Source organism: Kitasatospora sp. CM 4170, from assembly GCF_032110285.1.
GTDB classification, from domain to species: Bacteria; Actinomycetota; Actinomycetes; order Streptomycetales; family Streptomycetaceae; genus Kitasatospora; species Kitasatospora aburaviensis.
In genome coordinates this window covers 7,815,903-7,902,500 of the sequence record NZ_CP134877.1, presented here as the reverse complement: position 1 = coordinate 7,902,500, position 86,598 = coordinate 7,815,903, and the positions used below count along the sequence as shown (strand labels likewise).

Here is an 86,598-nt window from a genome sequence, read left to right as displayed (position 1 = left end):
CCGCTCCGAAAAGCGAATCCGGCCGCAATCCATATAAACAGGCACGTCGAATTCACCCCGAGCCGCGAGGCCACAGAGGCGCGACGCGACCCGGCCTGAACCGGGAAGTGATGTTTCTAGGGATCGGCCGCCCCGGGACCGTCCGCGCCGATGCGTGTCCGGTGCTCCCTGCCGAGCGACCAGTCGACACTACGCCCACTACGCCCCCGAGGCAAACCCCGACCCGGACCTCTGCGGCCCACCGTGTTCGACGGTTGTTTGGGAGAGGCCACCGGCAAGACGTCTCGCGGCTAGGCTGCGGACGTGAGCGTGCGATCCGTTGTGTTCGACATCGGCGAGACCCTGACCAGCGACACCCGCTACTGGGCAGCCTGGGCGCAATGGCTCGGCGTCCCTCCGCACACCATGTCCGCGCTGGTGGGCGCCGTACTGGCGGAAGGTCGGGACAACGCCGACGCCATTCGAATCATCCGGCCGGGGGTGGACGTCGGCGCGGAGTGGCGGGCCCGGCAGGCCGCCGGCCAAGGCGATTACCTTGACGAGACGGACCTCTATCCCGATGTACGCCCAGCCCTCGCTCGGCTGCAGGCGGCAGGCTTGTGGGTTGGGATCGTAGGTAACCAGAACGCGCAGGTCACCAAGCTCTTGCGGGGGCTCGGCCTGCCCGCCGACGCCATCGCCACCTCGGGAGAGTGGGGCGTGTCCAAGCCTGCGCCCGCATTCTTCGCGCGGGTGGTTGAGTGGGCACCGGGCGAGCCTCAGGAGATCGTGTACGTCGGCGACCACCCGGCCAACGACATCGGCCCCGCACGCGCTGCCGGTGTTCGGGCAGCTCACCTCCGCCGGGGGCCGATCGGCCTCACCACCGCTGCGCCGGATGCCGACTGGACGGTGGACTCCCTGACCGAGCTGGCCGACGCGCTGATCCCCGGCTAGCGCAGTCGCCGCTAAGGCGTGCCGGACGAGGAGATTCGGCCCGTGCCCGCCTGGGCGCCGGTACCGTTCCGATAGCAACCGCGGAACGGAGTTCAGAGTGCCCGTGCCTGCTTCAACAGTGTTGGGACTGCGTCTCGAAACCGCGCGCGCCGCAGCGCGCCTCTCTCGTCGTCAGCTGGCCGAGCGGTCCGGAGTCTCAGCCAGCATGATCCATAAGGTTGGCACTGCCGAGCGCAAACCCAGTGGGCAGGTACTGGAGGCACTGGCCCGGGTCCTTCACACCACGCCCGAGTACCTGCTGGGCGGACCGGTCCGCACCGACAGCGGAGTCCACCACGCTATTCCCGGGTTGCAGCGTGTGATCGCAGCCTACGATCTCCCGGAGGATGGACAGGTCCGGACTCTGCCGAAGCTCGCGGCGGCAGTTGATCTCGCAGTCGAGGACCGTCTCCAGTCGCGCTACACCCGCCTCGCCGAGCAGACGCCTGCGCTCCTCGCGGAGCTGTTCCGCGCTGTCGATCAGGCTCGGGGCAGGGAACACGAGCAGGCTGCGTATCTGCTCGCTCTGGCGCTCAGGTCGGCGGACTCGGTCGCCTACAAGTACGGGTATCGCGACCTCAGCGCTCGGCTTGTCGAGCTGATGCGCTGGGCCGCCTCGCTCGCTTCCGACCCGGCGCTCACCGCAGCGGCGGCCTACGTCCGCATGGAGACGTTCTTCGCTGCCGATCAGCTTGGTCCTGGGCTGCGGTCGCTCAGAGCCGCAATCGACCAACTACCGGCTCCCTCAAGCGAGCCACTCGCCGCTGCCGGCGCTGCGCTGCACATGCGGGCGGCCGTGACGGCCGGCCGGCTGCGGCTGCCGAACGAGGCCCGGGCACATCTTCGGGAGGCCGAGCTGCTAGCCCATCGGGTACGGGAGCGCGTGTACGACGGCACGGCGGTGGGACCGGACAGCTTGGAGATCCATCGGCTGTCGGTCGCGGTGGAACTGGGCGATCCCGCGGACCTGCGGGCGGCGGTCGACGCTGCTGATCGGTGGTCGCCACCGCACGAGATGCCAGCCGAGCGTAGAAGTCACTACTACATCGACCTGGGCCGAGCCCAGGTACAACTGGGCCGGCCACACCATGCAGCCGAAGCGCTGTTGGTCGCCCGCCAGATCGCCCCTCAGCATGTTCGAGAACACGGGCAGGTGCGGACGGAGCTGGCCACGATGGTCCGGCTGACACGCGGCCGTGACGATCAAGTGCTGGCGCTCGCCCGCTGGGCCAAAGCCGTCTGAATCTTTACCACTGCCTGTGGTAAGTCCGGTGTCTTCGACAGGGGACGCTGGTTGATGTGACAGGGACATACGACCTGACGGGGGTAGCCCCCGAATCAATCAGCCCCGCACGTCTGCAAGGCAAGGCCTGTATCGATTGCGGAACTGTGGAATCACCACTGATTCCAGCTGGCCACCGGTACACCCCTACCGGTAGCGGCCAGGCGGCGCTCGGCTGGGCTGTCGTCGTCTGCGCCGCCTGCCGGTCGGCCGAGGACCCCGAGGTGGTGAGGGCATGACCACCGAAGACGGGGACCTGACGGTGGCGGTGGACGGCGTGTTGGATCCGACCGTCGAGCCGATCGAGACCGCCATCACCACCCTTTGGCAGTGCCTTCGCGGCCTGGCCATCGGTGACTTCCAGCGGCGCGCGATGCACCGGCTCCTCGGCGCCGGCGACACGCGGCCGATCGAGAAGCTGCTCGACGGCGAAGGGCGGATCGACTGGCCCCTCCGCCTCGCGAGCGGCGGCACGGTGACCGTGCGGGTGTGGCGGGGTGACGGGCTCACCACCCAGCAGCGGGTTGCTGCCCGCTACGTACCCGTGCAGCTGTCGGCCGCGCGTCACGGCGAGGGGCTGTGGGCGGTACGGGACAGGGCCACGGACGAGCTCGTCCGTGACGGCGAGGGACAGGCGCGTCGATTCGCTCTGGAGCACAGCGCACGAGCCTGGGTCAGCGGCCAGGTCGCGCTCGCCGGATACCGCGGCTACCGCCAGGGCGGCACCGGGTGAGCGGCGCCGGCGGGCAGCCCATCGGGGCGGTGTGGACCACCGGCACGTGCGCCGAATGCGGTGACTTTCCCGTCGCGGGGTGGCTGCTCCGCACCGTCGACGAGCGGACCGAGCTGGTCGCCGGCCACGCGTGCAAGCGCAAGCGGCCTGTGCCGAAGCGGCCCGGGGAACGCCCCCACTGACTCCTCGGCCGGGCGTGCCGCCGCACGACCGGCCGAGGAGCCGCTGGTCGAGGCTGTGAGCAGCCGGAGCCGTCAGGGCTTCGGCTGCTGCTGGGTGACGCAGTGGATGCCGCCGCCGCCGAGGCCGATGTAGTCGACGTTCAGCTGCTCGACGACCCGGCCGGGGAAGAGGGACTGGAGCTTCGCCTTCGCGGCGGCGTCGGCGCGCGAGTCGCCGAACTGGGACGCGATGACGGCGCCGTTGCAGACGTAGTAGTTGGCGTAGGATCCGACGAAGTACGGGTCGCTCTGCCGGATGACGTAGTAGTCGGGGCCGCCGAGTTTGGTGGCCTGGATCCGCACGCCGCGGGCGTCGGTCGCCGCGGAGAGCACGCTGTACTGGTTGAGCTCGTCCTTCGTCCAGACGTCCGACGGGTCGTCGGTGGCGTTCGGCTGCTGGACGAGGCCTCGGCCCGGGGCGAGGAAGCGGGAGGTCGCGTCGACGTGGTCGCCGGTGATGTCCTGCCCGGCGACCCCGGTGAACCAGATGACCTTCGAGGCGCCGTACGCCGCCGTCATCGCGGCCTCGGCCCGGGCCTGCGTCATGGCCGGGTTGCGGTTGGAGACGAGGATGCTGCTCCGGGTGGCCATCAACGTGCCTGCGCCGTCGGTCTCGATCGCGCCGCCCTCCGCGACCAGGCCGGCCGCCGTGAAGGGGACGCCGACGAGGGCGGCGACGCGGGCGGCGACCTTGCCGTCGTTGGTGTAGGTCTGGTTGCCGCCCCAGCCGTTGAAGTTGAGGCCGATCGCGTCCAGGCCGCCGAGCCCGTCGGTGCGGAAGACCGGTCCGGAGTCGCGCATCCAGCAGTCGTTGACCGGGACCGTGGTGATCACGGTGATGTTGGCCGACGGGCAGGCCCGGCGGGCGCCCGCGGCGGCGGCGGGGTTGGCGCACAGGTAGACGGGCTCGTACTTGGCGATGGTGTTGGCGACCAGCGCGATGTTCGCCTGGATCTGCGCGAGCGACGGGGTGGTGCCGCCGCGGCGGCCGCCGCGGCGGCCGGTCCAGATGGCGGGGTCGTCCGGCCATGCCATCCAGGTCCGGGTGTGGGCCACCGTGTCGACCGGCACCGCGAAGGTGCCGGCCGCGGAGGCGGCGGGGGTGGCGGGGGCGGCTGCCCGCAGTGCGGCGCGGGCTCCGTTCGCCCCGAGGGCGGTGCCCGCCACCGCGAGTCCGGTGGCGGCGAGGAGCCCCCGCCGCCCGATTGCACCCGGGACTCTTCCGGACGAGACGTGCGGTGCGTCGTGACCGTTCATCTCTCGGCCTCCTGTCCTGCTTGTCCATCGGTGGTCGGTCCACGCGATGGCCAAGACGGTAAAACTAACCAAGCGCTCGGTCAATGCTTTGCGCAGCGGTCGGCGGGCGGGGGCCCGGGAGCAGGCCCTAGAGTGGCCCGATGGCTCAACGTGCTGCGCAATCCGGCGAGGCGAAGTCCGGCAGGGCGAACACCGGCAGGGCGAACACCGGCGAGGCGAGGTCCGGCGAGGCCCCCGCTCTCAGGCGTCCGCGCCCCTCCGCCAAGGGCGAGCAGACGCGCGCACGGCTGCTCGCCGCCGCACGGGAGTTGCTCGCCGGGGACGGCTCGACGCCCTTCACCACCCGCAACGTCGCGGCCCTGGGCGGGGTGACCCACGGCATGTGCCACTACCACTTCGCGAACCGCACCGACCTGATCGTGGCGCTGGTGGAGAGCATCCGGCCGGAGTGGATCACGCCCCTGGAGGAGGCGGTGGCCGGGCCGGGCACGTTCGCCGAACGGGCCGAGCGGGTCGTCGGGCTGTTGGCCGAACCGGAGGCCGGCGACCTGGCCCGGGTCCACGCCGCCCTGCACTGGTTCGCGGCGGGCGACGAGCGCGTGCGGGAGTGCCTGGAGGCGGAGTACCGGCGGTGGCGGGAGTGCTTCGTCGCACTGTTCCGGGTACTCGCGGACGAGCACGACGGCGCGTTCGACCCCCGCCCGCTGGGCGAGGCCGCCGCAGCCGGGACCGACGGGCTCGCCGCCTTCCAGTCCCTGGGCGCGGCCGTCGACCCCGCTCCGGTGATGCGGGCGCTCGTGTTCGGGCTCGCGGCCGGCGCCGCTTAGCCGCCCCTGCCGACAGACGGGACCCGGGGCGCGGCGCCCTCCGCAGGAAGGTCAGGCCGGCCCCGACGAGGACGCGGCACCGCCGGCAACGGGCTGCTGCTGGGTGGAGCAGTGAATGCCCCCACCGCCGGCCGCGATGGCGTTGATGTCCACCTGGACTACCTCGCGCCCGGGGTGGAGGTCGGCCAGGACGCCCGCCGCGCGGTCGTCGGACGCCCGGTCGCCGAACCGCGGCATGATCACCGCGTCGTTGACCACGTAGTAGTTGAGGTACGTCGCCAGGAAGTCCTTGCCGGGGTCCGGGTGGCCGCTGAGGTCGGGTTCGGCCAGCTCGACGACCCGCAGCCGACGGCCCCCGGCGTCCGTGGCGTCCCGGAGCACCTGCAGTGCCTGGTCGGAGGCCCGGGACCAGATGTCCGGCGGGGAGTCGGGGCCCGGGCGGTGGATCACCACGACGCCCGGCTCGGCGAACCGGGCCAGGGCGTCGATGTGGCAGTCGGTGATGTCCTGCCCCGCCACCCCGGCGAACCAGATCACCTTCTCGACCCCGAACAGCTGCTTCATGGCCGCCTCGATCCGGTCGCGGCTCTTGCCCGGGTTGCGGTTCCCGTTGACCCACGAGCTCTCGGTGGCCATCAGCGTGCCCTCGCCGTCGACCTCGATCCCGCCGCCCTCCCCGGTGATCGGCGCCTGGATGCGCCGGACCCCGTAGCGGTCGAGGAGCCTGCGCGCGACCTGGCTGTCCTCGCCGTGGGTCTGCTTGTTCCCCCACCCGTTGAAGTTGAGGTCGACCCCGGCGAGTCCGCCCGGGCCGGTGACGAGGGTCGGCCCGGTGTCGCGGGCCCACAGGTCGTCCACCGGGAGGTCGATCACCTCCACGCTGGAGCCGCAGAGCTGCCGGGCCCCGGCGCTCTGGTCCGGGCGCGCCATCAGCACCACCGGCTCGAACCGGGCGACGGCCTGCGCCACGTGGGCGATGTCCTGGCGGACGGCGGGCAGTTGGTCGCCCCACACCTCTTCGAGGGCCGGCCAGGCCATGAACGTCCGGGTGTGCGGGAGCCACTCGGCCGGCATGGCGTAGGAGGCCGGAGCGGTCGTCGTGGTCGCCGCGGTCGGGGCCGTGGAGGGCCCGGCTCCGGGCGGCGACTCCCCGGACGGCGACTCCCCGGACGGGCCCTCGTCGTCGCCGCAGCCCTCCAGCAGCGACAGTGCGGCGACCGCGGCCCCCGAGCGGAGCAGGGCCCGGCGGCTCAGGCGTGGTTCTCTCACGGCAGGGTCCCCTCACGGCTCGGATTCACCCGAAAGCAGGTGATATCCGACAGTAGGGGCGGCCGGGCGGCGAGCCGGTGAACCCGCCCGCCGCCGGTCGGGGGAAACGGGTCCGGACCGCCGCCGTGGGGGCGTCGGCGGTCCGGACCCGGCACGGGGTGACGCGCGCCGGGCGCCCTACGGGGCGCGCTCCGCCAGGGCGCGGCGGGCGGCGGCGATGGACCGCGGGTCCCACCCGGGCCTGGGCACGGATTCCAGCAGCAGCCGGGTGTAGGGGTGCTGCGGGCGCGCGAGGACGTCGGCGGTCCGCCCGGACTCGACCACCTTCCCGTGCCGCATCACGATCACGTCCTCGGTGACGCACCGGACCACGCCCAGGTCGTGGGTGATGAAGAGGTAGCCGATGCCGGTCTGCTCGCGGATGTCGGCGAGCAGGTTGAGGATCTGGGCCTGGACCGAGACGTCGAGCGCCGCCACGGCCTCGTCCAGGACCAGCACGGCCGGCTCCACGGCCAGCGCCCGGGCGATGGCCACCCGTTGGCGCTGCCCGCCGGAGAGCTGCCGGGGCAGCGCGCCGGCCTCGCGCTCGCCGAGGCCGACCCGGTCGAGGAGTTCCGCGATCCGGCGCGGGTGGTCCGCGTCGGGGAAGTGCAGTCGCAGGGTCTCGCGCAGCACGGCACCGACGGTGGTGCGCGGGTCCAGGGACTGGTACGGGTCCTGGAAGACCATCTGGACCTCGCGCGCCCGGGCGAGCCGGTGGGCGCGGCCGCGCCGGTGCTCGGTGCGGTCCCGGCGGTGCACCAGGACCCGACCGGTGTCGGCCCGTTCCAGGCCGACGACGATCCGGGCGGTGGTGGTCTTGCCGGAGCCGGACTCGCCGACGATGCCCAGCGACCCGCCCTCGAACAGGGTGAAGGAGACGTTGTCGACCGCGCGGACGCCGCCGTAGGCACGGCGCAGGCCGACGGCCTCCAACACGGCCCTCCCGCTGTCTGGCTGTGGCATCGGCGGCGTTCCCTTCGGACGGGCGGCGGTGGTTCCGGGGCTACGCATCCGCGCTCTCCTCCCCCGTGCGGTCGCTGTGGTGGCACGCGGCGCGGCGTGCCGGTTCGGCCTCCACCGGCAGCAGCGCGGGCTCCTGCTGGGTGCAGAGGAAGGTGGCGAGCGGGCAGCGGGGCGCGAACGGACAGCCCGTCACCTCGTCCCGCAGGCTGGGCGGCCGGCCCTCGATCGCGGCGAGCCGGCTCCCGGGGGCCTCCAGGCGTGGCGTCGAGGCGAGCAGCGCGGCCGTGTACGGGTGGCGCGGCCGCTCGAACAGCGCCTCTGCGGGACCGGTCTCGACGATCCGGCCGGCGTACATGACGCAGACCCGGTCGCTGATGGCGGCGGCGAGGCCGAGGTCGTGGGTGACGAACAGCAGGGCGGTGCCGAACCGTTCCTGGAGCTCGCCGAGGAGCGCGATCACCTCGGCCTGGGTGGTGACGTCGAGCGCGGTCGTGGGCTCGTCGGCGAGGACGATGGTGGGGTCGCCCATCAGGGCGGCGGCGATCATGACGCGCTGGAGCATGCCGCCGGAGACCTGGCCCGGGTAGCGGTCCAGGACGGTGGCGGGCAGGCCCACCGCGTCCAGCATCTCGGTGGCCCGCGTGGTCGCCGCCGCGGCGGTGAGCCCGCCGTTGAGCCGCACGCTCTCGGTGAGGAAGTCGCCGAGGCGGCGCATCGGGTTGATGGCGGCCCGGGGGTCCTGGAAGATCATCGCCGCGGTGCCGGTGCGCAGGCGGCGCAGCCGGTCGGGCGTCATGGTCAGGACGTCCTCGCCGCCGACGCGCACGGCGCCCTCGGTGGTGGCGCCCTCCGGCAGCAGTCCGAGGACGCTGCGGGAGGTGAGGCTCTTGCCGGAGCCGGACTCCCCCACCAGGGCGACCGTCTCGCCGGCGGCCACGGTGAGGTCGACGCCGGCCAGGACCGGCCGGGCGGTGCCGGGCAGGCGCAGCCGGTAGGCCTGGATGTCGAGTGCGGCCCGGTCGGACGCGGTCGTGCGGGACGCGGCCGGGTCGGACGCGGTCGGCTCGGATGCGGCCGTGCGGCGCGCGGTCGGGTCGGACGCGGGCGTGCGGCGTGCGGTCATCGGTCCCTCCTGGCGACCTGGTCGGCCCAGCGCTCGCCGACGACGTTGAAGGCGACGACGGTCAGCACGATCGCCAGGCAGGGCAGGACCGCGGAGAGCGGGTACCCGTGCTGCACGGCGGACTGGCCGTCGAAGACCATGCGGCCCCAGTCGGGGGTGAGGGCGGGCACGCCGAGCCCGAGGAAGGAGAGGCCGGCCAGGTCGATCAGGGCGTAGCCGAAGTTGACGGTCGCCTGGGCGAGGACCACCGGGGCGATGCCGGGCAGGACGTGGCGCAGGCAGATCTGGAGCCCCGAGTGGCCCTGGACCTGGTAGGCCTCCACGTAGGGCCGGGCGCGTTCGGCGAGGACGAGCGAGCGGGTGAGGCGGCTGACGTAGGGCAGGTAGGCGACGGCGAGGGCGAGGACCGGGGCGAGCAGGCCCTCCCCGTAGACGGAGACGATCAGGATGGCCAGCAGCAGGCCGGGGAAGGCGAAGACCAGCTCGGTGCTCCGGGAGAGGACGGAGTCCAGCCAGCCGCCGCGCCAGGCGGCGGTGACGCCGACGGCGACGCCGGCCAGGGTGGAGAAGGCGACCACGCCGAGCGGTCCGAGCAGGGAGGTGCGGGCTCCGGTGAGCAGCCGGGCCAGGGTGTCGCGTCCGGAGGCGTCGACGCCGAGCAGGTGCTCCCCGGAGGGGCCGGCGAGGGCGTCGCCCAGGTCGACGACGTTCGGGTCCTGGGGGGCGATCCAGGGTGCGAGCAGTGCCGCGAGGACGACCAGGACGACGAAGGCGAGGCAGATCCGGTGCAGCGGCGCGCGGTCGGTGCGCAGGCGGCCGAGTCCGGGCCGGCGCAGCAGGGTGGCGGTCATCCGGTGGCCTTCCGGGATCCGAGGGTGACCCGCGGGTCGACCAGCGGGTGGAGCAGGTCGACGACCAGGTTCACGGCCATGAACAGGCCGACCATGATCAGGGAGATGGCCTGCACGGTGGGGAAGTCCTTGGTGGTGGTGGACAGTTCGAGCAGTTGTCCGACGCCGCCGACACTGAAGGCGGTCTCCACCAGGACGGTGCAGACCAGGAGGGTGGAGACGATCAGACCGCCGGTGGTCAGCACGGTGCCCAGGGCGTTGCGGAAGACGTGGCGACGGATCACATGGTGTCCGGTGACGCCGCGGCTGCGCGCGACGGTGACGTGTTCGTGGCCGAGGACGTCGGCCATCGCGGCGCGGGTGACCCGGGCGAGCATGCCGATCAGGTAGAGGGCGAGGGCGACGGCGGGCAGGGCGAGGTGCCAGATCATGTCGCCGACGCCGTCCCCGGTGCCGCCGCTAGGGAACCAGCCCAGCTTCACCGCGAACAGACCCTGCAGCAGCACGGCGGCGACGAAGGAGGGGGTGCCGACGGCGACGGTGGTGGAGACCAGGACGGCCGAGTCGACGGCGCCGCCGCGGACGGCGCCGATCCAGCCGAGCAGCAGGCCGAGGGCGACGACGAGGACGAGCGCCATCACGACCAGGAGCAGGGTGGCGGGCAGCCGGTCGGCCAGCAGCCGGGAGACGTCGGTGCGGTAGGTGATCGAGCGGCCGAAGTCGCCGTGCAGGATCCGGCCGGCCCAGCGCAGGTACTGGAGCAGGAACGGGTCGTCCAGGTGGTACTGGGCGTTGATCGCCTGCAGTGCCTCCGGAGAGGCCGAGCGGCCGGCGAGCAGGAAGCTCGCCGGGCTGCCCGGGGCGAGGTGCATCGCGCCGAAGATCAGGAAGGAGGCGCCGGCCAGGGTGGCGGCCATCTCCACCAGCCGGCGGGCGGCGAATCTCAGGAAGCTCACCGGGCCGCCCCCACGTCGGCCGCCCACGGGTAGTACATGTAGGAGATGGTGGTGGGGGCGCCGGTGATCCGCTTGTTGAGGAACACCGCGGTGGGCCACTCGGCGACGGGGATCCAGAGCAGCTGGTCGGAGGCGGTCTTCTGGAGCTGCGCGGTGACGGCGAACCGCTGGGCCGGGTCGGTGGCGGCGACCGCCTTCTTGACCAGCTCGTCGTAGGCGGGGTCGCTGAAGGACGCGAAGTTCTGGTAGGCGCCGGTCCTGAAGTTCGCCAGCAGGTCGAGCGGGTCGGTGATGGAGTCGTAGTACGTCTCCGGGAACATGTCGATGCCCTCGCGCGCCGCCGGGTCGGTGAACAGGGCGGTGAAGGCGTTGGGGGCGACCGTCTTCAGCCGGACGTCCAGGCCGATCTTCGCGCCGGCGGACTGCACGGCCGTGGCCAGCACCGAGACGTCCTGGCCGATCGGGCTGGTGGCGACGGTGAGGGTCTTCCCGGTGGCGCCGGCCTCCTTGACCAGGGCCTTGGCCCGCTCGATGTCGGGGGCGGTGGGGGTGAGCCCGTCGAAGGCGGCCTTGCGGACCTCCTCGGGCGCGCCGGCCCAGGCCGCCCGGGTGGTCAGGGAGCCGGTGACGCTTCCGGCGCCGCCGAGTCCGGTGCGGACGAAGCCGGAGCGGTCGAGGGCGAGCGAGAGCGCCCGGCGGACCCGGACGTCGCCGAGCACGCCCTGCATGCTGGTGACGTTGACGTTGACGGTGCTGAGGCCCTCGCCGAAGTAGAGGGTGCCGGGGCCTGCGGAGCGCAGCCGCTCGTACGACTCGGTCGGGATCAGGTAGCCGCCGTCGGCCTCGCCGCTGAGCAGGGCGTTGACCCGGGCCGAGGGGTCGGTGAGGAAGCGGAAGACGGCCTTGGCCGACTTGGCCCTGGTCCCCCAGTAGCCGTCGAAGCGCTGCAGCTCGATCGACTGGCCCTTGGTCCAGCTGCCCAGCGCGTACGGGCCGGTGCAGGCGAGGCTGCCGCCGGTGCCGTAGTCCTTGCCGGCCGCCTCGATCCCGGCCCGGGAGGCGACGACGCCGGCGGCGGTGGCCATGTACTGGTTGAACTGCGAGTCGGGCTGGGTGAGTTTGACGGTGACCTGGAGCGGGCCGGTCTTGGTGACGGAGCCGACGTTCTGGAACTGCTGGGCCCAGGCGGCGGCGTTCTGGGGGTCCATCTGCCGGCCGAGGCTGTAGACGACGTCGTCGGCGGTCATCGTGCCGCCGTCGTGGAAGCGGACGCCGGGGCGCAGGTCGTAGACCCAGGTGGTGGGGTCGGGGTTGGAGGCCTTCTCGGCGAGCCCCGGGGCGAGGGTCAGCTGCGGCGTCCACCGCATCAGGCTCTCGCAGACGTTGGAGAGCACGGTGTTCTGCGGGTAGTCGAACGCGGAGACGTAGTCGAGGGTGGGCGGTTCGGCGTAGACGGCCCAGGTGAAGGAGTCCAGCTCGCCCCCGGCCGCGGGGGTTCCGGCGGAGAGCCGGTACGACTCGCCTTCGGAGCCGCCGGTCTTCGGCGGGCCGGAGCAGGCGGCCGCGAGCATGGAGGTGACGAGGGCGGCGGCGGCCACGGCCGTGAGCGGGTGCCGGCGGCGGGGCCTGCGGGTCGTTCTCGACCCGTTGCGGGGGTCTGGCATGAGGGTGGCTCTCTTCCGTGCGGGACGGGACTGCGAGGGGGGGCGGACCGGCGGGCCGACGGGAGTGGGCCCGCGGCCCGCCGGTCCTGCTCAGGGGGAGGCGGGCGTCACCGGGGAGGTGGGCTCACGCGGTGCGGCGCGCCGCGGGCACCTGCTGGGTGATGCAGTGGACACCGCCGCCGCCGTAGGCGATCACCCGGGAGCGCACGCCGACGACCTTGCGGCCGGGCAGCGCGGCCGCGATCACGGCCAGCGCCCCCTGGTCCGCCTCCGGAACGCCGGCGATCGGGACGACCACGCCGCCGTTGGCGATGTAGAAGTTGAGGTAGCCGACCTCGGTCTCCTTGCCGTCGACCTGGACGAACGCGCTCTGCGGCAGGTCGATGATCTCCAGCTTCCGGCCCCTGGCGTCGACGGCGGCCTCCAGCACGGCCCGGTTCTCGATCATCCGGTAGTAGTCCGGGTGACCGGGGTCGCTCGGCAGCTGGACGACGACCTTGCCCGGCGCCACGAAGGCGCAGACGCCGTCGACGTGACCGTCCGTCTCGGTGTCCAGCAGCCCGCCGTACGGGAGCCAGATCACCGTGGTGACACCGAGCTTCTCGATCAGTTCGGCCTCGATCTCGGCCTTGGTCATGCCCGGGTTGCGGTTGGGGTGCAGCAGGCACTGCTCGGTGGTGATCAGCGTCCCCTCGCCGTCGACCGTGACGGCGCCGCCCTCCAGGATCATCCGGGAGTCGATCCGCTCGACGCCGAGGCGCTCCAGCAGGACGCCGGCGATCCGGTCGTCGGTGTCGAACGGGTGGTGCTTGCCGCCCCACGCGTTGAACCGGAAGTCCACGCCGGCGCGCCGGCCGTCCTCGTCGAGCACGAAGATCGGGCCGGAGTCGCGGAACCACGAGTCGTCGATGGGGAGTTCCACCACCTCGACGCCCTCCCCGCAGAGGACGCGGGCCTCGTCGCCCTGACCGGGGCAGGCGACCATCGTCACCGGTTCGAACGCGGCGATCGCCCGGGCGACCTCGGCGTACTCGCGCCGGGCCTCGTCGAGGGTGTCGCCCCACAGGTCGGCCCTGGTCGGCCAGGCCATCAGGCAGCCCTCGTGCTCGGTCCACTCGGCGGGCATGCGGTAACCACGGGTACTCACGGTGGGACTCTTCTCTGCTGGGAGGTTCGGTCGGTGGGGCGGTTCGGTCGGTGGGGGGTCGGGTCGGTGGGAGGGGTCCGTCGGTGGGGCCTCCCGCCCGGGCGCACACCACGCCAGGGCGGGAGGAGCCGGGAGGGTCAGACGGCGCCCGGCACGGCCGGCTGCGACTGCGTGGCGCAGTGGATGCCACCGCCGCCGCTCGCGATGCTGTCGATGCCGACCTGGACGATCCGCCGGTCCGGGTACTTGGCCTGGAGGATCGCGTAGGCGACGCCGTCCGCGTAGCCGTCACCGAACTGGGGGGCGATGACGGCGCCGTTGACGGTGTAGTAGTTGCTGTAGCTGGAGAGGAACTCCTTGCCGCGGCCGCGGATCAGGGTGCGGTCCGGACCGGGCAGCTCGGTGATCTCCAGCCGCCGGCCCCGGGCGTCGGTGGCGTTCTGCAGGACCCGCTTCGCCTCGTTGTAGACCGCCACCCACTTGGCGTCGGCACCGGGACCGGGCTGGTCCAGGAGGACCCGGCCGGGGGCGGTGAACCGGGCGAGGCAGTCGATGTGGCAGTCGGTGATGTCCTGGCCCGCAAGCCCCGGGACCCAGACGACCTTGTCGATGCCCAGCGACGACTTGAGCGCCTGCTCCACCTGGTCCTGGGACATGCCGGGGTTGCGGTTGGGGTTGACCAGCGAGCTGACGGTGGCCAGCAGGGTGCCGTCCCCGTCGGTCTCCAGCGAGCCGCCCTCGCCGACGAACGGGGCGCGGACCCGGCCGACGCCGTACTCCGCGAGGAGGGTGCCGGCCGCCGCGGCGTCGTTGGCGAACGGCTGGTAGTAGGCCGTGCCGGTCTTCCCCCACCCGTTGAAGTTGGTGTCGACACCGGCGATCGCGCCCGGGGCGACGACGAAGGTGGGCCCGAAGTCGCGGATCCACAGGTCGTCGTTGGCGATCTCCAGGACGTCGATGGCGTGGTAGGCGCCGGACCCGCAGTAGTAGCGCGCGTCGGCGGCCTGCCCGGGGCGGGCTAGGACGACGACCGGCTCGAAGCGCGAGATCTCGTAGGCCAGGTTGGCGATGTCCCGGCGTACGGCGGACAGCTGGTTCTGCCAGACCGAGAACAGCGCGGGCCAGGCCATGAAGGTCCGGGTGTGGCGGTCGGTCTCGGCCGGCATCCGCAGGACCGGCCCCGCCGGCGACGCCGCGGCCGACGACTCGGCGGCGCGGGCGCTCACCGGGAGGACCGCGCCGAGCGCGGCCAGCGGCAGGGCGGCGGCACCGAACTTGAGCAGGCTGCGCCGGGAGGAGTTGGGGGTGTTCATGAAGCTCCCTGGAGGGATCGGGAGGTGTGGGGTAACCGACATCCTGGACCGAACTGAAAGTTCAGTCAATATTTCGCTCGCAGCTGCCTCAACCCGCCGCCCGACCAGCCTGCTGGAGCCCGTCCCGTGCGCGAACGCACCGATTTCCCCGTCCATCCACCTCGCAGGAGCCCTGGGGACCGCACCCGGCGCAACAAATCCTGAAGATGTGGTCAGCGGATCGAGCCCGAGCCGCCTACGTGCGAGTACAGTGAACGACTGTGTCAGACCGTCGAACAGAGATAGTCAGAGCCGCCACCCGCGTCATCGCACGACGCGGCGTCCGCGGACTGCGGGTTGGGGAGCTGGCGGCCGAGGCCGGAGTGTCGACCTCGCTGATCTACTACCACTTCACCGACCGCGCCGGGATCCTCCGCGAGACGCTGGAGTTCATCGGCGAGCGGGCCGACCGCTACACCGCCGAGCCCGCCCGCACCGGAGCGGCGGACGACCCCGGCGGGGAGCTGGAGCGGACCCTCCTGCTGGAGCTCCAGGACACCGCCGAGGTGCGCGAGAACAGCACCGCCTGGGGCGAGTTGAGAGCAAGCGCGGTCTTCGAGTCCAGCCTGCGCGAGGACCTGGCCAGGGCCACCCACACCTGGGTGCACGAGATCGCCGAGCTGCTCGGCCGCGCCCACCCGGCCGGCACCGCCCCCGCCCACGCCGCCTCCGCCGAGCGCCTGACCGCCCTCCTAGAGGGCCTCAGCGTACGGTGGCTGAGCGGGTCGCTCCCGCTCGACCACGCCCGCACGCTGCTCGGCGAGGCGATCGCCGCCGAGCGCGCGAGCCATCGATCGAGCATTGACTGAGATTTCAGTCAATGCGAGAGTGGTCCCGCTCGACCGAGCCCATCCCCCTGCTCCGAAAGGCCCGGTGAGACGCGATGCTCCGCAATGGTCTGGAACCCTGGCACCTCCTGGTCGTGGTGGCCGTGGTCGTCCTGCTCTTCGGCTCGAAGAAGCTGCCCGACATGGCGCGCGGCCTCGGGAAGTCCATGCGCATCCTCAAGGCCGAGACGGCCGCCATGCGCGAGGCCGAGGCGCCACCGGCGGCCGGCGACACCGCCGCCGAGCACCCCCGCTCGGCGGCGCCCCCGGCACCACCCGCCGGGACCCCGGCTCCGTCCACCGCAGCGGCGGCACCGGCCGGAGCCGACCGGACACGCCGGACCGATCCCCCCGCCTGACGGCCGCGACAGCCCGGCACCGGCCGGACCGAAGCCGCCGTGGGCGACACCCCGTGTCGCCCACGGCGGCTTTCGGCTGTCCGTCCGGCGGGCAGCGGCGCAGCACCTCCAGCACCGACACGTCCGGCAGCGGTGGACCGGACACGCCGAAACCCCCGAGCCGCAGTACGGCTCGGGGGCGGGCCCCACACCCGGTCGGAAACCTCTACCGGAAGTAGAGGCGGTCGAGGCTGACGGAGTCAGCGGGTTCGGAGTGCAGCGGCCCGGAGTGCAGCGGTCCGCCGTCCGGCGAGACCGGGCCGGTGCGGGCGTGCACGTGCCCCGCCCGCAGGAGCGTCAGGATTCCGGCTTGCCGGGCTGGTCGTGGGTGGAGCAGTGGATCCCACCGCCGCCGGAGGCGATGTTGTCGATCTTCACCGGGACGATGTCGCGACCGGGGAAGTGGTCCCGCAGGATCTGCTGGGCCCGGTCGTCGGCCTTGGCGTCGCCGAATCGCGGCAGGAACAGCGACTTGTTGGCGACGTAGAAGTTGATGTACGAGGAGACGAAGGCGTCGCCACGGCCGGTGATCCGGTCCGGGTCCGGCTGCGGCAGGTCGATCACCTGCAGCGGCTTCCCGTGGGCGTCGGTGGCGCCCTTCAGGACCTCGCGGGCCTGGGCGGCCGAGCGCGACCAGACGTCGGCGGGCGCCCCGGGGAAGGGCTGGTCGAGCAGGACGACACCGGGGGCCGCGAACCGGACCAGGCAGTCCACGTGCGCGTCGGTGATGTCCTGGTCCCGGACGCCGGCGAACCAGATCACCTTGGTGACGCCGAGCGCCTTCTTCAGCTCGGCCTCGATCTCGTCCCGGCTCCTGCCGGGGTTGCGGCGCTGGTTGACCACCGAGCTCTCGGTCACCAGCAGCGTCCCCTGCCCGTCCGTCTCGAAGGAGCCGCCCTCCGCGACCACCGGCGTGCGGACCCGCTCGACCCCGTACTTCCCGAGCACCGCGGCGGCCAGCGCCGAGTCGTTGCCGTGCTCCTTCTGCTTGTTGCCCCAGCCGTTGAAGTTGAAGTCGACGCCCTTGAGTGTGCCGCCGTCCTCGACGAACACGGGCACGGTGTCACGCGCCCACAGGTCGTCGACGGGCAGCGGGACCACCTCGACGTCCTTGCCGCAGGCGTTCTGCGCCGCGTCCACCTGGGCGGGCCGGGCGAACATCACGACCGGCTCGTAGGCGCCGACGGCGCGGGCCAGCCGTGCGATGTCGCCGCGGACGTCGGGGAGTTGGTCGGCCCAGATGCCGGTGGACGCCGGCCAGGACATGAAGGTCCGGGCGTGACTCTCCCACTCGGCGCCGAACCTGCGCCCGGGGGCCGCCCCCGCCCCTCCGGGCTTCGACGGCGGCGCGGCCGTGCCCGGCGCGTCGGACGTGCCCGGTGCGCCCGGCGTGCCCGGCGTGCCCGGCTCGGGCTCGGCGGGCTCGTCCAGGTCGGAGCAGGCGGTGGCGCCCAGCGCCAGCAGGCCGGCGCCGGCCACGGCACGCAGCATCGTGCGACGGGACGGGGTGGCCCGGGTGGCGGGGAACGGCGAGGAGGGGTTGGTCACGGAACTCTCCGGCTGAACGAAGGAAGGCGTACGGGACGTGCGTGGGTGGAGGTGTGCCACCCCGGCGTGGTCACGGGGCGGACGACGGGCCCGGGAGCGACGGTGCCGCCGGGGACCGGCCTCACGGCAGCGGTTCCTGCATCGTGGAGCAGTGGATGCCGCCGCCCCCGGCCATCAGGCGGTCGACGTCGAGCTGGACGACCTCGCGTCCGGGGAAGGCCTCGGCGAGGGCGCGGCGGGCGGCCTCGTCCTTGGCCGGGTCGCCGAACTGGGCCGTGATCACGCCGCCGTTGACGACGTGGAAGTTGAGGTACGAGTCGACGAACTTCGGATCGCGCGAGCGGACCGTGTCCGGGCCGTCCACCCGGATCACCCGGAGCCGGCGGCCCCTGGCGTCGGTCGCGCGGGAGAGGATGTCGAACTGCTCGCGGGCGTCGCGGGCCCAGACGTCACGGCGGTCCGCCGGGGGCAGCTGCACCATGACGACGCCGGGCCGGACGAACCGCGAGGTGACGTCGATGTGGTCGTCGGTGATGTCCTTGCCCCTGATGCCGGGCACCCAGATCATCCGGTCCGCGCCGTACACGTCGAGGACGGCCTCCTCGATCTCGTCCCGGCTCATCCCCCGGTTGCGGTTCTTGTTGACCAGGCTGCTCTCGGTGGCCATCAGGGTGCCGTCGCCGTCCGTCTCGACCGACCCGCCCTCACCGACGAAGTCCGCGTAGGAGAAGGGGAGTCCGAGCACCCCGGCGATGCCGCGCGCCGCCTCGGCGTCGTCGCGGTGGGTCTGCTTGCCGCCCCAGCCGTTGAAGTTGAGGCCGACCGCGTCGAGCCGACCGCCGCCGTCCCGGCGGAAGACCGGGGCGGTGTCCCGCATCCACAGGTCGTCGGTGGGGACGTCGTCGGTCACGGTGACGCCCGGCCCGCACAGCGAGCGGGCCTCCCGGACGCTGTAGTCGTCCGGTGCGCACATGACCACCGGCTCGAAGCGGGCGACGGTCCGGGCGATCAGGGCGATGTCCTGCTGGACGCCGGCCAGCTGCCGGCCCCAGACGGACTTGCGGGAGGGCCAGGACATCCAGGTACGGGCGTGCGGGACGTCGTCGCGGTCCACCCACCACTGCGGCAGGCCGTGCTCCGGGTCGCGCCACTGCCCGCGCTCCGCCGCACGCGGCGGCGGGGCTCCGAAGAGGCGGCCGAACAGGGAACGGCTGCCACCGTGGGTGTCGCTCATACGGATCTCCAGAATCGAGTATGGCCGACCGGACGAACCGGCGGCTCCGCGTGCCCCACTGTGACACTGACTGAATCTTCAGTCAAACCTTGGATCGCGGGTCGACGCATTTCCGAACACGCGCCTTCCCGCACACACGCCGGCCGGGGCCGCCGACCCCCGGCGCGACACACGAAAGGCCCCGGGCCGTCTGGCCCGGGGTCGGGATCCGTGCGCGCCGGCGGAACCGGCGCAGGCCACCCGCAGGCGGCCCTCAGCCGCGCAAACGCTCCAGTTCGCCGTCGATCGCGCCCGCCATCAGCTCCCGGGCGTGCTCCAGCGGCAGGCTTCCGCTGAGCCAGCGGACGCTCAGCCCCTCCAGCAGCGCGGTCAGCCGCTCCGCGGAGGCGGCGAGGGCGGCGGCCCCGTTCATCGGCCGCACCCGGCCGAGCAGCTCGGCCACCTCCTGCACCCAGACGAGGGTGGCGCGGGCCAGGTCCTCCCGCAGATCGGGGTCGAAGACCGCACTCGCCCGCAGCTCCCCCCAGGCCGTGCTGTTCTCCCGCACCTCGGGGGTGTCCTGGAACTCCAGCAGCAGCGTCTGCTCCAGCTCGCCCCGGGCGTCCAGCGGCGGCGCGTCCGGCTCGCGCTCCGTCGTGTAGCGCTCGGCCCGGTCGTTGATGAACTCCAGCGTCGAGCGGAGGATCCCCGCGCGGTCCTTGAAGTGGTAGTAGATCAGCGCGGTGGACACCCCGGCCTCGGCGGCCAGCTCCTCCACGCGCAGCCCGCGGACGCCGCGCCGGGCGATCACCCGCGCGGCCGCTTCCATGATCAAGGTTCGACGGTCAGCCACAAGCGATCACCTTACCCGGACGACCTCCCCGGCCGACCCTCCGGGGCCGATCCTGACTGAAACTCCAGTCGAGGCTATGATCCGGTGCGACTCCGGACGCCGGTGCACCCGCGCGGGCCCGACCCCGCCCTGTCCCACCCGGCCGGCCGGCCCGCCGCACCATCCTCCGCACCACCCTTCGTCCCGACCGTTCGACCCGCTGGGAGAGCCACCATGACCGTAGAGCCCTTCGGCACCCCCGCCTCCTCGGCCTTCCAGTCGCTGTCCCCGGACGACCCCCGCGAGATCGGCGGCTACCGCCTCTGCGCGCGGCTCGGCGCGGGTGGCATGGGCCGCGTCTACCTCGCCTACACCCCCGGCGGGCGGCCGGTCGCGCTCAAGGCGGTCCGGCCCGAGCTCGCCGAGGACCCGGAGTTCCGGCACCGCTTCGCGCAGGAGGTCGCCAGCGCCCGGCGCATCCACGGCCTCTACACCGCCCAGGTCGTCGACGCGGGCGCCGAGGCCGCCACCCCCTGGCTCGCCACCGCCTACGTGCCCGGCCCCTCCCTCCACCAGGTCGTCGCCCAGCACGGCCCGCTGCCCGAGCGGACCGTCCTGCTGCTGCTCGCCGGCATCGCGGAGGCCCTGCAGGCGATCCACTCCGCCGGCGTCGTCCACCGCGACCTGAAGCCCGGCAACGTCCTCGTCGCCGCCGACGGCCCACGCGTCATCGACTTCGGGATCGCCCGCGCCGCCGACGCCAGCCCGCTCACCGGCACCGGCCTGCGCATCGGCTCGCCGGGCTTCATGGCCCCGGAGCAGGCCCTCGGCCGGCCCGCCACCCCCGCGACCGACGTCTTCGCCCTCGGGGCCCTGATCGCCTTCGTCGGTTCCGGCACGGCGCCCTTCGGCGACGGCCCCGAGTCCGCCTCGCTCTACCGGGCCGTGCACGAGGAGCCCGATCTCTCCCGCCTTCCGCTCGGGCTGCACGACCTAGCGCTGCGCTGCCTGGCCAAGGACCCCGCGGACCGCCCGGACACCGGCTGGCTGATCGAGGCGGCCCGCAACCACCCCGCCACCGGCGGCGAGCTCCGCTTCTCCGACGACTGGCTGCCCCGGCAGGTCAGCACCGAACTGCACCGCCACAGCGAGCTGCCGACCACGCCTCCCCCGCCGGCCACCGAGCTCGACCCGGCCCGCGCCGCGGCCGACGCCCCGACCGCCCGCGTCCGCGCCGTCCCGGCCCCCACCCTGCTGCAGCCGGAGCCGTCACCGCTCGCCCCCGGTCGCCGCAGAGCGGCGTCCACCGCCCGCCGCGGCGCCCTCACCGCCCTGCTGACCACCGTCGCCGTCCTGGTCGGCGCCGCGGCGGCCGTCGTCCTCCTGGACCCCGAGTACCTCGACGACCTCGACGACCAGACCGTCGCCGCCACCGGCAGCCTGCCCCCGACCACCGGCCCGGCCACCGCCCCCGCCCCCTCCGCGCCGTCCCCGTCGGCGCCGCCGACCGCCGTCCCCGGCTACACGGTCGCCTTCACCGACCTCGAACTCACCTCCCCCGACCAGTTCCACGAGTTCGACCTCAGGGCCGGCAAGGTGGTCCCCCAGGACACCGCCCCCTGGTACCTGGGCCGCCACGCGGGCGAGTTCTACATCCCCGAGGAGAGCGACGCCCACATCTCCCCGACCGGCTCCCTCACCCTGGCCGACTGCCTCAAGGGCATCGAGACCCAGCCCGTCTCCGGCCTGCCGTTCGCGCGCCTGCGCCCCGACCGCGCCTTCTGCGTCCGCGCCCCCGGCAGCCAGGACGTCGCCGTCGTCCGCACCCTCACCACCGCCTCCGACGACGGCCCGGTCAGGATCTCCGTCACCTCCTACCGCCGCACCCCCTGACCGTCACCGCGCCGGACCCGGTCGGGAACCGAGGCCCCGCGGTCCCCGCCGCCGCCACGCAGTGCGCCCCCGACGACGGCCCGCCGTCACGGGGCGCCCCCGCCCCCGGTCGGCGCTCAGTTCGCCACCCAGGTCAGTTCGAAGGCCGTCCCGCCGTCGGTCAGGGGTGACGGGGTGGCCCTGACGATGCCGTCCCTCACCATGGTCACCTCGTCCGGGTCGGAATCCCCGAGTGGCTGCCCGTTGACCTTGGCGGTCGTGAAGGACACCGTGCCGAAGTCGGTCAGTACCCGGGGCTCGCCGGCCACGCGTGACGCCGCCTCGACGACCACCTCGGCGGAGGCCCGCTTGGGGTCCGCCCCCTCCGGTGGCTCCGCATAGCTGAGTTCGGTCCACTTCTTCGTGACGTTCCGGAGCAGGAGTTCGTAGCGGTTGGTGCCGATGATCGCGACCCTCGCCCAGAGCTCGTCGCCGGGCTCGACCGGGTCGTTGTAGTACACCTGCTCCGCCGGGAACATCTCGTACCAGGCGAGGTACTCCGGCCGGCCGTCGACGCAACTCACCGTCGTTCCGGTCTGCTGGACGGTGCCCCTGCCTGCCCGGCTGCCGTCGAGGCCGACCCAGAGGGCGGCGACCGAGTCGGCGGTGGCGCCGGTGCAGTTGGCCACCGGCTGGATCCAATGGGCCTCCACACTGGTGAACGACCCGGGTTTGTCGGCCGCCACGTAACCGGACCAGTTCCTACTGCCTCGCGTCGCCGCGGGCCCGGCCGCCCGGGGGAACCCCGGGAGCGCACCGTGCGGCCACGTCGGCCGGATCGCCGCCGGGCCCTGGACCGGCGGGGCGGCCGTCCGGCTCGGGGCGGCGGATGCGGGGGGTGCGCTACCGAGGATCGCCACCAGGGCGACCGTTGCGGCCAGCAGGGCATGACGCGGTACGGGCATTTCTTCTCCTTGAAAGGGCTTGGGGAGAATGCGGACTGACATCGAGTCAGCCATGGCGGCGCGCTTCAGCGGGCGTTCCTGGACGGCGACGTCGGCCCGGGCCGGGCCGACGCTCCCCAGTTCTTCCAGATCACCCGGAAGGCCGACCCACCATCCGTCAGCTTCGTGGTGGTGGCCTTGAGGACGTCATCCTTCTTCATGATCACCTTCGACGGGCCCGAGTCCCCGAGCGGCTTCCCGTTGATCTTGGCGCCGGTGATCGCCACTCTGCCGAACCTGGTCAGGAAGGAAGTCCCCCGGGGCCCCCGCCCCGCCTCGACGATCACCTCGGCAAAGGCTCGCTTGGGGTCGGCCCCCGCCCGCGGCTTCGCGTAGGTGATCTCCGTCCACTTCTTCGTGATGTTCCGGAGGAAGAGCTCGTACGTGTCGTTGCCGATGTACTCGACCCTGGCCCAGAGCCGGTCACCGGGCTCGACCGGGTCGTTGTACTCGACCGCGACGCCCGGCCACATCTCGTACCAGGCGTTGTACACCCGCTCGTCCTCGACGCACTCCGACGAGGTGCCGGTCTGCTGGACGGTGCCCTTGCCGCCGTCGGTGCCGTCCAGGCCCACCCAGACCGCCGCGATCGTGTCGTAGGGCGCGTCCGCGCAGTCCGCGGCCGGCTGGGTCCACCGGGCCTCCACGACGGTGAACGACCCGGGTTCGCCGGACACCAGGTAGCCGGCCCAGTTCCCGGACACACGGGTCACCTCGGGCACGCCCGCCCGGAGGAACCCCTGGAGCCCGCCGAGCGGCGCCGACGGCCCGATCTCCGGCGAGCCGGGGCCCGGCGGGGCGGCCGGACGGCGCGGGGCGGCGGGCGCGTCCGGCACCCCGCCGAGAACCACCGTCCGCGCCACCGCGGTGGCCAGTACGAGGTGACGTCGTCCGGGCATCTCTGCTCCTCGAAGGGGCGTGGGACGGTGATGGACTGCCACCGGCTCAGGTGGCGGACGGTTCGAGCGGGGACGACAGGTGCCTGAGCTGCAGCACCGGCCGTTGGAGCGTCGGGTCGACGGACGAGTGGAGGCTGAGCCGGAAGGCCCAGGCCCCGCCCTCCGTCGCGGGCTGCTCGCGCTCGCTCCACGCGGTGAGCGCCCGGGTGAGCGTCGGGAGCGTCGCCGCGTCGTACCTGCCCGAGGTCGACTGGACGACCGGCAGCAGCGCCGACACCGGCGGGTACCCGGCGACCAGGGTGTAGGCGTAGCGCGCCCCGATCGCGACGGTCCGGTCGGCCGGGTCGCCGTCGAAGACCGCGTCGAACACCGGCCGGAGCGGACCGTCGCCGGTCGGGTCCCAGGGGCCGATGGCGATGGCGCCGGTGATGTCGATGAACGGCACGACCGGCTCGGCGTAGCCGATCTCCGGCGTCCGGTACACGAAGGCCGGCTCGGTCTCCGGCCAGCCCACGCCGAGCAGCCGCGCGTTGCGCGTCACCCGGGCGCCGGCCGACGCGCTCTGGTGGGCGGCGATGTGCACGGGCGGGAGCGTCAGCTCGAACGTGAGCAGCGTGAACGCCTCGACGGTCCGGAACGGGAAGGCGTAGCAGCGGCAGTGTCCGGTGTCGGTGCACCCGCAGAACTCCGGGTCGGCGGGCGTCAGTTCGTGGCACACTCCGTCCGCCGTCACCCGGATGCGTTCCGGCCAGCCCACGCCGCCCGGTCCGGTCTCCACGGTGCGGGTCAGCCGCAGGGTCGTGTACCAGCCGTCCCGGGCGTCGAGTCCGAACGCGTAGCGGTAGACGTCCGGGACCGGACCGCCGGTGGCCGCGGCCGCGGGCGTCGGAGCGGCGGCGGTCCCGTCTCCCCAGTGCGCGGCCCAGGCGTCCGCGACGGCGGAGGCGAGCGTCCGGTAGGTGTCCAGGGCGTTGGCCAGGGCCGTACGACGGTCGGTGTCGGCGCGCTCCCAGTCGGGCAGCCCGGCCAGCAGGCCGAGCATCGGGGCGGACACGGCGGTGTACCGGGCCAGGGCGGTGAACAGGTCGTCGTCGGCCGCGGCGGCGGCCGCACCGGCGGGCCGGTTGAAGGCGACCCGGAGTTCGACGGTGTCCTGCTCGGCGGACTGGTGCTGCACCGAGAACCGGTACTGCCAGTACAGCGCGTCGCCGAGCGTCTCGGCCGCCGTGGGGGCGTCGGCGTGCTGGTCGAGCAGGATCGGCAGCGGCGGGTACGCGCGCAGCGGGATCGGCACCCGCGGGGCGCCGAGGTCGAAGTCCAGGGCGGGCGGTGCGCCCGAGGCGAGCGGCGTGACGAAGGCCAGCCAGTCGGAGCGGTCGTAGCCGTCGGCCTCCTGCTCGATCCCGAACTCCAGCTCGATGCCGGCGAAGTCGAGGGAGAGGTCGAGGGCGGCGTGCGCCGCCACGTCGGGGACGGTGACCAGGAAGCTGATCTGCGCATCGCCGTCCGTGAGCGGGACCTTGCCGTTCGACACCGTCGCGGTCCGCCGGTCGGCGGGGGCGTCGTGGTAGTCGACGACCGGGGTGCCGGACAGCCGGGCGTACTGCTCCGTCCACGGGGAGGACGCGCTGGTGTCGTACTGGACGACGGCCGAGGTCGCGTAGCCGCGGGTCAGTGAGGCCAGCAGCTCCTGGCGGAGCCGTTCGACGGCCGCCGCCCGCTTCGGGTCGGCTCCGGAATCCGGTGCCTGCCCGGTGAGGATGTGGTCCAGCCCCTCGGCGACGGCCCCGGCGAGCGCCTTCTTGAGGCCGATGATCCCGTCGAGCACGTCCCGGCGCAGCGCGTACGCGCCCTGGAGGTAGGCGGCCGACAGCAGCAGCTCGACGTCGTCGAGGAACGAGCGGGCCCACACCTCCAGGTCGATGCCCTGGTAGTCGCGGGCCTGCCCGTCGGTCAGCTCGCCGGTGCGGACGTCGAAGCCGGGCGTGGTCACCTGCCGGCGGGCCGTGAGGGTGGTGCTCAGCGGGCGCAGCGCGAAGGTGCGCGGCTGCCGGGTGCCGGCGATCTCGCACGGGGGCTCGATGCCGACGCTCGCGATGCCGTCGGCGTCGAAGACGACCGCCCAGACGTCGGTGGCGGAGGTCCGGCCCGGCGCCGTGGCCAGCCGCAGCGCGGGGACGGCGCGCTGGACCTGTTCGGCGAAGGCCGCCAGGGTGAGCGCGCCGTCCTGGGCCGGGTCGGTGCCCCGGGCGGCGGGGACGGCGGTCCGGTCGCGGGTGGCGGTGGCGGCGAGCGCCGGGTCGACCAGTGCGGGCTCGCGGGAGAGCTCCAGTGCCACGGTGAGGGGGAAGACGGGCTCGGGGAACGACCACTGCACGCCGTCCGGCGTCGACTCCCCCAGCCTGCCGGTGAGCAGGGCGGCGGCCGGCGGGACGACCATGCGGGCACCGGGCCGCAGGAAGGCGACGTCCGTGTTGGCCGCGACGAGGGCGTCGATGCCGGTCACCACGCCGCGCCGGCGGAAACGCTCGACCACGGCGGTGAGGGTGTCGCGGTCCGCGGTCGTCTCGGTGGGCGCGGCGCCGTCCTCGCCGGGCTGCCGCGCGCACAGTTCCTGCCCGGGCAGCAGCAGCCACGGTGTGCCGGCGTTGGCCGCGAGCAGCGCGACCGCGGTGACGCCGAACCGGGCGGCGGCGGCCTCGGGCGTCACCCCGCCGTCGGCCGGCCGGCCGGGGAGCTCGCCGGGCGGGCAGACCAGCAGCGCCCCGGGCGCCAGCACGTCGGTCCGCCCTCCGATGGCGGCGGCGAGTGCGGCGAGGCCGACCGGCGGGTCGAACAGCGCGCAGACGTCGGCGAACGAGGCGGGGGCGGCCGTGGTGACGCTGTCGCTCCCGACCGTGACGGTGACACCGGACGCGACGGTCTCCGGCATCCCGGCGTTGACCTCGACCAGGTCGGCGCCGGGGAAGTGTGCGGCGATGCCGTCGAGCGAGTCGCCGTCGCGGACGGTGTACGGCACCCGCAGGGCGTCGGGGTCCACCGGCCACGCCCACGTCCCGGGCACGACCGGCGGGGAGCCGGCCAGGACCTCGACCTGGCCGTTGTGGCGGAGCAGTGCGCCGGGGGTGGTGCCGTGGACGGCGGCGAAGTGCCCGAGCGGGTCGCCCGGCGGCACCGGGGTCGGGGTGGTGGTGAGGAGCAGCGTGGTGCCGGGGGTGAAGAGGTCGACGGTGGTGGTGTTCAGCGGCGCGAGCTGCTCGGGCGTGAGTCCGGCCCGGTTGTCGGCCAGGGTGTCGCCGCTCTCGACCAGGTGGCCGGTGACCAGCAGGGAGGCGCCCTCCCGGAACATGCCCGGCCGGTCCGCGTTCAGCGAGACGACCTGGGTCGCGTCGAAGGGCACGCGGAGCTCCCGGTAGGCCGACGCGACGCCGGCGAGGGTGGCTTCACTGGCCGGCAGGTCGGGTGCCACCTCGACCTTGACGCCGTTGCAGTCGAAGACGAACCCGGGGGTGAGCAGCCCCGGGCGGTCCCGGTTGGCCGCCACCAGCGTCCGCAGGGAGCAGCGCAGCCGGGCGGCGAGCTCGTCGGCCCGGGCGCCGGGCGGCACCGCCGCGGTGCGCGGCGGGGTGGCGAGCTCGACGGAGGGGTTGAGCGGCACGACGGTGTTGTCCTCGTCGAGCAGCACCTGTTCCGGGTCGAGCGAGGGGTCGACCGCCCGGCAGAGCCCGGCGACGGTGTCGCCGGTGCGGAAGGCGGCGTTCACCGGGACGGCGAGCTCGTCGGCGTCGAGCATGGCGTCGACGGCCGTGTCGGCGTTGGCGCCGCCCAGTTCGTCGTAGCCGACGCCGTACGTGGTGCAGAGGGCGTCGAGGGTCGCGGCGTCCGTGGCCGGTGCGGAGCCGACCGCCGCGAGCGAGCCGAGCAGCGCGTGCGCGCCGAGCACGTACCGCCGCAGCACCTCGACGTCGACGGTGAGCGGGGTGGGGTCGGAGCCGGGCGGTTGCTGCAGTGAGGTGAACAGGGCGGCCCCGACGTCGGGCCGGGCGACCTGGTAGTAGACCGGCACCAGGCGGTCCCGGTCGCGCTCCGCCGCGGCGGCGGCCGACGCGCCGGCCTCGGCCGCGCCCGGCTGGTGGGCGACGGCCTGGAATTCCACGGTGACGGTCAGGTCCGCGAGGTCGCCGGCCGGCTCGACGTCGTACCGCAGGGTGGTGGACGGCCAGGCGCCGACGCCGATGACGGGGTCGGTGTAGCGGACGGGGACGGCGGCCGGCTCCGGGCTGCCGGACCGGTTGCCGAACACGTCCTGGAACCACACCGAGACCTGGGTCCGCGCGCCTTCGGCGATGCCGGCGTACGGGTCGCCGTCCGGGGGCGGGGCGGTGGGGACGGCCTCGGCGCGGTGCCGGGCGAACCGGTTGACGTCGACGATCCGGGTGAGGTCCCAGACCTCCTCGGCGGCCTCGCTCGGCACCAGGAGCCCGAGGTCGTCCGTGCCGTCGGCGGGCTGCGGTGCCACCGCGCGGCCCTCGCCGCTGCCCTCGAACCGGTCCGTCCGGTCGAGCCGGAAGCCCAGCAGCCCGTACAGGCGGCGCAGCCGGCCCTGCGGGGTGTCGTCGGCCAGCGGGTTGGCGAACCGTGCGGTGAACCCGACCTGGCCGGGGTCGACCTTGGCGACCTGCTGCAGCTCGGGCGGGTCCACGGCGCGGGCGGTGAGGGCGGTCGTCGCGGGGTCGACCCCGTCACCGACCACGGCGATGTTGGTGAACGCGTACAGGTGCCGGTCGGGGTCCGCCCCGCACTGCGAGGAGAGCTGGACCAGCAGCCGGAGCCGGGCGAGCCCGTCCTGGTCGAAGATCGCGTCGGGCACCGCGTCGGACGCCTCGCCGCGGTACTGCATCCAGTAGCCGCCACCACCGACGGCGCTGCACTCCCGGAGCAGGGCGAGGAACCGCCGGCCGTCGGCGAGGGCCGCGAAGTGCTGCCCCGCGGTGGGGTCCTCGGCCGCGGGGCCGCTGCGGGTCTCGGTGCTGAGGTTGGTCCGGAGGATGAAGGTCCGGTCGGCGGCGAGCGGTGTCGAGGTCAGGCCGGGGGTGCGGCCCGGTGCCGGCGGCAGCTGCCAGAGCGGGGTGAGCAGGAGTTGCTCGTCGGCTGGCGCCGGCGGGTGGGCGCCGGTCGACGGCTTCCCGGCGGCGGCCCGCAGGTACGCCAGGAGCTGCGCGATCCGCTGCCGGTCGGCGTTGTCCGCGCCGAGCACCTCGACCGTCGCGGCGAGGCCCGGAATGCGGCGCACGGCGAAGGAGACCAGCGTCGCCCAGGCGTAGCAGCCGAGCTCGGTGTAGCGGGCGGCCGCGCCGGTCTGCGGCGTCGTCTGCTCCAGCAGGAACGCCGACCCGCTCCGGTCGGCCCCGGCGAGCGCGGTCAGGTCGCCCGGCAGCGGCCAGAGCGAGGGCGGGCCGGAGGGGGTGCCGGGCAGGTGGACGGGCGTGGTCGTCCACCACGGGATCGTCCGGGTGACGGTGTGGCGCGTGCCGATCCCGTGCGACAGCGGCAGGGCCGCGAGCGGGCTCTCGACGACCGGCATCAGCCCGGTCGCGGGGTAGTGCTCCCGCAGGTCGGCGGCGGTGATCGCGACCACCGCGCCGTCGGCCCCGGCGGTGGCGCTGGCGGTGGCGGGTCGGGGGGTGCCGTCGGGGCGGGCCGGGTCGGCGAAGGTCAGCCAGTCGGCGGGCACGGCCTTGTCGACGGTGATGGTCACGACCGGGTCGTCCACCGCCGCCGGGTCCGGGGGCGGCGGCGGGCCGGTGACCTGCTGGCCGATCAGCTCGTAGCCGCCGGTCATCGGGCCGGTGGCGTGGTACACCCCGTCGACCCGGACGGGTGCGGGCAGCCGCAGCCCACCGAGCATGAACCGCGCGACCTGGCCGCTCACGGTGCCGATCGCCGCGCCGTCGTGCATCGCGGCGAGGAGCGCGTCGATCCCCGTCGACGGCACCTCGGGCACGACGAGCCCCGGCCCGGTCGCCAGCACGCCCGGGTCGTCGGCGATCCGCCCGGCGAGGTCCTCCAGCCCGAGCCCGTACGTCTGGGCCAGCGTCAGCAGGGTGAGGCCGGGGCCCGTCGTGCCGACCGCGTCCGGCACCTCGACGGTGACCAGCGGGACGAGCACGTCCGCCGCGGCGGCGTAGGTGGCGAACGGCGCGTCGGGGAGCAGCAGCCGGTCCTGGAGCGAGCGGAGCGTGTCGTTGGGCAGGACCACGGCCGCGGCGTCGGCCGGGAGGCGGACGCCCGCCGGGTCCGCCGACCGGTTGGCCGTGCGGACCGCCTCCAGCCACGCGGCGAACGGCGTGCCGGGGGCGGTGTTCTGGATCAGCGCGGCGTAGGCGGCGACGTCGAGGACGGTGTCGCCCGGCAGGGTGGTCCAGGTGAGGGTGTCGGTGGACTGGTAGCCGTCGGGCACCTGGAGGGTCGGGGGCAGTGGCTGCCCGGGGTCGCCGTTGAGCCGGTCGATCGCCTGCTGGTACCAGTCCGCGAACGGCACCTCGCCGGGCCGGGTGAGGCCGAGCCGGACGTAGAAGACGGCGGCCGTGTCGTCGACGGAGAGCCCGGCGTGCACGAAGTCGGGCAGCGGCACGGTCGCGCCGGCGCGCAGCAGCGGGGTGGTGTCGCGCAGGTGGTCCACCAGCGCCGCCGGGTCGGTGCCGTACGCGTGGGCCAGCCCGCCGAGCGTCCCGCCCGCGCGGAGCTGCACCGGCAGCGTGCCGAGGGTGATCTCGGTGTCGGCGACGACGGGCCAGTCGGGGTTGGCGACGGCGATCGACTGCGGGGTGACACCCCGCACGACCGTGAGCGTGTCGCCGGCCCGCGCGGCGGCCAGCCGGTCCGGCAGGTCGGGGTTCAGCGCCAGCAGCTCGGCCACCGAGACCGCGAGGGAGCCGGCCGCGTGGTCCGCGGTGTCCCGGGGGGCGACCTCGTACGGCGTGGTGGCCGTCCCGAAGCCCGCGGCGACGGAGGCCAGCGAGTCCTCCTCCGTCACCTCGTGGGGGTAGGCGGTCAGCAGGTTCGCGGCGGCCTGCGCGGTGGCGCGGGCGACCATGCGCAGGTAGTCGCGCAGCACGAAGGTCGCCATGGACTCGCTGGGCCGGTCCGCCGTGGTGCGGGAGGAGGGGCGCTCGCCGGGCGGCACCGGGTCCAGCTCGGCGAAGTAGGCGGCCGCCTCGGCCTCGTAGGTCGCGTCGATCTGCCGGTGGGTGGCGAAGTCGCGCTCCCGGTCGGACGGGTCCGGCAGACCGGTGGCGGTCCACTTCAGCACCGGGACCATCGGGAACGGGGTCCCGGTGGTGTCCTCGCGGGCGTCGCCCTCCGGGGTGCCGCCGACCACGAGGTGGAGGTTGTTGGCCAGGAACCCCTGGAGGTCGGCCCAGGTGAAGCCGGTGTCCTCGGCCTCCGCCAGGGCCAGCTGCTCCACCAGGTCCAGCAGTTCGTCGAGCGTGACGGTGGCGGTGGTGACGCCGAGCGCGTCGAGGGACCAGCGCAGCAGGCCGTCGGCGAGCCGGTTGAAGGAGGTGTCGGCGGGTGTGTCCGCGTGCGGGTTTCGCGACACGTCGGGCCGCTCCGTCCCGGCGATGGTGACCGCGTCCACCGCGACGGCGTTGTCGGCGAGCAGCATGACCACGAGGCGGTATGCGGGCTCGTCGTTCGGCGGCTGCGTCCGGCCGGTCCAGTCGACCGGGACGTCGGCGATCGTGTAGGCGGGGACGAGCGTGAGGTGCACGGTCCGGGGCAGGCCGTCGGGGAAGACGTGCGCGTCCGGGTCGAAGTGCAGCCGGTACGGCGGCCGTTCCGCCGGTGCCGGCCCCACCGGGAGCCTCGGGGACGCGAGGCGCCGACGGGCGGCACCGGGGGCGAGCCGCCACGGCGGGGTGCTGTCGGAGCCGATGGTGAAGGAGGTCTCCAGGGTCAGCGAGAACGAGAACGAGACCGTGACGAAGAGGATCTTCACGCTGGCGCTGGCCCGGACCGAGAGGTTGAGCGCCACGACGGTCGCCCGGTGGGCGGCGAACTCGACGGTGGCCATCGCGGAGACCTGCAGGTTGACGTCGACCCGGATCACCTTGAAGTCGACCGTCGCGTTCAGCCGGCCGACGATGCCGACGGTGCCCCGGCAGGCGTAGTAGAGCTCGCTGCCCCGGCCGTCCTCGTCGGGGTGGTACCACGCCAGCACGCCCTCGAAGATCACCACGAGGTTGACGAAGAGGTCCGCCCGGAGCGGGCCGCGCTGGAAGGTGCGGCCGACGCCGATGGAGAGGCCGATCCCGAGTTCGAGGACCGGGCTGAACGTCCCGTCGGTGATCCGCGGCACGCGGCTGGAGGTGGCGCCGCTCAGCACCCCGAAGTAGAGGCCGCCCCGGCCGTTGAAGACGCCGGCCTCGATCGCGAACGAGTCGGTGAAGTCGCGCCCCGTCGGGAAGCCGAGGTCGACCCGGAAGTCGCCGTTGGTGTAGATGTCGACGGTGATCACGCCGAGCGTCACGGACACCGCGCCGAACTGCAACTGCCGGTAGGCGTCGGGGATCTGCAGCCGGGCGTGGAAGACGCCGACGTCGTCGGTGACCTTCCGGTACAGCAGCTCGACGTTCAGCCCGGCGAGTGATCCCGCCCGTGATCCGCGCAGCGCCAACAGCACGCCGTAGAGGTCCGGGTCGTGCATCACCAGCTTGACCGCGACCGTGTCCAGGAACGTCGCGTCGATCCCGAACAGCCACTGGCTGGAGGCGTCGAACACCGTCGTCGCCGGGTCGAGCGGCGGCTTGCCGGTGGCGGGGGCGACCGGGCGCATCGCCCGGACCATCGCGTCCACCACCTCGGCGACACCGGTGTAGCCGGTGAGGTCCCTGAGTGAGACGTGCTGGCCCAGGCCGAGGTAGCGCAGCGCGAACAACTTCTGCCCCGTACCGGCGGGTTGGGGTGGCGCCTGGGTGACCGGGTCCCAGCTCAGCGGCTTCGCGGCGCTGTCCCCGAGCAGTTGGGCGTCGAGCACGACGTTCACCGCCGGCGTGCCCGTGGAGCGGTCGTAACTCAGGCCGACGGAGCGGATCCTGACGAATCCGAGGTTCAGCTTCAGGTCGTGCTGGACGGTGACCTGCTGCCTGGTCGGGTCGACCGTCAGCTCCAGACCGGTGAGGTCGACACTGCCGAGGAAGTCCCAGGGCGGGTCGAGGCGGAACGTCGCGTTCGGGTTGACCAGTGCGACGAGGGACGTGATCAGTTCGCCGAGCGTGCCGGTGAGGCGGACGGTGAGGATCCGGTGCCGGTCGGCCCCCTCCCCCGCCCAGGAGGTGAGCGCGCTCAGGGAGAGGTCGCCGTAGGCGATCCTGAAGGTGTAGTCCTTGCCCGCGTCGGTGACCGAGACCGAGGCGGTGACCTCGAACCGGTTGAGCGTGAACGTCCCGGAGAGGCTGCCCGTGGTCACCGTGACCGGCTCCACCTGCGCGGTGTCGCGCAGCGCGACGGCGAGGTGCTCGTCGGCGGCCGTGGCGCGCACCGTGCGTTCGACGGCGGCGGTCAGCAGCAGCCGCAGCTCCATGCCGAGCAGTTCCTGACCAACCGTCACCTTGAGTGTGCCGGAGGCGGAGTAGGGGTTGCCGGTGGCCGTGCTGAACCGGACGCTGAGGCCGGCGAGCTCGATGGAGAGGTCCTTCACCCAGTCCGGCGGCTCCTCGCCCATGAGGCCGTGGACGAGGCGCGGCAGGTCGACGGCGCCGCTCGTCATCGCGCTGAACTCCCAGCCGCCGGTACCCGGGTACTGCGCCTGTGCGAGCAGTTCGATCGGGTCGGAGTCCGGGACGGCGATCTCGCCCTTGCCGATCAGCAGGCCGGAGACGCGGTTCTGCGTGACCTGCACCTGCAGCCGGAGCCCGGTCAGCGCCAGGGTGACCTTCCCGGCGTGGACGGGCCAGTCGCCGCTCACGGTCAGGCCGGCCGCAAACTCCTTCTGCAGCAGCGAGGCGTCGATGGTCAGCGACTCGCAGGTCAGGTCGGCGCCGACGGGCGGACCGTCGGCGCCGAAGAACGACCGGAACGCCTCGGCGATCGGCAGCGCGAACGGCGCCTCGGTGAAGGCCGAGAACCCGAGGTCGGGCAGCGAGAGCCGGACCGTCACGACGATGTCGTCGAAGCCGGTGCGCGGCTGCAGCCCGCGCTCCACGCGGTCGCCGAACGGGGCCTGCGCACCGAGCGAGGCCGCGCCCTTCTGGCCGAACCGCATGGTTCCGAAGACCAGGCCGCTGAGGAGCGTCCGGCCGCCCGCGAAGCTGAACACCCAGCGGGTGCCGACCCGGTCGACGGTCAGGTAGGGCACCGGCGGGTCCCACGGCTCGTTCGAGACGATGCTGACCGCGGTGTACGACAGTCCCGGCCCGCCCAGGCCGACCGGCACGATGCCGAACTCGACGTCCTGGAGGCCGAACCGGTCGATCGCCGCGATGCCGCTCGGCAGTGTGAAGCTCTTCGCCGTGCCGCCGGTCAGCGCGGTCAGCGCCTGGATCCCGCCTTCGAGTCCGAGCGGCGGATCCAGGGTGACGACCAGCGGCCAGACGTAGTCGCCGGTCAGCAGGGGTGCCGTGATGGTGACCGTCTCCGGCGGCTCGGTCGGCAGGCTCGCCTCGGCGAACATCAGGACGGCCGAGCGGCGCTCGCCCACCGCGGGGAGCGGACACGGGTCGAGGTAGTCGGTGGTCAGCAGCAGGCCGACGGCCGAGACGTCCAGCTTGGCGAGTTCCAGCCGCACCCCCGGTGCGACCGCGCGGAGCTCGATGACCGGCGGTTCGCCGGCCGGGAAGGCCATGGGCCCCTCGACCTGGAGTCGGTCCCCGAGGAGGTCCGCGTACCCGGCGAGGACGTCGCTGCCGGACACCGAGGCGCTGCCGCGCATCAGCAGCGTGCCGGACAGCCGCGGGCGTGCGCCGGCCGGCAGGTTGGTGGCCGTCACCGCGGGTTGGTCGAGGAGCAACGGGCCGATGACGCTCGCCCCGACGACGAGCCCGCCGTTCCCGCCGTCCACCGGGCGTCTGCTGGCCGGCAGGGTGCCGAAGGCCTTCCTGAAGGTCCACGTCGCGGGCGCCGCCGTGCCGCCGAGCTCCAGTGCCAGGGCCGCCGGTGCGGTGCCGGGCCGCGGCGTACCGGTGAGCCGCATCGTCCACGGGGTGCCGAGGTAGCCGGCGGAGCCGGTCAGCCACGCGCTCTCCGACCCGCGGGACGCGTGGCCGTCGGAGACCTCCAGGCGGCCGACGCCGAGCGAGCCGAGCAGCTCGGCCAGCCCCGGGAGCGTGTCGCCGGTGATGCCGCCGTCGCGGGCGGCCGCCTCGAACGCGGCGTAGATCTCGTCGAGTGATGCCACGGGGCAGCCTCCTAAGGCTCAGGGGCCCGGACGACGGCCTCACCCGCGCCAGGCGTCCCGGACGTCCCCCGCGGCACGAACTCCACCGTCGCCGCGGGCTCGGGCTCCGGCCCGAGGCGCAGCCGGAACCGGTACACGATGTCGCCGTACCAGAACCGCGTGCCGTCGTGGACGGCCTCCGGGTCCGTCCCCGGTACGACCACGTCCCCGAAGGCCTCCACGGTGGTTCTGACCCCCACTTCGGTCCGCCGGGTCCGCCACCCCTCGCTCTCGGCACCCTGTGCGCGCAGGTCGTAGGAGACGTACCAGTGGGCTTCGTCGGGCGCCGGGGTCCCGAACAGGTCGATGACCTCCTGGGCCGGGTGCTTGAAGGGGTTGAACGGGCCGGCGCTGGCCGCGACGTTCTGCGGGCTGACGGCCTTCGTGAACTTCTCGATGACCGCCCACTGGTCGTCCGGTACGTTCCCGCCCGCGACGCGGTTCCTGACCGCGGTCGCGAGCACGCCGAGGTGCGGGAGTGCGAAGGCCAGGACCGGCGGCAGGAGCTCCCCCAGGTTCGGGATGCGGTTGATCTCGTTGATCGTGTCGATCCCCGTGTCGCCCGGCAGGACGACGGCGAGCCTGCCGTTGTCCACCACCAGGACGTTGGACGCCGCGCGCTCCGTGAAGCACCGGGTCACCAGGTTCGACGCCAGGATGCGGAAGTAGGTGCCGTTGTGCTCGGAGATCCAGCCGAGCCCGGCCCGCGTGCCCCGGAGGTAGCTGTTCTGCATCGGGGAGTCGAACTCGACCTGGCGCAGGTCGTACCGCAGGAGGGTGAGGAACTCCCTGAGGGGCTCCGGGACGGCCCCCTTGCCGCCGGCGACGAAGACGGTCCACAGCTTGGCGCGGAGGGGCTGGAGGAGCCGGCCGAGGTCCTCGAACAGGCCGACGTGGGAGGCGTCCTGCTGGGTGACGACGACGAGGTCGAGGAGCTTGCGGTACCTCGCCCCGACCTTGCGCGCGATGTAGTCCAGTGCGCCCTGTGCGTACTCGCGGTCACCACCGCAGTCGACCAGCCCGAGGAAGTCGGCCTCCTCCTTCTCGACGCCGTCGTTGTAGATCTCGACCAGTGCGGTCATGCCCTGACCGCACCAGAGCAGCTTCACCACCGTCAGCGGGTTCTGCTTGCCCTCCTGCGCCTTCTGCACGGTCACCCCCTCCCCGCGGAGCGCAGCGCCGCCCGGACCGGCGGGGGCGGCAGGCGCTTCGGGTCGGCGGCCGAGGCGTACGCGAGGTACCAGCCGACCTTCGACGCGCCGCCCTGGTCGGGGTTGCCGAACAGGATCACGTCGTTGTGTCCGGGCGGGAGCGCCAGGCCGAGCAGCCGCAGCGCGAAGTCCCGCAGCCGGAGCGTGTACGTCCGCGGCAGCTCCGGCTCCTCGCCGACCAGGAACTCCACCGAGCGGAAGCCCATGGTGACCACGCCCTGCAGCGGCAGGCCGGCCCCGACCGACCCGTTGGCGCCGGGCAGCCGGACGCCCAGGTAGATCCCCGGACCGGTGTCGCCCGTTGCCGGGCTCCACGCCACGAGGACCTGGAGGGCGAGCGCCTTGCTCCCGGCGAGCGCGCCGAGCGAGCCGAGGTCCACGGTGTAGTCCAGCCCGTACCAGGGCTGGGCGAGCACCGCCTGTTCGAGCGGCGCGGTGACGGAGACGTAGCCCAGGTCCGTCGGTGTCTGCGGCGGTGGCGGGGCGCCCGTGGCGAGTGCCGGATCGGGCGTGGCGATGAGCCCGTTCGGCCGGATCGGGAAGCGGGCGGCGAGCGACTGGGCGCGGGCCCTGCTGTTCGCCGCGTCGAGCGACAGGTTGCCGTCCCGCAGCGTGAACCGGGTCGTCCCGGCCGGATCGCCGAGGTCGAAGGACATGGCGACGGCCAGGCCGCCGAAGCGCAGGTAGCCGTCCGCCCCGGCCGCGTCCGGTCCGTAGCAGAACGGGTCGAACCGCTCCGGCTCGTGGAACCGCAGGTTGCCCGCCAGCTGGAAGACGGCGTCGACGTTCGCCCGGCCGGACGCCGGGTCGGCCGCCCGTTCGGTGACGAGCTGGGTGGACAGCAGCTCGACGCTCCGGAGCACCGGTCCGTCGAGCCGGAAGGTGTTCTGCCCGGCCATGGCGAACACGAAGGTGTCGTGCGCCGTGCCGTCGGGCAGCTGCTGGCGCTGGAGCGCGCCGTCGAGGACGATGTTGTTCCCGCGGGTGGTCGGCAGCAGCCGCGCGGGGGCGCCGAAGAGACGGTTGACGAGCAGCTCCACCCGGCTGCTGAACGCGGTGACCACGGAGTTCCGCACGCCTACCGTCAACTGCAGGACGCGGAAGGCGAAGTGGATGTTCTCGCTGAAGTACTGGTCCTCGGGGTTCTGATAGTCGATCAGCCCGAACATCGCCGAGCGTTCGAAGGTCAACCGGCCGCCCACGCGCCGGAACGGCGTGAGCGGGATCCCGAGGTGGTGCGCGGTGAACCTCTCCGGGTCGATCCCGGCCGCCAGCACCTGGAGCTCGGCGGGCAGCTGCTCCAGCGGGACTTCGGCCGAGAGCGCCAGCACTCCGGTCCAGTCCGGGTCCCGGACGACCTGGAGGAACGAGGCGTAGGGCGATCCGGCCGGCGCGCTCCGCGCCGCGTCGATGACACCGCGGATCGCCGCTTGGGCGTCGGCCGGCCGGCCGGTGCGGGAGGCCGCGGCGGGCCACGCCCAGGTCGACACGTCCTCCACCAGGTCGACGATGCTGCGGCCCGGCACGAACTTCACGATCAGGTGGGTCGACTCCCGCCAGCTGTCCGGGGAGAGCCGGAACGGCCACCCGCCGGCCACCGGGGTCAGCCGGCCGCCGTACCGCAGGAAGACCCGCTGCTCCGCCTCGGTGATCCCGGGGACCGCCTCGACCAGCGCGGCGAGGAACGCCGTCCGCGTGTCGTACCCGGTGTCGTGCATCGCGCCGCGCACCGCCCGCAGGACCTCCGCCGGCACGCCACCGTGCTCCTCGGGGATGGTCGCGATGACGTCGAGCGCCGCCGTGGTGAGCTCGTACGCGACCGAGCCGAAGCGGTTGAACTCCTGCGGGTCGCCGAGGACCAGGAAGAGGTTGTTGGTCTGCATCGCCTGCCGGAACGGGCCGGTGACCGCGGTGAACCTCAGGTCCGGCTCCGCCGCCGCGTCGCCGTCGTGGCCGATGCCGAGCCAGTTCCAGCCGAGGTCGGGGGCCAGGCCGACGGCCAGCCCCTGCGGCGTCACGGCCACGGTCGAATCGGCGCCTTCCGCCGGTGCGCCGCCCTCGCCGGGCAGCAGCACCGCGCGGCGGGTCGGGGCGACCGCCAGTCGCTCGACCGCGACCGCCCGGTCGATCGCGCCGTCGACGAGCCCGTGGAAGGGCGCCATCGGGAAGGCCGTCCCGGCCGGCGCCGCGGCCGGCACCTCGCAGAACTCCAGCAGGTCGACGCCGCCGGCCGCCGCCGGGGAGCCGGCCGTGTACAGCGGCGCGTCCTCCGGCTGGCTGTAGTAGGTCACGGTGTCCGCGTCCGCCGCGACCGACACCCACGACGTCGTGCCGTGCGAGGTGAGCGAGTCGGCACCGGTGCGGGCCGGGCCGAGCGGTGCGTACGCCGGCTGCCCGGGCCGGAAGGCCAGCGCGCCGCCCTCGGCGGGCAGGCCGAGGTACTCCAGGCCGGACACGCCGCAGATCACGCGGGGCCCCGCGCCGCCGGCCCCGACGGAGGTGCCGACGGGACTCTCGACGGGGCTCTCGACGGCGAACGGCCCGTCCGGGACGAGGTGGTAGCCGGCGTTCCCCGCCTCGTCGGAGAGGTACGGCGCGAGGCCGAAGACCAGCCGGGCCGGGCCCGCCGCGCCCGCACCGGCGGCGAGCGGGCGCAGCGCCACCCCGTGGCCGAGCACCGTGGCGTAGCCGGACGGCAGCGCCGGTGGGTCGCCCTCGCCCGTCGTGCCGGCGAAGAAGCCCAGCGAGGTGCGCCCGCCGTCCAGCGGCCGCAGCGGATCGATCTGTGCGTGGAACTCCAGGTCGGCGCCGTCCGGTTGGCGGACGACGGCGAACCGCACGGTCCGGACGACGCCGGCCTCCCCCGGGGTGAAGAAGCGCAGCCCCGCGCCGAGGCCGGTGAAGGCGTCCCCGCCGCCGTCCGGCGCGTCGATGACGAACCGCCACGCACCGCTCTGCCCGGCCGCCATGCCCAGGAGCGTGGTCGTGCGCCGCGCGGGGAACCGGGCCGTCGGCGAGTACAGCGTGACGGCGGAGCGGTCGGCCGCGTCGGCGACGGCGAAGCCCCAGCCCGCCGCCGTCTCCGCCGGAGCGACCGCCCCGCCCCCGGCCAACGCGAGCCGGTAGTCGGCGAGTTGGAAGGACGCCCCGTCCGCCACCCAGTCCCCGTCGCGATCCGCCCGAACGGTGAGGACGGTCGTCTCCCAGCGGATCGGCGGTGCCGTCGGGTCGGCGAGCCAGAGGAAGCGCGGCGGGCCCTCGGGCGCGTAGTGGCCGAGCCAGGTCCGCAGCGCCGCCAGGAACCCCGTGGAGTCCGGAGCGGGCACGCCCAGGAAGACGTAGGCGCCCAGGCCGTCCGCCCACGTCCGGGTCAGCGTCGGCCGGTCGCCGAGCTCTCCCGGGTCGGAGGCGAGGAACGCCGCCACGCGGTCCGCCGGGTCGGCCCAGTAGAGCGCCGTGTCCCCGGCACGGGTGAACACGGGCTCGGCCATCAGCCGAGGCCCGTCGCGAGGTCGAGGCGATCGCCGTGCAGCAGCGGCAACCCCAGTGCGGCCGGATCACGCGGCCGCCAGCCCGGGAGGACCGGCCAGTCGCCGGCCGGCCCGTCGAGCGCCGCCGCCGTGCGCGGCCGGTGCATCGTCACTCCGCTCAGCGGCACGGGGACGGCGGACGGCCGCCGGCCCTCGCTCGCGAGCACGTTGCCGAGCGTCGTCCCCACCGGCACCAGCCGGGAGGCGCCGTTCACGCTGATCCGCACCATCGCGCGGACCACCGCGCGACCGCGCAGGTAGGCCGCGGCGACGCCGCTGCCGGGCGGGTCCTGCCGGCGGACGTTCTCGGTGGCCGCGTCCAGCGCGTCGAGGGTGGCCGCCGACAGCAGGACGGCGTTCTGCTGAGGCCAGAGCGAGCCCGGCGTGGTCGTCGGCAGCAGCGTCCGCGGGAAGACCAGGCGCGCGTACGGCAGCCGAAGGGCCTTCGCGAACAGGTCGAACACGCCCCCGCTGCCGTACAGTTGGCCCGCGGCGGGGCCCGACGGGTTCGGCACGTCGACGCCGTTCTGCCGGGCGAGCCCGGCGAGGAACGCGTCCAGGCCGTTGGTCCAGGTGCCCGCGTTCTCGTAGGAGGCCACCTCGTAGTCGGCGACGCCGGTCGTGACGAACCCGGACAGCGGGTCTCCCTGGCCGCCCGGCGCGATCTGGTAGGCCTCGTACTCGACCCGCAGCACGAGGCCGGGGCGCAGGTCGAAGAAGCCGCGGTCGAACCGCAGGCCGTAGGCGAAGTAGAGGGTCTCGGCGAAGGTCTGCGGCATCGACCGCGACACCGCCTCGGTGAGCGCCGCGACCCCGTACGGGGTGATGCCGAGTGGTTGCAGCTCGGCGAGCAGCTCGGCCCACCGGCCGATCACGTCCGGGCGGTCGGTGAAGTCCCAGACCGGGCTGGCCTCCGGGATCAGCAGCGTGTACGCGTACGGCCCGGCGTCGGCCGGCGTCAGGACGAAGCCGAGCGGCAGCTCGACGGGGTCGAGCTGCGGGGTCACGAACAGCTCCGGCAGTCCGAGCGTGAGGTCGGCCGCCGTCAGCACCGGCCCCAGCTGGGGCGCGAGGTACGAACCGCCGACGACCAGCGCCTCGGTGAACACCGGGACGGGCTCCGACGGCGTCCCGACCGCCAGGGGGGCGAGCGGCCGGACGACGACCGTGGTGGAGGTGTCGTCGATGTCCACCGGCCAGCGGCCGGAGGCCGTCGCCGTGTCGCCCAGCACGGTCACCGTCCCGCCGGCCACCGTGCAGACCCGGTACCCGTCGATCAGCGGCGAGGGAAGCGCGTCCCAGGACACCCGGAGCTCCGCACCGTCGTACGCCACGGTGACGCCGGTCGGTGCGGTGGTGAGCAGGACGGCGGCGTTGCCGAGCGGGCTTACGGAGAGGTTGGCCACCCCCCGCAGGGCGATCGCGGCGGTGTTGGGGATGCCGTCCGGCAGCGTCAGCACGATCGGGCTGCGGGGGAACGGCTGGACCGGGAGGTCGACCTCGGTGCCTCCCCACAGGACCACGGGCTGCACGGCGGTGAACGCCGACGGCGAGGGCGGCGGCGTCCACGTCAGCGTCACGCTCCGGCCGGCGCCGACCGTCACGCCGGTGAGCTGCGGAGGGGCCGTGACCAGGTCGAGCGGGCTCCCCACCCCCCGCTCCACCGGCCCGGGGTGTGACCGGGTGCCGCGTGGTCCGTCCATGAGCCGCCTCCAGGTACCGGGGTGCGCGCCGACGCCGGAGCCACCGACACGCCGGCGGCGGCTCGCGGCCGGGAGTTCCGAGCCGCAACCGCACCTTGCCGAGCCGTCACGGATCCGGTCCCAGGCCGTTGTAGCAGTCGGACGCATCCGAACCGTCGCGGCGGCGAGCCGTGTCCCGGAAGGGGTCGCCCAGTCCGCTCGGCCGGAGCAGTAGCGGCACGGTCCAACTTCAGACCCGCTGCGACGGGTCCGGCTCCCGCGGCTGCAGGGCGAACAGCCGGACCAGGTCGTGGAAGGCGTAGCGGCCGCGGACCGGGGCGTCGACCATCCCCGCGGCGGTGAGCCGTTCGAGGAGCACGCCGGCCGCGGGCTCCGGCACCCCCAGTGCGGCGGCGGCCTCCGGTGCGGAGCAGACCGGGAGGGCGGCGAGCCGTGGGAGGGCGGCGGCGAGGTCGGCCGGCAGCAGCCGGTGGCTGCGGCGGAGCTCGGTCTCGACGGCGAGTCCGCCGACCCGCAGTTCGCCGAGCCGGCGGTGCTCGTCCCGCAGCCGGTCGGCGAAGGCGGCGACGCTCCAGGCGGGCCGGGCCGCGAGCTTGGTGGCCGCGACCCGCAGGGCGAGCGGGAGTCGCCCGCAGGCCGCCGCGATGGCGTCGGCCGCCGCCGGCTCGGCGGCGATGCGGGAACGACCGGCCACGGCGGACAGGAACTCCACCGACTCCCCCGGTGTCAGGCGGCCGAGGCGCACGGCGAGCGACGGGGCGAGCCCGGTCAGGCCCGAGCGGGCGGTGACGAGCACCGCGGCGGCCGACCCGCCGGGCAGGAGGTGGCGCAGCTGCTCCTCGTCCCGGGCGCCGTCGAGCACGACCAGGACGCGCCGGCCGGCCAGCAGGGTCCGGTAGCGCTGCGCACGCTCCGCCGTCCCGTCCGGCATCCCCTCGGCGGGTTCGCCGAGGGCGCGGAGGAAGCCGGCCAGGACGGAGCCCGGCTCGGCGGGTTCGTCCCGGGTGCCGTTCAGGTCGGCGTAGAGCTGGCCGTCGACGAAGGCGCCCCGGACGGTCCGGGCGACGCGGACCGCCAGGGTGGTCTTGCCGACGCCCACCGCACCCGAGACCGTCACGACCGCCGCGTCCGCCAGGACCACCGCGCCCGCCGCGCCCGGCCGCCCGGCGTCGCCCGCCAGCGCGTTCGCGATCAGCTCGACTTCGGCCGCACGTCCGGTGAAGTCACCTACGTCGGGGGGAAGTTGGGCCGGGACGGCCGGTGCGGCAACGGGCGCGGAGGGGACCGCGGAAGCGCTCGCGGACGGCCTGGCGGGCGCGCGCGGCGCGAGCCCGGGATCGGCGCGGAGGATCCGCCGCTGCAGCCCCCGCAGCTCCGGACCGGGCTCGACGCCGACCTCCGCCGCCAGCACCCGGCGGGCGTCGGCGAACACCTCCAGCGCCTCCGCCTGCCGGCCGGCACGGTAGAGGGCGGTCATCAGCAGCCCCCGCAGGCCTTCGCGCAGCGGATGTTCGGCGGCCAGCGCGGTCAGCTCCTCGACCAGTCGCGCGTGCTCGCCGAGGCCGAGTTCGAGCTCCAGGCAGTCGTCGAGAACGGTCAGTCGCCGCTCGGCGAGCCGCTCTCGCTGCCGGTCGGCGTCGGGGCCCGGCACGCCGGAGAGCGCGGTTCCCGTCCACAGCGCGAGTGCCTCGCGGTACCGCAGGACGGCCTCCGCCGGCTCGTCGCGCTCCCGGTGGCGCCGGGCCGCGTCCGCCAGCCGGTCGAACTCGGCGGCGTCCAGCCCGCCGTCCGCGAGGTCCAGGGCGTACCCGCCGCCCCGGGACACCAGGACGGCCGCCGCATCACCCCCTGCGGCGCCGACGGCGGCCCGCAGCTTCGAGATGTGGTTGCGCACCACCGCGCCGACGGAGGCCGGTGCGCTCTCCCCCCAGACCAGGCCGGCCAGTGCGTCGGCCGTCACGACGTGCCCGGCGCGCAGTGCCAGCGCCGCCAGCACCGCCTGTCGCTGCCCGGACCCGGCCGGGACGTCCCGGCCGCCGCACCGGACCCGCACCGGCCCCAGCACGCAGATCCGCAGCCCGGCCATGTCCCCCGCCCTCCCCTTCGCCCGCACCACCTCCGGTCGGCCCGCGTCCGGCGCCGTCCGCCCCGATCCGCGCCGCCGTGGCGTGTCACCGCCGCCGCCCGGATCCACCCGATTCCGGCGGCTCGGGTGGGATTGTCCCATGCCTGTGGGACACGCCGCCCCGCCGCCGGGGCACGGATACCGCACTGAAGAGCGATAGGTTGGCCCGTCTCACCCCCCGGCCGCCGAGCCGTGGCGGGCGGATCCACGACGGCGGCGGCGCCGCGGATGCGCGGAGGACCTTCAGGACCAGGAACGAGCGGACGGAAGACACGTGACCGGCATTCGGATATCCCTGCTCGGGCCCGTGCGGGCGTGGCGCGACGACGCCGAGCTCCCGCTCGGCCCGGCCCAGCGGCGTGCGGTGCTGGCCATGCTGGCGGGAGCCGACGGCCGGGCGGTCACCACCGAGGAGCTGATCGACGGCCTCTGGGGCGAGGAGCCGCCGAACCACGCCGTCGCCGCGATCCGCAACCACGTCTCCGGGCTGCGCGCCGCCCTGGAGGAGGACCGCACCGCGCCGCAGGTGCTGGTCTCGGTGGGCGGCGGCTACGCCCTGCGGCTGGCGCCCGACGGGACGGACCTCGCGGTCTTCCAACAGCTGACGCAGGATGCCGCCCGGCTCCGGGCCGAGGGCGACCCCGCCGGGGCGGCCGCGCGGCTGCACCGGGCACTGGAGCTGACGACGGGTGCGCCGCTGGCGGACGCCCCCGGGGGCCACGCCGAGCGGCAGCGGGAACGGCTCGCCCAGCTCCGCCTCGCCGTCCTGCACGAGCGCCTCGAACTCGGCCTGGAGCTCGGCCGCCACGCCGAGCAGGTGGACGAACTCGCCGCCCTGGTGGAGGAGTTCCCGCTGCACGAAGGGCTGGCGGCGCTGCTGATGACGGCGCTGTACCGCAGCGGACGGCAGGCCGAGGCGCGGGCGGCGTTCGCCGCCACCTGCCGCGCCCTGGACACCGCGCTGGGCGTCGAGCCGACCCTGGCGCTGCGCGAACTGCACGAGCGGATCCGACGGGGCGACCCCGGGCTCGCCGCGCCGGCGGCCGCCGGGCAGCGGACGGAACGCCCGCGCCCCGAGCAACTACCGGCGGACGCTTCCGAGTTCACCGGCCGCCAGGAGCTGGTCCGGTCCCTGGCGGAGCTGATCGAGCAGCCACCCGCCTTCGCCCCCACCATCGTCGCCGTCGCCGGCATGGGCGGCGTCGGCAAGACCGCGCTGGCCGTCCACCTCGCCCGCCGGGTCCGCCACCGCTTCCCCGACGGGCAGCTCTACGTCAACCTGCGCGGCGGCCGCCCCGACCCGATGGAGCCCGGCGCGGTCCTGGTCCGCTTCCTGCGGTCGCTGGGCGTGCCCGAGAGCGCCGTCCCCGACCAGCTCGCGGAGCGGTCGGCGCTGTTCCGCTCGCTGCTCGCCGAGCGCCGCGTCCTGGTCGTGCTGGACGACGCCCGCGACCTCGACCAGCTGCGCCCGCTGCTGCCCGGCTCCGAGCACGGCGCCGTCCTCGTCACCAGCCGGTCGAGCCTGCTCGGCCTCGCCCCCACCCGGCACGTGGACCTGGACGTCCTGGAGCCGGGCGAGTCGCTCGAACTGTTCTCCCGGATCGCCGGCCGCCGGCGGGTCGCCGAGGAGCCGGACGCCGCCCGCGAGCTGCTCGCGGCCTGCTGCCACCTCCCGCTGGCCATCCGGATCGTGGCCGCCCGCAGCGCCCTGCGCCCGGACTGGTCGCTCGCCGCCATCGGCGCCCGACTGGCCGACCGGCGGCAGCGGCTGGCGGAGCTCAGCCTGCACGACCTCGCCGTCGAGGCCTGCTTCCAGCTCAGCTACGACCAGCTGACGCCACGCGCCGCACACGCCTTCCGGCTGCTGGCCGTCCCGCAGACCGCCGACCTGTCCCTGCCGGCCGCCGCCGCGGCCCTGGAGCTGGCCGAGCACGCCGCCCTGGACGTCCTGGAGGACCTCGTCCACGCCGGTCTGCTGGAGTCCCCGGCCCCCGACCGCTACCGGTACCACGACCTGCTGCGCCTGTTCGCCCAGGCGCGGGCCGAGCAGCTCGACTCCCCGCAGGAGCGGGCCGGCCTGATCCTCCGGATGGTCGACCAGGCGGTCGCCACCGCGGCCAACGCGTACCGCACCGTGCGCCCCGCCCACGCCATCGCCGACGCGATCGGGCCGGTGGCGGTGGCCGGGCTGACGCTGCCCGACCGCGCGGGCGCGCGCCGCTGGCTGGACGAGGAGGGCGGGAACCTCCTGGCACTGGCCGAGCAGGCGCTCGGCATCGCCGGGGCCCACCGCGTCGTCGCCGACCTGCTGCTCGCCCTAGACCCGCACCTGGAGGCCGGCTTCCGGTGGCGCGCGCTCATCGACGTCTGCCGGCGCACGATGCAGCAGGCCGCCGACCGGGGCGACGCCCGCGCCGAGGGACGGGCCGGCTACATGCTCGGCGGGGGGCTCATGCAGCTGGGCCGGTGGGACGAGGCCGGGCCGATCGCCGCGCGGGCGGCCGATCGGGCCCGGGCCTGCCGGGACCTGCCCGTGCTGGGCGAGGTGGTCAACGTCTGCGCCATGATCGCCCACCTGGACCGGCGCACCGAGGACGCCCTCGTCCTGCACGAGGAGACGGTCCGCCTGGCCGACGACTGCGACAGCAGCTGGACCAAGGCCAACGCCCTGGCCACCAGCGTCGTCTGGCACCTGGCCCGCGGCGAGGCGCAGGCGGCCGACCGTGCGGCCGAGCAGAGCCTCACCCTCTTCCGCGCGCTCGACGATCCGTTCGGCGAGGTCTACGCGCTGCACTCGGCCGGGCGTGCGGCGCGCGTCCTCGGCGACACCGAGCGCGCCGTCGCGCTGCACGAGCAGGGGCTGGCGCTGGCCGACGCCCACGGCTTCCTGGTGTTCGAGCCGATGGCCCTGGTCCACCTCGCCAACTGCCACCTGGAGGCGGGCCGGCCGGCCGAGGCGGCGGAGCGGGCCGAGCAGGCCGTGACGGCCAGTCGGCGGCTGCACCGGCAGGACACCGAGACCGCGGCGCTCGACCTGCTGGGGCGTGTCTGACGGTTAGCGCCCGGCGGGAGCCGTCGGACACGCCTCTACGGCGCCTCCGAGGGCGTGAGCGCCTCGGCCAGGCCGGGGCGGCCGTCGATGCGGAGCTTGCCGTAGACGTGGGTCAGGTGGACCTCCACCGTGCGCAGGCCGACGAAGAGGTGCTGGGCGATCTCCCGGTTGGTCATGCCCCGGGCCGCCAGCCCCGCCACCCGGTGCTCGGTCGGGGTGAGGGCCGCCGGCCCGTGGAAGGACCGGGTGCGGGGACGGTCGCCGGCCGCGCGCAGTTCGTCGAGGGCGCGATCGGCCACCAGCACGGCCCCGCAGCGGTGGGCCGCGGTGACGGCCTGCTGAAGGCACGCGCGGGCCTCCGCCACCCGTCCGGCGCGGCGCAGCCGGGCCCCGAGGTCGCCCAGGGCCTGGGCGTGCCGGGACCGGCCCGGTGTGCCGGCCAGCGTCCGGACGGCTTCGCGCAGCAGCTCCAGCCCCTCCGGCCCGCCGGTGGCGAGGGCGAGCGCGCGCCGGGCGGCGCCGACGGCCTCGGGCACGCCCCACCGCCCGGCGAGCTCCAGCTCCTCCGCGGCCAGGGTGCGGGCCTGCTCGGGCTCGCCGAGTGCCGCCAGGGCCAGGGCGGCCTCGGAGCGCCAGGGGTAGATCCACGGGCAGCGCATGCCCCGGGCCCCGGTCCGCCGGCCGCACTCACGGAAGTCGGTGAGCGCCTCGGCCGGCCGTCCCCGGGCCGCCCGCAGCCGGCCGCGGACCAGGTGGACGTGGTCGTTGATCCAGTGCCCGTTCAGGTCTCCGGTGAGGCCCGCCCGCTCCAGGACCGCCTCTGCCTCGTCGAGCCGGCCCTGCAGGACGAGCGCCTCGGTGAGCGTGGCCGCCGCCAGGACGCTGTGGCTGTGGCGCGGGTCGACGCCGATCTCCGCGAGCGCCGCCAGGGCTGCCTCCGCCTCGGCCTGACAGTCCGGCACCCGGCCGAGCTGGCCGTAGACGGACGCCCGGATGATGCGGCTGTGCGCGAGGGTGAAGGCGGAGCCGCGGGTGCGGGCCTGTTCCACGGCAGCATCGGCGTAGTCGAGGGCCAGCTCGGTCTCCCCGGTGGCGCCGAGGAGGAGCACGGCGCCGGAGTAGACGAAGGACTCGTCGTCCGCCGGGTTCATCCCGTGTGTGAGCGCCTGCCGCACCAGGGCCACGGCCCCGGCCGGCGACTCGCCGCGCACGATCGCGCGCAGGCCCAGCAGCGCCGCCAGCGGCCGCTCGGCCGAGGTGCCGGCGGCGTCCTCGATCCGCAGGTCCAGCAGCCGGGGCAGCACGGCGGGTGCCGACTCGACCTCGTGCAGGCCCGCGTAGACGTGGTCGACCTCCAGCCGCAGGGCGAGGGCGGCGTCGGTCCCGCGCAGCGAGGCGGCGGTGCGTTCGAGCACGGCCAGTCCGTCCGGGTAGCGGTCCACGGCGAACAGTGCACCGGCCAGGCGGCGCGCCGCGGCGGCCCGTTCGACGGGGTCGCGGGACAGGTCCAGCCCCAGCCAGAGGTTGCGGACCGCCTCCGGCACGTCGAAGGCGAGGCCCGCCTCCCCCAGCCGGATCACCAGGGTGGCGCGGAGCTCGTCCTCCAGCGGCTCGCGCAGCGCGCGGCGCAGCAGCTCGGCCGCGCGGTCGGCGGCGCCCGTGCGCAGCGCCTCCGCGGCCGCGCGCTCCAACACCTCGGGCACCCAGGGCAGGCCCAGCGACGCGTGGACGGCGTGGACGGCGGTCTGCTCCGCGGGCGCGCCCTGGGCGAGCAGCAGCTCGGCGGCGCGGACGTGCACCTCCTGCCGGATGCTGGGCAGGACGTCGTCGGCGAGCGCGATCCCGATCATCGGGCAGGCGAGGGCGGCGGCGTGCCCGGTCCGGCGCATCAGGCCGGTCCGCTCCAGTGCGTGCACGGCGTCCAGGACGGCCGGCTCCGGCAGGCCGGTGGCGGCGGCGACCACGTCGAGCGCCGGGGTGCCCCCGAGCACGGCGACGGCCTGGGCGACGTCCCGGGTGTGCGGCCCCGCCGTCGTGACGAGCGGGTGCAGGGCCCGGCCGGCGTCGGCGGGGACGAACCGGGTGAGCCGGGCCGCGGTCTCCGGGTCGGGTCCGTACCCGGCCGCCTTGATCGTGCGCAGCAGGGTGTGCAGCAGGAACGGGTTGCCGCCCGTCGTGGTCCGGACGGCCTCGCGGAAGCGGTCGTCGCCGGGCCGGCCGAGGAGCGCCGCGGTGGTGGCGGCGACGGACTCGTCGTCGAGGGCGGTCAGCGCGACCCTGTGCCGGAAGAGCGGGACCAGCCGGCCGAGGACGTCCGGGTCGGCCGTCGCGGGTGCGGGGCCGACGGTGGCGACGACGACCACCGGCAGCTCGTCGGCCCGGCGGAGCAGGCGCTGGAGCCAGAGCAGGGAGGCCCGGTCCGTCCACTGCAGGTCGTCGATGCCGATGACGAGGCGGCCGCGGGCGGCGAGGTGCGCGGTCAGCCGGTACAGCCCGGTCGGCGTGGCGGCGGTCGGGTCGTCGGCGGGCGTGGACGGGGCCGCGGGGCCGTCGGGCCGGAGGAGTTCGGCGGCGAGCCCCGCCGGTCCGGCGAGCGGGGCGCCGGTGACGCCGGCGGCGCCCAGGGCCGGCTCGAAGAGCTGGCGGGCGACGCCGAGTTCCACCCCCTGCTCGGAGAGGTCCGCCCAGGCCGACAGAACGGTGTCGCCGTCGCTCCGGGCCCACCCGAGCGCCTCGCGGAGCAGCGCGGTCCGGCCGGTGCCGAACTCGCCCTGGATCAGGACGAACGTCCCGTTCGCCGCGTCCTGCCGCAACAGCTCGTCCAGCTCGTCGAGTTCACGCTCCCGGCCGATCAGCAGGGGGTCGTCGGACCGGCGGCGCGGTCTGGTGGCGACCGGGCCGGCGGCACGGGGACGGGAGTGGGTCGTGGCGGGGGCGGACGTCACGGCGGAGAGATCAGGCATCGGTGCTCAAGGGTGCTGGTCGGTGGTCCGGACCGGCCGGTGGCCGGCTGACCGCTCGGGCCCGGCGGGTCGTCGACGACCCGCCGGATCCGACCGGACCTGCATCCTGACGCGCTCGTGTAACTGCCTGATAAGTCGTCCGTGCCCCGAGCAATGATCACCACCCGGGGCACCGCCGTCGGGCGGCCGGGCTCAGCCCTGGCTGCCGGTGGGCGGGAGCTGGGACTGGATCAGGCTCATCACGGTGCTGTCGGCGAGGGTGGTGGTGTCGCCGATCTCGCGGCCCTCGGCGATGTCGCGGAGCAGGCGGCGCATGATCTTGCCGGAGCGGGTCTTGGGGAGCTCGCCGACGACCTTGATCTGCTTGGGCTTGGCGATCGGGCCCAGGGTCCTGCCGACGTGGGCGCGGAGCTCCTCGACGAGTTCGGGGGTCTCGGTGGCGGTGCCGCGCAGGATGACGAACGCGACGATGGCCTGGCCGGTGGTGGCGTCGGTGGCGCCGACCACGGCGGACTCGGCCACCGCCGGGTGGCCGACCAGGGCGGACTCGACCTCGGTGGTGGAGATGTTGTGGCCGGAGACGAGCATGACGTCGTCGACCCGGCCGAGCAGCCAGATGTCGCCGTCCTCGTCCTTCTTCGCACCGTCACCGGCGAAGTAGCGGCCCTGGAAGCGGGACCAGTAGGTGTCGATGTAGCGCTGGTCGTCGCCCCAGATGGTGCGGAGCATGGAGGGCCAGGGCTCGGTGAGGACGAGGTAGCCGCCGGAGCCGTTGGGGACCTCGCGGGCCTCGTCGTCGACGACGGTGGCGGCGATGCCGGGCAGCGCGCGCTGGGCGGAGCCGGGCTTGGTCTCGGTGACGCCCGGCAGCGGGCTGATCATGATCGCGCCGGTCTCGGTCTGCCACCAGGTGTCGACGATCGGGGCCCGGCCGGCGCCGATGTGCTCGCGGTACCAGACCCACGCCTCGGGGTTGATCGGCTCGCCGACACTGCCCAGCACCCGCAGCGAGGACAGGTCGAACTTCGCGGGGATGTCGTCGCCCCACTTCATGAACGTGCGGATCGCGGTCGGCGCGGTGTAGAGGATCGTCACCCCGTACTTCTGGACGATCTCCCAGAACCGGCCCTGGTGCGGGGTGTCCGGGGTGCCCTCGTAGATGACCTGGGTGGCGCCGTTGGCCAGCGGCCCGTAGACGATGTAGGAGTGGCCGGTCACCCAGCCGATGTCGGCGGTGCACCAGTACACGTCGGTGGCGGGCTTGAGGTCGAAGACCGCGTGGTGGGTGTAGGCGGCCTGGGTCAGGTAGCCGCCGGAGGTGTGCAGGATGCCCTTGGGCTTGCCGGTGGTGCCGGAGGTGTAGAGGATGAACAGCGGGTGCTCGGCCTCGTGCGGCTGCGGGGTGTGCTCGGCGCTCTGACGCTCGGTGATCTCGTGCCACCACACGTCGCGGCCCTCGGTGAACGGGGTGTCCTGGCCGGTGCGGCGCACCACCAGGACGTGCTCGACGCCGTCGACCTTGGTCAGGGCCTCGTCGATGGCGGGCTTGAGGGCGGAGGGCTTGCCGCGGCGGTAGCCGCCGTCGGCGGTGATGACCAGCCTGGCGCGGGCGTCCTGGATCCGGGAGGCCACCGCGTCGGCGGAGAAGCCGCCGAAGACCACGGAGTGGGTGGCGCCGATCCGGGCGCAGGCGAGCATCGCCACCACGGCCTCGGGGATCATCGGGAGGTAGATCGCGACCCGGTCGCCCTTGGTGACGCCGAGTTCGAGCAGGGCGTTGGCGGCGCGGGAGACCTCGTCCTTGAGCTGGGCGTAGGTGATCGAGCGGCCGTCGCCGGGCTCGCCCTCGAAGTGGATGGCGACCCGGTCGCCCAGGCCGGCCTCGACGTGGCGGTCGACGCAGTTGTAGGCGACGTTCAGGCGGCCGTCGGCGAACCACTTCGCGAACGGCGGGTTCGACCAGTCCAGCGTCTCGGTGGGCTCGACGGCCCAGCTGAGGCGGCGGGCCTGCTCGGCCCAGAAGCCCAGACGGTCCTCGGAGGCCTGCGCGTACGCGGCCGCGGTGACGTTGGCGCCGGCGGCGAGCTCTGCCGGCGGGGCGAAACGCCGCTCCTCCTTGAGCAGGTTGGCCAGGCTCTCGTTGCTCAACGCGCACTCCTCATGCTGTTCTTGCTGTTCCCTGCCGGATCTCGCCGGGCGGTGGGTGGCCCTTCCCGGTGACTCCCCTCGATCCTCAGGGGTGCCGATGAGTGCTCCGGCCCGGATCGGGAAGAACTCTCGGTACCCGGCCACAAACCTTTCGGTACCGGGCCGGCCACCGGCCGGACCGCACCCCGGCACCGCACCACCGGCCGAAACCCCGTCAACCGGCCGAATCCTTCGGTTCCGACCGTCATCCCCCACCGTCCGGCCGGTCCTAGCGTGACCACCGGCGGGGTCCGGGGGTTGGGCTCCGTCGAGCGGCCGCACCCGTCACGCACAGGTCGGCCCCTCGCCCATCGGGGGACGGTAGGAAGGGGAACAACGGATGGCGCTGCACAGGGCGACGACGGAACGATCCGAGCGGGGAGGCGCCGTCGGCCCGCCGACGCACCGACCACTCGCCGCTTTCGCGGCCGCCGCCGTGCTGCTGACCGGCGGGTGCGCCGGCGGCCACGGCGCACCCGTCGGCCACGGCGCCGCGAAGCGGGCGGCCGCGGTACCGGACGTCTCCCCCGGCGGGTCGGAGGAGGCGGAGGACGGCGTGCTCCCCGGCGGCCTCGGCGATCCGGCCACCGCGCCGACGGGCGGCGCGGGGTTCGAACCCGACGGTCCGCACGCCCCCGCGTACGGGGGCCTGGGCACGCTGACCGCCTGCGACTCCGGCCGGCGCCTGGCCGTCCTGAACGCCCCGCTGACCGACGTGCCCGACGGTGCGCAGGTCGGCGCCACCGCTCCCACCGGCGCCAACGGCGAGGAGTGGCTGGCGTGGACCGAGCCGGACGGCGGCCTGGTCCTGCAGTCCCTGCTCTCCAGCGGGGCGCCCGTGCCCAGGCTGGTCACCGCGGAGCCGACCGGCACCGTCGCCGTCCGGGACGAGGCCGCCGCGGGCACCGCCGAGGCCTCGGCCCAGCGCTGGCAGCTCACCGACCGCCGGCCGCAGCCGGGCGCCGCCTCGGCGGACGGCTCCGCCACCCCCGACTGTCTGCGGATCAGGACCCAGGACGGTACGGGCTGCCTGCTCGACCAGGGTGCCGAGGCGCCCCTGGCGGTCGGCGACTGCTCCTCGCGGGCCGCCTGGTGGAGCCCGCAGGGACTGTCCGCCCCGACCGGCGTCTGACCGACCCGCCCGAGATCGCCCGCCCCCACCCGATCGGAGCCCGCCATGCCGTCGACCGAGCCGCCGACCAGCACCAGCCCGAGCACCGACGCCGCCCACCCGGCACCGCCACCCGCCCCGAACGGCCCGGACGGCCCCCACGCCGCTGGCGGCGCGGTGGCGCTGTACGCCGTCGACGCCGACGGCACCGGACGGGCCGTCACCCGGCACGAACTGGACGAACGGGTCGACCGGACCACGGCCGCGATGCGCCGGCTCGGCGTGGGCCCGGGCGACCGGGTGGCCCTGCAACTGCCGCTGGTGCCCGAAGCCGTGGTCGCCCTGCTGGCCTGCACCCGGATCGGCGCCGTCGCCACCACACTCACCCCGGCGCCCCGGCGCCACGATCCGGCCGACGAGCTCGCCCGACGGCGCCTGCGGCGCGTCCGCCTGCTGGTGACGACCGGCGACGGCGAGCCGGCCGGGACCGGGGCCGCCGCACCCGCGACGCCGCCGGTCCTGACGGTGCACCCGGTCGGCGGGGCCGTCCGCGACGAGGACGGCGGGAGTCCGCGGTGGCACCCCGCCCGCCATGCTCCAGCGACCGGACGCGGCCCGTCCGTCCCCGCCCCCGAGGAGCTCGCGGCCGCCCGCCGGCTCGGCCTCCGCGGCCCCGCCGACGTCTTCTGGTGCGCCGCCGACCTCGACTGGCTGGTCCGCCACCCGCTGGCCGTCGGCGCACCGCTGGCCCTCGGGGCCCCGCAGGTCCTCTGCGCGGACCCGGCCCGCGCCGCCCACCCCGAGCAGCTGCGGGAGACCTTCGACACCTACCGCGTGACGGTGTTCCACGCCCACCCCGACGCCCTGCACGAGGTCCTGTGGCGCTCCCGGGCGACCGACCCGCACACCCCGGACGCGTCCGACCTGCGCCTCGTCGCCCCGCTCCCGGGCCTCGGCGCCTCCCCCGCGCCCGACCACTGGTACTGGCAGCAGGACGGGCTGCCCACGCCCGCCTGGCGGCTGCGCCAGGGCCCCAACCCCTGGTCACCCCCGCCCGCCACCACCGGCCTCCGCCCCGGACGCCCCGGCACGGCCGCCCGGCCGTGAGCCCGGTGCGCCCGGGGCGCCCGCGCCGAACCCGCCGAACCCGCCGGGCGCGGTGGGCCCGTCAGGCGCCGTGGGCCAGCCGGCGGCCCTGGTCCAGGAAGGCCATGAGGCCGCCGGCGTCGCCGAGTTCGCGCACCGTCCGGGCGGCGCCGAACGGCGCGTTCCAGAACCCGTCCTGCCGCGGCGGGGTGTGCGGGCCGATGTAGGCGTACGGCTCCGGCTGGAAGGCGTCGCCCGGGGAGATGCCGTAGTTCACGTCGTCGACGGTCACCCCGATGTCGAAGTGCTCGGGCCAGATGACCGGGTCCGCGGCCGCGAAGAGCCCGCGGAGCGCGGCGTCGCCGAGCGCGAAGCAGTCCGCGATCCGGCGGGCGGCGGAGGGGTCCACCGCCACCGCGTCACCGGGTGCGATGCCCGGCCCGTCGTGGTACAGCCCGGCGGGAGCGCCGACCTCGAACCCGAGGGCCGCGCCGAGTTCGGTGCAGGTGGTCCGTTCGAGGGACAGCACCCGCCCGGGCGCGACCAGCTCCGCGCCGACCACCCGCAGCTCCGGCTCGACGACGGTGGCGAAGCCGCCCGGGCAGGCGCGCAGCCGGATCGTGCCGCCGGCCCGGTACTGCGGCCCGGCCAGGACCAGCTCCGCCACCGCGTGCAGGGCCCGGCGGGTGCGTACGACGGTCTCGGTGTCCATGAGGGCATGGTGCCAGAGGCCCGCGGCTCCGGCCCGGGGAAGTCCGCCTCCCGCCGGGCCCGCAGGCGCGGCGCCCGCGGGCCCGGGGTGCCGCTACCTGAACAGCCGGTCACCGCCGGTGGCCATGCGGTGGGTGCCGCTGTGGCGGTTCACCCAGTCGCGGACGAGGTTGACGGCGTTGGCGCACTGCCAGCTGTTGTCGTACTCGCGCACGCCGGTGAAGGCGCCGTAGCCCGCGATGATGCCGTCCACGCGCGCGTCGCCCAGCAGCTTGTCGACGTACCACGGGTCGTTGTAGGTGGTCGTCCAGGACAGCGTGGCCGCGAGCTGGCCGGCGGCGCGGTCGCCAGCGCCCTTCTTCAGCTCCGCACAGGTGTTGTAGGTGGCCTCGGTGCAGTTGCCGAACCCCTTGGTGATGTCGCTGTCGCCGTAGTCCATCGCCCGGTGGCCGGCCGGGAATCCGGAACCGGACCGGTTGAAGGCGTTGCGGACCTGGTCGCGGCTCCCGGTGGTCGTGATGCCCTCCAGGGGGCCGAGCCTGCCCTCCAGGCTCTTCCAGCCCCGGCCGCCGACGTCCGGGGTGTTGCCGCCGTGGTACTCGTAGAAGCCGTAGAGCACCTGGATCCCGGCGGCCGTCAGCCGTTGCGCCTTGTCGCGCAGGCCGGCGACGCTGCACCCGCGGTTCTGCTGCTCGCCGCAGTAGTTCGGGTCCTTGATGTCCAGCCAGACCAGCGCGAGCCGGCGCCCCGCGTTGGCGTTGGACACGATGCGGTCGATCATGCTGTCGAAGCTGGGGCCCAGCCGGTTGTCACCGGCCGAGGAGCAGTCGTGGTAGGCCCGCCACTCGTTCGGGTTCCACCAGGCGCAGACGTCGATCTCGATGCTGTTCGCGCCGTGGTTGAGGGCGGCGTCCACGCCGTCCAGGGTGTCGACCCGGTGCGCGATGGCGTAGATCGGGTGGCGCTGATCGGCTGCGGCCGCCGGGGTCGCACCGACCGCGCCGGTGCCGATGATCCCGCACAGCGCCGCCATCAGCGCCGGTAGCGTCCGCGTGCGGCCGGTGGCGCGCCTGAGCTGAGAGGTCACGAGGGACACTCCTTCTTGTCGGTGTCCTGACAGGGAGTCTCGATCTCACCAACTGTAGGTTGACGTCCGATAAACGGACTCGAACCCTGCACGAGGACCGCTCGGGCCCGGCACGGGCCGACGCCCCGGTCGCCGTGCGAAACGGGCCGGCGTCCCGGGTCCGGCGATTGACCCGACCGGCTGCGACCGACCCGGCCGACACGCCACGGGCGGCGGACCATCGCCCGCCGCCCCGGGGGCTGCGCTTACTGTCACCTTCGCCCGAACGGGAATATTTAAGGACAGAAGTGGAGAAACCCCCCATGCATCGTCACATCACCCGGATGCTCACCCTGCTCGCCGCCGCCGGCCTCGCCGCCGTGCCGACCGTCGCGAGCGCCGAGGTCGTCTCCGGCGGCAACCACGGGACCATCATCGTCGGCGACGGCAACCAGGTCGCCGGCTACGACATCATCAACGCCGGCCACGACGCCACCGTCGGCTCCGGCAACGGGTCGAGCGGCGTGGCCGGCACCGCCGTGGACGCCGCCCAGGCCACGGGGGGCAACTACGGGACGATCATCGTCGGCGACGGGAACCAGGTCGCCGGGGACGACATCATCAACGCCGCGAACGACGCCACCGTCGGCTCCTACAACGGCGCTGCCGGCATGACGGCGATCCTGACCGCCGCGCTCAAGCCGATCACGGGCTGAGGCACACCCCCACGGTCGCACCACGGCCGGTGCGCAGGACCTCACCTGCGCACCGGCCGTACGGCGTTCCCGGCCGGCGGCGCCAGGCGTCCGGCGCGGAGGGCGAGTTGGGAGTCCGGCCACCGGCCGCGGCCCGAGCGGTTCCGGGGGCGGCGGCCGGTCCCGTGACAGCGGTGGACGGGGCGTCGGCCCGACGGCGTGCTGAACGTTGTCCGTAGACGATCCATGGTGCCCGTGCTACGGTCGTTCTATCCATCACACGGCCGGCCGCTCATGGCCCGGTGTCACTCCAGGGTCCGTCGACCCGGACACGGTCCCAGGCCGGCACGCCGCCCCCTTCGGGCAATCCTCTTGACGCGCCTTCCGGTCCAGCGCTTCCCGGGACGGGAGTCAGCCCGGCCTGCGATCGCCGTGGAACCGGACGGTTGCTCAAGGATTCCAACCGGCGCGCGACGCTCCGTCGCCGCCCGGAAGAGATGCGGTTCCTGATGCAACCCCTCCTTGAGGACCGCGGGACCGTTGCCACGCAACGTCAACAGTTCACGCGGTCCGGCTACCTCGTCATCCCCGGCCTCGTGCCGCCTCCCCTGGTGGAGCGGCTCACGCGCGAGGTCGACCACTGGGTGGACGACGGACTCCGGGCCCAGGCCATCGACTGCTGCACCGATCCGGCCCGCCACGGGCCACCCTCGGTCATGGAGCTGGAGCTCCCCGCGCACGGCGAACTCCTCACCCACCAAGCGCTGCTGAGCCGGCTCGCGGAGCTGCTGGGGCCGTCGTTCGTCTTCCACCACCTGCACAGCGACCGGCACGGCGCCCGCCAGCCCGCCAAACCGTGGCACCACGACCGCGAACCCAACACCCGGGCGGACCCGTCGCTGACGATGGTCCACGCGCTGCACTACCTCGGCGGTCTCGACGAGACCATGGACAGCCTCGTCGTACTGCCCGGCTCCCAGCGCCGGATGGTCGACAAGTCCGCACTCGCCCATCTGGGCACGGCCCGGCTGCCGGGCGAGGTCGTCATCGACCGGCTGCCCGCAGGCTCCACCGTACTGATCGACTCCGCGCTGTTCCACGCCCGCAGACCGACCTCGAACGGGCAGGGCAGGCCACGCTACTTCGTCGACGCCTCGTACTGCCAGACCGGGGCGCAGTGGTGGCCGGTGAAGCCCTACTGGCGTCACATGCTGGCCAGGGCCCGGGAGATGGGGCTGGGCGGCCGCCGGTGGCCGGAGCTGTTCGCCGAACGGCACTTCGCCGAGTACACCGGTCCCGGGCTGCCCGGCCGCGAGCCCGGGGAGGGCGTGGGGAGGCCGGCGGCATGAGGATCCTCGCACCCGTCACCTTCGCGCAGGTGCGGCTGGCCTACCTGCAGGACCACCCGGCCCAGCGGGCGCACCGGGGGAACACCAACCCCGAGGGGGAGGAGAACCTGCGGCGGGCCGATCGGCTGCTCGGCCGCTGGCAGGCGGTCCTGCTCTCCCGGGCCGACGTGCTCGGTGTGGTGCTGCCCTGGCACACCGGCGAGGGCGGCGGCTACGAACTGGTCCCGCCCACCGGTCTGACGGTCGGACAGACGGCGGCCCGGCTCCGGGCACGGCCGGCGGCCGTCTACGGCGCCAATCCGGTGTGCGCGGCCAAGCTCTCGTTCCTGGCGAGGTCTCCGCTCACGCCGGTCTACCTGAGCACCCGGCCCGTGCCGCACTCCGACTACGCCGCCGTCCGCGCGTGCGGCGCCCTGGTCCACGTGGACGGCCTGCACCGCATGCTGGCCTGGGAGCTGGCCGGGTGCCTGCCACGGGAGGAGGCGCTGGTGGCCTTCCTCGCCGGCGACCCCGGCGCGCTCCCCGCCCCCTCCGGTGCCGCCCGGCCCTCCGGTCGCCGCACACCTGCTGCGGCCTCCGCCGAACGGCTTGCGGAACCGTCACCCGTCACCTCCGGATGAGGAGTGTTGAGGACATGTCCGACGACACGGTGATCGACGCGAGCTGGGACGCCGCGTACCTGGACTCCCGACGGGACCAGTGGTCCCTGGAGCTGTCCGACGAGGACCGGCGGCTGTTGTGGGCCGATGCGCCGGCCGGGGGCCGGCGGGCCACGGACCGGGTGCGGGAGCGTCTGCACGCGTTCGTGCTGGACAGCACCCGGGCCTTCGGCTTCGCGCACGTCCGCAACCTGGCCGCGCCCGGCCCGACCGGCGAGCGGGAGATCGTCGCCGGCCTGTCGGCCCTGCTGCGCGAGTGGGGCAGGATCGTGCCGCAGAACACCCGGGGGGACCTGGCCCAGGTGCTGCGCGACCGCGACGGTGACGGCGCCACGGAGCTCGGTTTCCACTGCGACGCCTGCGACCTGCTGGTCCTGCTGTGCCTGCAGCCCGCCGTCCACGGCGGCGGGAACACCAGGCTCGCCAGCGCCCGGCGGGTCTACGACACCATTGAGCGGGAGCGGCCCGCGGCTCTGGACCACCTGTGCGAACCCTGGACGTTCGACCGGTCCGACCGCGGCGGGAGGGTCTCCGTCACGCCGATCTTCTTCACCCAGCCGGACGGGACCCTGGGCTGTCACTACCAGCCCCGCACCGTGCGGGCCTCGGCCGAACGCCACGGCGGCCCGCTGACCGCACCACAGCGACAGGCCCTGGACCTCCTCGACGAGGTCCTGCACCGGCCGCAGACCGCGTTCGACCTCCGGCTGGCCGCCGGCGAGCTACTGGTCGTCCGCAACAGCCGGGCGCTGCACGGACGTTCGCCGTTCACCGACCAGGTGGGCCCGCGCTCCCGCCGGATGCTGCGGTTCTGGATCGACGAGGAGGCGGCATGACCACCACCACCCCCGCGCACGGGAAGGTCGCGCTGGTCACCGGCGCCGGCAGCGGGCTGGGCCGGGCTAGCGCCCTGGCCCTCCTGGACAGCGGATGGTCGCTCGTCCTGGCCGGCCGGCGCAAGGACGCCCTGGACGGGACCGCGCAGCTCTCCTCGGCACCGCCGGAACGGATCCTCGGCACGCCCACCGACATCAGGGACCCGGAGCAGGTCGAGGCCCTCTTCGACGCCGTGCGGCACCGGTTCGGGCGGCTGGACCTGCTGGTCAACAACGCGGGCGCGCGCACCGTACGCAGGCCCGCCCCGGACGTGACGCTCGACGACTGGAACCTGGTGATGGACACCGTCGCCACCGGGGCCTTCCTCTGCGCCCGCGCGGCCTTCCGGCTGATGCGGGACCAGACACCGGGCGGCGGCCGCATCATCAACAACGGCGCCCCCTCCGCGTACACCCCGCGGCCGCACTCGGTCGCCTACACCGCCGCCAAGCACGCCCTGCTCGGCCTGACCCGGGCGCTGGCGCTGGACGGCCGCCCCTACGGCATCACCTGCGGGCAGATCGACGTGGGCAACGTCGCCCCGTTCGACGGCAGCCCGCAGCCTCCGGCGCTGCAGGCCGACGGCACCAGGGCCGCCGAGGACACCGTCCCGGTCGAGCGGTTCACCGAGGCCCTGCTGCTGATGGCCTCGATGCCCCCGGACAGCACCGTGCAGTACCTCACCGTGCTGCCCGCCACCATGCCCTTCATCGGCCGGGGCTGACCCCCGCGGCCGAGGGAAGCGAGCGACCCATGACGATCATCTCCACGGCGGACGAGCTGTTCGACGGCGACCTCTGCATCGACCTCCGACGGACCCTCGGCATCCCGCTGTACCTCAAGTGCGAGGGGTTCAACTTCACCGGCTCCATCAAGATCAGGGCCGCGGTGTCCATGGTCTCCGCGGGCATCCAGCAGGGCCTGATCACCCGGGACTCCACCATCGTCGAGTCCTCCTCGGGCAACCTCGGCGTGGCCCTGAGCGTGGTCGCCGCGGCCAGGTCACTGCGCTTCGTCTGCGTGACCGACCCGAAGTGCAACCCGGCCACCGTCAAGCTGATGTGCGCACTGGGCACCCGGGTCGTGGTGGCGGAGACGCCGGACGCCGCCGGAAGCCACCTCTCGGCGCGCAAGGAGCTCGTGCGGGAGCTGTGCCGCCGCAACGCCGGCTACGTCTGGCTCAACCAGTACGAGAACCCGGCCAACTGGATCGCCCACTACGAGACCACCGCGCCGCTGATCGCCAAGCAGTTCCCCGAGCTGCACGTGCTCTTCGTCGGTACCGGCACGGGCGGCACACTCACCGGGTGCTCCCGGTACTTCCGGGAGAACCGCCCCGACGTGCGCGTCGTCGCCGTGGACACCGTCGGTTCGGTGAACTTCGGGATGCCTGCGGGCCCCCGTCACCTGCCGGGGGTGGGCGCCGGCGAGCGCATGCCGCTGCTCGACGCGGCCCCGGTCCACGACCTCGTACAGGTACCGGAGCAGGACACCGTGCGCACGTGCAGGTGCCTGGCCCGACAGGGCTTCCTGCTGGGCGGATCCACCGGGACGGTGGTCAGCGGCGCAGCCCGCTGGCTGGCCCGGCACGACCCGGCGGGCACCCGCACCTCCGTGGCGGTCTCCGCCGACACGGGGGAACGCTACCTCGACACGGTGTACGACGACTCCTGGGTCCGGCGCACCTACGGCGCGCTCGCCGGACTCGACGCGCTCGACCCACCCGAGTGGCTCGCCCCACCCGACGGGCCCGACGGGCTCGACCGGCTCGACGGGCTCGGCGAGCCCACCGAGGACGGAGGTGACCGGCCATGAGCGGCGTCCGGACCAGCCCCCCGGTGTTCTCCGTGGTGCCCGGACGAGCGGTGCACCAGTGCCTGCGCGAACGGCGGGCGGACGTCATCGACCTGGTGGAGCGCACCTACCGGCTGCACGGGCAGCGGCAGACCGTCAACCCGCCCTCGTACTTCCTGCGCTTCCCCGACCGCCCCGCGTCGCGGATCATCGCCCTGCCCGCCTCGCTCGGTGGTGACGACGGGGTCGACGGGGTCGACGGGATCAAATGGGTCTCCAGCTTCCCGACCAACCTCGATCTGGGCATCCCGCGCGCCTCGGCGCTGCTACTGCTCAACGATCCGAGGACGGGCTACCCCTTCGCCTGCCTGGAAGGGTCGATCATCAGCGCCGCGCGCACCGCCGCGTCCGCCGCCTCCGCCGCCCGCCGGCTGGCCGCCTCGCGTACCGTCCCCCGCCGGATCGGGTTCTTCGGCACCGGGCTGATCGCCAGGTTCGTCCACGACTACCTGACCGAACTCGGCTGGGACGTCGAGGAGTACGGCGTCTTCGACCTCGACGCGCGGTGTGCCGGGTCGTTCGCCGCGCAGGTCCTCGCACCCACCCGCCGCCCGGTCCGCGTCCATGACGGGCCGCAGAGCCTGATCCGCTCCAGCGACCTGCTGGTCTTCGCCACCACGGCCTCCGCGCCGCACGTCGTCGACCCGAGCTGGTTCGACCACGACCCCCTCGTCCTGCACATCTCCCTGCGCGACCTAGGGACCGAGGTGCTCCTGCGGAGCGTCAACGTCGTCGACGACGCGGACCACGCCCTGAAGGCCGACACCTCCGTCCACCTGGCCGAACAGCGGACCGGTGCGCGGGACTTCCTGCACGCGACGCTGTACGACGTCCTCACCGGAGCGTTCACCGCCCCGCCCGACCGGACCGTGGTGTTCTCCCCGTTCGGCCTGGGCGTGCTGGACCTCGCCGTCGGCGCCTTCGTCTACCGGGAGGCCGCCGCCGCCGGCAGCGCGATCCCCATCAGCGGCTTCTTCCACGAGCTCGACCGCCACCGCAGCACCTGAGCCCGCACGGGCGGAGCTCGCGCGGACAAGATCGACATCTACAGGATTCCCGGCCGGAGCCTGGTGGGTATCGCCACGTCCCCCTCCGGACCGACCGGCCAGGATGGAGTCCGGCCGGCCCGGAGCGGGCTCGTGGACCAGTCGGCCCGACGACCCGCCAGCACGAAGGAAACCGATGACCCTCCGCCAGATCAAGCCCGGGAACCGCGGCTTCCTCTACGTCAACTCGCACCCCGCGGGCTGCGCCGCCGTCGTCGACGAGCTGTGGCAGCAGACCCCCGCGCCCTCCGGCCCGGACACCGGGGCGGGGCCGGTCGCCCTGATCATCGGTTCCAGCGCCGGCTACGGCCTCGCCGCCACCGTCGCCGCGCTGCGCACCCACGGGATGCGCGGGCTCGGCATCGCCTTCGAGGCCCCCGAGACCGAGCGCCGGACCGCCTCCGGCGGCTGGTACCGGACGGCCCGCACCGCCGAGCTCGCCGGACCGGACGGCGACTTCGCCTTCCTCAACGCGGACGCCTTCTCGGACGCGGCCAAGGAGCAGGCGCTGGACCACCTCGCCGCCCGGTACGGCCGGGTCGACCACCTCGTCTACAGCGTGGCCGCGCCCCGCCGCACCGACCCGGCCACCGGCGAGGTCCACCACTCGGCGATCAAGCCCCTCGGGTCCGCCTACCGCGCCAAGACCCTGCAGTTCGACGGCGACACCCCGCTCGTCGGCTCCCTGGAACTCGACCCCGCCGTCGACGCCGAGCGCGATGCGACCGTGCAGGTCATGGGCGGCGCCGACTGGAAGCTCTGGGTCGACGCCCTGACGGACCGCGGCCTCGTCCACCCCGGCTTCCACACGGTGGCGCTGACCTACGTGGGCTCGGACCTGACCGCGCCGATCTACCGGGCCGGCACCATCGGCGCGGCCAAGCAGCACCTGGAGGACACCGCGCGCCGCCTCCAGCAGGACCTGGCCCCGCTCGGCGGACAGGCCCACACCGTGGTCGCCGGCGCGGCCGTCACCCAGGCGTCCACGGCCATCCCGTCCATCGCCCTCTACACCAGCCTCCTCCGCGCCGAACTCGGCGACGGCTTCCGGAGCACCGCCCAGCAGGCCACCGCCCTCTGGCAGCAGCTCACCGGCGCGGCGCCGCTCCAGCTCGACGAGGAGCAGCGGATCCGCCTGGACGGCTGGGAGATGGACGAGGAGGTCCAGGCCGCCGTCCACGCGCGCTGGGCCGCCGCGACCACCGACACGCTGGCCGAGCTCGCGGACACCGACTGGTTCCGGGCGCAGGTGGGCCGGCTCTACGGGTGGCACGTCCCCGGGACGGACTACGACGCCCCGGTCCGGACCACGGTCCCCTGGCCGTCCGGGATCTGAGCCGGATGGGATCCGAGCCGCCCCCGGCGCGGGCCGGGGCCCGAGCCGCCGGGATCCGGGCCGCCGGGGCCCGGCCCGCGCCGGGGCGGGCGGGAGCGCGCGACGCCACGCCGCCCGCCGTGCGGGCGGACCCGGCGGGCCGTCAGAGCAGGCCGCGCTCGGTGACCCGCTGACCGAGCTGGAAGCGGCTCTGGGCACCGAGCTGGTCCATCAGGTCGGTGATCATCCGGCGCTCGGTCCGGAGGGAGACCCCGAGGCGACGGGCCGCGGCCTCGTCGGTGAGGCCGGCGGAGAGCAGGCGGAGCAGTTCGCGCTGCTGCGGTGTGATCTCGCCGGCCGGGGTGGCGGGGGCGGCGCCGAGCACCTCGGACTGCTCCCAGATCTGGTCGAAGAGCGCGCACAGGCCGGCGACCGCGCCGAGCTCGCGGATCACGGCCACGCCCTTGGTCAGGTCGTCGGGGTCCAGCGGGACCATCGCGACCTCGCGGTCCACGATCTGCATCCGCATCGGCAGGACGCTGGTGGTGCGGGTCTCGCCGCCCTGCGCGGCCAGCCAGTTGGCGTGCTCGACGCTGCCCGGGTCGTTGCGGATGCTGCTCAGGTAGACGGTCTTCACCTTGACCCCGCGGTCCAGCAGCGCCTGCGTGATCGGGCGGCTGGCCTCGCGGTTCTCCGGGGTCTGCTTGCCGCCGGGGGCGAAGGACATCGTCTCGCGGCAGGCCTGGGCACCCAACTCCTCCAGGCGGGCCCGGATCTCGTCCAGGCCCGTCAGGTGCTCGACGCCGCCGGAGCCCTCCTCGGGCCGCAGCATGGAGTACTCCGCGACCAGCCCGGCGATCGCGGCCCGGCTGGACTCGACCTCGTGCTGCTTGCGCGCGACCTCGGCCTGGCGGCGGGCGATGAGCGCCTCGAAAGCGACCTTGGGACTGACCGTGCGCATCGCGCCGCCGCCCTCCCAGGACGGGCGGATCAGCTCGTGGTCGGCCAGCTCGTCCATCGCGGCGCGGACGGCCGCCTCCGCCCAGGCGAGCGACCCGGCGATGCGGACCACGCCCCAGTCCGGCTGACTCAGCATGAGGCGGTAGACGGCCTCGGCCTCGCGCGTGAGTCCCAGCGTGGTCAGCATTCGATCGGCCCCCTGACGGTGAAACGGGCTGCGCCGCAACCAGGAATCGGTTCGCGCACGTACGGCAATGGACACAGAGCCCCGGCGTGCACATCTGAGCAGGTCCAGGTCAGAAAATACCACCGTCGCCGAAAGCCCAGGCACCCGCCGATCAGCCGGTGTTCCGTGCCACCACAGGGGGACGAAACCGGACGGGGACGCACCGGAGGCGAGCCAGGACCGAACGGCGGCCGGCGATCGCAGAACGGGATCGATCACAGGAAATCGGACTTTCGGGCTGGCACAGGCAGGCCATGGCAAGAACGTGCCCGCGCGAGCCCGCCTGTCGGCGCCCGACTTCCAGCATCGTGGCTGCGTGCATGTCGTTCACTTCACCATGACCCGCCCCCGCGACGCGCCGGTTCCGGCCGACGGCACGGTGGCCACCGCGTTGCGCGCCGCCGCCCACCTCCACCGCGGCCCGGAACACATCCGCGTGCACGGCTCGCGCGCCGGCGCGCGGGGCGTGATGTTCGTGATCGCACCGTGCCCGGACACCGCCCGCGCCCTCTGCCTGACCGTCTGCGCCCAGGCGATCGCCGGGACGCCGGAACTAAGCGGCTGGTTCGTCCACGTTTGACCGCCCCGGCACACCCGGCACGATCCGGCCGCCGCCGCTGACACAGATATGCCAGCGACAACTTGTGTCACCCGAGAGCTGGGACAACCGGCTTGCGGGCCGGGCAGAATCGAAGTGTCGAAGCGCGGCGAGCAGCAGCACGGACCGCCGCCCCGCCGATCACCCACACCACACGACCGGGCATCCCCATGCCCGAAAGGAGCGACCATGTCCGCCCTGAAGATCCGCCTCGCCTCCGCCCTCGCCGCCGCCACCGTGGTCCTGGGAGCCGCCGCAGGGCTCGCCGCCGTCGGCACCGGGACCACCGCACCGGACCGCGGCGCCGTCACCCTCGCCGGCCAGGAGCCGACCACGGCGACCACGGCGACCACGGCGACCACCAACTCCACCACCAGCACCACCAACACGGGCTCCCAGCACCACAACTCGGACACCAACGACATGGGCTGGCAGTGGTGAACCGGCGCCGGCCCGCCCGGCACCACCGTCCGGCCGGCCCGGACCCGCGCCGCCCCGGATCCGACCGACCCTGACCGGACCCGGCCCCGGCGCGGCCCTGACCCCGCACCAGCTCCCACAACTGCGTCCGAGCCGCCACGCGACGGCCCCGGCTCGGCGGAGGCTGCCATGACCACTCCTCTCCTTCCGACCACCCACCCGGCCGGCCTCAGCTTCGAACTGCTGGGTGAAGTCCGGGGCTGGCGGGACGGCATCGAACTCCCGCTCGGAGCGCCCCGCCAGCGCGCCCTGCTCGCCGTCCTGCTGCTGCGCGCCGGCTCGCCCGTCGGCCGCGACCACCTGATCGACGGGATCTGGGGCGACGCCACCGTGGCGGACGGCGCCAACCTGGTGCAGGCGTACGTCTCCAAGCTGCGCAGGCTCTTCGAGCCCGACCGGGCACCGCGCACCACCGGCGGCGTGCTCACCCGGGTCGGCGCCTCCTACCGGCTCTCCGTCGGCCCCCACCAGTGCGACCTCGGCCGCTTCGAGCGGTCGGTGGCCGATGCCCGGGCGCTGCGCTCGGCCGGGCAGCCCGAGGGCGCCGAACGGACCCTCGCCGCCGCCCTGGACTCCTGGTCCGGCCCCGCGCTCACCGGAGTCAGCGGCCCGCTGCTCGACGTCGAACGCGCCCGGCTCGCGGAGCTTCGGCTGGCCGTGGTCGAGGAGCACGCCGAGCTGGCGCTCCAACTCGGCGGCCACGCCTGGCTGGTGCCCCACCTGCTCGTCCTCACCACCGAGCACCCGTACCGCGAGCGGCTCTGGGCCCTGCTCATGGTCTCGCTCTACCGGGGCAGCCGGCAGGCCGACGCGCTGGCCGCGTACCAGCGGGCCCGCCACACCCTGACGGAGAACCTCGGCCTGCTGCCGGGGCCGGAACTGCGCAGCATCGAGGAGGCGATCCTCGCCGGACGCCCCGATCCGCTCGTGCCGGCCCGCCCCGCCGTCCCGCTCTCCCTCGCCCGCCCCGTCACCCCGGTCGAGCCGGGCGGCGACCCGGCCGCCCCGGGCCAGGACGTACCGGCGGCGCCGGCGGCGGAGCTCCGCACCGACCCGGCGGCCGGGCGCCCCCACCTGGCCCTGGTCGGCACGACGCCGGCCACCGTACCCGCACCGCGTGCAGCCGCACGCGGCCCCTGGGCCGACGGCCCGACCCGCCTGGCCCGCTGAGGCCGCGGACCCGCACGCCCCGGTCCGCTGCGCCCCGTGCGGCCGGGAACCGTGCGGTCGTGAACTCCCGTGACCGCCCTCCTCCCTGCCGGCCCGGCCGGCCGCGGCGGCCCCGGCGCCCGGCCCTGTGCGGGCGCCTGCCCGTCCGCCGCGCCCACACTGCCCGCGTGCTCGCCCACGCCTGCCCCCGCGCCTGCCCTTTCGCTCCCCCGCCGCCGTGCGCCCGCGCCTGCCCGCGCGCACGGCGGCACTTGCCATGGCCGGAATCCCGTCGAGACAAGGAAGCACCGCCCCGTGACAGTCCAGACCGACACCACCACGCCGGACGATCCGCGTCCGGCCACCGAACCCGTAGCCGAACCCGAACCCGTAGCCGAGCCCGAACCCGTGGCGGAGGCCGGGCACGCACCGGCCGCGGGAGCCGTACCGGGGACCGGGCACACTCCCGACCCCGTCACCTCCGACCCCGTCACGTCCGACACCGCGACGCCCGCCGATGTCGTCCCCGCGCCGCGCCCACGGCGCCGGCGGCGCGTGCTGCGGATCCTCAAGCGCACCGCGATCGTCCTCACCGCCCTGGTCCTGCTCGCCGCCGGCAGCCTGGCCGGCTACGCGTACTGGACGGTGCAGCGCTCGCTGCCGCAGCTGTCCGGCACCACCACCGTGCCGGGGCTGCACGGCGAGGCCCGGATCGTCCGGGACGCCTCCGGCATCCCACAGATCTACGCCGACAGCGCGCACGACCTCTTCCTCGCCGAGGGCTACGCCCAGGCCCAGGACCGGTTCTGGCAGATGGACGTCCAACGGCACGTCACCGCCGGCCGGCTGGCCGAGATGTTCGGCCCGAGCGAGGTGCAGACCGACAAGGTGGCGCGCACCTTCGGCTGGTACCGGGTGGCCGAGCAGGAGGTGACGATGCTGTCGCCGCAGACCCAGGAGTACCTGCGGGCCTTCTCCGACGGCGTCAACGCCTACCTCGGCCGGCACGAGGGCGCCGAGCTGTCGGTGGAGTACCCGGTGCTCGGCTTCGTCGCCGACGACTACCGGCCCGAGCCGTGGACCCCGGCCGACTCGGTCTCCTGGCTGAAGACCATGGCCTGGAACCTCAACACCGGCATGATCGACCAGTTCGAGCACGCGATGCTGCCCGCCGACCTGCCGGACGGGGCGTCCGACGACCTCTTCCCCGAGTACGACTACCGGCGCTGGACGCCCATCGTCCCCGACCGGGCGCCCGCCGCCGCCCAGCCCGCGGCGGACGACCGGACGGCACCCGCCGCGCCCGCCCCGCCGGCCGTCCCCGCCGCAGCCTCGGCCGCGCTGGCCGACAGCGCGGCGGTGCGCACCGTCCTGGCCGCCGTCCTCGGCCCGCAGGGCACCGGTATCGGTTCCAACTCCTGGGTGGTGGCCGGCAGTCGCACCACCACCGGCAAGCCGATGCTGGAGAACGACCCGCACCTGACCCCCTCGCTGCCGGGTATCTGGTACCAGGTCGGCCTGCACTGCACCCGGCTCGGCCCGGACTGCGCCTTCGACGTCAGCGGCTTCACCTTCGCCGGTATGCCGGGCGTGGTGATCGGCCACAACGCCGACATCGCCTGGGGCTTCACCGACCTCGGCGCCGCCGACTCCGACCTGTTCGTCGAGCGGGTCGACGGTTCCACCTACGAGCACGAGGGGAGCCGGCTGCCACTGACCCTCCGCCAGGAGCGGATCAAGGTGGCGGGCGGACGTCCGGTCGACCTGACCGTCCGGTCGACCCTGCACGGCCCGCTGATCTCGGACGTGCTCAAGACCGCCGGCGAGGTGGCCGACCGCGGCCGGGTGCCGGACGTCCCGCCGCACGGCGAGCAGGACGGCTACGCGGTGGCCATGCAGTGGACCGCACTCGACCCCGCCCCCACGGTGGACGCCCTCTTCGCCCTCGACCGGGCGAAGGACTGGAAGGACTTCCGCGCCGCCGCCGCGGTCTTCGCCTCCCCCGTGCAGAACATGATCTACGCGGACACCGCCGGCAACATCGGCTACCAGACGCCGGGCCGCATCCCCGTCCGCAAGGCCGGCGACAGCCGCCGCCCGGTGCCGGGCTGGACCGGCGCCTACGACTGGACCGGCTACCTGCCCTTCGACCAGCTGCCCACCAGCTTCAACCCGCCCGAGGGCTACATCGTCACCGCCAACAACGCGGTCGTCGGCCCCGGCTACCCGCACCTGATCGGCGCCGACTGGGGCACCGGCTACCGCAGCCGCCGGATCGGCGAACTGATCGAGCAGGCCGGCAAGCTGGACGTCGCGGCGATGGAGCGGATCACCCAGGACACCTGGAACGGCAACGCCGCCAACCTGGTCCCGCACCTGCTCCGGGTCCAGGTCGGCGCCGAGGCCGGGCCGGCCCGGGACCTGCTGCGCGGCTGGGACTTCACCCAGGGCGCCGACTCGGCACCGGCCGCATACTTCAACGCGGTCTGGCGCGAGCTGTTGAAGGAGGCCTTCACCGACCGGCTGAGCCGGGCCGGGGTCAAGGGCTACGCCTACCCGGACGGCGGCGGCCACTGGTTCGACGTGGTGCGCGGGCTGCTCGACAAGCCGGACAGCCTCTGGTGGACCAGTACCGCCGACCCCGCCGTCCAGGGCCGCGACGCGATGCTGCGCCGGGCGATGGAGCAGGCCGCCACCGACCTGCGCAAGCGGCTCGGCGACGACCCGCAGAAGTGGCGCTGGGGTGCCCTGCACACCCTGACGCTGGAGAACCCCACCCTGGGTACCGCCGGCCCGGCCCCGCTGCAGTGGCTGCTGAACGCCGACCCGATCGGCGTCGGCGGCGGCACCGACACGGTGCTGGCCAACGGCTGGGACCCGAAGAAGGGCTTCGAGGTGATCTGGGTCCCGTCGATGCGGATGGTGGTGGACCTGGCGGACTTCGAGCGCTCCCGCTGGATCAACCTGACCGGCGCCTCCGGCCACGCCACCGCGGACACCTACACCGACCAGACGAAGCTCTGGGCCAGGGGCGAAAGCCTGTCCTGGCCGTACGGGACGGCAGCGGTGGACGCCACCGCCCGCGACCACCTGCGCCTCACCCCCTGAGGACGCGCCGCCGCCCTCATCCCCGGAGCTCCTTCCGGAGGTCCCACCCGGTGCCCGGTCCCGCCCACGGCGGGGCCGGGCACCGGCGTGCGACCGGTGGGACCTCCAAGGGGCTGGGACCTCCGGGGACTCCGGGGACTCCGGGGGCTTCAGTGCCGCTTCAGTGCGGTTTCAGTCCGCTGCCGGTGGGCCGCCGGTCGGCGGCCCGTCCGCCCTCAGCGGCACCACCCCGGCCGGTCAGTGGGCCGTCCGTGCGCCGTCAGACGGAGGGCAGCGGAGCACCGACCGGGCGCCAGTGGAGGGCAACCGCGCGGCAGGCGACGGGCGGAAGCATCGTCACCGACAGTCGCCCCCGGCAGAGCGCTGCCACGGGGCCGGAGATCGGAGGGACATGCGCTGGGAGCAGGTGTACCTGGCCGGCACGGGTGTCTGGCTGGCCGACCGCGCGGACGCCGCCGCGGCGGTCGCGGCCGGTGCGTACGACGCCCGGGAACACGCCGTCAACCGGATCGACTCGGTCAGCGCGGCCACCGCCGGCGGGCCGGACGACCTGGCACCACCGGAGATGGCGGTCCGCGCGGCCCGCACCGCGCTGCGCCGGGCGGGCCGCACGGCCGAGCGGATCGGCACCGTCTTCCACAGCTACCTGTGGTTCCAGGGCGCCGAGTTGTGGCCCGCCGCCGCATACGTGGCGCAGCACGCGGTCGGCCCGGCGGTGCCCGCCTTCGACCTGCTGCAGCAGTGCAACGCAGGGCTCTCCGGGATGGAGCTGGCGGCCCGTCAGCTCCGGGCGGGCGGGCCCGGCCGGGACGAGGCCGTGCTGCTGACCACGGCCGACCGCTTCGCGCCGCCGGCCTTCGACCGCTGGCGGGCCGAGCGGGGCATGGTCTACGGCGACGGCGGCACCGCCGTGGTCCTGAGCTCCTCCCCCGAGAACGCGGTCGGCCGGCTGCTGGCCACCGCCACCCGGGTGGACAACTCGCTGGAGGGCCTGGCCCGGGGCACCGGCTTCCGCCCCGGCCCGGAGGCGGCGGACCGCCCGGTGGACCTGGGGGCGCGGACCGAGGAGTACTTCCGCACCCACCGCAACCTGCGGGCCGTGACGCTGCGGACGGCCGAGGTGGCGGCGGAGTCGATCCGGGCCGCGCTGGCCGAGGCCGACACGCCGATCGAGCACATCGCCCGGGTCGTCCTCAACGCCACCGGGCACCAGCGGATGCTCTGGCAGCTGGAACAGCAGCTGGGCGTCGACGAGAAGCGCTCCACCTGGGAGTTCTGCCGCGAGGTGGGCCACCTGGGCGCAGGGGACCACATCGCCGGTCTGAACGAGCTGCTGGAGACCGGCGAGGTGGCCGCGGGCGACCGGGTCCTGCTGGTCGGCGGCGGCACCGGCTACAGCTGCACCAGCGCGGTCGTCGAGATCACCGATCCCGCGGGCGGGTGCTCATGAGCACCCTCGCCGTGGGCGCGCCGCACACCGCGGACGCGCCGAACGCGCCCGGCGGGGACGGCACGGACGGCGGGGACGGCACCGTGGTCGTCGACCTGCTCGACGCGACCGCCGCCGCCCGCCCCACCGCGCCGGCCGTCCGGGACGCCGACGGCGCCTGGAGCTACGCCGAACTGGCCCGTGCCAGCCGCACGGTGGCCGCCTGGCTGCGCGGCCCCGGCGGTGTCTCACCGGGCGACCGGGTGGTCCTGCGACTGGGCAACCGGCGGGAGTTCGCCGCGCTGTACTACGGCGTGCTGCGCGCCGGCGCCGTCGCGGTGCCGCTGAACCCGGAGATGAAGCCCTTCGTGCTGCGCGGGGTGCTGACGGACGCCGCGCCCGCCGTCGTGGTGCTCGACGCGTCCGAGGCGGAGCCGGTCCGCGAGGCGGTCGCCGCCTGCGGTGCCCGGTCGGCCGTGCCCGCCGAACTCCTGGCCCACGACGGCGCGGAGGCTCACGACTACCCGGCCGGCCGGCCGGCCGCCGACGCCGTCGCCCAGCTGATCTACACCTCCGGCAGCACCTCCGCGCCCAAGGGCGTGGTCTGCACCCACCGCCAGGTGGTCTTCGCGGCCCGGGCGATCGCCCGCCGCCTCGCCTACCGGCCGGACGACGTGGTGCTCGCCGCGCTGCCGCTCTCCTTCGACTACGGCCTCTACCAGCTCCTGCTGGCCGCGATCGGCGGCGCCGAGGTGGTGCTGGCGGATGCCGCCGCGCCGGTGCGGGTGCTGACGGCGCTGCGCGAGCGCCGGGCCACCGTCGTCCCCGTGGTGCCCTCGCTGGCCGGGATGCTGTGCCGGCTCGCGGCCCGCGGCACGCCGCCGGACCACGTCCGGCTGTTCACCAACACCGGTGCCGCACTGGCCGGTTCGGCCATCGAGGAGCTGCGCTCCGGCTTCCCGGGCGCGGCCGTGGTGGCGATGTACGGGATCACCGAGTGCAAGCGGGTGACGATCGCGGAGCCGGACGCCGACCGCGAGCGCCCCGGCTCGGTGGGCCGGGCGCTGGACGGCACCACGGTCGAGGTCCTCGACGACCGGGGCCGTGCGCTGCCGCCGGGCGAGGTGGGCGAGATCGTCGTCGGCGGCCCGCACGTGATGGCCGGCTACTGGAACGCGCCCGAGCTGACCGCCCGCCGCTACCGCCCCGACCCGAGCACCGGCCGGATCCGGCTGCACACCGGCGACCACGGCCGGCTGGACGAGGCCGGGCACCTCTACTTCGCCGGGCGCCTCGACGACCAGTTCAAGCGGCGCGGCGTCCGGATGGGCACGCCGGAGATCGAGGCCGCCGCCCTGGACGTGCCGGGGGTGCGGGCCGCCGCCGCGCTGCCTCCCCGGGACGGGCAGGACCTGCGCCTGGTCGTCACCGGCGAGGAGGGCCTGACCGAGCGCCTGGTCCTCGAAGGCCTGGAGCAGCGGCTGGAGCCGGCGAAGGTGCCCGCCGTCTGCCGGGTCCTCGCCCGGATGCCGCTCACCCCCAACGGCAAGATCGACCGGAAGGCGCTGGAGAACGATGCGCACTGACCACTCCCCCGGCCCCGGAACGGCCACCGGCCCCGCAACGGCCCCCGCCCCCGGTCGGACGCCCGCCGAGGAGCTGCCCGCCGAGGGACGACGGCTCGCCGAGGACGCGCTGGCGGCCGAGCTGGTGCGCCGCTACGGCAGCCCGCTGTACGTCTACGACCTGGACCGGGTCGCCCTGGCCGCCGCCGACCTGCGCGCGGCCCTGCCCGAACGCGCCCGGCTCTACTACTCGTTGAAGGCGAACCCGCACCCCGAACTGGTCCGCGCCCTGCGCCTGGCCGGCTGCCGCCCGGAGATCTGCTCGACCGGCGAACTGGCCGCCGCGCTGGCGGCCGGCTTCGACGGGGCCGACTGCCTCTACGGCGGCCCGGGCAAGACCGCCCGGGAACTGCGCGAGGCGCTGGCGGCCGGGGTGCGGACCTTCTCCGTCGAGTCGCCGGCCGACCTGCGCCGGGTCGGCGCCGAGGCCCGGGCCCACGGGGTGACCGCACGCTGCCTGCTGCGGATCAACGGCACCGGCGCGGGCGCGGGCGTCGGCCTGCGGATGACCGGCGGGGCCTCCCAGTTCGGCCACGACATCGCGGACGGCCTCCCGGACCTCGCCGAATTCACGGTCGACGGCGTGGAGTTGTGCGGCCTGCACTTCTTCCCGCTGACCAACGCGGCCGACCCGGCGGGGCTGCTCGCCGAGGCGGTCGCCTCCATCCGGACCGCCGCCGCGCTGGAGGCCCACTGGGGCCTGCCGCTGCGGATGCTCGACCTCGGCGGCGGCTTCGCCTGCCCGTACGCGGCACCGGGCGAGCGGCCGCGCTACCACGCCCTGCGCGAACCGCTGACGGCCGCGCTGGACGAGCACCTGCCGGGCTGGCAGGGGCGGTTGGAGCTGGCCTTCGAGTCCGGTCGGTACCTCGTCGGCGACAGCGGGCGGCTGATCTGCACCGTCACCGAGGTCAAGGAGAGCCGGGGCACCACGTACGGCGTGCTGGACAGCGGGATCAACCACCTCGGCGGGCTCTCCGGCGTCGGCCGGCTGCCCTCGCTGCGCGCCGAACCGCTGCGCGTCGCCGCCCCCTCGTCCGCCGCCTCGTCCTCCCCGCCCGCACCCGCGTCCTCGCCCGCCGACGGGACCGCCGGGACCCGCCGGGTGGCGCTGGTCGGACCGCTCTGCACCCCCGCCGACGTGATCAGCCGGGCCGCCGAGACCGTCCCCCCGCGGGCGGGCGACCTGCTGGCCGTGCCCAACGTCGGCGCGTACGGCGCCACCGCGAGCCTGCTCGGCTTCCTGAGCCGCCCGGCCCCGGCCGAGGTCACGGTGCGGGACGGCCGGGTGGTCGGCGCCGACCGCCTCACCCTCAGGCGCGAGCCGCTGCCCGGCCGCCACCACACCACCGAGCGCCACCCCGTCGATCACCCCACCGAGCACCACCCCACCGAGCACCACCCCACCGAGCACCACCCCACCGATACGAGGAGCTGAACGCTATGACCACGAACACCAGTTGGGACGAGCGCTACGAGGACGTCCTGACCGACCTGATGCCCCGGCTCGCCGAGGAGCGGCCGCTGCCCGCCGACCGCGAGCTGCGTGCCGCCGGACTGGACTCGATGGCCACCGTCGAACTGCTGGTGCGGCTCGAAGAGGCCTACCAGGTGGCCATCCCGGACGAGGAGTTGGGCCCGGAGGCCTTCGAGACCGTCGGCAGCCTGTGGGCCGTGGTCGCCGGGCAGCTGGACGCGGCCGCCCCGCGCTGACCGCCCACCGGCCGCCCCTCGACCGGGCGGCCGCCACGAACACTTCGAGAAAGGCTGACACCTGTGCCGGTTTCACCGGACATCGAGATCTCGGCACCGGACCTGGTGCTGACCGGGGCCGAGAGCGCCGCGACCGAACGGGTCGCCGCACTGCTCTGCGGCCCGCCGGAGGCCCTGGTCGACGAACCCGCCTGGGTGGCCGCGGCCCGGGACCGCTGGGAGGACCTGCCCGCCCGGCTGCGGCGCGCCCTGCGCGCCTTCCGCCGCGACCCCGGACCGGGCGGCGCGCTGCTGGTGCGCGGACTCCCGGTCGCCGCAGCCGCGCTCGGCCGCACGCCGCTGACCGGCGGCTCGGTGCAGCGCACGGCCACCGTGCCGGCCGCGGTGCTGATGCTCGCCGCGTGCGGGCTCGGCGACCCGGCCGCCTTCCGCCCGGAGAAGACCGGCGCGCTGGTGCAGGACGTCGTCCCGGTGCCCGGGCAGGAGGAGTTCCAGGGCAACGCGGGCTCGGTGCTGCTCACGTTCCACAACGAGAACGCCTTCCACCCGCACCGGCCGGACTTCGTCATGCTGCTCTGCCTGCGCGCCGACCCGGACGGGCTGGCGGGGCTGCGCACCTCCTGCGTGCGCGAGGTGCTGCCGCTGCTGGACGAGCGGACCCGGAGGGACCTGCGGCGCCCGGAGTTCCGCACCGCGCCGCCGCCCTCCTTCGGCGCCACGGACGGCCCCGCCGAGCCGCACCCGGTGCTCGGCGGCGCGCCCGACGATCCCGACCTGCGGGTGGACATGGCCGCCACCGAGCCGCTGACCGAGCGGGCCGCGGCCGCCCTCGACGAGCTCCAGCGGCTCTTCGAGCGCACCGCCCGGACCGTCCGGCTGGAGCCCGGCGACCTCGCCGTCGTCGACAACCGGATCGCGGTGCACGGCCGCACCGCGTTCAGCCCGCGGTTCGACGGCACCGACCGGTGGCTCCAGCGCACCTTCGTCCTCGCCGATCTGCGCCGCTCGCGCGCCCACCGGGCGGGCGACGGCTACGTGCTGGCCGACCCGGCCGGCTCCGCCGAGCGGACCGTCTGACGGCCGGTCCGCCGCACCCGTCCGCCCCACCCCCGCAGCCTGGCCGGCGCGGACCACCCGGTCCGCGCCCGGCCGGGCTGTGCCGTCCTGCCCGCAGGCAGCCGCCCGCGGCACCGCCCCACCGGGCCGTTCCCGGCCCGGCCGACCACCGAACGGAGCGCCCCGTGACCACCGCCCTCTCCCCGGTCCCTGCCACCGGCCCGGCCGCCACTCCCGCCGCCGACCCTGCCCACACCGCCGACACGGCGCCGCCGACACCGACGTCCATACCGGACACCGCCCCCACCGCACCCACGGCCGCTTCCGCACCCGCCCCCGATCCGGCTCCCGCCGTCGACCCGGCCCGCGCGCCCGGCGTCGGCGGTCCCAGCCTGGCCGCCGCCCGCCCGGACCGGGCCGACGCCGACCCGCGCCGCGCGTTGGACGAGCTGGCGCGCTGGCAGGACGACGGCCGGGCCGCCGACCGGTTCCCGTACCGGGCGGTGCTCGGCCACTACCGGGCGGTCGGCAAGAACGCGGTCGGCGCGGAGCTGCTGACGGCCCTGCGCGCTGTCGAACCGCCCCGCGCCAAAACCGCCGACCCGGCGGAGCGGCTGCTCGCGGACTGGCTGCCCCAGGTGGTGGACGGCCGGGACGGCGACTACGACAGCTACCTGGGCAGCCCGGTCTACGCCTCGTTGGCGGCGGCCGGGGCGGGCGCGGAGCAGGTGATCACCGCCCTGCTCGCCGACGTGGCGACCGTCGAGGCCGCCACCCTCGCCGACGCCCCGGCCGGACTGGCCCGCACCCGGGCCGCCCTGCGCGCCCTCACCGCCGCGGCCGGGCTCCCGGCCGGGCGCGGCGCCCCGGCCGAGCCGGCCGGGCTCGTCCGCGCCTGTGCCGAGGCGGTCGCCGCGGCCCGGGACACGGTGCCGGCCGGTGTGCTCCGCGCCGTGGAGCTGACGCTGACACCGACCACCACGAGCCACGACGAGCAGATGTTCATCCGGGTGATCCAGATCTTCGAGGCGGTCTTCGCCGCGGTCGCCGACGCCGTCCGGGCGGCCACCGAGGCCGTGGCCGCCGGCCGGACCGGGGTGGCGCGGGAGCTGCTGGCCGGGGCCGCCGGGCAGGTGGCCGGGACGTCCGCGGTGTTCCGGGTCCTGACCACCATGCCCAGGGACGCCTTCGCGGTGATCCGGGCCAACACCGACGGGCGGAGCGCCGTCCAGTCCCGGGCGTACCGGGCCGTCGAGCGGTCCTGCCCGGAGTTGCACCGGGCACTGCTGGACAGTGGGCTCCCCCAGGACGAACTCCACCCCGTCATGGCCGAGTTGGACGACGCCTGGGGGGCGATGAAGCGCACCCACTGGGGCATCACGATGAAGATCATCGGGATGGTGCGCGGCACCGGCGGCACCGCCGGCGCCTCCTACCTCCGCGAGGCCGCCGAGGCCCGGCTCTTCCCCGACCTCGACCGGGACCACCAGGGCGGCTGAGGCCGCCGCCGGGCCCGCACCGGCCGCCCGGCCCCCGTCCCCGGCACGGCCCGGCCCGGCCCCGGGCAGGGCCGAGGGCTTCAGGCGGCGTTCAGTGAGCCGTCAGTGAGCCGTCCGTGCGACGCCAGCCCGGGGCCCGTCCCACGCCGGACCCACGCCGGTCGGGCGCCGGAACCGCGTCCGCCTCCGCCCAGGCCGGGACCAGGCCGGCCCAAGCGCAGCCCCAGGACAGCCCCAGGACGGCCGCAGGAACGGCCAAGACCCCGCCCAGGCCGGGCACAGGACGCGGTCAGGGCCGAACGACAGCATCGATGACAGGTCGGCCGGCCCGTGCGGCCCGCAGCGGCCGGCGATCGGAACCCCCGTCACCGGAATCACCGGCATCACCGGAACACCCATCCATCGGATCGGAGCACAGCCATGAGCAACGAGGACACCACCGTCTACCAGGTCGTCGTCAACCACGAGGAGCAGTACTCGATCTGGCCCGCCGACCGGGACCTGCCGGCCGGCTGGCGCGCCGAGGGCACCCGGGGCGAGAAGGCCCACTGCCTGGCCCACATCGACGAGGTGTGGACCGACATGCGGCCGCTGAGCCTGCGCCTGGCGATGGCGCAGCAGGCCGCCGGGGCCGACGCGGTCCCGGCCGCCGGCTGAGCGGGCAGCGGCCGGCCGGAACGGCCGCCGACAAAGGCAGACACAGGGCATCGGACACCGAACGGTGAGGGAAGAACGCGTGGACCCGCGACTAGAGCACCAGGACTGGATCTCGGCGATCGCCGCCACCGCGGCGGCGGATCCGGACCGCACGGCCTTCGAGTTCTCCGGGAGGGAGGACGCGCCGGCCGAGCGCCTGAGCTACGGACAACTGGACCGGCGGGCCCGGGCCGTCGCCGCCCGGCTGCAGCGGCTCGGTCTGACCGACCGTCCGGTGCTGCTGCTCCAGCCGCCGGGCCTGGACTACGTGGTCTCCTTCGTCGGCTGCCTGTACGCGCGGGCCGTCGCGGTGCCGGTGTATCCGCCCAACCGCCGGCCGCGCTCGCTGGAGCGGCTGGTCGACATCGTCGCGGACTGCGGGGCGACGGTGGCGCTGACCACCGCCGCCGTCCGCGACCGGCTGCTGCCCGGCGACCCGGACGGCGCGGTGATGGACGTGCTGCGGCTGCTGGCGACCGACCGGGTGCCCGAGGAGGAGGCGGAGGGCTGGGTGCGCCCGCAGGTCGGTGCCGACACCGTGGCGTTCCTGCAGTACACCTCCGGCTCCACCTCGGCCCCGCGCGGCGTGGTGCTGACGCACGGCAACCTGCTGCACAACTCGGCGCTGATCCAGCGGGCCTTCCGCACCACCGGCAGCACCCGCGGCATGTCCTGGCTGCCGCTCTTCCACGACATGGGCCTGATCGGCGGCATGCTCCAGCCGCTGTACTACGCCGGGTCCTGCTCGCTGATGGCGCCCACCGCCTTCGCCCAGGACCCGCTGCGCTGGCTGCGCGAGATCAGCCGCACCCGGGCGACGGTCAGCGGCGGGCCCAACTTCGCCTACGACCTCTGCGCCGACCTGGCCACCCCCGAGGTGCTGGCCGGGCTCGACCTGAGCAGCTGGGAGGTGGCGTTCAACGGGGCCGAGCCGGTGCGCGCCGAAACCTTCCGGCGGTTCGCCGCCGCCTACGCCCCGGCGGGCTTCCGGGCCGAGGCCTTCACCCCGTGCTACGGGCTGGCCGAGGCCACGCTGATCGTCTCCTGCAAGCCGCACGGCACCGAGCCGGCCCGCTACTCCGCCCCGAACGCCCTGCTCGCCGGCGCCTCCCACGGCGCCGACGCGAGCGCCGGTACCAGCCCGAGCGCCGGTACCGACCCGAGCACCGCCACCGGGGCGAGCACCGCCACCGGGGCGACCGCGGCCGACGGCCTCGCCGGGACCACCGAACTCGTCAGCAGCGGGCGCCCGGACGCGTCCCAGCGGCTGGAGATCGTCGACCCGGTGACCCGCCGGCCGGTGCCGGCCGGCGCGATCGGCGAGATCTGGCTCTCCGGCCCGAGCGTGGCGCAGGGCTACTGGAACCGCCCGGAGCACAGCGCCACCACCTTCGGCGCCCGCCTCGCCGATGGAGGACCCGCCGACGACCACGCCTTCCTCCGCACCGGCGACCTGGGCCTGCTGCACGAGGGCGAGCTGTACGTCACCGGGCGGCTCAAGGACCTCGTCATCGTCCGCGGCCGCAACCACTACCCGCAGGACATCGAGCAGACCGTCGCCGCCGTCCACCCCGCACTGCGTGCCAACTGCGGCGCCGCCGTCCAGGTCGAACTGGCCGGTGCGGCCGAGCTGGTGATCGTCCAGGAGGTGGCGCGCGACCACCAGGACGGCGATCTGCCGGCGCTGGCCCGCGCGGTGCGCGAGGCGGTCGCCGAGGCGCACGGGGTGCGGCCGGCGGCGGTGGTGCTGATCCGCGCCTCGACGCTGCCGCGCACGTCCAGCGGCAAGGTGCAGCGCCACGTGTGCGCCGCCTCCTACCGCGACGGCGGCCTCACCGCGCTCGCCCACAGCGGGCGTCCGCAGGGCGCCGCGGACGAGCGGTCGGCCGGTCTGGACGCCGGGGCGCTCCTGACGGCCGGTCCGGCCGAGCGCCCGGCGCTGCTGCTGGCCGCGCTGCGTATGCTCCTCGGCGCCCGGCTCGGGCTGGCCGCCGAGGAGCTGGCGCCCGGGCAGCGCCTCGCCGAGCTGGGCCTGGACTCGCTCGGCGCCGTCCGGCTGCGGCACGAGCTGCGCGCCGCCCTCGGCGTCGACCTGGGGTTGGCCGAGGCGCTCGCCCTGGACCTGGCCGGGCTGGCCGGGCTGCTCGCCGAGCGCCTCGACGAGGCGGCCGCGGAGAGCCCGGGGGCCGTCGCGACGGACGCACCCGACCCGGCCACCGAGCCCGGCGACCACCCGCTCTCCCCCAACCAGGCCGCGCTGCGGCTGCTGCACCAGATCGCCCCGGAGAGCCCCGCCTACCTGGTCTCCGCCGCCTTCCGGGTGCACGGCGGACTCGACCCGGCGGCCCTGCACACCGCCCTCACCGGCCTGGCCCGGCGGCACGCCGTCCTGCGCAGCACCTTCCCGCGGACCGCGTCCGGTCCGGTGCAGCGGGTGCACGCCGAGCTCCCGCCCGTCTTCGAGCAGGTCGACGCCGCTGCCTGGAGCGCGGCCGAACTCGCCGAGCGCCTGACCGGGGCGGCCGAGCAACCCTTCGACCTGGAGACCGGACCGCTGCTGCGGGCCCGGCTGTTCACCGGCGCCGAGGACGGCGACCGGCTGGTGCTGACGGCCCACCACCTGGTCGCCGACCTCTGGTCGCTGTCCCTGCTGCTGGACGAGCTGGCCGCCGACTACCCGGCGGCGCTGCGCGGCGAGCCGCTCGGCGGCGCCGCGGAGACCGTCGTCACGCAGACCGCCGCCGCACCGTTCGCGGCCTTCGCCCGCCGGCAGGCCGCGCTCACCGGTACCCCCGCCGGGCGGCGCAGCCTGGACCGCTGGCGCACCGCCCTGGCCGGGGTCCGCACCGGGACGTCGCTCCCCGCCGACCTGCCGCTGCCCGAACACCAGCGGATGCGCGGCGCGGCCGTGCCGCTGGCCGTGGACGCCGCCACCACCGAGGCGCTGACGGCGCTGGCCCGGCGCGAGGGCAGCACGCTGTACGTCGTCCTGCTGGCCGCCTTCCAGCTGCTGCTGGCCCGCTGCACGGGCGAGTCGGACGTCGTCGTCGGCACCCCGACCCACGGCCGTACGGACGCCGAGTTCGCCGGCACGGTCGGCTGTCTGGTCAACACCGTGCCGCTGCGCGCCCGGATCGACGCCGCCGAGCCGTTCACCGCGCTGCTGGCCCGGGTGCGGGAGGACGCGGGCGCCGCGCTGGACGCTGCCGCGGTGCCGTTCCCCGCGCTGGTCGAGCTGGTCCGCCCGGACCGCGACCAGGGCGGCCGGCCCCTGGTGCGCAGCCTGTTCAGCCTCCAGCAGGCGCCGGGCGGGCATGCCGAGGCGCTGGTGGCGATGGCCACCGGGCGCGACGGCGTCCCGTTCACCCTGGGCGCCCTGGAGTGCTCGACGCTGGCGCTGCCGGTCGGCGGCAGCCAGTTCGACCTCCAGCTCACCCTGGGGGCGGCCGCGGGCGGTCTGGCCGGGTCGGTCCGCTACGACACCGACCGCTATCTGCCGGCGAGCGCCGAGCGCTTCGCCGCCCGGTTCGCCGTCCTGCTGGCGGAGATCGCTGCCGACGCCGCCCGGCCGGTCGGCGAGCTGCCGCTGCTCACCCCGGCCGAGCGCCGGACGCTCCTCGCCGAGGGCAACGACACCGCGCTCGCGTACGACCCCGCCGACGGCGTGGTGCGCCGCTTCGAGGCCCGGGCCGCCCGCACCCCGCTGGCGGTGGCGGTCCGCGCCGCCGGCCCCGGGGGCGGCGAGCAGTTGGACTACGGCACCCTGGACCGGCTGGCCGACGGCGTCGCCGAGCGGCTGCGCGCCCTCGGCATCGGTCCGGGCCGGACGGTGGCCGTCCTGCTGCCGCGCACCCCGCGGCTGCTCGCCGCGCTGCTCGGCGTCCTCAAGTCCGGTGCCGCCTACCTGCCGCTGGACCCCGGCCACCCGGCCGAGCGGCTGGCCCTGGTGCTGGCCGACGGCGGCGCCGCCGCGGTGCTGACCGACCTGCCCGCCGACCGGGTGCCCGGCGGCGACTGGGAGGTGCTGCCGGTCCACACCATCGGCGAGGCCCGGCGCACGGCGGACACGGTGATCGACCCGGAGGCGGCGGCCTACGTGCTGCACACCTCCGGCTCGACCGGCCGCCCCAAGGGTGTGGTGGTGCCGCACCGGGCGCTGGCGAACCTGCTGGCCTCCTTCGAGCGCGACCTCGCGCCCGCCCCCGGCGCCGGCTGGCTCTCGGTGACCACCCCGGCCTTCGACATCGCGGCGCTGGAGTACTTCCTGCCGCTGGTCACCGGCGGGACCGTGCACCTGGCGGACGCGGCGACGGCCGGCGACGGCTCGCGCCTGCGGGCCTGCCTGGAGGCCGACGGGGTCAGCCACCTGCAGGCCACCCCGGTGACCTGGCAGCTGCTGCTGGACGCCGGCTGGTCGGGCACCCCCGGGCTGACCGCGCTGTGCGGCGGGGAGCGGCTGCCGGCCGAGCTCGCCGCCGGGCTGCTGGCCCGCGGCGTGCGGCTGTGGCAGGTCTACGGCCCGACCGAGACCACCGTCTGGTCGGTGCGCGGCGAGCTGACCGCGGCCGGCGGCGAGCTGCCGCTCGGGACGCCGGTCGCCAACACCCGCCTCCACCTGGTCGATCCGGCCCTGCGGCCGGTCCCCGCCGGCATCACCGGCGAGCTGCTGATCGGCGGCGAGGGCCTGGCCCACGGCTACCTCGGCCGGCCCGGTCTGACCGCGGAACGCTTCGTGCCCGACCCCTTCGGCGCCGAGCCGGGGGCCCGGCTCTACCGCACCGGGGACCTGGTGCGGCGCGGCGCGGACGGCGCGCTGCTCTTCGTCGGCCGCGCCGACACCCAGGTCAAGCTGCACGGGCACCGGATCGAGCTGGGCGAGATCGAGACCGCGCTGGAACGGCTGCCCGCGGTGCGCCGGGCGGCGGTGGTGGTGGACGGCGAGGGCGTCCGGGCCCGGCTGGTCGCCTTCCTCGAACAGCACGGCGCGGAGCAGCACGAGCCGGCACAGCCGGGCGCCGAGCAGCACGAGCCGGCGCAGCCGGGCGCGCTCGCGGCGCCCGCCGAGCTGCGCGAGCAGCTGCGGCGGACCCTGCCCGGCTACGCCGTCCCCTCCCTGCTGGTGACGCTGGACGCGCTGCCGCTGACCGCCAACGGCAAGGTCGACCGGCGGGCGCTGCCCGTGCCGGAGGCCGTCCCGGCGGCCGGCGGCCCCGCGGACGGACCCGCGGGCGGCGCCGAGCCGCCGGTCGGGCCGACCGAGGAGCGGATCGCCGCGCTGCTGGCCGAGTTGCTCGGGACCGGCCCGGTCGGCCGGCACGAGGACCTGTTCGACCGGGGCGCGCACTCGCTGCTGCTGGCCCGCTTCGCCGAGCGTGCCCGGGCCGAGTTCGGGGCCGAGCTGCCGCTGCACCGGCTGTTCGACCGGCCCACGGTCGCGGCCGTGGCCGCCCTGGTGGACGCGGCGGTGGCGCGGCCGGGCCGGGCGGCCGCCGCGGGCCGGCCGGGTCCGACCCGGGTGGACCGCTCCCGGTACGCCGTCGGCCGCGGCTCCGACGGTGCGCTGCGGCCGGCGCTCGCCGGCGCCTCCGCCGGCGGTCCGTCGGCCGGCGTCCCGGCCGCCGTCGGCCGGTCCGCTGCCGTCCCGTCCACCGCCGGGGAGGGCCGATGACCTCCGCCCCCTACGTCCCCTCCGCCCGGCCGGCCGCCGGACCCGCCACCCCGGCGGACCGCCCGTACCTGCTGCGCTGTCCGGTCTGCCGGGAGGGCTACCAGGACGACGGGCTGCGGCTGGACTGCGGCGCGGCGCACCGGCCGGGCCTGCTGAGCACGGAGTACGCCACCGCGTTCGCCCCCGGCCCCGGCAGCGGCCCGTTCCGCTACCGCTGCTGGCTGCCGACCGCCGGCCGGGCGCTGCCCGAGGGCAGCGGCGGCGCCACCTACCGGGCCGAGCGGCTGGGCCGCGCGCTGGGCCTGACCGACCTCTGGGTCGCGTTCAGCGGCTACTGGCCCGAGCGCGGTGCGGCCCTCGCCACCGGCAGCTTCAAGGAGCTGGAGGCGCAGGCGGTGCTGGCCCGGCTGCCCGAGCGGCCGCCGGTGCTGGTGGTCGCGTCCGCCGGGAACACCGCCGCGGCCTTCCTGCGGGCCTGCTCGCAGCAGGGGGTGGAGTGCGTGCTGGTGGTACCGGAGACGGCGCTGCCCGCACTCGCCGCCGCCGGCGAACGGGCCGACTGCGTCCGGCTGGTGACGGTGGACGGCGACTACACCGACGCCATCGAGCTGGCCGACGCGATCGCCGCCCGACCGGGCCACCGGGCCGAGGGCGGCACCCGCAACGTGGCCCGGCGGGACGGCCTCGGCACCGCGCTGCTGGCGGCCGCCGAGACGATCGGCCGGCTGCCCGACCACTACGTGCAGGCGGTGGGCAGCGGGGCCGGTGCGATCGCCGCGCACCAGGCCGCCAAGCGGCTGCTGGCGGCCGGATTCCCGGCCGCGCACGGCCCGGACGGCGGCCCCGACGACCCGAACGGCGGCCTGCCCCGGCTGACCCTCTGCCAGAACACCGTGTTCGCCCCGATGGTCCGCGCCTGGCAGGACGGCCTGGCCGAGCCGGTCGTCGGCTCCGGCCCGGCCGTCCGGGCGGCGATCGCCGCCTCCCACGCCCAGGAGCTGACCACCCGCAAGCCGCCCTACGCGGTGGCCGGCGGCGTGCGCGAGATCCTCACCGAGAGCGGCGGGGAGCTGCGGGCCGCGGACACCGCCGAGGCGGTCGCCGCCGGGCGGCTGTTCGCCGAGGTCGAGGGCGTCGACGTCGCACCGGCCGCGGCGGTGGCGCTGGCCGGTCTGCGGCAGGCGGTCGCCACCGGGCGGATCCGGCCCGGGGAGACCGTGCTGCTGCACGTCACCGGCGGCGGCCGGGCCCGTCACGCGGCCGCCCCGCTCCGACCCGACCTGCGGATACCGGCCGGCCTGGGGGCCGCGGCCGCCGCCTACCTGGTGACCGGCGCATGACCGCCCCCGCCACCGAACCCGCCACCGCCACCGAACCCGCCACCGCCACCGCCACCGCCACCGCCACCGAACCCACCGAACCCGCCCCCGGCCCCGCAGCCGCCGCCGGCCACGAGCCCGAACCCGAGCCGTTCGACCGGCAGAGAGCAGAGCAGACCATGCAGCAGTTCGCCTTTCCCGCCACCTCGGCGCAGCGCCGGATCTGGCTGGTGGAGCGGCTGACCCCCGGTACCAGCGCCTACCACCTGCCGTTCGCCCTGGAGCTGGACGGCCCGCTCGACACCGCCGCGCTGAGCGCCGCGCTGACCGAACTGGTCGGCCGACACGAGTCGTTGCGCACCTGCTTCGAGCAGGCCGACGGCGAGCTGGTCCAACTGGTCGGCGAGCCGGGCCCGTTCGCCCTGGAGATCCGGCAGACCCCGCCCGCCGGGCTGGACGCCGCGCTGGCCGCCGACGCCGCCCGCCCCTTCGACCTGGCCCGCGGCCCGCTGCTGCGCGCGGTGCTGCACCGGCTGGCGCCGGAGCGGCACGTCCTGGCCGTCACCGTGCACCACCTGGTCGCCGACATGTGGTCGGTCGGCATCCTGCTGGCCGAGCTGGCGCAGTGCTACGCCGGCCGAGCCGCCGAGCTTCCCGAACTGCCCATTCAGTACGGCGACTTCGCGGTCTGGGAGGGTGAGGTCCGGGCGGCCGGCGAGGAGGAGGACCGGGCGTACTGGCGCCGGCGGCTGGCCGGCGCGCCGGAGCTGCTGGAGCTGCCCTGCGACCGCCCGCGCCCCGCCGTGCAGTCGCTGCGCGGGGCCGCGCTGCCGGTGCGGCTCCCGGCCGAACTGTCCACCGCCGTCAGGGCGCTGTGCCGCCGGGCCGGGGTGACCCCGTTCATGGCGCTGCTGGCCGCCTTCCAGGCGGTGCTGGCGCGGCACAGCGGCGGCGAGGACATCGTGGTCGGCACCGGCGCCGGGGGGCGCCCGGCCGAGGCCGAGGGGCTGATCGGCTGCTTCGTCAACATCCTGCCGATCCGCACCTCACTGTCGGGCGACCCCACCTTCGCCGACCTGCTGGCCCGGGTCCGCCGGGCCGCGCTGGGCGCCTTCGAACACCAGCAGCTGCCGTTCGAGCGGATGCTGCCCGAGCGGTCGACCGGCCCGGCGCTCAGCCACAACCCGGTGGTCCAGTCGCTGCTGCTGGTGCAGAACGCGCCGCTGGCCGCCCCCGAGCTGCCCGGCCTGGCGGTGACCGTCCGGGAGGTGCCGCGCGGCGGCGCACAGCTCGACCTCAACCTCCAACTGCGCGAGGTGGACGGCGCGTTCACCGGCACCGTCGAGTACGCGAGCGACCTCTTCGACGCCGCCACGGTGGAGCGGCTGCTCGGGCACTGGCGCACCCTGCTGGCCGCCGCCGTGGCGTCCCCCGACACCCGGCTGTCGGCGCTGCCGATGCTGACCCCGCCGGAGCGCCACCGCGCCCTGGTGGAGTGGAACGACACCGCCCACGGCTACCCGCAGGCCGGAGCCTGTCTGCACGAGCTGTTCGAGGAGCGGCTGGCCGTGCACCCGGAGGCGCCGGCCGTCCTCCACGCCGGCGGCGAGCTGAGCTACGCGGCGCTGGACGCGCTCGCCGAGCGGATCGCCGGCCGGCTGGCCGACCTGGGCGTCGGACCGGACAGCACCGTCGGCGTCTGCCTCGCCAAGGGCCCGGCGCTGGTGGCCGCCGTGCTCGGCGTGCTCAAGGCCGGCGGCGCCTACCTGCCGCTGGACCCGGCCTACCCGGAGCAGCGGCTGGCCTTCATGCTCCGCGACGCGGCGCCGCCGGTGGTGCTC

56 protein-coding genes (1 of these 56 cut by a window edge) are annotated in these 86,598 nt (G+C 75.0%); 32 read left to right on the top strand and 24 right to left on the bottom strand.

Annotation, left to right across the window (positions count from 1 at the left end):
- Positions 1-303 precede the first annotated feature (303 nt).
- From RMN57_RS33010 to RMN57_RS33000, 3 genes are all read left to right on the top strand, one after another.
- Complete coding sequence (locus RMN57_RS33010) at positions 304-936, top strand: HAD family hydrolase (RefSeq protein ID WP_313766960.1); 633 nt, start codon at positions 304-306, stop codon at positions 934-936.
- 97 nt (positions 937-1,033) lie between these two features.
- Entirely contained in the window at positions 1,034-2,218 is a 1,185-nt protein-coding gene (locus tag RMN57_RS33005; protein WP_313766959.1) for a helix-turn-helix transcriptional regulator, read from the top strand.
- A gap of 274 nt (positions 2,219-2,492) precedes the next feature.
- Positions 2,493-2,990, top strand: coding sequence for a hypothetical protein (locus RMN57_RS33000; RefSeq protein ID WP_313766958.1), 498 nt, complete (start codon positions 2,493-2,495; stop codon positions 2,988-2,990).
- Positions 2,991-3,244: 254 nt separating this feature from the next.
- Here the strand turns inward: RMN57_RS33000 and RMN57_RS32995 are convergent, their stop codons facing one another.
- Positions 3,245-4,468: an agmatine deiminase family protein gene (locus RMN57_RS32995; RefSeq protein WP_313766957.1), complete on the bottom strand. Its 1,224-nt coding sequence runs from the start codon at positions 4,466-4,468 to the stop codon at positions 3,245-3,247.
- 140 nt (positions 4,469-4,608) lie between these two features.
- Between RMN57_RS32995 and RMN57_RS32990 the strand changes: the two genes are divergently transcribed.
- On the top strand, positions 4,609-5,295 hold the full coding sequence (locus RMN57_RS32990) for a TetR/AcrR family transcriptional regulator (RefSeq protein WP_313766956.1): 687 nt from the start codon (positions 4,609-4,611) through the stop codon (positions 5,293-5,295).
- A 51-nt stretch (positions 5,296-5,346) separates the two neighbouring features.
- On the opposite strand, the gene RMN57_RS32985 is transcribed toward RMN57_RS32990, so the two are convergent.
- From RMN57_RS32985 to RMN57_RS32950, 8 genes are all read right to left on the bottom strand, one after another.
- Positions 5,347-6,564 (bottom strand): agmatine deiminase family protein, encoded by a 1,218-nt coding sequence (locus tag RMN57_RS32985; protein ID WP_313766955.1) that lies wholly within the window; start codon positions 6,562-6,564, stop codon positions 5,347-5,349.
- A 177-nt stretch (positions 6,565-6,741) separates the two neighbouring features.
- Positions 6,742-7,569: an ABC transporter ATP-binding protein gene (locus RMN57_RS32980; RefSeq protein WP_313766954.1), complete on the bottom strand. Its 828-nt coding sequence runs from the start codon at positions 7,567-7,569 to the stop codon at positions 6,742-6,744.
- A gap of 40 nt (positions 7,570-7,609) precedes the next feature.
- Positions 7,610-8,692: an ABC transporter ATP-binding protein gene (locus RMN57_RS32975; RefSeq protein WP_313766953.1), complete on the bottom strand. Its 1,083-nt coding sequence runs from the start codon at positions 8,690-8,692 to the stop codon at positions 7,610-7,612.
- On the bottom strand, positions 8,689-9,543 hold the full coding sequence (locus RMN57_RS32970; RefSeq protein WP_313766952.1) for an ABC transporter permease: 855 nt from the start codon (positions 9,541-9,543) through the stop codon (positions 8,689-8,691). The genes RMN57_RS32975 and RMN57_RS32970 overlap by 4 nt, the downstream gene beginning before the upstream one ends.
- Complete coding sequence (locus RMN57_RS32965; protein ID WP_313766951.1) at positions 9,540-10,499, bottom strand: ABC transporter permease; 960 nt, start codon at positions 10,497-10,499, stop codon at positions 9,540-9,542. The genes RMN57_RS32970 and RMN57_RS32965 overlap by 4 nt, the downstream gene beginning before the upstream one ends.
- Entirely contained in the window at positions 10,496-12,097 is a 1,602-nt protein-coding gene (locus RMN57_RS32960; RefSeq protein ID WP_313766950.1) for an ABC transporter substrate-binding protein, read from the bottom strand. The genes RMN57_RS32965 and RMN57_RS32960 overlap by 4 nt, the downstream gene beginning before the upstream one ends.
- A 190-nt stretch (positions 12,098-12,287) precedes the next feature.
- On the bottom strand, positions 12,288-13,310 hold the full coding sequence (locus RMN57_RS32955) for an agmatine deiminase family protein (RefSeq protein WP_313766949.1): 1,023 nt from the start codon (positions 13,308-13,310) through the stop codon (positions 12,288-12,290).
- Positions 13,311-13,447: 137 nt separating this feature from the next.
- Positions 13,448-14,623, bottom strand: coding sequence for an agmatine deiminase family protein (locus RMN57_RS32950; protein ID WP_313766948.1), 1,176 nt, complete (start codon positions 14,621-14,623; stop codon positions 13,448-13,450).
- A 260-nt stretch (positions 14,624-14,883) separates the two neighbouring features.
- Between RMN57_RS32950 and RMN57_RS32945 the strand changes: the two genes are divergently transcribed.
- Positions 14,884-15,471: a TetR/AcrR family transcriptional regulator gene (locus RMN57_RS32945; RefSeq protein WP_313766947.1), complete on the top strand. Its 588-nt coding sequence runs from the start codon at positions 14,884-14,886 to the stop codon at positions 15,469-15,471.
- A gap of 74 nt (positions 15,472-15,545) precedes the next feature.
- Positions 15,546-15,848, top strand: a complete 303-nt coding sequence (gene tatA / locus RMN57_RS32940) for a Sec-independent protein translocase subunit TatA (protein ID WP_313766946.1) — start codon at positions 15,546-15,548, stop codon at positions 15,846-15,848.
- Between the two features lie 336 nt (positions 15,849-16,184).
- Here the strand turns inward: tatA and RMN57_RS32935 are convergent, their stop codons facing one another.
- The 3 genes from RMN57_RS32935 to RMN57_RS32925 all read right to left on the bottom strand — a co-directional run bounded on the left by RMN57_RS32935 (position 16,185) and on the right by RMN57_RS32925 (position 19,477).
- Positions 16,185-17,378, bottom strand: coding sequence for an agmatine deiminase family protein (locus RMN57_RS32935; RefSeq protein WP_313768046.1), 1,194 nt, complete (start codon positions 17,376-17,378; stop codon positions 16,185-16,187).
- A gap of 178 nt (positions 17,379-17,556) precedes the next feature.
- The gene (locus RMN57_RS32930; RefSeq protein WP_313766945.1) at positions 17,557-18,669 is read right to left on the bottom strand and encodes an agmatine deiminase family protein; all 1,113 of its coding nucleotides are present in this window, start codon (positions 18,667-18,669) and stop codon (positions 17,557-17,559) included.
- 253 nt (positions 18,670-18,922) lie between these two features.
- Positions 18,923-19,477, bottom strand: coding sequence for a TetR/AcrR family transcriptional regulator (locus RMN57_RS32925; RefSeq protein WP_380237089.1), 555 nt, complete (start codon positions 19,475-19,477; stop codon positions 18,923-18,925).
- Positions 19,478-19,714: 237 nt separating this feature from the next.
- On the opposite strand from RMN57_RS32925, the gene RMN57_RS32920 reads away from it, so the two are divergent.
- Positions 19,715-21,373: a serine/threonine-protein kinase gene (locus tag RMN57_RS32920; protein ID WP_313766943.1), complete on the top strand. Its 1,659-nt coding sequence runs from the start codon at positions 19,715-19,717 to the stop codon at positions 21,371-21,373.
- Between the two features lie 116 nt (positions 21,374-21,489).
- Here RMN57_RS32920 and RMN57_RS32915 read toward each other — a convergent pair whose 3' ends face one another.
- The 7 genes from RMN57_RS32915 to RMN57_RS32885 form a co-directional block, all read right to left on the bottom strand.
- On the bottom strand, positions 21,490-22,317 hold the full coding sequence (locus tag RMN57_RS32915; protein WP_313766942.1) for a G1 family glutamic endopeptidase: 828 nt from the start codon (positions 22,315-22,317) through the stop codon (positions 21,490-21,492).
- A gap of 65 nt (positions 22,318-22,382) precedes the next feature.
- The gene (locus tag RMN57_RS32910; protein WP_313766941.1) at positions 22,383-23,255 is read right to left on the bottom strand and encodes a G1 family glutamic endopeptidase; all 873 of its coding nucleotides are present in this window, start codon (positions 23,253-23,255) and stop codon (positions 22,383-22,385) included.
- 46 nt (positions 23,256-23,301) lie between these two features.
- A complete protein-coding gene (locus RMN57_RS32905; protein WP_313766940.1) occupies positions 23,302-34,653 on the bottom strand; it encodes a hypothetical protein in 11,352 nt (3,783 codons plus the stop codon).
- Between the two features lie 11 nt (positions 34,654-34,664).
- Complete coding sequence (locus RMN57_RS32900) at positions 34,665-35,843, bottom strand: hypothetical protein (RefSeq protein ID WP_313766939.1); 1,179 nt, start codon at positions 35,841-35,843, stop codon at positions 34,665-34,667.
- Between the two features lie 2 nt (positions 35,844-35,845).
- Positions 35,846-39,394: a hypothetical protein gene (locus RMN57_RS32895; RefSeq protein ID WP_313766938.1), complete on the bottom strand. Its 3,549-nt coding sequence runs from the start codon at positions 39,392-39,394 to the stop codon at positions 35,846-35,848.
- Positions 39,394-41,085, bottom strand: a complete 1,692-nt coding sequence (locus RMN57_RS32890) for a hypothetical protein (protein ID WP_313766937.1) — start codon at positions 41,083-41,085, stop codon at positions 39,394-39,396. Before RMN57_RS32890 ends, RMN57_RS32895 begins: the two co-directional genes overlap by 1 nt.
- A gap of 280 nt (positions 41,086-41,365) precedes the next feature.
- Positions 41,366-43,222 (bottom strand): BTAD domain-containing putative transcriptional regulator, encoded by a 1,857-nt coding sequence (locus tag RMN57_RS32885; protein WP_313766936.1) that lies wholly within the window; start codon positions 43,220-43,222, stop codon positions 41,366-41,368.
- Positions 43,223-43,535: 313 nt separating this feature from the next.
- On the opposite strand from RMN57_RS32885, the gene RMN57_RS32880 reads away from it, so the two are divergent.
- Positions 43,536-46,313, top strand: a complete 2,778-nt coding sequence (locus tag RMN57_RS32880) for a BTAD domain-containing putative transcriptional regulator (protein ID WP_313766935.1) — start codon at positions 43,536-43,538, stop codon at positions 46,311-46,313.
- A gap of 35 nt (positions 46,314-46,348) precedes the next feature.
- Here RMN57_RS32880 and RMN57_RS32875 read toward each other — a convergent pair whose 3' ends face one another.
- Together RMN57_RS32875 and acs are read right to left on the bottom strand one after the other, a co-directional pair.
- Positions 46,349-49,276, bottom strand: coding sequence for an AAA family ATPase (locus tag RMN57_RS32875; protein ID WP_313766934.1), 2,928 nt, complete (start codon positions 49,274-49,276; stop codon positions 46,349-46,351).
- A gap of 192 nt (positions 49,277-49,468) precedes the next feature.
- The gene (gene acs / locus RMN57_RS32870) at positions 49,469-51,424 is read right to left on the bottom strand and encodes an acetate--CoA ligase (protein WP_313764490.1); all 1,956 of its coding nucleotides are present in this window, start codon (positions 51,422-51,424) and stop codon (positions 49,469-49,471) included.
- Positions 51,425-51,803: 379 nt separating this feature from the next.
- Between acs and RMN57_RS32865 the strand changes: the two genes are divergently transcribed.
- Together RMN57_RS32865 and RMN57_RS32860 are read left to right on the top strand one after the other, a co-directional pair.
- Complete coding sequence (locus RMN57_RS32865) at positions 51,804-52,595, top strand: hypothetical protein (protein WP_313766933.1); 792 nt, start codon at positions 51,804-51,806, stop codon at positions 52,593-52,595.
- 45 nt (positions 52,596-52,640) lie between these two features.
- Positions 52,641-53,681: an AMP-binding protein gene (locus RMN57_RS32860; RefSeq protein WP_313766932.1), complete on the top strand. Its 1,041-nt coding sequence runs from the start codon at positions 52,641-52,643 to the stop codon at positions 53,679-53,681.
- Positions 53,682-53,742: 61 nt separating this feature from the next.
- Here the strand turns inward: RMN57_RS32860 and RMN57_RS32855 are convergent, their stop codons facing one another.
- Positions 53,743-54,372 (bottom strand): hypothetical protein, encoded by a 630-nt coding sequence (locus tag RMN57_RS32855; protein WP_313766931.1) that lies wholly within the window; start codon positions 54,370-54,372, stop codon positions 53,743-53,745.
- 93 nt (positions 54,373-54,465) lie between these two features.
- Positions 54,466-55,458: a phospholipase gene (locus RMN57_RS32850; protein WP_313766930.1), complete on the bottom strand. Its 993-nt coding sequence runs from the start codon at positions 55,456-55,458 to the stop codon at positions 54,466-54,468.
- Positions 55,459-55,760: 302 nt separating this feature from the next.
- Between RMN57_RS32850 and RMN57_RS32845 the strand changes: the two genes are divergently transcribed.
- The 8 genes from RMN57_RS32845 (at position 55,761) to fabV (ending at position 63,252) form a co-directional block, all read left to right on the top strand.
- Complete coding sequence (locus RMN57_RS32845; protein ID WP_313766929.1) at positions 55,761-56,153, top strand: hypothetical protein; 393 nt, start codon at positions 55,761-55,763, stop codon at positions 56,151-56,153.
- 476 nt (positions 56,154-56,629) lie between these two features.
- Positions 56,630-57,481: a phytanoyl-CoA dioxygenase family protein gene (locus RMN57_RS32840; RefSeq protein ID WP_380236584.1), complete on the top strand. Its 852-nt coding sequence runs from the start codon at positions 56,630-56,632 to the stop codon at positions 57,479-57,481.
- Positions 57,478-58,101, top strand: a complete 624-nt coding sequence (locus tag RMN57_RS32835) for a DUF6309 family protein (protein WP_313766927.1) — start codon at positions 57,478-57,480, stop codon at positions 58,099-58,101. Before RMN57_RS32840 ends, RMN57_RS32835 begins: the two co-directional genes overlap by 4 nt.
- A gap of 14 nt (positions 58,102-58,115) precedes the next feature.
- Entirely contained in the window at positions 58,116-58,976 is an 861-nt protein-coding gene (locus tag RMN57_RS32830) for a TauD/TfdA family dioxygenase (RefSeq protein WP_313766926.1), read from the top strand.
- Positions 58,973-59,740 (top strand): SDR family oxidoreductase, encoded by a 768-nt coding sequence (locus RMN57_RS32825; RefSeq protein WP_313766925.1) that lies wholly within the window; start codon positions 58,973-58,975, stop codon positions 59,738-59,740. The genes RMN57_RS32830 and RMN57_RS32825 overlap by 4 nt, the downstream gene beginning before the upstream one ends.
- A gap of 29 nt (positions 59,741-59,769) precedes the next feature.
- A complete protein-coding gene (gene sbnA, locus RMN57_RS32820) occupies positions 59,770-60,831 on the top strand; it encodes a 2,3-diaminopropionate biosynthesis protein SbnA (RefSeq protein WP_313766924.1) in 1,062 nt (353 codons plus the stop codon).
- Positions 60,828-61,877: a 2,3-diaminopropionate biosynthesis protein SbnB gene (gene sbnB, locus RMN57_RS32815; protein ID WP_313766923.1), complete on the top strand. Its 1,050-nt coding sequence runs from the start codon at positions 60,828-60,830 to the stop codon at positions 61,875-61,877. The genes sbnA and sbnB overlap by 4 nt, the downstream gene beginning before the upstream one ends.
- Before the next feature lie 175 nt (positions 61,878-62,052).
- The gene (gene fabV / locus RMN57_RS32810; protein WP_313766922.1) at positions 62,053-63,252 is read left to right on the top strand and encodes an enoyl-[acyl-carrier-protein] reductase FabV; all 1,200 of its coding nucleotides are present in this window, start codon (positions 62,053-62,055) and stop codon (positions 63,250-63,252) included.
- A 142-nt stretch (positions 63,253-63,394) separates the two neighbouring features.
- On the opposite strand, the gene RMN57_RS32805 is transcribed toward fabV, so the two are convergent.
- Positions 63,395-64,378 carry a helix-turn-helix transcriptional regulator gene (locus RMN57_RS32805; RefSeq protein WP_313766921.1) on the bottom strand — a complete coding sequence of 328 codons (984 nt, stop codon included), beginning with the start codon at positions 64,376-64,378 and terminating at the stop codon, positions 63,395-63,397.
- 355 nt (positions 64,379-64,733) lie between these two features.
- Between RMN57_RS32805 and RMN57_RS32800 the strand changes: the two genes are divergently transcribed.
- From RMN57_RS32800 to RMN57_RS32735, 14 genes are all read left to right on the top strand, one after another.
- Positions 64,734-64,997, top strand: a complete 264-nt coding sequence (locus RMN57_RS32800) for a hypothetical protein (protein ID WP_313766920.1) — start codon at positions 64,734-64,736, stop codon at positions 64,995-64,997.
- Between the two features lie 207 nt (positions 64,998-65,204).
- Positions 65,205-65,456 carry a hypothetical protein gene (locus tag RMN57_RS32795; protein ID WP_313766919.1) on the top strand — a complete coding sequence of 84 codons (252 nt, stop codon included), beginning with the start codon at positions 65,205-65,207 and terminating at the stop codon, positions 65,454-65,456.
- A gap of 168 nt (positions 65,457-65,624) precedes the next feature.
- Positions 65,625-66,665, top strand: coding sequence for a BTAD domain-containing putative transcriptional regulator (locus RMN57_RS32790; RefSeq protein WP_313766918.1), 1,041 nt, complete (start codon positions 65,625-65,627; stop codon positions 66,663-66,665).
- A gap of 294 nt (positions 66,666-66,959) precedes the next feature.
- Positions 66,960-69,752: a penicillin acylase family protein gene (locus RMN57_RS32785; protein WP_313766917.1), complete on the top strand. Its 2,793-nt coding sequence runs from the start codon at positions 66,960-66,962 to the stop codon at positions 69,750-69,752.
- 391 nt (positions 69,753-70,143) lie between these two features.
- Positions 70,144-71,202: a ketoacyl-ACP synthase III family protein gene (locus RMN57_RS32780; protein WP_313766916.1), complete on the top strand. Its 1,059-nt coding sequence runs from the start codon at positions 70,144-70,146 to the stop codon at positions 71,200-71,202.
- Entirely contained in the window at positions 71,199-72,767 is a 1,569-nt protein-coding gene (locus RMN57_RS32775; RefSeq protein ID WP_313766915.1) for an AMP-binding protein, read from the top strand. Before RMN57_RS32780 ends, RMN57_RS32775 begins: the two co-directional genes overlap by 4 nt.
- Positions 72,757-74,244, top strand: a complete 1,488-nt coding sequence (locus RMN57_RS32770) for a type III PLP-dependent enzyme (RefSeq protein WP_313766914.1) — start codon at positions 72,757-72,759, stop codon at positions 74,242-74,244. Before RMN57_RS32775 ends, RMN57_RS32770 begins: the two co-directional genes overlap by 11 nt.
- 5 nt (positions 74,245-74,249) lie before the next feature.
- A complete protein-coding gene (locus RMN57_RS32765; RefSeq protein ID WP_313766913.1) occupies positions 74,250-74,519 on the top strand; it encodes a phosphopantetheine-binding protein in 270 nt (89 codons plus the stop codon).
- A gap of 63 nt (positions 74,520-74,582) precedes the next feature.
- On the top strand, positions 74,583-75,596 hold the full coding sequence (locus RMN57_RS32760; RefSeq protein ID WP_313766912.1) for a clavaminate synthase family protein: 1,014 nt from the start codon (positions 74,583-74,585) through the stop codon (positions 75,594-75,596).
- 164 nt (positions 75,597-75,760) lie between these two features.
- Entirely contained in the window at positions 75,761-77,074 is a 1,314-nt protein-coding gene (locus RMN57_RS32755; RefSeq protein ID WP_313766911.1) for a hypothetical protein, read from the top strand.
- A 420-nt stretch (positions 77,075-77,494) separates the two neighbouring features.
- Positions 77,495-77,731 (top strand): MbtH family protein, encoded by a 237-nt coding sequence (locus RMN57_RS32750; RefSeq protein ID WP_313766910.1) that lies wholly within the window; start codon positions 77,495-77,497, stop codon positions 77,729-77,731.
- A 79-nt stretch (positions 77,732-77,810) separates the two neighbouring features.
- Positions 77,811-83,438, top strand: coding sequence for a non-ribosomal peptide synthetase (locus RMN57_RS32745; protein WP_313766909.1), 5,628 nt, complete (start codon positions 77,811-77,813; stop codon positions 83,436-83,438).
- On the top strand, positions 83,435-84,778 hold the full coding sequence (locus tag RMN57_RS32740; protein ID WP_313766908.1) for a cysteate synthase: 1,344 nt from the start codon (positions 83,435-83,437) through the stop codon (positions 84,776-84,778). Before RMN57_RS32745 ends, RMN57_RS32740 begins: the two co-directional genes overlap by 4 nt.
- On the top strand, positions 84,775-86,598 hold the 5' portion of the coding sequence (locus tag RMN57_RS32735) for an amino acid adenylation domain-containing protein (RefSeq protein ID WP_313766907.1). The gene runs 1,626 nt beyond the window's last position; the window shows 1,824 of its 3,450 coding nt (coding positions 1-1,824); it begins with the start codon at positions 84,775-84,777; its stop codon lies off the right edge, out of view. Before RMN57_RS32740 ends, RMN57_RS32735 begins: the two co-directional genes overlap by 4 nt.

Excerpts from the sequence above, each read along its gene's own strand:
- RMN57_RS33000 (WP_313766958.1), top strand. The coding sequence starts at position 2,493 with ATGACCACCGAAGACGGGGACCTGACGGTGGCGGTGGACGGCGTGTTG.
- RMN57_RS32995 (WP_313766957.1), bottom strand. The coding sequence starts at position 4,468 with ATGAACGGTCACGACGCACCGCACGTCTCGTCCGGAAGAGTCCCGGGT.
- RMN57_RS32990 (WP_313766956.1), top strand. The coding sequence starts at position 4,609 with ATGGCTCAACGTGCTGCGCAATCCGGCGAGGCGAAGTCCGGCAGGGCG.
- RMN57_RS32980 (WP_313766954.1), bottom strand. The coding sequence starts at position 7,569 with ATGCCACAGCCAGACAGCGGGAGGGCCGTGTTGGAGGCCGTCGGCCTG.
- RMN57_RS32975 (WP_313766953.1), bottom strand. The coding sequence starts at position 8,692 with ATGACCGCACGCCGCACGCCCGCGTCCGACCCGACCGCGCGCCGCACG.
- RMN57_RS32970 (WP_313766952.1), bottom strand. The coding sequence starts at position 9,543 with ATGACCGCCACCCTGCTGCGCCGGCCCGGACTCGGCCGCCTGCGCACC.
- RMN57_RS32950 (WP_313766948.1), bottom strand. The coding sequence starts at position 14,623 with ATGAACACCCCCAACTCCTCCCGGCGCAGCCTGCTCAAGTTCGGTGCC.
- tatA (WP_313766946.1), top strand. The coding sequence starts at position 15,546 with ATGCTCCGCAATGGTCTGGAACCCTGGCACCTCCTGGTCGTGGTGGCC.
- RMN57_RS32935 (WP_313768046.1), bottom strand. The coding sequence starts at position 17,378 with ATGCTGCGTGCCGTGGCCGGCGCCGGCCTGCTGGCGCTGGGCGCCACC.
- RMN57_RS32930 (WP_313766945.1), bottom strand. The coding sequence starts at position 18,669 with ATGAGCGACACCCACGGTGGCAGCCGTTCCCTGTTCGGCCGCCTCTTC.
- RMN57_RS32925 (WP_380237089.1), bottom strand. The coding sequence starts at position 19,477 with ATGGAAGCGGCCGCGCGGGTGATCGCCCGGCGCGGCGTCCGCGGGCTG.
- RMN57_RS32920 (WP_313766943.1), top strand. The coding sequence starts at position 19,715 with ATGACCGTAGAGCCCTTCGGCACCCCCGCCTCCTCGGCCTTCCAGTCG.
- RMN57_RS32915 (WP_313766942.1), bottom strand. The coding sequence starts at position 22,317 with ATGCCCGTACCGCGTCATGCCCTGCTGGCCGCAACGGTCGCCCTGGTG.
- RMN57_RS32910 (WP_313766941.1), bottom strand. The coding sequence starts at position 23,255 with ATGCCCGGACGACGTCACCTCGTACTGGCCACCGCGGTGGCGCGGACG.
- RMN57_RS32895 (WP_313766938.1), bottom strand. The coding sequence starts at position 39,394 with ATGGCCGAGCCCGTGTTCACCCGTGCCGGGGACACGGCGCTCTACTGG.
- RMN57_RS32885 (WP_313766936.1), bottom strand. The coding sequence starts at position 43,222 with ATGGCCGGGCTGCGGATCTGCGTGCTGGGGCCGGTGCGGGTCCGGTGC.
- RMN57_RS32875 (WP_313766934.1), bottom strand. The coding sequence starts at position 49,276 with ATGCCTGATCTCTCCGCCGTGACGTCCGCCCCCGCCACGACCCACTCC.
- RMN57_RS32865 (WP_313766933.1), top strand. The coding sequence starts at position 51,804 with ATGGCGCTGCACAGGGCGACGACGGAACGATCCGAGCGGGGAGGCGCC.
- RMN57_RS32860 (WP_313766932.1), top strand. The coding sequence starts at position 52,641 with ATGCCGTCGACCGAGCCGCCGACCAGCACCAGCCCGAGCACCGACGCC.
- RMN57_RS32855 (WP_313766931.1), bottom strand. The coding sequence starts at position 54,372 with ATGGACACCGAGACCGTCGTACGCACCCGCCGGGCCCTGCACGCGGTG.
- RMN57_RS32845 (WP_313766929.1), top strand. The coding sequence starts at position 55,761 with ATGCATCGTCACATCACCCGGATGCTCACCCTGCTCGCCGCCGCCGGC.
- RMN57_RS32840 (WP_380236584.1), top strand. The coding sequence starts at position 56,630 with ATGCGGTTCCTGATGCAACCCCTCCTTGAGGACCGCGGGACCGTTGCC.
- RMN57_RS32835 (WP_313766927.1), top strand. The coding sequence starts at position 57,478 with ATGAGGATCCTCGCACCCGTCACCTTCGCGCAGGTGCGGCTGGCCTAC.
- RMN57_RS32830 (WP_313766926.1), top strand. The coding sequence starts at position 58,116 with ATGTCCGACGACACGGTGATCGACGCGAGCTGGGACGCCGCGTACCTG.
- RMN57_RS32825 (WP_313766925.1), top strand. The coding sequence starts at position 58,973 with ATGACCACCACCACCCCCGCGCACGGGAAGGTCGCGCTGGTCACCGGC.
- sbnA (WP_313766924.1), top strand. The coding sequence starts at position 59,770 with ATGACGATCATCTCCACGGCGGACGAGCTGTTCGACGGCGACCTCTGC.
- sbnB (WP_313766923.1), top strand. The coding sequence starts at position 60,828 with ATGAGCGGCGTCCGGACCAGCCCCCCGGTGTTCTCCGTGGTGCCCGGA.
- fabV (WP_313766922.1), top strand. The coding sequence starts at position 62,053 with ATGACCCTCCGCCAGATCAAGCCCGGGAACCGCGGCTTCCTCTACGTC.
- RMN57_RS32805 (WP_313766921.1), bottom strand. The coding sequence starts at position 64,378 with ATGCTGACCACGCTGGGACTCACGCGCGAGGCCGAGGCCGTCTACCGC.
- RMN57_RS32795 (WP_313766919.1), top strand. The coding sequence starts at position 65,205 with ATGTCCGCCCTGAAGATCCGCCTCGCCTCCGCCCTCGCCGCCGCCACC.
- RMN57_RS32790 (WP_313766918.1), top strand. The coding sequence starts at position 65,625 with ATGACCACTCCTCTCCTTCCGACCACCCACCCGGCCGGCCTCAGCTTC.
- RMN57_RS32780 (WP_313766916.1), top strand. The coding sequence starts at position 70,144 with ATGCGCTGGGAGCAGGTGTACCTGGCCGGCACGGGTGTCTGGCTGGCC.
- RMN57_RS32775 (WP_313766915.1), top strand. The coding sequence starts at position 71,199 with ATGAGCACCCTCGCCGTGGGCGCGCCGCACACCGCGGACGCGCCGAAC.
- RMN57_RS32770 (WP_313766914.1), top strand. The coding sequence starts at position 72,757 with ATGCGCACTGACCACTCCCCCGGCCCCGGAACGGCCACCGGCCCCGCA.
- RMN57_RS32765 (WP_313766913.1), top strand. The coding sequence starts at position 74,250 with ATGACCACGAACACCAGTTGGGACGAGCGCTACGAGGACGTCCTGACC.
- RMN57_RS32750 (WP_313766910.1), top strand. The coding sequence starts at position 77,495 with ATGAGCAACGAGGACACCACCGTCTACCAGGTCGTCGTCAACCACGAG.
- RMN57_RS32740 (WP_313766908.1), top strand. The coding sequence starts at position 83,435 with ATGACCTCCGCCCCCTACGTCCCCTCCGCCCGGCCGGCCGCCGGACCC.